Consider the following 108,689-nt stretch of genomic DNA (forward strand, 5'->3'; position numbering starts at 1 on the left):
CCCAGGAAGACCGGGGGTGGGCGTCGTGTTCGCGTTTGTGAACACCTGCCCGAGAAAGCAAGCACTTAAGCCCGATTCCTGACGAGGGATCGGCAACAGGAGAGAAGGCCGTGGCCCGTATTGCCGGCGTGAACATTCCCACCAACAAGCGCGTGCTGATCGCGCTTCAGTACATCCATGGCATCGGCCCGAAGATCGCCGGTGACATCATCGAGAAGGTGAAGATCCCCGTGGATCGTCGCGTCAATCAGCTCAGTGACGCCGAAGTGCTCCAGATCCGCGAAGTGATCGACCGCGACTATCTCGTCGAGGGCGACCTGCGTCGTGAGGTCGGCATCAACATCAAGCGTCTGATGGACCTCGGCTGCTATCGCGGCCTGCGTCATCGTCGCGGTCTGCCGGTGCGCGGTCAGCGGACCCACACCAATGCGCGTACGCGCAAGGGTCCGGCCAAGGCCATCGCCGGCAAGAAGAAGTAAGTTTTCGAATCCAATCGCGGCGTGTGGCGAAAGGGGAGACCCGTTCGCCACGCGCTTTTCGTTCCACAGGTGTAGCCGCTGGCATTACGGCGGCGTTTGAGATCTTCAGGAAAGGGACTCAATGGGCAAGGAAGCCACCCGCGTTCGCCGTCGTGAGCGCAAGAACATCGCCTCCGGCGTTGCGCACGTGAACTCGTCGTTCAACAACACGACCATCACCATCACCGACGCGCAGGGCAACACGATTGCCTGGTCCTCCGCCGGCACGATGGGCTTCAAGGGCTCGCGCAAGTCGACCCCGTACGCGGCGCAGGTTGCCGCCGAGGACGTGTCGAAGAAGGCGCAGGAGCACGGCATGCGCACGCTGGAAGTCGAAGTCGCCGGTCCCGGTTCGGGCCGCGAGTCGGCGCTCCGCGCTCTCCAGGCCGCGGGCTTCACCGTCACCTCGATCCGTGACGTGACCACGATCCCGCACAACGGTTGCCGTCCCCGCAAGCGTCGGCGCGTTTGATTTCTACAAGTTGCGGGCGCATCGGCGCCCGCAACGACTTTGCAAGAAGCCGCAGGGATGCTCTGCGGCCTTTCTCCAACGCCAGTATTTGATGCCTCAAATTGACTGGCCTGTATGGGTGAAACAGTGACGATCCAGAAAAATTGGCAAGAACTGATTCGGCCGAACAAGCTCCAGGTCACGCCCGGCAGTGACTCCTCGCGTTTCGCGACCATCGTCGCCGAGCCGCTCGAGCGCGGTTTCGGCCAGACCCTCGGCAACGCGCTGCGCCGCATCCTGCTCTCCTCGCTCCAGGGCGCGGCGGTGCAGTCGGTACACATCGACGGCGTGCTGCACGAGTTCTCCTCGATCGCTGGCGTTCGTGAGGACGTCACCGACATCGTGCTGAACATCAAGGACATCTCGATCAAGATGCAGGGCGAAGGCCCCAAGCGCATGGTCGTGAAGAAGCAGGGCCCGGGCGTCGTCACCGCCGGCGACATCCAGACCGTCGGCGACGTCGTCGTGCTCAACCCGGACCTGCAGATCTGCACCCTCGACGAGGGCGCCGAGATCCGCATGGAGTTCACCGTCTCCACCGGCAAGGGCTATGTCCCGGCCGAGCGCAACCGTCCCGAGGACGCGCCGATCGGCCTGATCCCGGTCGACAGCCTGTACTCGCCGGTCCGCAAGGTCTCCTACAAGGTCGAGAACACCCGCGAGGGCCAGATCCTCGACTACGACAAGCTGACCATGACGATCGAGACCAACGGCGCGATCTCGCCGGATGACTCGGTGGCTTACGCCGCCCGCATCCTGCAGGATCAGCTCAACGTGTTCGTCAACTTCGAAGAGCCGCGCAAGGAAGTCGCCCAGGAGATCATCCCGGACCTCGCCTTCAACCCGGCCTTCCTCAAGAAGGTGGACGAGCTCGAGCTGTCGGTGCGTTCGGCCAACTGCCTGAAGAACGACAACATCGTCTACATCGGCGACCTCGTGCAGAAGAGCGAAGCGGAAATGCTCCGCACCCCGAACTTCGGCCGCAAGTCGCTGAACGAGATCAAGGAAGTGCTGGCCCAGATGGGTCTGCATCTCGGCATGGAAGTGCCGGGCTGGCCGCCGGAGAACATCGACGAGCTCGCCAAGCGCTTCGAAGATCACTACTGATCGACTTCACTGTCGCGGCCGGACATTCCGGCCGCGATTTTTATGGGCGAACGCAGGAAGCCCACCTGAGCAACTGGTCCGACGAACCATCGCGGCAGTTCATAAGTAAGGAATAGACACATGCGTCACGGTAAGGTTCATCGGAAGCTCAACCGCACTGCCGAGCATCGCCGCGCGATGTTCGCCAATATGTGCGCCGCGCTGATCAAGCACGAGCAGATCGTCACCACGCTCCCCAAGGCCAAGGAATTGCGCCCGATCGTGGAGAAGCTGATCACCCTCGGCAAGAAGGGCGGGCTGGCCATGCGCCGCCAGGCCATCTCCGAGATGCGCGACAAGGACCAGGTCAAGAAGCTGTTCGACGTACTGGCGCCCCGCTACAAGGATCGCCAGGGCGGCTACACCCGCATCATCAAGGCCGGCTTCCGCTACGGCGACAACGCCGCGATGGCCGTGATCGAGTTCGTCGACCGCGACGTCGATGCCAAGGGCCAGGATTCGGGCCCGGTGCAGGAGAAGCAGGACGAGGCGGCGTAAGCCGCATCGCAATTACGGAATTGAAAGCGGCGCCCTCGGGCGCCGCTTTTGTTTTGGGGCTGGCGATGGATCGGCCCGATTACTCCTCCTTGATCCCCGCCTTCTGCGCGATCTCCTTCATCTCGGCCGTCTCCTTGCCGATGGTGCCGGCCCAGTCGCTGTAGCGCACGAAGCCCGGCTCGAAGCCGACCTGGTTGAAGCGCTCGATGACGGAAGGGGTGTTGACGATCTCCTCCAGCGCCGTCGTCAGCCTGTCGCGAACCGCCGGCGGCAGCCCCCTGGGCGCGACCACCGCGCCCCAGGACGCGAAGTCGATGCCGGCGTAGCCGAGCTCGGCAAGCGTCGGCACGTCGGGCAGGAACGGCGTGCGCTTGCCCGAGAACACCGCGAGCACCTTGACGGTGCCGGCCTCGATCTGCGGCTTCACGGCGATCACCGTGTCGACGTGGTACTGGATGTGCTTGCCGATCAAATCGTTCATCGCCGGCGCGCTGCCCTTGTAGGGCAGGTGGACCATCTTGATTCCGGCAGCCGATTTGAACAGCTCGCCGGCGAAATGCGAGACGGTGGCGACGCCGAACGAGGCCAGCGACAGCTTGTCGGGGTTGGCTTTGGCTTCAGCGACGAGCGCGGCCAGATCCTTGACCGGGTTGTCCTTGTAGGTGACCAGCGCCAGCGTGATCTTGCCGACCTGGCCGAGCGGCTCGAAATCCTTGGCGGCGTCGTAAGGCACCGTTTCCTTCACGGCCGCCGGCAGTGTGAAGCTCGAGTTCGAGCTGAAGAAAATGGTGTATCCGTCAGGCGCCGAACGCGCGACTTCCTTGGCCGCGATCGTGGTGCCGCCGCCGGGACGGTTCATGATGATCACGGGCTTGCCGAGCCGCGTCTCCAGTTCGCTGCCGATGATGCGCGCGACCACGTCCGAGGCGCCGCCGGGCGGGAAGGGGACGATCAATTGCAGCGGCTTGTCCGGATAGACCGCCTGGGCCGGTGCAAGCGAGTTGCCGCCTATCAGGCTGACCAGTCCGAGGATGATCGTGAGAGCCGTGCGCTTCATCGCTTCGTTCTTCCGTGTTCACGTGAGCAGGAGGCAGACACTGTACTACTTGTTAACGGCCGTTCCAGCCCGCATCCGCGCTGCGCGTTGCCGAGGGAAGATCGGCTTGTTAGCCTGCTGCTCGTGAATCCGGGCCGGGGGGCTTTCGATGAGGACGCTGTTTGGGATCGTGCTGGCGCTTGCGAYGTCGCCGGCCGCTGGCGAAACGCTGGTCGAGCGCGGCGCCTATCTCGTCGGCAGCGTGATGGTCTGCCACAATTGCCACACGCCGCGCGGGCCGCAGGGGCTCGATCTGTCACGCGCACTCTCGGGCGGCAGCCAGGTCTTCGACGAGCCCGCCTTCAAGGTCTCCGGCTCCAACATCACGCCGGACAAGGACACAGGCATCGGCAAGTGGAGCGATGCCGAGCTGAAGCGCTTCCTCGTCAGCGGCATCAAGCCTGATGGCACCAGGGCCGCGCCGATCATGCCGACCGAATTCTACACGGTGCTCACCGCCCGCGATCTCGATGCGCTCGCGGCCTATTTGCGTTCGGTACCGGCGATACGCCACGAGACGCCCGCGCCGGAATACAAGATCGCGCTGAAGCCGGAGGTGCCGACCTATGCCGGCAAGCAGGCGAGCGAGCAGGAGCTGGCCGACAAGCTCGCGCGCGGCCGCTATCTGCTGACCATCGCCCATTGCCTGGAATGCCACACGCCGGAAGGCCCGTCCGCGGTGCATGACTTCGCCGCGGCGAGCGGCAAGGGCGGCCGGACCTTCAGGGGACCGTGGGGCGAATCCGTGTCTCCCAACATCACCCCTGATCCTGCCGCAGGCCTCGGCCAGTGGAGCGACGACGAAATCAAACGTGCGATTACGCAAGGCATCGCGCGCGACGGTCACAAGCTCAAGCCGCCGATGGCCTATGCTGCCTATGCCAGCATGACGGCCCAGGATCTCGATGCCATCGTCGCCTTTCTCCGGACACTACCGGCGCGCAACTGATCGCTCACGCGTCGGTGAGGGACGATTGAAGCTGCTTGTGCAGCGCACGATATCTCCGTCAGCTTCAATGGAGATGAATGATGAAGATCGACCTTTCCGGAAAGACCGCACTCGTGACCGGTTCGACCGTCGGCATCGGCCACGCCATCGCCAAGGGCCTTGCCGGTTCCGGTGCCAGTGTCGTGATCAACGGGCGCGGCCAGGACAAGGTCGATGCGGCCGTGCGCAAGCTGGAAGGCGCGGGCGGTAAGGTGCGCGGCATCGCCGCCGACGTCTCGACCGCGGCGGGCTGCAAGGCGCTCGTGGCCGCGTTGCCCGAGGTCGACATCCTCATCAACAATGCCGGCATCTTCGAGCCGAAGGACTTCTTCGAGATCCCGGACGAGGACTGGACGCGCTTCTTCGAGGTCAACGTGATGAGCGGCGTACGGCTCTCGCGCGCCTACATGAAAGGCATGCTCAAGCGCAACTGGGGTCGCATCGTCTTCATCTCCTCGGAGTCCGGGCTCAACATTCCCGTCGAGATGATCCACTACGGCATGAGCAAGACGGCGCAGCTCTCGGTCGCGCGCGGACTGGCGCAGCTCACCCGCGGCACCGGCGTCACCGTCAACTCCGTGCTGCCGGGCCCGACCATGTCGGAGGGCGTCGAGACCTTCGTGAAGGATCTCGCCAAGCAAAACGGCCAGTCGGTGGACGAAGCCGCCGCCAATTTCGTCAAGCAGCATCGTCCGAGCTCGCTGATCCAGCGCTTTGCCAGCGTCGACGAGATCGCGAACATGGTGGTCTATGTCGCCTCGAAGGAGGCCTCCGCCACCAACGGTGCGGCGCTGCGGGCCGAAGGCGGCATCGTCAACACGATCGCATAGAGCATGATCCGGAAAAGTGTGAAGCGGTTTTCCGAGAAGATCATGCTCAAAACAAAAAGGGCCGGATCATGTCGGCTTATGTGATCTCCGAAGTCGAGATGCGCGATCCCGACGGTTTCGAGGCCTATCGCGCACTTGCCGCCAAGACGATCGCCCGGTACGGCGGACGTTATCTCGTCCGCGGCGGCAAGGTCGACCTTGCCGAAGGCAACCTTCCGCCGAAAGCCATCGTCATCGTCGAATTCGAATCGATGGCGCGGCTGAAGGAATGGTACGCCTCGCCGGACTATGCCGAGGCGCTGAAGATCCGCGCCGGCGCGCTGGAGCGGCGGCTGCTGTTCGTCGAGGGTGTGCCGGAAATGTAGAGTGGGTTAGCCCTGCAACTGCCGTAGGGTGGGCAAAGCGAAGCGTGCCCACCACCATTTGCTGTTTCGGAGGGAAGGTGGGCACGGCGCAAGTGCGCCTTTGCCCACCCTACGAGGCCTGACGTCGAAGCTGCTACCACCCCTCCAGCACGATCTTGCCGCGCGACTTGCCGCTCTCGAGCAGGGCATGCGCGCGCTTGAGGTTGGCCGCGTTGATCGTGCCGAAAGTCTGGTCGAGGGTGGTGCGCAGCACGCCCTTGTCGATGAGGTCGGCGACGTCGTTGAGCAGATGATGCTGCGCGATCATGTCCGGCGTCTGGAACGAGGAGCGCGTGAACATCGATTCCCAGTGCACCGAGATCGCCTTGCCCTTGAAGGTGCTCATGGTGAATTCCGGGGGATCGTCGATCAGGCCGAACCGTCCCTGCGGCGCCATGAAGTCGGCGATGCTCTTATAGTGCTGGTCGGTGAAGGTCAGGCTTGCCACCAGCGCGACCGGCGGCAGCTTGAGCTTGTCGATCTGCTCCTTCATCGGCTTGCCGTGATCGATCACCGCATGCGCACCGAGATCGAGACACCATTTCTGCGATTCCGGCCGCGTCGCGGTCGCGAGCACCGTGAGGCCGGTGAGGCGGCGGGCAAGCTGGATCAGGATCGAGCCGACGCCGCCGGCGCCGCCCGTGATCAGAAGGGTGCGCGGATCGACGCTCTTGCCGGGCACGGCACCGAGCCGGTCGAACAGCAATTCCCAGGCGGTGATGGAGGTGAGGGGAAGCGCGGCGGCCTGCGCGAACGACAGGCTCTTCGGCTTGTTGCCGACGATGCGTTCGTCGACCAGGTGGAATTCGGCGTTGGTGCCCTGGCGCAGGATCGAGCCGGCGTAAAACACTTCGTCGCCCGGCTTGAACAGTGTGACTTCAGGCCCGACCGCATCCACGACACCGGCGGCGTCATAGCCCAGGATCTTCACCTCGCCCTCGCGCGGCGCGGCACGCTTGCGCACCTTGTAGTCGACCGGGTTGGCCGAGATCGCCTTCACGGCGACGCGGATGTCGCGCCCCTTGGGATCCGGCTTGGCGGTCTCGAAATCGAACAGTGCGTCCTGATCTTCGATCGGAAGCGATTTCTTGTAGCCGACGGCCTTCATGGCTTGTCTCCATCAGATGGCGTATTCGCCTGCCGCCCTAACTGTCGCCCTGGCGTCCATTTGGCAAGTACTGTAAATTCGGGGATATAGTCCCTGTTTGGATACTATTGGGAAAACACGCATGAAACGGCGCGACTTTACCCGCCGGCCGGGCTGCTCGGTCGAGGCGACGCTGGACCTGATCGACGGCAAATGGAAGGGCGTGATCCTCTATCACCTGCAGAGCGGCACCCAGCGCTTCGGCGAGTTGCGCCGCCGAATGCCCGGCATCACCCAGCGCATGCTCACGAAGCAGTTGCGCGCGCTGGAGGAGGACAAGCTCGTCATCCGCAAGGTCTATGCGGAGGTACCGCCGCGGGTGGAGTATTGCCTCTCGGAGCTCGGCGAGAGCCTCAGGCCGGTGATCGACATCCTGAAGGCCTGGGGCGAGAGCCACCAGCAACGGCTGTCCGCCGCGCCGGAGCCGGTGGCCGTGAAGAAGCCGAAGCGGGCGGCGTAAATATCCGGGAGCGGTCCCTGCCGCTCCCGGACGAGATCGTCAGAACGCGAACTGCGTGCGCATCGCGATCGCATCGAACTTCGAGCCGACGTCGGCGGTGGAAACCGGCGAGGCCTGCCTCGACACCGTGCCATGCAGGTAGTCGAGCATGAAGCGGACGTTGCCGTTGACGTACCAGTTGAGCGCGAGCGTGTAGACGGTCTGGCGTCCGCCGGCGATGCCGGCGGCGGTCGCGAGCTGGTTGTTCAAATCCATCGTGGAGTAGCGACCGGCGATCTCCCAGGCGCCCCAGCCACCGCCATCGATCGAGAACGGGTGCTCCGGCTTGACGCCGCCATAGGCGGCATTGCCCGGATTGTACTTGCGGCTTTCCCCGGTCAGCACATAGGCCGCCTGGGCGTAGCCGCCCTGGAATTTCAGGCTTGGCGCTCCGATCAACGGCACGCTGGTATTTGCGTTGCGATCGATGTTGAAGAAGTAATATTCGCCCTGGACCCAGAGCGGTCCATAGGTTGCCGCGGCTTCCACGCCATAGACCTGTGCGCCCGCCACATTTGCAATCGCCCCGGTCGAGATCAGCGTCGTGGGGTCGATGCGCAGCTCGGGCCGGTCGCTGAGCGTGAGCGTTTGCGTGTTCGCGACCAGATTGCGCGGCGGCTGGATCAGCCACTGGGCGTCGCCGCCGAGATGCACCGAGTAATCCTTGCCGCTGACGATCTGGCCGGCAACGCGGGCAGTCGCGCCGTATTGCTCGCTGGTGCCGGGAGGCGAGGCGCTCGAGGCGGAGTGAATCGCACCCGTGGTCGGGCCTGTCACGTAGGCGCCGGCATAGAACACGTCGTTGTACCAGCGGGCACCGGCGGCCGAACGGAAGTCGCCGGCGGCGATGTTTTGCGCGATGATGCCGACCGTGGCACGTTCCATGAAAGCAATGTCATTGGAGCTGGTGGACTCATCCATGGTCCAGGCAATATCCATGACGCCGGCTTCGATCGCCATCTTGCCGCCGAACGGCTTCAGTCCGGTGTAGCTGACATAGGCGTTTTCGATACCGGAGGTGCCTCCGCCGGGCAGGAAGCCGACAGCGGTCCCGCCGGCGGCACCGGTGCCGCCAAATCCGTCGGACGAGCCGCCGAAATCGTAGATCAGCGCGAAATTCCAGTCGTTGAGGAATTTTCCGGTAACGCCGATGCGCGCGCGACGGACGTTCTCGCCGCTGTCGAGCTTTTGCGGCACGGTTGCCGCCGTGTTGGGGCGATAATTATAGCCGCCGACATCCCAATGCACGCGGCTGGTGATGGCGACGCAGTTGGCCTCGTCGGCGGTGCAGATGGTCGGCCGGTTGTTCGGCATCGTGACCACGACGCCGGAGGGGTGCACCGGTCCCTTGACCGGGATCGCCGCATTGGCGTTGGCGACCACCGCCTTCGCCTCCGAGCGCGCTTCGGCCTTCGCCTCAGCCTTGGCTTCGGCTTTTGCTTTCGCCGTGGCCGCCGTGTTTGCGACCGTCTGGCTCTGCAGCTTGTCGAGCTTCTGCTCCAGCAACTTCAATTGCTGTTTCAGCAGCGCGATTTCCTGCTCGCTGCTGCTTGCCGATTGAGCCTGGGCCTGCGAGGCCGCCAGCACGCCGGCGAGACCAATCGCCGTGGCTGCCATTCTTGTCCTGCTCACGATACGCCTCCATCCTTTTGATGAACTTCCCCAAGTCGTCGGCGGAGAGCCTAGGTATGGTCGATGACTGCCCCGCGACGGTGCACCCCGGTTGCGCGGTTCCCACTGGTGCAAATTCGCCGCAACCGAATCCGTCATGGAACAGAATGCTGGATGATGCGCGTCATGCCAATCTGTCGCGCCAGGCGGCTTGCGTTTTCGCACGGAGGCTTGCATTCCGGCGACACCCGAAGGGGGTGAATAATGCCGCCTGGCGGCCTTCTATTGCCCGGCGAACGCGCCTATATTCCGTCGTCTTTTCCGAGAGGTAGGAATGTTTCGATCGATCCGTCCGGCCGTTATCGTCACGGCACTGTGCATAGCGTTTTCAGCCCACTTCAATCCGGCCGCCGCGCAGGATCGCCGTGTTCCATCCTCGCCGGCCGAGCTGCGGCTGTCCTATGCGCCGATCGTGCAGCGGGTGCAGCCGGCGGTCGTCAACGTCTACGCCGCCAAGGTCGTGCAAAACCGAAATCCGTTGCTGGACGATCCGATCTTCCGCCGCTTCTTCGGCGTGCCGGGCCAGCAGCCCGAGCAGATGCAGCGCTCGCTCGGCTCCGGCGTCATCGTCGATGCCTCCGGCCTCGTCGTCACCAATGTCCACGTCATCGAGGGGGCGGACCAGGTCAAGGTGTCGCTGTCGGACAAGCGCGAGTTCGAGGCCGAGATCCTGCTGAAGGATCCGCGCACCGATCTCGCCGTGCTCCGGCTGAAGGACACCAAGGAGAAGTTTCCGACGCTCGACTTCACCAATTCCGACGAGCTCTTGGTCGGCGACGTCGTGCTCGCGATCGGCAATCCCTTCGGCGTCGGCCAGACGGTGACGCACGGCATCATCTCGGCGCTGGCGCGCACGCAGGTCGGCATCACCGACTACCAGTTCTTCATCCAGACCGATGCGGCGATCAATCCCGGCAATTCCGGCGGCGCGCTGGTCGACATGAGCGGCAAGCTCGCCGGCATCAACACCGCGATCTATTCGCGTTCCGGCGGCTCGCAGGGCATCGGCTTTGCGATTCCCGCCAACATGGTCCGCGTCGTCGTCGCCTCCGCCAAGAGCGGCGGCAAGGCGGTGAAGCGTCCCTGGCTCGGCGCGAAGCTGCAGGCGGTGACACCCGAGATCGCCGAGAGCCTCGGTCTGCGCTCGCCGACCGGCGCGCTGGTCGCGAGCGTGGTGCCGAACGGTCCCGCGGCCAAGGCCGGCCTGAAATCCTCCGACCTCATCACCGGGATCGACAACCAGACCGTCGACGACCCCAATGCCTTCGACTACCGCTTCGCCACCCGGCCGCTCGGCGGCACCGCGCAGATCGACGTGCAGCGTGGCGGCAAGCCGCTCAAGCTCGGCATTGCGCTCGAGACCGCCCCTGACAGCGGGCGCAACGAGCTCGTCATCACCACGCGCTCGCCGTTCCAGGGCGCGAAGATCTCCACCATCACCCCGGCGATCGCCGACGAGCTGCATCTCGATGCGGACACCGATGGCGTCGTCGTCACCGAGATCGGCGACGGCACGGCGGCGCAGAATGTCGGCTTCCAGAAGGGCGACATCATCCTCACGGTGAACAGCCAGAAGATCGCCAAGACCGCCGATCTCGAGAAGGCCGCCAAGGACACGCCGCGGCTCTGGCGCATCACGGTGGTGCGCGGCGGTCAGCAGATCAACGTCACGCTGGGCGGATGAGTCCGAAGCGACCACAGGAGACACCGACGCTGTTTGCCGCGGCGGGGCTCGACCACGAGGCTCCGCATCCGCTGCCGGACCGGCTGCGCCCCCGCGCGCTGTCGGAGGTCGTCGGCCAGGATCACATCCTCGGCCCCGACGGCGCGCTGACGCGCATGCTGGAGACGCGTACGCTGGGCTCGCTGGTGTTCTGGGGACCGCCCGGCACCGGCAAGACCACCGTGGCGCGGCTGCTGGCCGACGCGACGGACCTGCATTTCGAGCAGATTTCCGCGGTGTTCTCCGGCGTCGCCGACCTCAAGAAGGCCTTCGACGCCGCGCGCGCCCGCCGCGAGATGGGCAAGGGCACGCTGCTGTTCGTCGACGAGGTGCACAGGTTCAATCGCGCCCAGCAGGATTCGTTTCTGCCGGTGATGGAAGACGGCACCGTGGTGATGGTCGGCGCCACCACGGAAAACCCGTCCTTCGAGCTCAACGCGGCGCTTTTGTCGCGCGCGCGCGTTCTGGTGTTTCGCTCGCTCGATGCCGCCGCGATCGAAAAGCTGTTCACTCACGCCGAGGAGGTCGAGGGCAGGAAGCTGCCGCTCGATGCCGAGGCGCGCGCGGTTCTGGTGCGGATGGCCGATGGCGACGGCCGCGCCTCGCTGACGCTCGCCGAAGAGGTCTGGCGTTCGGCGCGGGCGGACGAGATTTTCGACGCCGCGCAGTTGCAGGACATCCTGCAGCGCCGCGCCCCGATCTACGACAAATCGGCCGACGGCCATTACAATTTGATCTCGGCGCTGCATAAATCGGTGCGCGGCTCCGATCCCGATGCCGCGCTTTATTATCTCGCCCGCATGCTCGATGCCGGCGAGGACCCGCTGTTCCTGGCCCGCCGCGTCGTGCGCATGGCGGTCGAGGACATCGGCCTTGCCGATCCACAGGCGCTCGTCATCGCCAATGCGGCCAAGGACGCCTTCGATTTCCTCGGCCATCCCGAAGGCGAGCTCGCCATCGCGCAGGCGGTGGTCTATCTCGCCACCGCGCCGAAATCGAACGCGGTCTACACCGCCTTCGGCACCGCGATGCAGGTCGCAAAACAGGCCGGCTCGCTGCTGCCGCCCAAGCACATCCTGAATTCCCCGACCAAGCTGATGAAGTCGGAGGGCTACGGCTCGGGCTACGCCTACGACCACGACGCCCCCGACGCCTTCTCCGGCCAGGACTACTTCCCGGAGGCCCTCGGCCGACAGACCTTCTACGACCCGCCCGAGCGCGGCTTCGAGCGCGAGATCAGGAAGCGCCTGGATTACTGGGCCAAGCTGCGCAAGGAACGGGGCGGCTCGCGCTAGAAGTGGCCATTTCGTCGTGACGGAAGGCCGCTTTTAGGGTACGCAGGCAATCATGAGCCGCCGCATCAAGAGAATGAATCCAAAGCCCCGTTCGCGTGACGAGCGCGATGATTCGCGTCCGCAGCAGACGCGCGGCGCGAAGAAGGCAGGGGCGCGTCCGGGCGGCAAGCCCGGCGGGAAGCCGTCGCGCTTCGCCGGCGAGCGCGCCGAGCGGCGTGGCCCCGAGCGCGCAGAACGGCGTCCGCCCAAGGAGGCGCCGGAAAGGGCGGCGCCCGAAAAGCCCGTCGAGGCGCTGCTGCCGACCAAGGTGCAGACCGTCAAGGTCTCGGCCGACGAGAACAACATGCGCGTCGACCGCTTCCTGGAAGCGCGCTTTCCCGGCCTGTCGTTCTCCCACATCCAGCGTGTCGTCCGCAAAGGCGAGCTGCGCGTCGATGGCAAGCGCGTCGACAGCAAGGACCGGTTGGAGGAGGGGCAGAGCGTCCGCATCCCGCCGCTGAAGCTCGATGCGCCGAAGGTCGTCGGCGAGCTCTCGGAGGCTGCGCAGAAGACGCTCAAGGCGCTGAAGGACATGACCATCTATGAGGACGACGACGTCCTCGTCCTGAACAAGCCCGCCGGCCTTGCCGTGCAGGGCGGCTCGGGCATGACGCGGCACATCGACCAGATGCTGGAGGTGATGCGCGATTCCAAGGGCCAGAAGCCGCGTCTCGTGCACCGTATCGATCGCGAGACCTCGGGCTGCCTGCTGATCGCCAAGACGCGCTTCGCCGCCTCGCACCTGACCGGCGCGTTCCGCTCGCGCTCGGCGCGCAAGGTCTATTGGGCGCTGGTGCCGGGCCTGCCGAAGCCGAAGCAGGGCCGCATCTCGACCTTCCTCGCGAAGGAGGAGAGCGAGGACGACACCATCATGCGCATCGCCCAGCATGGCGACGAGGGCGCCAGCCACGCGGTGACGTACTACGCGGTGGTCGAGACCGCCGGCAACAAGCTGACCTGGGTGTCGCTGAAACCGGTGACGGGGCGCACGCATCAGCTTCGCGCCCACATGGAGCATATCGGCCACCCCATCGTCGGCGATCCCAAATATTTCAACATCGAGAACTGGCAGCTGCCGGGCGGCCTGCAGAACCGGCTGCACCTGCTGGCGCGCCGCATCGTCATCCCACATCCGCGCGGCGGCGTAATCGACGCCACCGCACCGCTGCCGCCGCACATGCAGCAGTCGTGGAATCTGCTTGGCCTGGATGCCAGCCGTTTCGACCCGATCGAGAACGCGCCGGAGGAGTAAGGGCGGCCTTGCAGCTAACCCCGTCATTGCGAGGAGCGCAGCGACGAAGCAATCCAGACTGCCTCCGCGGATGCAGTCTGGATTGCTTCGCTGCGCTCGCGATGACGGTGTGGAAGCCGCGGTGGTTCACCACCCTCAATTCCGGAACTGCTCCAGAAACATCCGCAAGCTGTCGTGCGGGCTCTCGACATCCGTGATCAGCCAGCCCTCGGGTCCGTTCACCAGGACGAAGTTGAGCACCACCCGGCGGCCGTGATTGTCGAAATTCGCCGCGACATAGGTCTTGTCGTACTGCTGGCGGACGACCGCGATCATGACAGGGCCGAGCCGCCAGCTCGGGCTCTGCACCAGGAAATCATAGGGTTCGATCCTCGGCGTGCTCCAGGCCTTGCGCAGGGGAGGATCGAAGAACTGCCGGGCGGTCGCCGCGTCCCGCGGCAGGCCTTTGGAGAGCTCCGGCGCGCCTTCGCCGTAATGGGCATAGACGTTGCGGACCAGCGATTCCGGGGTGCGAAAGCCGGCCTCCGCCGCGGCCAGCCAAAATCCTGCCAACAGGGCTCCGATGCCCGCAAGTTCCCGCATGCCCGCCGCTCGCTTTATCGGCCACAGGTCTTATCTTAAAAGCCTAGCATTCAGAGACCGGGGCCGAAAACTCACATGCGCGAATTGTTCGAAGAAGCAGCAAGCCAGCCCCCGCCGGATCCCAGGGAATCGGCGCGCGCCTCCGCGCGCACGCCGCTGCGCAAGCGCTTCTACAAGGAGGCCGGCGTCGCGGAAGCCGAGGGCGGTCATGCCATCACGCTCGACGGCAAGCCGACCCGGACGCCGTCCGGCCGCCAGGTGGTGATCCCCGCGCGCGCGCTGGCCGATGCGGTGGCGGCGGAATGGTCGGCCCAGGGCGAAACCATCGATCCCGTGACCATGCCGCTGACCCGGATCGCAAACAGCGTGGTCGAGGGCGTGGTCGACCGGGTCGAGCTCGTCAGCGAGGACCTCGCGAAATACTTCGAGTCCGATCTGCTGTTCTATCGCGCCGGTCACCCCGAGGGTCTGGTCGCCCGCGAGGCCGCGCATTGGGACCCCGTGCTGTTCTGGGCCGCGGAGACGCTGGGGGCGCATTTCATCCTGTCCGAAGGCGTCATGCATGTGAAGCAGCCGGACGAGGCGCTGAAGGCCGCCCGGGGCGCGCTGCCGGGCGATGCCTGGTCGGTCGCAGCTCTCCACATGGTCACGACCCTGACCGGCTCGGCCCTGCTGGCGCTGGCGCTGGCCCATGGCGTGCGCGATGCGGACCAGGTCTGGGCCGCCGCCCATGTCGACGAGGACTGGAACGCCGAGAAATGGGGCGTGGACGAGGAGGCCGCCGCCCGCCGCGCCGCCCGCCTGAAGGATTTCCAGGCCGCCGTGACCGTTCTGGCGGCCGTGAAGCCGCCTGCGGCGTAAAGGTCCTTAACGAGAGGTTTACGAGGCGGCCTTAGGGTGGGGGCACAGCATTCCCCGGGCCCCTTGAGATGCCGACGCCGATAAGCTCGATCCTGCCGGTCAGTGCCGCCAGCCCCGTGGCTGATGCGGCGACGCCCGATCTCGTGCTGCAGGCCGGCAGTGTGGTCGACGCCAGGGTGGTCAGCGTGATGGCCGACAATCTGGTGCGGATCGCGATCGCCAACCTCTCGATGGACGTGATGTCGGAGGTGGCGCTGACGCCGGGACAAAACCTCCAGCTCGCGGTGTCGCAGAACGACGGCACCATCAGGCTCGCGGTGATGAACGGAGCAGGCGAGGCGACCCCCGATCAGATCACGCTGACGCCACGTGCAGCCTCGCTGGTGGACAGCCCGCCGCTTGCGCCTACTGTGAGCGCACCACGCACCACGCTGACGCCGTTGGAGCAGGTCGCCGTGACTGCCGCCTCGGCCGAGGCCGTGACCAAACAGGGCAGCCAGGCGCCGCTGTTCGCAAATCTCGCCTCCGTCGTCACCGGCAGCGATCTGCCGGCGGGACTGAAGCAGGCGGTGCTGGACGTGCTTGCGCAGCAGACGCCGCTGAGCCCGGCCCTCGATGGCGGCGACATCGAATCCGCGTTTCAGAAGTCCGGCCTGTTTCTCGAGGCCTCGCTCGCCGCGGGCACGATGCCTTCGTCCGGCAATGTGCCGGATTTGAAAGCAGCGCTGCTGGTGCTGCGCCAGACGCTGACCACGCTCGAAACGGCCGCGCCGCAGGGTGCTGCAATTCCGACGGCGACGACGGCGGCACCACAGGCGGCCGCCGCGCCGGCTCAGGCTGCAGGCGAGGCCGCGCAATCTGCATCGCCTTCCGGCCCCGAGATCGCGCAAGCGCCGCAACTGCCGCGCAATGCCAATCTCGCCGCTGCCGTGCTGGCCGATATCGCCGGCAACGCTCAGCAAGCCGCGATGCCGCGCACCATCTCCGCAGGCCTTGCCGCAAGCCTCCTGCAGGAGGCCACGCAAAACCTGCCGCGCCTGACCGGTAACGTTCCCGGTTCGAACAAGGCCGTGCCCGACGGCCATATCTTCGAAGCCGCCGCGCGCACGGCGCCTCCGCCGTTCCGCGGCGCGCTGCCGGCACCGCAAGCGGTCGCCATGCCATCGCTCGCACCGGATACGCCGCTCTCCGCGACGGTGCATCGCCTGCTCGACGACACCGATGCCGCGATCGCGCGGCAGACGTTGTTGCAGGTCGCCTCGCTCCCCGATCGCACCGATGCCGGCGGGCACCGTATCGATCCGGCGGTGCCGCAGTGGAATTTCGAGATCCCGTTCGCGACGGCGCAGGGCACCGCGATGGCGCAGTTCGAGATCTCGCGCGATGGCGGGAACGAGTCCGCCGATCCCGCCACGCGCGCCTGGCGCGCGCGCTTCTCGCTCAATGTCGAGCCGGCCGGCCCGGTGCACGCGCTGATCACGCTGAACGGCGACAAGACCTTCGTGCGGATGTGGGCGGAGCGGCCGGCGACCGCGCAGCAGCTCCGCGCCGGTGTCAGCGAGCTCAGCCAGGCGATGACCAGGGCCGAGCTCAAGCCTGGCGACATCGTCGTACGCGAGGGCACGCCGCCGCAGCCGGCGCCGGCCCGTGCCGGCCACTTCCTGGACCGCGCCACATGAGCGATCCATCCAAGCTCGCGATCGCGCTGCATTACGAGAAGGGCACGAACGCCCCAGTCGTCGTCGCCAAGGGCAAGGGCACGATCGGCGAAAAGATCGTCGAGATCGCCAAGGCCAACGACATCCCGATCGAGGAGAACGAGATCCTGGCCGGCGCGCTCTCCAAGGTCGAGCTCGGCGACGAGATCCCGCCCGATCTCTACAAGGCCGTCGCCGAAGTGCTGGTGTTCGTGCTGCGCCTGTCGGGGCGGGGACGGTAGAAACCATCTGTCATCGTTTCACCACGTCGCGGCTGCATGGTCGCACCGGTTCTTCATTGCTCACGGATACCGCCCTTGCTCTCCCGCCGTTCCACCCTCGGTCTTCTTGCCGCAGCTTCGATCCTGCCGCAGCGCGCGCTCGCCCATGTCGCGCCGCCGCGCAACGAGATCCGCGACAGCCTCGCAAAGCGCTTCACCGATCTCGGCACGGCAGGCACCTTCGTCGGCTACAAGGTCGAGGACTATCTGATCGTCGCCAGCGACAAGGAGCGCTCGGGCGAGGGCAAGCTGCCGGCCTCGACCTTCAAGATTCCGAACTCGCTGATCGCGCTCGAGACGGGTGTCGTTGCTGATCCGGACAAGGACGTGTTTCCCTGGGACGGCGTGAAACGCCCGATCGAGGCCTGGAACAAGGACCACACGCTGCGCAGCGCGATCGCGGTGAGCGCGGTGCCGGTCTATCAGGAGATCGCGCGCCGCATCGGCGAGGTGCGCATGCAGAAATATGTCGACGAGTTCGACTACGGCAATCGCGACATCGGCGGCGGCATCGACCAGTTCTGGCTCACCGGCGCCTTGCGCATCGACCCGGTAGAGCAGATCGACTTCGTCGACCGGCTGCGCCGCCGCGCGTTGCCGATTTCGAAGCGCAGCCAGGATCTCGTCGCCGACATCCTGCCGGTGACGAAAGTGGGCGACAGCGTCATCCGCGCCAAGTCTGGTCTCCTGGGCGCCGAGCGCGGCGAGCCGTCGCTCGGCTGGATGGTCGGGTGGGCCGAGAAGGGCGAGGCGCACACCGTGTTCGCGCTCAACATGGATTGTAGGGAGCCGCGCCACATCGAGGCGCGCATGAGCCTGACGCAAGCCTGCCTTGCCGAGATCGGTGCGATCTAGCGCTGCCCGCGCCGATGCCGCTCGACTAGCATCCTTCCGGCCAACAAAGAAAAACCGGGAGGACAATAAATGAACTCAACGCCGCTCTGGCTGTCGTCGCTCACGCTTGCCGCTGCGGGCGGCTGGCTCGCCGCCACGATGTTCGCCGGCCCCGCTACCAGCAAGGAGCCGCGCTTTCCGCAGCTCACCATGGACCAGCTCGACGCCAAGCAGAAGCCGCTCGGTGAGCAGATCATGAAGGTGTCGAGCGTCGGCATCGGCGGGCCCTACAATCCCATGATCCGCAGCCCCGTGCTCGGCCAGCGCCTGTTCGACCTGTTCTATTATCTGCGCTGGGAGACCTCGGTCCCGACCAAGCTCAACGAGTTCGCGATCCTGATCATCGGGCGGCAATGGCGCTCGCAGGTGGAATGGTTCGCGCACGCGCCGCTCGCGGCGAAGGCGGGCCTCTCTCCCGACATCATCGCGGAGCTGAAAGCCAACAAGCGGCCGTCGAAGATGGCCGACGACGAGGCGGTGGTCTACGACTTCGTCACCGAGATCACCACGACTAAGAAGGTCTCCGACGAGACCTATGCGCGGGCGAAGAAGGTGTTCAGCGATCAGCAGATCGTCGATCTCACCGCGGTCGCCGGCAACTATGTGATGGTCGCGATGCTGCTGGCGATGGCGGAAGAGACGGTGCCGCCGGACAAGCAGGAGCCGTTCAGGCCGGGCGAGCCGTAAGCGGCATGAGAAACCCGCGGCAGAATTGCGGTGCCGTAGGGTGGGCAAAGCGAAGCGTGCCCACGAATTGCGGTTGACGGAGAGAGAGCGTGGGCACGGCGCCGTGCGCCTTTGCCCACCCTACGGCAGTCGGGCCTATCCCAGCTTGAACAGCGCCTGCAGGAACTCCTCCACCGCCTTGCGCGACTCCGCGGCGGTGGTCGGATTGCCGCCGACATGCGGATTGAGCTCGACGCAGGCATCCTTGTAGGTGAACGGCGCGTTGGTGTCGCCGTTCATCAAGACGCCGCCGTCGCCCTCCCTGATCTTGCAGTTGCGCACGGTCTGCGCGTTGGCGGAGACCGCAACGGTGTTGACGCCGAGCAGGCCGCTGTCGAAGCCGTGTGCGCTGTCGGGGTATTCGGTTAGCACCACGTCGCGGCCGGCGGCCTTGAGCCGCTCGACGAAGGCCTTGCAGCTCTTGACCGGATTGTAGTCGTCGGGCGTGCCGTGGAAGATGCGGATCGGGCGCGCGGCGACGTCGCCGTCGCCCTGATACGTCGTCGAGCAATCCGGGTAGAACGGGATGTACGCGGCGAACTGGACGCCGGACTTGTTCCAGAGCTTGTTGAAGCGATCGAGGCTTGCATAGAGCGTCGCCTGGCCGCCGCGCGAAAATCCCATCAGCACGATGCGGTCAGGGTCGACGCGCGGATGCTTCGCCAGGATCTCCAGCGAGCGGTAGATGTCGACGATCAGATTGAGCCGGCCGAGCAGGGCCTGGTTCGGTCCCACCACCGTCAGCCCGCGGCCGGTGAAACCGTCGATCACGAAGGTCGAGATGCCCATGGCGTTGAAGGCGTGCACCCAGGCTTCCGTGGTGGCGCCGACGCCGCTGGAGCCATGCATCAGCACCACGACGGGCAGCTTGCCGCTGCCTTGGGCAACGCGGAATTCGCCGGCAACCGTCACCGGCTTGGCGGCGGCCGCGTCGCCGCTGAGGAACTGCTGGTCGGAGAGGGTGAGCGAGGGGATCGGATAGATCTCGGCGCGGGTGGCGACTTCCTTCGGCAGCGCCTGCGCATTGGCAAGCGCGGTGGACGCGCAGAGCGCAATGAGCGTTGCAGCGACGCGGAATGCCGTCGGCATCGGATCCTCCCTTATGATTTTGGGGGAGTAGACCAACGGACCTGCGCGCTGTCAATTTGTCGCGGGCCGCTGAGCCTCCACGGCGTCATGGCCGGGCTTGTCCCGGCCATCCACGATCTTATTCAGCAGCACAAAACGTGGATGCCCGGGACAAGCCCGGCCATGACGACCTCTTGTGGATGCGCATATGCGATTAGCCCTTGTCGGCCGTCTTCTTCGCGGTCAGCGCCTGGTCGATGGCGAAGCCGCCGATCTCGCTCATCGCCTGCGAGATCACGTCGCCGCTTCGGGCAAAGCCGCTGGAGAGATAGTCGAACTGCGTCCGCGCCAGCCGCAGCACCTCGATCGGCACGGACACTATGGTCTCGTTGAAGCTGTCGACGGAGGCGCGCAAGGCGTCCAGCTCGCTCGTGAGCTTGCCGATGTGGCTTTCAGCGTGCTGCATCAGCCCGAGCAGCTTGGTGCGCTCGGCATCGAAGGCCGCGCGCTCGGCGGCGGCCGCTGCGGTGACCTCGGCAAGCTGGCTGCGCAGCGCCTCGATCTGGCCGACCATGGCGTCGGAGGCGAGCTCGGCGGCCACGCGCAGCTCGGTGCTGCGCATGCTCTCTTCCTGCGTCTGATGGTAGAGCCGCTCGGCCGACATCGCCCGATGGCCGAACTGCTCGATCAGGCTGGCCGCGCGCAGCAGCATCTCGCCGTTGCGCCCCGACACCATGCTGGCCATGCGCCGCAGGAAGTCGATGGTTTCGGACGATGGGTTCAGCGGCAGTGGGACGACCGTCGCGGACATGGTGTTGCTGGAGCCAGGGCATCATGACAGCCGCCGTACCGACTGGGCTCACGCAACACTCGGCGCCTGATCGCAAGGCCTTGAAGCAAGCCTGAATCGGGCCGCGGGGTCAACCGGCCGGGCCGTCAAATCACGCGTCCTTCTGCCGCCCGATCCGGCCGAGATGGGTGAAGCCGAACCCCGCGGAATATTTCAGGCCGTAGCCGAGCGCCCGGTCGATGCCGATATGGGCGAGCCAGATCAAGGCGATGGACAGGGTGAGGGGCGAGGCGAGGCCGAAACCCAGGGTCAGCAGCGCCACCGGCGCCATGTAGCTGTGGGCGGCGTTGTAGACGAGGGCGCCGAATTTGACGTCGGACAGGTATGCCAGGAAGCTCAAATCGGGCACGAAGAACAGCAGGGCGAACACCAGCCAGGAGCCGTCCCAGGCCGCGTACAGCATCACCATGCCGGCGAACAGGGTCAGGCCCTCCAGCCGCAGCAGGATGTTGACGCCGCCAGTTGCCGCACCCGTCTCGGCTGTTCCTTCAGTCATGCTCGTCTCCCGGACAAAACTTTGTAATTCCTTGCGCTTTCACGCTGCGGCAGGGCAGCCCTGCGGCGCCGAAAGCCGCTTCCCGGTCCGCAAAATGCCGTGTTAGAACCCCCGGCAAGCGTGGCTTAGTTAAATACTGGCGGGAGCAAATGAAACACATCCTGGACGCCCTTGAAGATCGTCGTGCCGGCGCAAAGCTCGGCGGCGGGGAGAAGCGCATCGAGGCGCAGCACGCCCGCGGCAAGCTGACCGCACGCGAGCGCATCGAGCTGCTGCTCGACAAGGGATCGTTCGAGGAGTTCGACATGTTCGTCGAGCACCGCTCCACCGAGTTCGGCATGGAGAAGAACAAGATCCCCGGCGACGGCGTCGTCACCGGCTGGGGCACGGTGAATGGCCGCAAGACTTTTGTCTTTGCCAAGGACTTCACGGTGTTCGGCGGCTCGCTGTCCGAGACCCACGCGCTGAAAATCACAAAACTGCAGGATATGGCGATGAAGGCGCGGGCGCCCATCATCGGCCTCTATGACGCGGGCGGCGCGCGCATCCAGGAGGGCGTCGCCGCGCTCGCCGGCTATTCCTACGTGTTCCGCCGCAACGTGCTGGCCTCGGGCGTGATCCCGCAGATCTCCGTCATCATGGGCCCCTGCGCCGGCGGCGACGTCTATTCGCCTGCCATGACCGACTTCATCTTCATGGTGAAGAACACCAGCTACATGTTCGTCACCGGCCCCGACGTGGTGAAGACCGTGACCAACGAGGTCGTCACGGCGGAAGAACTCGGCGGCGCCTCGGTGCACGCCACGCGCTCCTCAATCGCCGACGGCGCCTTCGAGAACGACGTCGAGACGCTCTTGCAGATGCGGCGCCTGATCGACTTCCTGCCGTCCAACAACACCGATGGCGTGCCGGAATGGCCGAGCTTCGACGACATCGGCCGGGTCGACATGTCGCTCGACACCTTGATCCCGGACAATCCGAACAAGCCCTACGACATGAAGGAGCTGATCCTGAAGGTCGTGGACGAGGGCGACTTCTTCGAGATCGCCGACATGTTCGCCAAGAACATCGTCACCGGCTTCGGCCGCATCGCGGGCCGCACCGTCGGCTTCGTCGCCAACCAGCCGATGGTGCTCGCCGGCGTGCTCGACAGCGATGCCTCGCGCAAAGCGGCTCGCTTCGTCCGCTTCTGCGACGCCTTCAATATCCCGATCGTCACCTTCGTGGACGTGCCGGGCTTCCTGCCGGGCACCGCGCAGGAATATGGCGGCCTGATCAAGCACGGCGCGAAGCTGCTGTTCGCCTATTCGCAGTGCACCGTGCCGCTGGTGACCATCATCACCCGCAAGGCCTATGGCGGCGCCTTCGACGTCATGGCCTCCAAGGAGATCGGCGCCGACATGAACTACGCCTGGCCGACCGCCCAGATCGCGGTGATGGGCGCCAAGGGCGCGGTCGAGATCATCTTCCGCTCGGACATCGGCGACCCCGACAAGATCGCCGCGCGCACCAAGGAATACGAAGACCGCTTCCTGTCACCGTTCATCGCCGCCGAGCGCGGCTATATCGACGACGTCATCATGCCGCACTCGACCAGGAAGCGCATCGCGCGGGCGCTGGCGATGCTGAAGGACAAGAAGGTCGAGGCGCCGGCGAAGAAGCACGACAATTTGCCGTTGTGAGATGGACGTAGCCCGGATGAGCGAAAGCGACATCCGGGTCTTTGCCCAGGTCCCGCATGTCGCTTCGCTCATGCGGGCTACGGGTGGAAGCAGGGAAGCGCAGTGACGCCGCGCCGTCGGTCGGAAAAGCAGATGATCGGGGAGCTGGAAGCAGGACGCGAGCGCCTGCTATCGGCGCCGGCCTCACGGAGGTTGCTATCGCTGCTTAGGCAGCGTCTGCAGTCGATCACCCGGAATATCTACATCGTCCGCCATATTCCGGAACAATACGAGGAACTATACGATATTCTCGTCGACGGGACGACCATCGTCTATGTTGAGCTTCCGCGCGATGCGAGCAGTACGGAGATTGTCTTCGAGAAGAGCAGCGTCAAAGAGTACTTGGACGCCCACAGGCGCATGACAAAGCCAGATCGTCGTAAACTAGAACTCGCGCTCGAGCTTGCCCAACAATGACCGAAGACGATCCGACCGACGAAATCTCCGACATCGAAGACCGGATCGAGGCTCTCGCCGAGATCGCCGAACGATGCCGGAAGTATATCCTGGCGTCCAAGATCGCCATCGGCGGCGGGACCGCTTTGCTGTTGATCACCATTCTTGGTTTGTTGGGGACCGGTCAGACCGCGGCGCTCGGATCGATCGCGCTTGTGCTGGGCGGGATCGTGTCGCTCGGCTCGAACATCAGCACGCTGCGGCAGACGGATGAAGCGATCGGTGCTGCGGAGGCGCGGCGCGCTGCGTTGATCAGCAGCATCGACCTGCGATTGGTTGCAGACGCGCCCTTGAAGCTGGTGTGACGCGTGCGTCCACCTGCGTAGGGTGGGTTAGCGTCAGCGTAACCCACCTCTTTTCTATCAGCGGCGACAGAATTGGTGGGTTACGCCCGGCGGACTGCGCTTCGCGCAGCCGCAGGGCTAACCCACCCTACGAGTTCTCGCGCGCCTTATCGGCCGCAGCGAAATGCGCCATCTGATCCGCGTGAGCCTTCGCAAACGCCGGACGACCCGTGGCGCGCGCGAGATAGGCGCGGCAGGCGGGGCTGTCCGCCAGGCCGTCGTAGCGATCGACGGGGCGCAGCACGTCGGCCATCAGGATGTCGGCGACGGAGAAGGAGCCCGCCAGCCATTCGCGGTCGGCCAGCACCGGCTCGAGATGCTTGAGGCGGAGTTTCAGGAAGCCGTCGACGAACTTCACGGCCGGTGAACCGTCGTCGCTGCCGGTGAACTTGAACATGGACCAGGGCAGGCTCGCCATCTCCACCGAATTGAGCGCCGCGAACAGCCATTTCGTCGCCTCGCTGCGGCCGCGCGGATCCGGCGGCATCAGCTTCGCGCTGAGCTCGCCGAGATGCAGCAGGATCGCGCCGCTCTCGAAGATGGAGAGGTCGCCGTCGGTCAGCCACGGCACCTGGCCGAACGGCTGGTGCGCCAGATGCGCCGCGCTCCGGTCGCCGAACGGCACGCTATCAACGCGGTACGGCAGGCCGGCCTCTTCGAGCGCCCAGCGCACGCGGAGGTCCCGCACGAGGCCGCGCGGGGGCGGGGGAACCCAGTCGAAGGTCGTCAAGGTGAGGTCGGGCATAGGGTGTCTCCGTGCTGTCCTAGGCATAGGACGGATGGACGACGCGCGTTCCGACACGGGAGAACGAATTTTCGTAGGATGGGTAGAGCGAAGCGAAACCCATCATGTCCTTGCTCGGCGAGACGATGGGTTTCGCTTCGCTCTACCCATCCTACAGGCCTATGGCCTCACCGGCACGCCGGGTAGCCGAAGCGCTTGACGATCTCGCCTCCCGAAATCGAATGAAAGGCGAAGGTGTCCATGAAATGATTGTCGGTGACGTACTGGCGCAAGGCGGCGTTGTAGGTGCTCGCCATTTGCTGCGTGCGCGACGGGCTGATGATGCCCTTTCTCATGGAGCCGCCCGCATGAAACAACAAGGTCGCGCCTGATGTGACGCAGACATTGCGGATCGAAAGGAACATGGTGCAGGCGGATTGACAGTGGCTGTCGATGCGGAAGCGTTCGCCTGACGCGTTGTACTGCGCGATCACCGCCAGGAATCGATCGAACTCGGCAGGCGTCGCGGCGCCGTAGCCCATATGCAGGGACGAGACCGAGCCGTCGGCATGGGCTGGTTGTGCAGCCAGGCTGCAGGACATGATGAGAAATCCAAGCGCGGGCAACGCACGCGCCAATCGTCGCCATCTGTGCAAAGCACTCTCCTGAATAAATTGAGTTCGTATGAAAGCGGTAACTCCGTCAGTTTGGCAGAGTCCGTAGGGTGGGCAAAGGCGCGCTTGCGCCGTGCCCACGCTCTTTTGATCCGCCGGACAGGTGGTGGGCACGCTTGCGCTTTGCCCACCCTACGGCAGCGTGGCCTCCTTACTGCCCCAGCTTCGCCAGCCTGCCTTGCTTCGCTGCTTCCACCGCACGCTCGGCATCCTCCGGCAGCAGCAACCGTTCCGCCACCTGCCGTGCCGCCTCGCGCTTCACCGCCGCGACATAGGCGCCGTCATCCGCGTAGCGCTCCGCGATCGACAGCCGGGGATCGTGCACTTCCTTCCGTGCGGCTTCCGTCGGGGCGAAGGGCACCACGGCGCCTTGCAGGGGATAGAGCGCGGTCGGGCCAAAGCCCTGCGCGCGCGGATTCCAGGCGGTGTAGGTCGCGCGGGGCACCGCCAAGGCAAGCTGGCGGATGCCTGCGATGGCCATGCCGTCGGTGTCCGCCTTCGGCACGAACACGGGATAGCGGCCGATCTCCTTCGGCGGCAGCACGCTCTGGTCGGAGAAGGCAGCCAGCGTATGGATGCCGGCGTAGGGCAGGCCGGGAATGTCCGAGGGCACGGCGCCTTGCGTCGGCACGAGCGTGCCGTGGGCGCGCATGGGGATCCGGCTTGCCGGCGGCCTGGTGCCGTCGCTGATCCAGGCGTTGAGGTCGGTGAGCAGCGCGCGCATCGGCATGCCGGCATGCATCGGGTTCTGCGGCAGCGACATCGCCGGCAAACCCTTCTTCATCACGTCGGCGGCTTCGGCGAAATGCGGCGTGCCGGAGATCATGTAGGCGCGGACGTTGTCGGGGAGGTCGAGATGGTTGCCGGCGAGATCGGTGACCAGCAGCGAGGCGTGCGAGGCCCACCATTCGTGCTCGCTGTCGGTCTGCATGATCCTGGGGCAGGTGGCCGAGAGCGAACAGCGTCGCAGCAGGCCGTCGGTCTTGCCGGAATAGGGATCGCTCAACGTCGCGTAGGTGAACGGGAACAGGTCGGCCTGCCACGCCGGATCCTGCAGATGGCGCGGATTGCGGCCGGGCTGGCCGAAGCGGACGTTGGTTGCCATGCGCCTTGTGCCCGCGACATGCGGCATCAAGCCGTCGAACACGGTGCGGCCCGACAAATCCTCGTTGAAGCCGAGATAGAGGAAGTCGCGCAGGAAGCGGCCGGACTGCGAGACGCCGAAGCCGATGGCGCGGCTCACCGAGGGATGCAATCCGTTCAACAGCGGGTTTGCCGGCGTCTCGTCGCGACGCAGGAAGCTGACGACGTCGCGCACGGCGGCATAGCCCATGCCGAGCGGCACCGGATCGCGCGCGGTGTAGGTGACCTCGTAGAGCGCGCCGGCATCGAAACCGTCGGGCCGGGTGATCTCGACCGTATTGGGATCGATGATCTTCGCGGAGAGACCCGGTGGCGTCTGCCGCGGATCGGCCCAGGCCGCGCGCACGGTGACGGTGAGGTTGGCCGCATCCGCCGCCGGCCATGTCAGCGTCGCGCGTGTGGGATTGGTCGTGTTGTCGAACACGAACTCCTCGCGCGCCGGGCCGGTGACGCTCTTCAGCACCGGTGCGGTGAGCGCCATCTGGCCGGGCTTGGAGGGGATGTCGCCCTGCCAACCGACCCAGACCATCGTAAAGCCCTGGCGGTGCAGGAAGCCGATGCCGGCATCCTCGGCCTTGTCGGCGTTGTTGGCGCCGGGCTGGGCGGAATCGTCGAACAGTTGCGGCGCCAGCTTGCGGCCGCGATTAGGCACCTCGAGCAGCAGCGTGCCGTTGCTGTGTGCGGGATCGCTGGGCCTGAGGATCACGACATCGGCGGTGGCCTCGACCTTGCCGTCGGCGCCGCGCGGTGCGAGCGCGAGATCAGTGATCACGGCATTGCGGTCGTCCGACGGGTTGAGCGCGAAGGTCGCGCGCGCGGTGATCCGCTCATAGGTGCCGACATTGCCGAAGCTGCGGCCGGCAAAGGCGGGCTCGCGTGCGAGGATGTCGAAGCGGACGATTTCGGCGGACGAGGCCGCGGGCCACAGGCAGGCGATCGCGATGAGACCCGAGATGATCCTGCGCATGGGCGTTCCTTCCCCGTGATCGCGCGAGGCGCGAGGCCCCGTCGCGTAGGTTGTTGTTGTTGTCCCAATCCATAGCACGCGGTGGCCCTAGCCGATACGCCGGCCCGGCATACGGCTCATGAGCCGATCGGTGTCCATCGGGCTGCAAGATTCCTGTTTCAGCTATCGCGCGACTGTACTACCTTAGGGTTATTATTTTTCATATTTCAATCGAGGCCGATATGACACCCACCGACGAGACTCCGCAGGACGCGGAGAGGCCCGCCAATACTGATCCCGCCAACGAAGCAGCGACGCCCCCCGTCGTACAGACGGCGCAGGACCCAGCCCCGCTGACTCCGCCTCCGCCTCCGCCGCCTCCGACACCGCCGGTCGTCGCCGCGCCGCGGGAGATCGATCGGGCGCTCCTGCGAACCTACAAGTTCATGCTGATCTACCAGTTTGGTGGAGCGCTGCTGCTTGGCGGCGGGATGCTTGCATCGCTGCTGCTTGCTTATCTGTTCAAGGGCAGCTTCCAGCCGCCGCTTCTGCTGCTCGTCGTGCTGGTGGGCATGTTGGGCGCGTTCTTCAGCGCGTTGACACGGCTCTACAGGATCGAGCAACTGGCGGATGCGGTGATATCGCCGACGGTCAGTCAGCTTGGTGCGTTCTATCTGCTGGTCTTTTCCCTGATAGCGCCCGTGGTCGGCGGCATCGCGGCGCTCGTACTCTACGTGTCCTTCGCGGGCGAGTTCCTTCAGGGCGGCCTGTTTCCGTCGATCAAGTGCAAGGGTGAGTGCGGCTCCTTCGTCGACGTCATCGCCAATTATGTTCCCAACGAACCGAAGGACTATGCCAAGGCGTTGGTCTGGGGGTTCATTGCGGGCTTCTCCGAGCGCCTCGTGCCGGACACCTTGCAGACATTCGCAACGCAGCGAGGGGCGCAAAGGCCGGCGGTCTGATCGCGCATCCCGGGGATGAGCAGGCGGGTGGGTTTGGTGCCGGCCATCGGTTATGATGGCTGCCAAACAACAGGAGGAAATCCGATGCCCGCCGCATTCTTCGTCGTCCGCGCCACTGTCACCGATGCGAGCAAGCGCGCCGCCTTCGACAAATGGTACGAGACCGAGCACGTGCCGGATGCGGTGAAGGCATTCGGCGTGAGCAAAGCCTGGCGGTTCTGGAGCCTGGACGATCCCTCGCTGCACCAGGCCATGTATCAGTTCGATGACGAGGCAAAGCTTACGGCCATGCTGAAGGGCGATGCGCTGAAACAGCTCGTCGCCGATTTCCAACGCGACTGGCCCGAGGTGAAGCGCACGCGCGAGACGCTGGTGCTGGCCCAGCAGTTCGGGGCGTAACGACACAGTTCGTAGCCCGCGGATGGAGCGGAGCGCAATCCGGGGCGGTGCGTCCACAACGACAGTTTCCCGGATTACGCAGCGCTCCATCCGGGCTACAGCAACTCCGAGCGAACCTGAACGCGCGATTCAGCTTCGGTTCATGTCGTGACCGCGACACTTCCTCTGCATCACTTGCGCGATATTCCAGAGGAGATGTCATGGAGCGTCGGAACTTTTTGAAACTTGCATTGGGTGTTGCGGCGGGAGCTGCCGCGCTCACCACCGCCGCGCAGGCTGCGCCGCTGTCACCGCAGCCGCTTGGCGGTCCGAACCGGATGCCCGAAGGCAATCCCGACGCCCATCCTGCCGTCACCACCAGCGATGAAGCCGCGCAGCTCAAGCCCGAGCAGGTGCACTGGCATGGCCACCATCGCCACTGGGGCTGGCGCCGCCGTCATTGGGGCTGGCATCGCCGGCGCTGGCATCGCCGCCACTGGTAAGCGCTCGGCCGTCGAGCGTGGGAACGGGGATCGCGCTTCGCGGTCCCCGTTTCGATTTGTRACTATCGCCGACGAGCCACTCGGAGGCCCGCAAAAGAAAATGGCCGCGCAGGCTGAACCTGCGCGGCCATCTTGCAATGCGGAAAGACGAGATCAGATCGGGCGGCAGCGGCCGGCGTACCAGCGGAAGCCGTAGGGGCACACGCGCGGGCGCACCACGACAACGGGCGCGGGGGCCGGGGCCACGACGACAACCGGCGGACGCCCGGCCATCGGACGGCAGCCGCCATAGGGGCCACGGTACCAGCCGGGGCCGCAGCCGCCGGCGGCGCTGGCCGCCTCGCTGAAACCGACGACGGCGCTCGCGAGCATGACGGCGGCAAAGAGATATTTCATTTGATCTTCCTTCTCGTCCTTGGGGCAGATTGTTTGGGGGGAAAGTCTTCAGGGCAAGTCGTTAGGGCTCGGCGCTTGCGGCGCACAATGAATCAAAAGACACGATTCGACACGTTAAATCTGGGGAGGACGTGCCGACACGTCGCGATCCAAACCTGCCAATCATGACCTGAATGCGGCATGAACGCTTCCCGCATCCTGCCTCAGGCGACATCCAGATGTCGCCAAAGCACGATCCGGAAAACCGCAGCGCGGCTTTCCGGAAAGGTCATGCGTAAACAAGAACCTGAAGCGCGATGATCGTCCGCCCAGGTCTCATCGCGCCTCAGCGGCCGAGAAAGCCCAGCACCAGCTCCTTGTACTTCTCCGGTGCCTCCAGGAAGACGAGATGCCCGGTATCCGGGACCACCTCGGCGCGCGCGTTCGGCATCTTCGCGGCGAGTTGCTTGGCGAGCTCGGCGTTCTGCCCCATCTTTGCGCGCAGCGCCTCGGGCGCGAGCGGCCGGCCCGGCGCGTTGTGGTCGTCGGCGCCCATGATGAACAGCGTCGGCAGCGCGATCAGCGGGATCTCGTGCGCCACCGGCTCGCGATAGATCATCTGGCCGGACGAGACGAAGGCACGCAGCCAGCGCGGATAATCCGGGCTGCCCTTGATGTTGAAGCGGGCGTCGATGAAAGGCGTGATCGCCTCCGGCGGCAGCTTGATCGCGTAATTGGTCTGGAGCTGCTTGCGATAGCCGTCCGGGGTGAGCTTGTCCTCGGACTCGACGATCTTCTCGGTCGGCGTCGGCGGCACGTAGAGGCGGTAGTCCTCGAGGCCAATGGGGGCCGTCAGGACAAGATGTGAGACGCGATCGGGATAGGCGCGCGCGATGCGCACGCCGAGCATGCCGCCGAGCGAGTGCGCGACGACCTCGGCCTTGTCGATCTTGAGATGGTCGAGCAGCGCGATGGTGTTGCGCGCCAGATTGTCGAAATGCAGCTCGCCCGCGGGCTTGGAGGATTTGCCGAAGCCGATCTGGTCCGGCACCACGACGCGGTAGCCGGCCTCGCTCAGCATCTTGATGACGGGCGCCCAGTAGCTCGACGGAAAATTGCGCCCGTGCAGCAGCACCACGGTCCGGCCGTTCGGCTGCTGGGGGGCGACGTCCATGTAGGCCATGCTGAGCTGCTCGCCGTCGTTGACCACGGGCAGCAGGTGCACGGGATAGGGATAGGCAAAACCTTCGAGCGCGATGCCGTAGGGTTCGCGTTGGGGCGTGTCGGCGGCGCGGGATGCAAGCGGGATAGCGAAGAGGGCGGCAGCGAGAGCAGCCGGGAGAATGCGGTTCATGAAGGTCTCCGTCATGCCCGGGCCTGTCCCGGGCATCCACGTGCCAGCGGCAATAAAGACGTGGATGGCCGGGTCAAGCCCGGCCATGACGACGGCGAGAGTTCACACGCGATTGTGTGTCGTCACGCGTCTCGCGTGATCAATCCTTGCCGTTCCCGAACAGCGCCGCGAACTGCTTCTCGCCGGTGCGGGTGAAGTTCACCACGCGGCTGCCCGGGGTGGCATCGCGCGCCGCCCATTTCAGCTCGGCGAAACGCTGCATCATGGCGGCGCCCAGCGTGCCGGCGAGATGGTGGCGCCGCTCGCTCCAGTCGAGGCAGGCCTTGCAGACGGGCCGGCGGGGGTGGGCGAGCATTTCGGACGAGATCTGCAGATGCTTGGCGAGAAAGCGCTCGCCCTCGGTCGTCAGCTCGATGTCCTGCTTCTTCTGCCGGACCAGGTTGCGCTCGCGCATGGTGTCGAGCATCTGCACGCCGAGATCGCCGGCGAGATGGTCGTAGCAGATCCGCGCGCGCCGCAGCGCGGGGTCCTTCGGCCCGGTGCGGACGCGCATGTGGCCGGTGCGCGCCGCAAGGCCGGCAAGGCCTTCGAGCACGCCGGCGACGTCGTCGTCGGTGAGGCGGTAGTAGCGGTGCCGGCCCTGCTTCTCCGGCTCGACCAGTCCGCCGGCCTCGAGCTTCGACAGATGCGAGCTCGCGGTCTGCGGCGTGATGCCGGCCTCCTGCGCGAGCTCGCTCGCGGTGAGCGCGCGGCCGTTCATCAGCGCCGTGAGCATGTTGGCGCGGGCGGGATCGCCGACCAGCGCAGCGACCATGGCAATGTCGGGTCCTGATTTCATGCTTCGATGGTAGCCGAAGCATTGTGGTCGGGCAAGGGCGTAGCGTGTTGCTGCAAACACGTCATTGCGAGCGAAGCGAAGCAATCCAGATGCTTCAGCGGCGACGGCGTCGCTTGCGCTTCTCGCGACGAAAATTCAGGAGCCCACCATGTCCGTCACCGTCTTCATCCGCTACCAGCTCGATCCGTTCAAGCGCGCGCAGTTCGAGGAGTATTCGAAGCGCTGGCTCACCATCATTCCGAAATGCGGCGGCGACCTGATCGGCTATTTCATGCCGCATGAGGGCACCAACAACATCGCGTCTGCGCTGATCACCTTCGAGAGTCTTGCCGCCTACGAGGCCTATCGCGCCCGGCTGCGGCAGGATGCGGAAGGCATGGCGAATTTCAACTACGCCGAGGAGCACAAATTCATCCTCGCGGAAGAGCGCACCTTCTTGCGCAAGGTGGTATTGTAGGCCTCCAACAAGAAGGAGAAGCCTATGATCGCCGTGATCTTCGAGGTCTGGCCCAAGCCGGAACACCGCCAGGACTATTTCGACCTCGCCGCCGATCTCAAGCCGCTGCTGCAAACCATCGACGGCTTCATCTCGGTCGAGCGTTTCGAGAGCCTGACCGAGAAGGGCAAGATCCTCTCGGTGTCGTTCTGGCGGGACGAGGCCGCCGTGCAGGCCTGGCGCAACACCATGGAGCACCGCCGCACCCAGGCCAAGGGCAGGGCGCAGATCTTTGCGGACTATCATCTGCGCATCGCCAGCGTCGTCAGGGACTACAGCATGACCGACCGCGAGCAGGCGCCGAAGGACAGCCGCGCGGTGCACGATGCGCACTAGCGCGCTCGAACATGCGTGCCTATGTCTGCGCGGCCAACAAGGGAGAGAAACATGCATGTGACAACCGCTGACAAGCGGGCCGCGTTCAGGAAGATGCACGAGAGCGGCTGCTTCATCCTGCCCAATCCGGTCGATGTCGGCAGCGCGAAAGCCTTGCAGCATCTCGGTTTCAAGGCGATCGCCTCGTCGAGCGCGGGCTTTGCCTGGACCATCGGCAAGGCCGACAATCACGTCACCGTCGAGGACGTCTGTCAGCATCTGGCAGCATTGAGCTCGGCCGTCGACATTCCCGTCAACGCCGATTTCGAGGGCGGCTTCGCGGTCGAGCCGGACAGGGTCGCGGACAATGTCGAGCGCGGTGTGCGCACCGGCGTTGCCGGCCTGTCGATCGAGGATTCCACCGGCGACAAGGACAAGCCGATCTACGATCGCGCGCTCGCGGTCGAGCGCATCAAGGCCTCGCGCAAGGCGATCGGCGACAGCGGCACGCTGCTGGTCGGCCGCTGCGAAGCCTATCTGTGGGGCGTCACCGATCTCAAGCTCGTCATCGACCGGCTCACCGCCTATGCGGACGCCGGCGCCGACTGCCTGTATGCGCCGGGGCTCAAGACCCGCGAGGACATCGCCGCGGTAGTGAAGGCGGTCGCGCCAAAGCCGTTCAATCTGCTGATCGGTGCGTCCGGCCTGTCGCTCAGGGAGGCCGAGGATCTCGGCGTGCGCCGCATCAGCGTCGGCGGCTCGCTCGCCCGCGCCGCCTGGGGCGGCTTCATGCGCGCGGCCAAGGAGATGGCGGAGAAGGGAACGTTTGCCGAGCTCGGCAGCGGTTATTCCGGCGGCGAGCTCAACAAGATGTTCAGCTAGCGGCGCAACGAGACAAACGAAAAGCGGCGGGATGTCGAGTCCCGCCGCCTTCTCATCCTCTCGGAGTCATTCACCACTCGATCGCCCGGTCAAGCCGGGCGATGACAGTTGCGTGCTACGCGACGGCAGTCGCGACGTTACTTCGCGCCGTCAGACGGCGTCTGCGTATCCGGCGCCGGCTTTGCAGCAGGCGTGTCCGGAGCCGGAGCGGCCGGCTTGGTCGGTGCTGCACCCGTGGTCATGCCCGGCTCGGTGTTGTTGCGCGGCGTCACGTCACGCATGCCGGGAGGGGCGGCCGGATTGGCCGGCGCCGTCTGCTGAGCAGTGCGCGACGTCGGCTCGGTGCTCGCCTGGTTGCCCGTGGTCGAGTTGTTCAAGCCGTAGAACACCGCGCCCAGCACCAGGGCGACGGCCACCGCGAACAATGCGACCTTGCCGCTGGAGGCGGGGCCTTCGCCGAGCTCGGGATCTGCTTGAAGGTCGCCGTCCCGGCGTGCCGCGCGAAGATACTCATCGTCGGCGAGGTTCGGGCGATACGGATCGTTGGGAAAACGGTCGTCAGCCATCGATTGGTCTCCTCGGTTAAGACGCCGGGACAACCCTCAGCTGCGAGATTCTGTTCCGCCCGCTTTATGCTTTCGTCGCATGTTGCCTCGGCGTAGGGAATCGGGAACCTGTTTCGTCAGGAACCCCGTGCGCGAGTTCCATTGCAGGGAGAAGGGAACACGGCGATGTGGAGCCCGCCGCCGACCGATAGCGTGCTGCATTTCCTGTCGCTGGTCGCGGTGGCCGCGCAGGGCATGACGGCTGCGCTCGCTGCGGGGCGCCGCAGCATGGACTGGCTAGGGGTCTGCTTCCTCGGCTGCATCACCGCGCTCGGCGGCGGCACGCTGCGCGATCTCTTTCTCGGACATTATCCGCTGGCCTGGGTGCAGAACCCGATCTATCTCGCGCTGGCCGGCGGTGCCGCGTTCCTCACCATCCTGATCGCGCGTCTCGTGCACCGGCTGAAGGTCGCCTTCATCGTGCTCGATGCGATCGGCCTCGTCGTCTTCACGATGGCGGGTTGCAACGTTGCCTGGCAGACGGACGCCTCGCTGCCGATCGTCATCGTCTCGGGCATGGTGACGGGTTGTGCCGGCGGCGTGCTGCGCGACGTACTCTGCAACGACGTTCCGCTGCTGTTCCGCTCCGAGCTTTACGCCAGCGTTTCGGTCGTGACGGGCCTGTTCTACGCCACCGCGTTCGGCCTCAATCTCAACGCCGAGCTCTGGACCATGTTGACCTTCGTCCTCGGCATCAGCTTCCGCCTGCTGGCGGTGCGCTACAAATGGGAGATGCCGAAATTCGTCTTCACGGGGGATGAGGAGAGGTAGGGCTTACTTCGCCCGCTCCATCCACACCGTCATGGCCGGGCTTGTCCCGGCCATCCACGTCTTGCTCACCGCACCAGAACGTGGATGCCCGGGACAAGCCCGGGCATGACGACTGAGGGCGGAGGGGTCAATCACCACCACGCGCCTTCGCCACCTGCGCCGGCGTCACCAGCGGCGCGGCGTTGCCCCAGGAATTGCGGATGTAGTTCGTGACCGCCGCGATCTCGTCGTCGGACAATTGTTTCGCGTAGCCCGGCATCTCGCCGGTGTTCGGCGCGCGCGGCGTCGTCACGGTGTGGGCGCCGTCGAGAATGATGCGCAGGGTCGAGGCCGGATTGACCGATTGCAGCAGCGCGTTGCCGGGCAGCGGCGGATAGATCCGCGGCGCGCCCGATCCGTCGGCCTCATGACAGGCGACGCAGAGCTTCGCATAGACGACCTGGCCGGCCGTCATCTCGGCCTCCTCGGGCGGCGTCACGATCGTCTCGCGCCGCGCCGGCGGCAGGCTCTTCAGGTAAACCGCGATTGCGCGGACATCGACATCGCTCATCTTCGCCGTCGAGTTGACGACGACCTCGGCCATCGGTCCGCCGGCATGGCTCCTGGCGTTGCGGCCGCTCTGCAGATATTCGGCGACGTCTGCCTCGCTCCAGGATTTCAAGCCCGTGCGCGCGGCGCCGTCGAGCCTTGGCGCATACCAGCCGCCGACCTCGTTGCCCGAGAGCGCCTGCGCCTGCTTGTCCGCGCCGAAATAGTTCTTCGGCGTATGGCAGGCACCGCAATGGCCGAGCCCGGTGACGAGATAGCCGCCTCTGTTCCAAGCCGCGCTCTGGCTCTGGTCCGGCTCGAACAGGCCGGGCTTGAAATACATCGCGTTCCAGATCCGCATCAGGCCGCGATAGCCGAACGGCCAGCGCAGCTCCGGCGGCTTGTTGCGGCTGACGATGGGCGCAAGGCTGCCGAGATAGGCCCGGATCGCCAGCGTGTCGTCCTTCGTCATCTTCGTGAAGTAGGGGTAGGGGAACGCCGGGTAATAATTCGAGCCGTCGGGCGCGATGCCATAGCGCAGGGCGCGGGTGAAGTCGGCATCCGCCCAGGCGCCGATCCCGGTGTCGCGGTCGGGCGTCAGGTTCGGCGTGTAGATCGCGCCGAAGGGCGTGTCGATGCGTTTGCCCCCCGCAAACGGTTTGGCCGGATCGGCGGTGTGGCAGCCCGCGCAATCGCCGGCTTCGACCAGGGCCTTGCCATAGGCGATCAGCTCCGGCGCCGGCTCGGCGGCGCGGGCCGCATTTGTCACCGCAACCGCACTGCACAACGCGAGACTGGCCAGAATCGTCCGCATCGAAAGTCTCTCCTGCGACCAATCGACCTCGTCCAGCATGCGAGGTGCGTCGATTCATTTCGTGATGGCCGGGGTATGGTGACACAAATTGCAAATGCGCGATGCCTTTCAGGCCACGAAATTGCGATTTTTACCCGGCGCTCGCTTTGGTCCAGATTTGTGATGCGTTGCGTTAAATATCCGACATAGAGTGGCGGAGGTGGTCGGCGCGCCCTAGCTAAAAACAACGGGCAGGCAACGGCTTAAGCGATCTTAAGTGACAAAGACCCGAACAGGGCGCGGAAAGAGGACAGCATGGGAATCAACCAGGGTCCGATCAGTCTCGATCAGAAATACACCCAGCAGACCGGGCACGTCTTCACCACGGGCATCCAGGCGCTGGTGCGCCTGCCCATGGCCCAGATCCGGCGCGACCGCGCCAACGGCCTCAACACCGCGGGCTTCATCTCGGGCTATCGCGGCTCGCCGCTCGGCGGCTACGACCAGCAGCTCTTCGCCGCCCGCAAGCATCTCGAACAGTACAATATCAAATTCCAGCCCGGCGTGAACGAGGACCTAGCGGCCACCGCCGTCTGGGGCTCGCAGCAGCTCAACCTCTCGCCCGGCGCCAAATACGACGGCGTCGTCGGCATCTGGTACGGCAAGGGTCCCGGCGTCGACCGCTGCGGCGACGTGTTCCGCCACGGCAATGCCGCCGGCTCCGCCAAGAATGGCGGCGTGCTGTGCCTTGCCGGCGACGACCACGGCGCGAAATCCTCCACCGTCCCGCATCAGTCCGACCATGCCTTCATGTCGGCGTTGATGCCGTATCTCTATCCCTCGAGCATCCATGAGATGATCGAGATGGGCCTGCTCGGCATCGCGATGTCGCGCTACTCAGGCTGCTGGGTCGGCATGAAGGTGATCACGGAGACGGTGGAAACCACCGCCGAGATCGACCTCACCGACGAGATGAAGCCCTTCATCATCCCGCCCGATTTCGAGCTGCCGCCGGGCGGCCTCAACCTGCGCTGGCCCGACGACCGTTTCGAGCAGGACCGCCGCCTGCAGGACTACAAGGGCTTTGCCGCGATCGCCTTTGCGCGCGCCAACAGGGTCAACCGCGTCACCATGGATTCGCCGAACGCCCGTTTCGGCATCATGGCATCCGGCAAGAGCTACGAGGACGTTCGCCAGGCGCTGCGCGAACTCGGGATCACCGAGCAGGTCGCCGCCAAGATCGGCCTTCGACTTTACAAGATCGGCATGCCCTGGCCGCTGGAGCCGGAAGGCGTGCATGAATTCGCCGTCGGCCTCGAAGAAATCTTCATCGTCGAGGAGCGCCGCGAGATCGTCGAGAACCAGGTCAAGCAGGTGCTGTTCAACTGGCGCGACGACGTTCGTCCGCGCATCGTCGGCAAGATGGACGAGCACGACAAGCGCTTTTTGACGTTCGCCGCCGAGCTCAGCGTCGCCTCGCTTGCGACCTCGCTCACCGAGCGGCTTCTCAAGCTCGATCTCAATCCCGAGATCGCGGAGATGCTCCGCGCCAAGGCCGACTGGTTCAACGGCCGCCAGGCCTCGCAGATGCAGGCCACGGCGCCGGTCTCCCGCACCCCGTATTTCTGCTCCGGCTGCCCCCACAACACATCGACCAAGGTCCCCGAAGGCAGCCGCGCGCTCGCCGGCATCGGCTGCCACTTCATGGCGCTGTGGATGGACCGCTCGACCGAGACCTTCACGCATATGGGCGGCGAGGGCGTGCCGTGGGTGGGCATCGCGCCCTTCACCAACGAGAACCACATTTTCGCGAACCTCGGCGACGGCACCTATTTCCATTCCGGGCTGCTGGCGATCCGGCAGGCAGTCGCCTCCAAGACCAACATCACCTACAAGATCCTCTACAACGACGCCGTCGCCATGACCGGCGGCCAGCGCCATGACGGCGATCTCTCGCCGCAGCAGATCACCTTCCAGCTCCACGCCGAAGGCATTCGCGAGATCTACCTGGTCTCGGAGAACCCGGATTCATATCCGGCCAGCACCATCGCGCCGGGCGTGAAGCTGCATCATCGCGATGAGCTCCAGGACGTCATGAAGATGTGCCGCGAGTTCAAGGGCACGTCCGCGATCGTCTTCGTGCAGACCTGCGCGGCCGAAAAGCGCCGCCGCCGCAAGCGCGGCCTGATGGAGGATCCGGCGCGCCGCGTCATGATCAACCCGGCGGTCTGCGAAGGCTGCGGCGACTGCTCGGTGCAGTCGAACTGCATCTCGGTCGAGCCGCTGGAGACTGAGTTCGGCCGCAAGCGCGCCATCAACCAGTCGTCCTGCAACAAGGATTATTCGTGCGTGAAGGGTTTTTGCCCGTCCTTCGTCACCGTTGACGGCGGCAAGCCGCGTCACCGCGCGCCGGCTGATCTCGGCGACATTGGCGCGATCCCGGAGCCGGCGTCGCGTCCGACGCTCGACAAGCCATACAACATCGCCGTCGGCGGCGTCGGCGGCACCGGCGTGCTCACCATCGGCGCGCTGCTCGGCATGGCCGCGCATATCGAGGGCAAGGCCTCCATGATTTTGGACATGTCGGGCCTCGCGCAAAAGGGCGGGGCGGTGCTCAGCCATGTGCGGCTATCAGATCATCCGGCCGAGGTGACCTGCTCGCGCATCGTCACCGGCACGGCAGATCTCGTGCTCGCGGCGGACGAAGTGGTCGCCGTTGCCAAGGACACCATTTCGCTGTGCGACTCCGGCCGCACCCGCGGCATTATCAACAGCCACGTCATTCCCACCGCCGACTTCGTCCTCAACCGCGACTTCAATTTCCAGACCCGCAAGCTCAACGGGCTGCTGGAAACGGCGCTGCACAAGGACTCCGTCTTCTTCGACTTCACCAAGCCGGCCGAGCAGCTGCTCGGCGACAGCATCGCCACCAACATGATGATGATGGGCTACGCCTATCAGAAGGGGCTGTTCCCACTGTCGGCCGAGTCGATCGAGCAGGCCATCGAGGTCAACGGCGTCTCGATCAAGATGAACAAGGAGGCCTTCCGCCTCGGCCGTCTCGCGGTCGCCGATCCCGAGCGCCTCGCCGGCATGCTGAAGGGAACGGACGAGGTGGCTCCGCCGAAGACGCTGGACGTCATGACGCTTGACGAAGTGATCGAGCATCGCGCCAAGCATCTCACCGCCTACCAGAACGGCCGCTTGGCCAAGCGCTATCGCAAGCTGGTCGATCAGGTTCGCGACGCCGCCAAGCAGGGCGGCTACGGCGATGCGCTGCCGCGCGCGGTCGCGGTGAACTACGCCAAGCTGCTGGCCTACAAGGACGAATACGAGGTCGCCCGCCTGTTCAGCGACGGCGCTTTCGAGCAGCAGCTCCGCGACCAGTTCGAGGGCGACTTCAAGTTCAGCTTCAACCTCGCGCCGCCGATCCTGGCGTCCGGTGTCGACGCGCTCGGCCGCCCGAAGAAGCGCGCCTTCGGCCCGTGGATGTTGAGCGTCTTCCGCATGCTGGCGAAGTTCAAGTTCCTGCGCGGCACGCCGCTCGACATCTTCGGCCGCAGTGCCGACCGCAAGCTCGAGCGCGACCTGATCGCCGGCTACGAGAAGGACGTCGCCACCGTGCTCGGCCTGCTGTCGCCGGTCACGGTCGACACCGCCGTCGAGCTGTTGTCGCTGCCCGACCGCATCCGCGGCTACGGCCCGGTGAAGGAGAAGGCCGTCACCGACGCCAAGGCCCGCTACGCCCAGCTTGCTGCGGATCTCGCGAACCCGCCGCCCGCACCGAGGCAAATCGCGGCGGAGTAGGGCAGGCCCGTAAGGTGGGCAAAGGCGCACTTGCGCCGTGCCCACCACCTGCCATTGACGACGAAGAACACGTGGGCACGCTTCGCTTTGCCCACCCTGCGGCACCTGCGACACCATCCCTTGCGTCGCCCGCCGGGCAAAACACCCACGCCATGGGTCAAGCCGCGCCGGCAAAAACATTCCGCTTTACCGAAATTCGGAATTGTCGTATCCGTCCGCCACCTCATCCCCTCGGAAGGGGCGTATCGCGATCGTCACGAAACGCGGGGTGCGCGGCGGTGGACGCGGGCTGCGTCGCGCGAGCAATCGTCTCGTGCACGACGGGCGCGGTCTCGCGTACGGCAAAATCGTGTGGTCCTGACGCCCGGGGTCTGTGCGTCAAGTCTTGCGGGTCGCCCGCAAGGCGACGGGGGCAATAGTGCATCGCTCCCCGAGGAGAGCGCGACATAAGCCGTAAAGCCACTGCGCAGGGAAGGCCGGATGTTTGGCTTCACCTGTATGCCGCTGTGCAGCTCTTCGTAGCGCAATTCTCGCACAGTGGACCGTGGGTGCCAGCGGGCACCCGGTCTTCCCTGCGCCCTCTGTTTTGAGGGTGACGTGGCCAGACAAAGCTCGGGCAGAAACTGCCGCGAGGATGCGAAGCTGTATCTGCCAGTTCAAGGCTGTAGGATGGGTAGAGCGAAGCGAAACCCATCACATTTCGGCACGCGAAGGCGAGTTGATGGGTTTCGCTTCGCTCTACCCATCCTACGGGCTGCCGTCATTGCGAGCGCAGCGAAGCAATCCAGAAATACGTCCGCGGAAAGAGTCCTGGATTGCTTCGCTGCGCTCGCAACGCCGATGTAGAGGCTCTCGTGCCCCGGACGCGGCGCAGCGCGGAGCGGTGCGCCGCAGAGCCGGGGCCCAGAACCTTCCAACACCGAATTTGCTGCCGCACGGGTCCCGGCTCTGCGCAGCAACGCCAAAAGCGCGTTCACGCGCGTCTTCGACACGCTATGGCGTTGCTGCGCGTCCGGGACACGAGAACATCCCCCACTTGCGCCAACCCGCTGCCCTCTCGCGGGGCGGAATATTTCCGCGCTTGCCAATCAGGCCGGTGCGGTTCAGAAAAAAGAGCCAAGAAGAAACGCGAGCGGAGACCTCTGTTTTGACCATCAAGGGCAAGGCCTACATTGCCGGGATCTACGAACACCCGACCCGGCATGCGCCGGACAAATCCACCGCCCAGCTCCACGCCGAGGTCGCCAAGGGCGCGATCGAGGATGCCGGGATCAGCAAGGATGACGTCGACGGCTATTTCTGCGCGGGCGACGCGCCCGGCGGCGCCTGGCCGATGGTCGATTATCTCGGCCTGAACACCAAGAAGCTGCGCCACGTCGATTCCACCGAGACCGGCGGCTGTTCCTACATCATCCATCTCGGCCATGCCGCCGAGGCGATCGCCGCGGGCAAGTGCTCGATCGCGCTGATCACGCTCGCCGGCAAGCCGCGCACCGGCGTGATGCCGCCGCGCGCAGCGGGTGCCGAGGTCGATTTCGAATCCGCTTACGGCGCGACCACGCACAATGCCTATGGCATGTGTGCCATGCGCCATATGCACGACTATGGCACCACCAGCGAACAGCTCGCCTGGATCAAGGTCGCGGCCTCGCATCACGCGCAATACAATCCGCATGCGATGCTCAAGGACGTCGTCACCGTCGAGGACGTCCTGAACTCGCCGATGATCTCCGATCCCCTGCATCGCATGGATTGCTGCGTCGTCTCCGACGGCGGCGGCGCGCTGATCGTGACGACGCCGGAGATCGCCAAGAGCCTGAAGAAGCCGCTGGTCAAGCTGATCGGCCATGGCGAAGCGATGAAGGGCCCGCGCGGCGGCAAGGATCTCGACCTCACTTACTCTGCCGGAATCTGGTCCGGCCCGCGTGCGTTCGAGGAAGCCGGCATCACGCCGAAGGACATCAAATACGCCTCGATCTATGACAGCTTCACCATCACGGTGCTGATGCAGCTCGAGGACCTTGGCTTCTGCAAGAAGGGCGAGGGCGGCAAGTTCGTCGCCGACGGCAACCTGATCTCGGGCGTCGGCAAGCTGCCGTTCAACACCGATGGCGGCGGCCTCTGCAGCAACCATCCCGTCAATCGCGGCGGCATGACCAAGATCATCGAGGCCGTCAGGCAGCTGCGCGGCGAGGCGCATCCGAAGGTTCAAGTGAAGAACTGCGATCTCGCCATCGCCCACGGCACCGGCGGCCTTCTCGGTGTTCGTCACGCCGCCTCGACGGCCATTCTGGAGCGCGTGTGATGAGCGAAGCAAAGAAGTATCCGGCCCCGGTGACCAATCCGGAAACCGCAGCGTTCTGGGATGCGGCGAAGCAGGGCAAGTTCATGATCAAGCGCTGCACCGCCTGCGGCGAAGCGCATTACTTCCCGCGCTCGATCTGCCCGTTCTGCTACTCCGACAAGACGGTGTGGGAGGAGGCTTCGGGCGAGGGCACGATCTACACCTGGAGCCTGATGCGGAAATCGCCGACCGGCCCCTACGCCATCGGCTACGTCACGCTGAAGGAGGGGCCCTCGGTGCAGACCAACTTCGTCGACTGCGATCTCGAGAAGCTCAAGATCGGCCAGAAGGTGAAGGTGGTGTTCAAGCCCACGGACGGCGCGCCGCTGCCGTTCTTCACGGTGGCCTGATAAACGCTACGTAGGGTGGGTAGAGCGAAGCGAAACCCACCGACGCCGGCGATGATGGGTTTCGCTGCGCTCTACCCATCCTACGAATTCTCCGTTCTTCACGTCGTGTAGGACGGTCCTCATCCTGAGGAGCTTGCGAAGCAAGCGTCTCGAAGGATGGCCACGGCAAAGAAGCGTTTCGGGCATCCTCATGGTTCGAGACGGCGCAAGAGCGCCTCCTCACCATGAGGATGAGAACCAGAGGAAACCAGAAAAATGTCCGCGAGATACGAAGAGCTCAAGGCCCTCAAGAACCTCGGCCAGAAATACGCCTACAGCGATCGCGAGGTCATGCTCTACGCCTATGGCATCGGCCTCGGCGCCGATCCGATGGACGAGAACGAGCTCGCCTTCGTCAACGAGGGTACGTTCACGCCGCGGCCGCTGAAGGTGGTGCCGACCTTTGCGTCGGTTGCCGCGTGGGGCTCGGGACCGGGCGAGATGAATCTGAACCGCGTCATGGTGGTGGACGGCGAGCGCGACATCACCTTCCATCAGCCGCTGCCGGTGGCCGCGAACATCACGGCGGACTCCTCGGTGGTCGAGGTCTACGACAAGGGCAAGGACAAGGGCGTCGTCATCGCGCACCAGACCGTGCTCAAGAACGAGAAGGGCGAGAAGCTGGCGACGCTGGTTGCCTCGCGCTTTGCCCGCGGCGACGGCGGCTTTGGCGGGCCGAACCTGACCCAGCCCGATCCGCACAAGATCCCTTCGCGCAGCCCCGACAAGACCATCGACATCGTCACGCGCCCCGACCAGGCGCTGGTCTATCGCCTTTGCGGCGACCGCAACCCGCTGCACTCAGATCCGGAGTTTGCGAAAAAGGCCGGTTTTCCGCGCCCGATCCTGCACGGCATGTGCACCTACGGCATCACCTGCCGCGGCGTGCTGCAGACCTATGCCGACTACGACGCCTCCGCCTTCCGCCAGCACGTCGCGCGGTTCTCCTCCCCGGTCTATCCCGGCGAGACCGTGACCATGGACCTCTGGAAGGACGGCAACACGATCTCGTTCGAAGCCAAGGTGAAGTCGCGTGGGGTGACGGTGATCAAGAACGGCAAGACGGTGCTGGGTTAGGCGGGCCGCTCGCGCGGCTCTGAGTTATTTCGTCATGCCCGGGCTTGTCCCGGGCATCCACGTTCTTTCGTGCCGTTGGGGACCAGATTCGTGGATGGCCGGGACAAGCCCGGCCATGACGGAGCAAGAAAACAAAAACAGGGAGAAGCTACCATGGGACTACTCGACGGCAAGGTCGCGCTGATCACCGGCGCGGGCGGGGGGCTCGGTGAGGCCTACGCAAAGCTGTTCGCGCGGGAAGGGGCCTCGGTCGTCGTCAACGATCTCGGTGGTCCCCGCGACGGTTCCGGCGCCGACAAGTCGATGGCGCAGCTTGTGGTGGACGCGATCAAGGCCGAGGGCGGCAAGGCGGTCGCCAACGGCGCCGACATCTCCACCATGGAGGGCGGCCAGTCGGTGTTCGACGACGCCATCAAGCATTTCGGCCGCGCCGACATCCTGGTCAACAATGCCGGCATCCTGCGCGACCAGACCTTCTCCAAGGCCAGCGAATCCGACTGGGACAAGGTCATCAAGGTCCACCTCAAGGGTACCTTTTGTTGCACCATGCCGGTGTTTCGCTGGATGCGGGAAAATGGCGGCGGCGTCATCGTCAACACCTCCTCGACATCGGGCCTGATCGGCAATTTCGGCCAGACCAATTACGGCGCGGCCAAGGGCGGCATCTGGGGCCTGTCCAACGTGCTGGCGATCGAGGGCCGGAAATACAACATCCGGATCTGGACGCTGGCCCCGGGCGCCCTGACCCGCATGACCGCAGACCTGCCCCGCTATAAGGAGAACCCAGGTGCGGCGCTGGGGCCGGACGGCATCGCGCCGGCCGTGCTATACATGGTCAGCGACTTGTCGGGCGACCAGACCGGCAAGGTGGTGGGCGTGTCCGGGCCCCGCGGCGTGCGCGAGATGCGGATGATGGAGATGGAAGGCTGGAAACCGCCGCACACGGGCTGGAACGCCCAGGACATCGTGGAGCATGCCAAGGAGATCTTCTTCTCCGAGGAGCAGATCAAGATGGGCGCGCGGAGGTTTTAGCCGTTGTTGTCGTTCCGGGGCGCGCGAAGCGTGAACCCGGAACCTCGAGATTCCGGGTTCGGCTCTGCGAGCCGCCCCGGAATGACGAACAGAGGAAAATGGACTGATGAAACTGACCGCCGACGCCAAGAGCACCTTCGCAATCGCGCCGACGCCGTTCCACGATGACGGTCGGATCGACGAGCGCTCGATCGACCGCCTGACCGACTTCTACGAGGAGGTCGGCTGCGACGGCGTCACGGTGCTGGGCATTCTCGGCGAGGCCCCGAAGCTCGATGCCGCCGAGGCCGAGCAGGTGGCGGTGCGCTACGTCAAGCGCGCCAAGAAGATGCAGGTGATCGTCGGCGTCTCCGCGCCGGGCTTTGCCACCATGCGCTCGCTGGCGAAGGCCTCGATGGACGCGGGCGCCGCCGGCGTCATGATCGCGCCGCCGCCCTCGCTTCGCACCGACGACCAGATCACCGGCTATTTCAAGCAGGCGGCCGAGGCCATCGGTCCCGATATTCCCTGGGTGCTGCAGGACTATCCGCTGACGCTCTCGGTGGTGTTCACCCCCGCCGTGATCCGCAAGATCGTCATGGACAATCCGAACTGCGTGATGCTCAAGCACGAGGACTGGCCGGGCCTGGAGAAGATCTCGACGCTGCGCGGCTTCCAGAAGGACGGCTCGCTCCGCCCGCTGTCGATCCTGTGCGGCAATGGCGGCACCTTCCTCGACTTCGAGATGGAGCGCGGCGCCGACGGCGCCATGACCGGCTACGCCTTCCCCGAGCTGCTGATCGACGTCGTGAACCTTTCCAAGGCCGGCAAGCGCGACGCTGCGCATGATCTGTTCGACGCGCATCTGCCGCTGATCCGCTACGAGCAGCAGCCCGGCGTTGGCCTGACCGTGCGCAAATACGTGCTGCAGAAGCGTGGCATCATCGCCTCCAGCGCGCAGCGCAAGCCCGGCGCGACGATGACGGCGACGGCAAAGGCCGAGGTCGACTATCTCTTGTCGCGCGTCGCCCGTTTCGACAAGCGTGCCAATCTCGGCCCGCAATCCAGCGCCGCAGGTTAGTTGCATGGCCGAGACATCAGCATCACGCCCGGCTTCGACGATCCTCCTGCTGCGCGACGGCGCACAGGAAGTCGAGATCTTCATGATGGTCCGCCATCATCAGATCGAGTTCAACTCGGGCGCGCTGGTGTTTCCCGGTGGCAGCGTCGATGCCGGCGACAACGAGATCGTCGCCCGCGCCGACCTCTATTCCGGTGGCGAAGGCTTGAGTGAATCGGATCGCGGCTTTCGTATCGCCGCGATCCGCGAGACCTTCGAGGAGAGCGGCATTTTGTTGGCGCGCGCCAAGGGCTCGAACACGCCCGTCGATGCCAGGCGCGCCGGCGAGATCGCGGACAAGCACCGCATTGCGCTCAACGAGCACAAGATCAGCTTCCTGAAAATCCTCGACGACAACGGCCTCCAGCTCGCGCTCGATACGCTGGTGCCGTACGCGCACTGGATCACGCCCGAGGGCATGCCGAAGCGCTTCGACACCTGGTTTTTCCTCGCTGCCGCGCCGCCCGACCAGCTCGGCGCACATGATGGCCGCGAGTCCACCGATTCGATCTGGTTGTCGGCGCGCGAGGCGGTGGAGGGCGGCGAGAGCGGCCGCTTCAAGCTGCCGTTCCCCACCACGCGCAATCTGATCCGGCTGGCCAAGCAGGGCAGCGTGGGCGCCGCGCTCGACCACGCCAGGGGCATGTCCATCGTCACGGTGATGCCGGTCATGACCAAGACCGCAACCGGCCGCCAGCTCCGCATCCCTCGCGAAGCCGGCTATGACGGCGAGGTGTTCGAGGTCGGCGCGGTCGGCTGATACACTTCGATACGCAGCGAAGTATCGGCGCGTGCGAACGCGCTAGGTTCCGTCCAACGCGGAATGGACGGGACGCCCGATGGACAGCAAGCAGGACACCAACATCGCCGTCGAGCTGGCGCTGCTGGTCGCGCTCGCAACGCTCTGGGGCGGCTCCTACACTTTCATCAAGCTCGGCGTCGCCACCATCCCGCCGATCACGCTGATCGCGGCGCGCACCGCGATCGCCGGTCTGCTGCTGCTCCTCGTCATGTGGGCGCGCGGCATCGGCATGCCGACGGATGCGGCGACCTGGCAGCGCTTCGCGTTCCAGGCCGTGCTCAACAGCGTCATCCCCTGGACGCTGATCGCCTGGGGCGAGCGCCATGTCGATGCGGCGCTTGCCACCATCCTCAACTCGGCCGGCCCGATCTTCACATTCCTGCTGACCGCCATCGTCACCCGCCACGAGGCGACTACGGCGCGAAAGCTGTTCGGCGTGGTTGCCGGCATGGCCGGCATCCTGCTGATCGTCGGCACCGATGCCTTCCACGACGTCGGCGGCGGCATCATCGCGGAGGCTGCGATCGTCGCCGCCACCATTTGCTACGCCTGCGCCGCGATCTTCGGCCGCAGCTTCAAGGGCCTCGATCCGATGGCGCCGGCCGCCGGCTCGCTGCTGGCGGGTGCTGCGGTCCTGATCCCGGCCTCGCTGGCCGTCGAGCAGCCCTGGACGTTGTCGCCCTCGCTCAGCTCCGTGCTGGCCTTGCTCGCGCTCGCGGTGTTCTCGACCGCGGCCGCGTTTGCGATCTACTTCCGCCTGATCCAGACCCTGGGCTCGGTCGGCACCACCGCGCAGGCGTACTTGCGCGTCCCCATCGGGGTCGCCATCAGCGTCGCCTTCCTCGGTGAAACCCTGAGCCGGACCGCTTGGATCGGGCTTGCCTGCGTCGTCCTCGGCGTCGCCGCCATGACGATCCCGGCCGGGTGGCGGGCAAGCGTCAAAACGTCATAAACCGGACGCGGAAAGGGGTCCAAGTACCCAGATATTAAGGATGTTCCGGGGCGGCAGGCATGTTCCCCCGAGCCGGCAATATCGTATATTGGGCTTCCAGCAGCCCGGTCCTCAACGCAGCCAAATGTCCGCCGAATTGACGCCGCCCCCCGAGAAAAAGCGAATTTTTTCGCTGTCCATCGGTCAGTTGACGTTCGGAAGCTTCATCCTGGTGCTGGCGGTGATCATCGTCACCTCGGCTGCGAGCGTGATCGCGATCCGGCACATCGACACGACCTTTGCCGAGCTGCAGCGGCTCCAGAGCGTCGGCGACCTCGCCGAGGACATCGACCGCCGCATGAACGAGCTGCGGCTCGCCGCCCGCGACTTCGTCACCGATCCCGGCGCCGGCATCCAGTTCAAGCAGGTGGGGGAGGCAGCCTCCACGCTCAGCGACATCCTGAAGAAGACCCGCATCGAGCTCGCGCCCGAGCAGCAGGACATGATCGATGGGGTCACCGAGCGGCTTGCGACCTACCGCAACGGTCTCGAGCGGATCTCGACCCTGATCGATCGTCGCGCCCAGCTGCTCGCCGGCCTGCCGCCGCTGCGCGACCGGTTCGACGCGGCCGTCGCCGGCACCGCCGACCGCGAGCTGGCGTCCCGCCTGTCGGAGGCACAGAGCCGGATCGCGCTCGGCCTGCTCGCGCGCAACCCGTCCGCGGCCGAGCAGTCCGCGCAGAGCATGCGGGCGATGGACATCGCCGATCCCAAGCTGAAGGCGGCCGTGAACGACTACGCCGAAGCGATCATGGCGGTGGCCGTCCGGGAACGGCAGATTGCCGACATCGACCGCGAGGTGCTGGGCACCGAGGGCCGGCTGATCGGCCGCGTCACCGAATTGCTGCGCGAGGTCTCTGCCCGCCGCGGCCACGTGCTGTCGCGCGATTTTGCCCGCACGCTGACCGAGGCACGCTGGCAGAGCATCGTGCTCGGCTCGATCGGCGTGCTGATCGGCATCGTCGCGGCCGCTTTCGTGGTGGGGCGGACGGTGCGTCCGCTGGCCCAGATCGCGCGGTCCATCCGCGCGCTTGCGGCCGGCCAGAAGGACACCTCGATCCCGTCGGCCGATCTCGACAACGAGATCGGCGACATCGCGCGGGCCGCCGAAGTGTTCCGCCGCGCGCTGGAGGAGGCCGACACCGCGCGCGAGGCCGCGGTGCGCGCGCTCACCGAGCAACGGCTGGCCGAAGAGAGCTACCGCAAGCTGTTCGAGGGCTCGGTCGACGGCATCTATGTCACGACGCCGGCGGGCGACCTCCTCAACGCCAATCCGGCGCTGGCACGGATGATGGGCTATGACAGCCCGCAGCAGCTGATCGACAGCATCAACGACATCGCCCACACCATCTACGTCCATCCCGAGGCGCGCGACGAATATCAGCGGCTGATGGCGCGGGACGGCATCGTGCGCGAATTCGAGTACCAGGTGCGCCAGCGCAGCGGCAACGTCCTCTGGCTCTCCGACAGTGCCACGGGCGTGCGGGACGAGCAGGGCAATATCGTCCGCTACGAGGGCACGCTGCGCGACATCACCGACCAGAAGCGGGCGGAAGACGCCATCGCCGAAGGCCGGCGTCTGCTCCAGCAGGTCATCGACACCGTGCCCGCGGTCATCAACGTCAAGAACCGCGACCTGCGCTACGTGCTGATGAACCGTTACATGGCCGGCATCTTCGGCATCGAGCCCGGCGATGCGCTCGGCCGCACCACGGCCGATCTGATGTCGCGCTACGGCGCGGCCAAGTCCGACGAAAGCGACAAGCGGGTGCTCAAGCTTCGCAAGGGGCTCGGCTTCTATGAGGAGGAGTACAAGGACTCGTCCGGTCACATGCGGCAATGGCTGGTCAACAAGCTGCCGCTGCTCGATGCCGAGGGCGAGATCGAGCGCATCGTCACTGTTGCGCTCGACATCGGCGAGCGCAAGCGCGGCGAGCAGGAGATGCGCAAGGCCAAGGAGGCCGCCGAGACCGCGCTGCGCAATCTGCGCGAGACCCAGGCCTCGCTGATCGAGGCGGAAAAGCTCGCGGCGCTCGGACGGCTCGTCGCCGGCGTCGCGCACGAGGTCAACAACCCCGTCGGCATCAGCCTCACGGTCGCCTCCGCACTGGAGCGCAAGACCGCGTTGTTTACCTCCGAGGTCGAGCGCGGCGAGCTTCGCCGCTCCACGCTCAACGACTTCCTCAACACCAGCCGCGATGCATCCTCGCAGCTCGTCTCCAATCTCAACCGCGCCGCCGAACTGATCCAGTCGTTCAAGCAGGTCGCGGCCGACCGCAATTATTCGGACCAGCGCAGCTTCGACCTCGGCGACCTGACCGAGCAGGTGGTGATGAGCCTGCGGCCGGGCCTGCGTAAGCACAACCTGACGCTCAACGTCGAGTGCCAGCCGGATCTGACCATGAACAGCTATCCCGGGCCGTACGGGCAGGTGCTGACCAACCTGTTCCTCAATTCGGTCGCGCACGCCTTTCCGGACGGCCGGCCGGGAACGATCGATATCCAGGTGCGCGAGTCCGGCAAGGACAATGTCGAGATCATCTTCTCCGACAATGGCTGCGGCATGTCGCTCGACGTTCGCCGCCGCGCTTTCGATCCGTTTTTCACGACGCGGCGCGACCAGGGCGGCACCGGCCTCGGCCTGCACATCGTCTACAGCATCGTCACCAATCGCCTAGGCGGTCGGCTCGACCTTGATTCCGAACCGGGCGGCGGCACGCGCATCCAGATGATCCTGCCGCGCACGGCGCCGCTGGAGCAGGCGGCGGAGTGATCTAGTCGGCGAGTGATCTAGTCGGCTTCGGCGAGCTTGTGCAGGGTGGCGCCGAAAATCAGGCTGGCCTTGCCGACGAGTGCGGTGCCCGTCATCTCCGCGCGCGTGTCGGTGTAGGTGCCGCTGACGCCGATACCGACCGGAGCAGGGCCGCCGAACAGCGGATTGTCATCGCCGCGCGGCGAAGTGTGCCGTTGCACCAGCACCTCACCCTTGAAGGTGTGGTCGTCCTTCACCACGTAGCTGCCGGTGTAATAGAGATAGGCGTCGCCGCCAAGAATCTTGCCGTCGCGGAAAAGAATCACGCCGCTGCCCTTGCCAGCTCGACCATCGAGCAGCGTGACGTGGATCGAATAGAGGCCGTTCTTCATCACGTCCCGTCGGCCGGCCGCCATCGCCCAATGGCGCAACCGGTCCTGCTTTTATGCCAAAGCGCATCGGCTCGCGCAACGCGGCAGTTTGCCGGCGGGCCTGCCCTTTCCCTCTGCGCGGACCGTAATTGTCCCGACTTGTCTGTGACTTCGATATGACGGTCTCCTCATGAGGCGAGGCCAGTCACTGCGAATCAAGTTTGGCCCGCGAAATGCATAACCATTGTTGCACTGGCCGCGGGGTGCTGGAGCAAGACAAACGTGAGCAACTGGATCGATTCCGGCGGCGATGAGCCGCGTCTGTGCAGTGCGCGTCCCACGAATTGCAAAAGCGAAGAACGGCGGATGGGCAGAGCGACGCGCCGCCGAGGCGTGACGCGGCTGGTTTGCGCCGCAGCTCTGATAGCGCTCGCAGCCCCCTTGGGGCACGCGCGCGACCGGGGGCAATTCGTCAACACCAATGCCGATTTGAAGGCCTGGTTCGACGGCCTGCGAAGCGCCAAGGGGCCGTGTTGCTCCGACGCCGACGGCTCGGCGCTCTCCGACACCGACTGGGAGCGCAAGGACGGGCACTATCGTGTCCGCGTCCCGCGCCACGGCGACGTACGCAACGGCCAGCAGCAGGAACTCGTCTGGGTCGACGTGCCCGAGGAAGCGGTGATCTCGGAGCCGAACCGGGTGGGGCGCACCATGGTGTGGCCGATCTACGGCTACATGGGTGTCACCATCCGCTGCTTCATGCCGGGCAGCATGACGTAAGCGCGCCAGGCGGCACGCCGCCCGGTCGCGCTGTTGCTTGACGCGGCTTGCGCGGTGTCAGGTGTATTTCTTGTCGCGCTCGAGCAGTTCGATCGAGATGCCTTCGGGGCCGCGGATGAAGCAAATGCGCACGCCGGGCCGGATCGTGGTCGGCTCGCGCGTGAAGGTGACGCCCTTCGCCTTGATCTCGGCGGCGACGGCGTCGATGTCCTTCACCGTCAGGCCGAAATGATCGAGGCCCTGATGCGGATGCGGCGGCGGCGGGTTGACGGCATTGTCGCCCTCGAGCGGGGCGATGAAGATTTTTGCGCCGCCGAGATTGACGTCGATCCGTCCCGGCGCGCGCACGATCTCGCCACCGAGAATGTCCCGCAGCCAGGCCGCCGTGGCCTCCGGATCGGGGCTGCGCAGATGGACGTGATCCCAGGTGACGGCGATTGGCATTTCATATTCTCCCAACGGGTCTTTCAATGTTGCGGCGCATGTTAGCGGTCCGGGCCGGTAATCACCACCGTCCCACCGACTCGCCTAAAGCGCGGGAACCTTAGTTCCTCTCCCGGATTAAGGTAAGCAGTGGACCACTGCGTCGTGCAAACGCAGTTCGGCGGCAATCGGTGGTGAACCATGAATGCCAGGCTTGACCGGATCGGGTTGGGACACTTTGCCGAGACCGGCGAGCGACTGGCCCGGGCCGTGACGGTTGCGAGCGTCTCGTTCGGCCGAGGCTTGCTGTGGCTGCTGGCGGCCGTCATCGTCGGTTGCGGCATCTGGATGCTGGTGCCGTTCTCCAAGGGTAACAGCACCGAGCCGGTCAAGTCGGACGTGGCAGCCGCCGAGGCGGCTGCTCCGGGCGATGCGGCGGCGGTCTCGCCTGCGGCTGCAGCTCCGGTTGCCGCGGCGGCAGAGCTGGATCGTCTCAGGATTTCATCGCAGACCTGGCGGCGCGGCGGCCTCGGCTCGAGGGCGCTGGTGACGTTCACCGTGCGAAATGACAACGACTATGCCGTAAGAGATGTCGAGATCGTCTGCGCCTTCACGCGTCGCGACGGCACGCCTCTCACGGCTCGCAGCCGCGTACTGACGGACACCGTCAGCATGAAGAGCCGCAAGACCTTCGCCCGCATTCCGGTCGGCTACGTCAACGTTAACGCCGATCAGGCGAAGTGCTCGCTGGTTGCCGCACGGCGGGCGTAAGGGCGCGCCGTTCACCGGTAGCGGAAAAGTTACCGTGTGCGGATCGGGTCCCGGTCTTGGGGAAAAACTTCTCGGCGCTATTTGAACCCAAGGGCCGGGCCAGGAACCAATCAGAGTATCGCCTGTTAAGGGCGGAGAGCCCACGCGGGGATGCGGGGGGCGGAGTGCGGCCAATGCCCATCTTTCGGTATTTCGTATTTGTCGGCGGAGCGTTGCTCGCGCTGCTGTTGGCGGTGAGCTTCGTTGCGCCGGCTTCGTCCGTGACGCAGGCCGTCGCGACCGCAAGCAACGACCAGCCGTTGATCCGGATCCGGTCCGATCGCCATCTGCCCGAGCGCGTCGTGCTCGACACCAGTCAGCCCACGATTGCCGCGCCTGCGGTCAAGACCGCCGCGGTCGCAGCGCCGCAGCCGCCGGATACCGCCTCGGCGGCGGCCCTCGCTGAGATGTCGGCAAAGGCGCGGGTGCGCGAGACCTTTGCCCAGTTCACGCCTGGTGATGCCGCGGTCAAGAAGGCCGATGCCAAGCCGCAGCAGGCCCAGCCCAAGCGCAAGGTCGCGAGGGCGCATCCGGCCCCGCAATATCAATATGGCGGGCCGCAATATGGCCGGCCGATGATGGTGGCCCAGCAGCCGCATTTCGGCCTGTTCAACACGACCTGGTGACAAGCCGGTCATGACCCGCCTCGATGGAGGCGGGGAGGGCTTTTTATTGGCCTGCCTCTCTGCTAATTCGAACGCGTCCGAACGCCGTCCGGTGCGCTGGCTCGCCAGTCACGGTCTCGTGCGTCTCGGTTGCGGCCCGATCCCGGGCCAGGGCGCTCGTAGCTCAGCTGGATAGAGCATCGGATTTCGATTCCGAGGGTCGGAGGTTCGAATCCTTCCGAGCGCGCCAGCGATTTCGCTGGAAAACCAATGCTTTGGGTGGAACCGCCTTCGTTCTCAGCCGGGGTTTTCGTGTTGCAGCCGCTGTAGGTCGCTTCAAGCAAAATCAATACGTTACAAGCTGATACAAACCACTCCACGCAACACGGCTGCAACACGGCGGTTTGGCGTTTGTTCTTAAAACGAGATGCCCGGGACTGGCCCGGGCATCGGCACTGCGACGGCGGCAAAACTGATCGCTAAGCGTAGATTTCCCGGAATGATTCCGCTTCGGCGCCGCCGACGAGATCGACCAGCAGTCGCCGTGCCATCAACGCGCTCCAGTCCATCTCCTCATCCGGCTGACGCCAATCCATGATGCAAGACAGAAGCACCTGCACCTTCGCCGAGCGGCCGGCTTCCGTCGTCGCTGGAATACCCCACATCTGCTCCACCAGCTCCGCCATGCGTTCGAAGTGCTCTTCGGCTAGGGCAACGAGCTGATCCAGTCGCTGGACCTCTGGCATTGCGTAGACGGCCTCGTGGCGTTCATATGAGCTGATGTAACGGCCCGAACTCCTTTCTTGCGCTAAAAGTCTATTATATTCGGTTTCTCGCAGCTCAGGCAGCAGAGCGGTCTCGTCATCGTGAGCGAGAGACGCCTCCCAGGCTTCAAAGATCTGGTCCCTGAGCCCTAGAAGCTCCGCATCATCGGCTGTGGCCGCGGCGACCGCCGCTACCGGGGTGACAGCCAGGGCCGCAACGGCGGCGCCGGCAAGAAAGCTGCGGCGTGATGTGGTATGAGTTTGAACAGCCTGCATAGGAATCCTACTCCTGTGTCGGGTTAGGGCCGGTCCGGAAGTTCGCGCTTCCGTCCGGCCTGCTTTTTAGGTATACCCAAATGATGGCGAAGTCAATTAAGGTGCACCCAAAAAAGCGGCGGGGTCGGCCAGCCACCGGCAAAGACCCCCTTGTGAGCGCGCGACTGCCAAAACCAATGATTGCCGATATCGAAGCTTGGGCTATCGCCAACGGCGTCGGTCGCTCTGAGGCCCTCCGCAGGTTGGTCGAGATCGGGCTCGCGAGCGGCAAATAGCCGCCACCGAATTGCTTAAAAGGCTACCTCTTTCGGTGGCGCTTCGGCGCGCCTATAGGTTGCAGACTAGGCAACACGGAGCGATTTCATGAATATTGACTGGGCTGTTGTTTTCGCGACGCTTGTTGGGCCGGTCCTCGCTGTCCAGGCCCAAAAGCTCATAGAGCGGACGGCAGAAAAGAAAATGCGCAGAACGCGCATATTCGAAGCTCTGATGACCAATCGGGCAACGCGCCTTTCGGATGCTTACGTTCAAGCTTTGAACCAAATCGACCTCGAATTTCACTCAAAATCCGACAGGCCGGTAATTGACGCTTGGCGAGCGTTGTTCGGCGAACTCAATAATCCTCTCCCGGATAACGCGGAGCACGCGATGAAGATTGCGTGGATCGAGCGATGTAACGACCGGCTAGTCGCCCTGCTTCTCGCAATGAGCAAGTCACTCGGACGCACACATTCTGAAGAGGAGATCCGACGCGGCATGTACTACCCCCAGGGTCGCGTCGACCTAGAGCAAGCCCATTTGGCCGTACTCTCAGGCCTCCAGAGGCTGTTGGAAGGCACCAATCCACTCAGGGTGCAGAATGCGGGCGAAGGTCCTTCTGAGCTGCAGCTCGCGGTTTTGAAGAGGCTGCACGATGCTTACGACGAGTCCGGCGCCTTAAGGGTCGTTTTCACGGGCGCTCAAGACAAACGCAACCTCAACTAATCGGAAGGTTTTGGGGCGATGCCGGCGCCGACTTAGCCCGAGCCTTCGTGATGGTCAGTTGCAACTTTCTCCCGACCCCTCTTGAACTCTCCTCAGGGTTGAGCAACACTGGCGCTTTCAGTTTTTAGTCGGGGCTGCTGATTTTCAAGTGATTCTACTCCAGGGGTTTGCGGATGAAACAGATACTCGCCGCCTTTGCCTTGCTGATGCTTGCTTCGCCGTCGCTCGCGCAACAGAACAGCTCCACGACGGAGCGCCAGGTCATCAATCAACCGATCAATCCTGAGCCGGCAAACGGCGACATCCTTGTGAAGTTCGGAGATACGACGCAGGTCTACTTCAAGCGCCCGTTCAAGGGCATCAGACTCGGCGATCCTCTCATCGTGTCGGCCATCCCAAAGAGCGACCACGTTCTAGAACTAACCGGGGTGTCTCCCGGGAGGTCAGAGATTAGTTTCGAGACGAGCGACGGGGCTCAGAGAACGTGGGGCACGATCACGGTCATCCGGGAGCAACACGAAGTGAAGCTTTACCTGCCGCCACCGCGGCAAGAGAGCAAGCAAGGAAGCACGGGGGCAGGCGGCATCACCATCATCAATCAGAGCGGCCCGAACGTGCTGGGAACGACCGAGAGCCCCGATTTCCGCTCAGTCCTCTGTAACGAAGCCGGTTGCTCGCAACCGGCAGCGCCGAAGTAGACGACGGGACGCCTATTCGCCCTGTGGACCGTGCAGGCTCGGATTCGGCCGGTAGGCTTCAATGCGGCCGCTTGTGGTGCCCTCCGGAGATGGCGGCTCTAGAGCCGCCGCGATTGAACCAGTGTCCTTGGCTTTCTTCCAGCTGCCGGAGCCGTGCACCAGCACGTCCGGCTTTTTGCCCATCAGGTCCACGGCACTCGACAGCGGCGCCGGCTTGCCTTCGTCGGTGATGAAGCCACGGCGGTTCTCGACCACGCCTGTGTCGAGCGCGACATCGAGAAACAACTGGTACTCGCCGAGCTCGATCTCCTTGACGGCGTCGACATAGGCGCCGGTCGTCGGGAAGCCCAAGCCGTCATGATCCTCGCCGCCTGAGAACGGCACGCCGCTCGGCCGGTAGTCATACTTGCCCTGCTTGCCGACGGAATGGATGGTCTGGATGCGACCGAAATTGATCGGGCTGGTCGTGGTCGAGTCATAGGCCGTATCGGTCGCAACGATGTGGGCGCTGACCGTCAGAACAGCGTTTGGATCGGAATGGCCCTGCGGATGGTAGCAGGACAGCGCGCTTCCGGTCAGGTTCACGTCATCGAATGCCAGGCACATCCTGGACACACCCGTCGAACGCGAGCCAACGGTTGCCGGCGTTGCCAGTGAGCCGCTGACGATCGTGTAGCCGACGGCGGGCCCTTCCGGCGGAGAGATCGCCTGCTGCACGACGAAACCGCCTGCCGTCTTCACTGGCTGAGAGACGTCGAGCGAGAGCAAAACGTTGTGCCAGTGATCCGGCGTGACGCGCTGCCCGTTGTACCCAGGGTCGGAATTGTCGAACGGTGCCCCGCCGCGGCGCGCCTGTAGCGTGCGATACGTTTCCGGCACCTGCCCGAGGAAGATGTCGGCGGTTGTGTCCATCGCGTCGGAATACCAGTCATCGTTCGGGCTCAGAGGTCCGTCGGTGATCAGCTGACCGTCGGCGACCGAACCCAGATAGAGGCCGCCCTCCGGAATGTTCTGCGTGGTCGCAAGCCCGAACGTACTCGTGCCCTCATAGGCGGGCGCATCGCCCCCCGGCATGACGATGTTGACCGACAATTGCGGATAGTCGCCTGTGCAGTCGATGGCGAGATAGGAGGGATCAACCGTCTCGGTCGCACCTGTGAATGCCGGCAACGTTACCGTGTTGTCGTGATCTGTCAGACTGCCCGTCGGCGTGTAGATACCCCCGAACGAGCGCAGATAATTTTGCGAATTCGTGTGGCCAATCGTTCGCGTCTCGCCGCCCGACGCATCGACTTCTTTCTGAATCGTCGGCGGACCGAACACCAAGATCGGCACGAGGCCGCACAGCAACGGCCTGGGACCGCCTGGGCCGTCCCGCCAGGCCGCATATTCCGCCCTCGCTGCCTCGATCGACTTCGTCGGCGCGCGAAACCAAATAGATAGCGTGAATTTCTTCGTATCGGGGACGAGCGTCGCAAGCGTTGCGTGGCTCTCTTTTTCGTAAAACTTGGCCGCGATCGCACCCCAGCAAACGTTGACGATGCTCTGGAATGGATCGAGCCGGTACGGCGGATTGATGTCGTCCTTGCCCCTGATCTTCAACTCGGCTTTTTCGCTCTCGTCGACCAGGTATTGGTTCAGCAGCTTGGTCCTGCCGGCCTGACCGTTGACGAACAGCGAATTGCCCCGGTGCTTCAGGGCGAGCGGGATCTCGATCTCGACGTATTGTGCCTGGTCTTTGGTCTCGAGGTCTTTGTCGTAGTGCTGGCTGTCGATGACGAATTCCAGCAGGGTCGGGTCGGCGTCGATCGCTTTCTGCGCCAGCTTGTCGATGTTGGTCTCGTAGCTGACGATGCGCCGAACCTTGGTCGTGCGGGCGGACTGCACCGCCGTGTTCAGGAAATGGTCCTGGTAGTCTTCGCCGCGGCCGTTTCCGCCGGTCGATTTAGCGGACTTGATGATGCGGATCGGAATCCATTCGTCGGGATTGTTGACGTCCGTCGTCGCCTCGGGATCGCAGACCTTGAGGATTTCCGTTTTTCGGGTCTTGTTGCCCTTCGTGTCGTAATCGTCTTTGGTCGGATCGTCGCACCATTTCAGCTTGCGGACGATGCCCTGCGACTGCGATTCGGACGTCTGCGATTTGCTTTTGATGACGTCGGTGCGCTCGACGTCGGCCCACATATCGTCGAGGCGCTCGCCTTTTTTGTTGGTGCCGTAGACGCGCGTGATATGCGTCTTCCGCGTCGGCGGCTTGTTGGTGCCCATCAGTCCTCGGTCCAAGAGATTTCCGGGGACGGTTTGCCGGCCGCGGCGAGCGCGGCTTCATACCGTTCATGAAGCGCCAGAATCTCGGGGGTCATTTCGATGTCGACAGACACCTCCGGGCCCAGACCTTCAGCTTCGCGGATCCTCGCAGCTTCTGCCGCACAAGCAGCATCGAAGGCGCTTTTTGCTTCGGCAATCTCTGGCGTCATCGTCCATACACCCAGCTCGGCGCAGTGCCGCCTGACGCGATGCTGCTGTCGCGCGTGGCCTGCGCCATCTTGCGCAGGACCTCGTCGGAAGTCATCGCGCGGAAGTCGCCGCTGTTGGTTCGTAGATCGATGACGTGACCGGCGGCGCCGCTTGCGGCGAGCCCGCTATCACCAAGATCAGCGATCGACGGCTTGTCAGCCGCAGCGCCGCCGGTGAAGAGGTGACCGATGCTGTCGGCGAAGCTCACGGTGCCGCCGTCCGCGAAATGCCCGACCGGGCCGCCGCCGGAACGTCGCATCACGAAGCGATTGAGCAGCTTGATGCTCTCTTCCGGAGTTTGCGCATTGTTGAGCGCAACGAGCCTCAGCTGCTCGGGGCTAAGCACCGTTTCGTTGAGCAGCTGGATCGACTCTTCCGGCGTCAAGTCGGGATCGAACCATTCCGGCGCCAAGCCACCGCCCGCCAGGCGCGCCACCCCTCCGCCCTTTGCGAAGCCTCTGACCTTTCCAAGAAGTCGGCTGATGAAGCCGCCGCCGGCATAGTGACCCGAATTGAGCCGGTCGAGAGGACCGCGGCCAATTTTGCGAGCTGCTTCCGCACGAATGACATACTCACCATCGGAGAGCATCGCCGGGATGCTGTCGGAGGTCGATGTGCCGGGCCCCATGACGTGGCCGCCGCCATCCAGCCAGCGCACCAGCCCGCCGCCAGCGGCTGCCACTTCCGCCGATGGAGCGCTATCCGATCCGCGACCGCTGCTCTTCAGGTTCGCCGCGATCTCCTCGATCGCCTGGGCGAGCTTGCTGCCGGCGTCTTTCACCGAGATGGCGACATCCTTCGTGCTGTCCTCCAGCGCACCGCGGACGCCGAGGCTGTCAACCGGCTCTCGCACTTTCGTGTCCGGTGGATTGACGGCGTTGGCGCCGGCGGTGATGCCCTGCACAAGGCCGCGCAACGCGTCCTGGACGGCGGTGCTGAGATTGGCCGACTGCTGCTGCGGCTCGACGAGGTCGCTGCGCTGCTGCGGGAGTGCAGGTCGCGGCTTTTCCTGCAAGGCGCCGGGATCGCCGAACGCCTTGGACAGAAAGCCGCCGATGGTCGTGCTGCCGAAAAGATCGCCGATGGCTGAGCCCATCCGCCCGTAGCCCTTGGCCGAGTCCCGGACGATTCCGTAGGTCAAGCCCTCCGCCGTGCCCAGCGCCTCGCCGGCGGTGCCCAAGCCGGGAATGCCCGTCCGTTCGCCAAGGTCGCGGCCGGAGCGCCCGAACGCCTCGGCGGTTGGTTTGTTTGCCGCTACGCCTTTCGTGATCAGATCGAGGCCGGATGAAATGCTCTGGCCGCTCTCCGTTCCCACCTTGCCGCTCGAAGGGCCGAGGATGTCGCCAAAAGTCCGCTGCAGCTCACCGAGGCCGCCGCCGACGCGTTCGCCGAAGGTGCGGCGCTCATCCGCCTCTTTCACCGCCTCCGGTTCGACGCGTGGAAGCGCACGAAACACGGCGTCCGGACGAATAGCGCTCGCGCGCCCTTCTCTATCCCGCCGGCTCAAGAGAAGGTCCAGTTCCTCACGATTACGGATCGGTATGCCAAGCTCTCGGCCGATCGCACGCGCAACGAGATTCCCCTGGTTCGGTCCGAGTGCCTGCAATGCTCCTGCAGTCAAGCCCTGCGCAAGCTCGCCGTTGCCGATATCGTGTTGCTCATAGAGCGAACCGAGGAAGCCGCGCGCCTTTTGCGATGCTTCCGCTGCTGTCTGACCATCAATCCTGCCGCCGGCTATCAACGCTCGCTGCGCGGCTCTGAATTGCTCCTCTGATGCATCGGCCAGCCCATAGGGTGACTGGAGTTCTTGCCGACGTTTGAACGACAGAAATTCTTCGTTTGCGCTGGCCAAATCCTTCGGATCAGCCCCCACCTTGCGAGCGCTCTCGCGCAATTTGTCGAAGGCGCCGGCGCTGGCACCGAGTGCCTTGAACCGGGTTTCGACCAGCTCTGTCTCTTCGCGAATTTTGGCGAGCTGGGCGCCAAGGCCAGCCAGTGCGGCGGGAAGGCCGGCGCCAAGCGCGGCTCCGCCGATTCCCCTCAGCAAGCCGCCAAGGCCGCTGCCCTCGAGCAGCGGCGCGAACGCTTGCTGAACCTTGGAGAGCGGCGCCGCTGCGGAATCCGCAAACCGCTTGCCGGCATTCTCGCCTGCGCGGCCAACCTGCCGCTCGATATCCGCCAGCGACTGCTTGCCGGCCTCGCCGACGGCCTTCAGCTTGGACTTGATCTCGGCATCGCCCTCCAGAGCGATCGAGAGCAGGATCTCGTTTTTGCCACCTTTAGCCATCGGCGGTCTCCGTCGGTTCTAGGGCTGCAGCCCCCTCGGACTTCGTTTCCGCCACGGCCCGGTCGTATTGAAGCTTGGCCAGGGCAGCTCGGTAGGTTTCGGCGAGCGCCATGGCGTTCTCGATCGTCATGAACTTGCCATCGACGAGGATGGCTTCAACGTCGCGACCGGCCACAGGAGTGCGCGTGTCGATGCGTGTAGACCGTTGACGTCGCGGTGTTGACTTCGACGTGACGTCAACACCATCGCGTCGACGATTTACGTCTCGCGCCATCGCTCCGTCGACATAACGCGCCAGCGCAGCTTTGACTTTCTCAAGCTCGAACTTACCGTCGGAGCGCTTTGGAATCGTTCCTCTTTTCGCGTGCCGGCTTAACCCGGACTTGTCTCTGCCAAGCCGCTTCGCCAGTTCGCCGAGAGAAAGATATTCTACCATCTGCGGGTGTAGACCTCTCTGGTGTAGACTCAAATTAAAAACTCTGACGCTAGCGAAATCGGGCGCTTAGTCGCCCCGCATTGGTTTAAAGCCGTAAAAATCCTTTGGTTTTTGGCGGATGTCACGTCGGCACCTGGTAGACGACCGTATCGACCGAGCCCCAGATTGGCAGGCGGCTCCAGGGCGCGCCTCCAAAGGGCGGGACGCCATCGGTCTCCCTGATCGCCGCGATGGCGGCTGCCTTCGATGACCAACGGCCAAGCTCGTACTCGGGACGGGTGAACAGCTCCCACCCTTGCCAGTGCCACGCGTCTACACCTTCCTGTGTCATCAGGATGAAGACGTCGGTTCGCATTTCCAAAAGATAACCGATAATCGACCACCGGCCTTCGTTGTCACGACGCGTGATCTGTTGGCCGGGCAGGAACTTGCGATCCTCTGGGTCTCTCTTGCGTGATTGTGGTGTGTTGCTGACTACGACTGTCATAGCGCTCCAGCTTTCCTATCGCAGGGTGCGCGCCGCGAGGCGCGCACCCCTCCAGTTCGGTGCAGCCAAGCGGGGAAGGATAACCCGCGCGGTGTTCATGTGGAGGCGCGGCCCGAAGCTGAACGCCGCGCCTCCCGCCAACAGAAGCTCCGTCGAAAGCCGCTGCTGACGTTTTCCAAACATCGAATTCATGCCTCAGCGAGCGGCGGCATCGAGCTAGCGAGGCCCAACACGCAACGCACATCCGCGTCGCCGCGTCGGAAGACCGACATCTCGGCTTGTTCGGCCTGTCGGATGATCGCTTCCTCATCTCGCTCCGCGACCAGTATTTTCGCGAGTAATTCGGCTTCGCCGCGAGCGCGGTCGCCGTCGTTGATGGCGTTGGCGTCGTCAGCGAAACGATCGATTTCCGCATCGATCGCTGCAACGATCTGCTCGCGGAAGGCGAAGCAGAGGATTCCGAGCGCGTCGTTAAAGCCGCCGAAGGCGCCTGCACCGGCTCTTGGAATGGGCAAGCTCTTTCCATCGTGGTGGACGCCGCCGACCACCTCGGCTGAGAAACTTGCAGTCGGCCACAAAATCGGATCGCCGTGATCGATCGCCTGCGCCACCATGGGCGGTTTGGCGGTCACCTCCACGAGTTGTCGCGCGGTGCGCTTCACGTCCGCAGACGGACGCGGACGATCGCGAAGCTCTTTGAGATCGGCGCGCAGCTCGGCGACTTTCTGTCGAGCATCCGCAATCACCTGCTTGAGGTCGGTGCCCTTCCTGCCGGCGGCCTTTCCGTCGTGGAAAACGAAGTCCGCACCGGCAGCCACCAGACCGCGCGTGTAAATCTTGCACCGATCTAGAAGCTGGTCGAGAGCGGCGAAACGAGGCTGACTCGCTTCGAGCTTTTCGCCGATCTTTGCGAGTGCCTTTTCGGTGCGCGCCAGGTCTGCACGAAGCTGCACCAAGGCCGGATGGCTCTCGTCCATCAATACGGTGATGCCATAGCGCGATGCAGTGGCCTCGTCGGTGTTGATCCTGATCTTGCTGATGATCTCGCCGCGCTGCTTCGTGAGATCGACCTGATCGTCGACCAGGGCGCGGCGCGCGGCCCGGACCTCGTCCAAGGCTTCCTCAAGTCCATCAAGGATTGTCTGCACCGGAGCCGGAATACGGCCACGGAGCAATCCGAAAGAGGAATTGATGGGCGCCAAGGGGGCCGGCGATGCCGCCTCGACTCCACGGTTGAGGGCGCCCTGCAGTTCGGTAGTACGGGCCGCCGCGGCGGCATCGTGCGCCTCAAACGCGCGCGCCACACGATCAATGGTCTCTGGCGAAGTCGCCGCTGATGCCATGTTGACGAACCGCACCGTATTCGCGATGCGCGCGAACGAGGCTCGCTGCTCTGGCGTCTGGGCGGAGGCCCTTGCGGATTCCGCCATACTAAGGAGGTCGCTAAGAAGGTTATCGCTCCGGTGATCGTTCATGAAATCTCCTTGCACAGTTCTCTCGACTGCGAGTCGTCATCACCTTGCCCGAACTCGTTGGCCATGAGCCCCCTCAGCTCATGGCCAAAAGTGCACGGATGCGCCGGGCCGATAGCGGCCGATCGACAGCCCGCAGAATTGCCCAGCAATGTCCCCGGAGCGTGTCGCGATAGGGGATGCCGTCGGCGGTGCAGTCGCGTTTCCAGTCCGGGCCTGCCCGATACCGCGCGAGGCGCGCAGCGATGCTTTCCGCGGCCGCGCTCGCGGACTGCCCGGCATAGAACGTGGCGGCGATGGTGCGCAGCAGCCGCTGTTGCTCGACCTGCGCCACCCTGGTCGCCGCGCTTCTCTGGCCCGGCTTGGTTGGGGTGAGGACCAGCACGGCCCGCCGCAGCGCTTCCGCGGCTGCGGCACGGTCAGCGGCCGCCAGGTCGGCGCCGGCCTCAATCGCTGCGGCGATCGCCTCAATGTCGAGCGGCCGGCCGTGCAACGTCATTGGCGGCTCCGGCGGCGCTGCTCATCGATTTGCTGGCGGGCGAGCCGGGACGCCGCCACGCGCGGCAAGCCTTCGTCATATTCGAGGATGCCGGCCCTTTCGTCGAATAGAACTTGCCAGTCCAGATCGTCCCAATCCGCGGTGCCGCCCTCAGGACGTCCAACCGATTTCCTCTCAGATTGAGAGGAAATCCCCGGTCCTTCGGAGGCGCTAAGGCGCTCAACTTCCTCTAAGGTGCCCATGATAAAACGTGAGCCCCTTAATCGTTTTGTGAGCACCTTAGGGGGCTAGCGCTCGGCAAGCTCCACTCCCACCGGCCGGCGCTGGCCAGGCCTCCGACACGTTCCGAGTTCACTCCAATCTTGGTCTTGGCGCGCCGGACGGTGGCCCAGGAGATCCCGGCGCCCGACGCTTCCGCCTTGATATCTTCCGGCGACATTGGTCCGCCGGCGAGCAGGTCCCGGAGGAAGTCCTCGGCCTCCGATGACTTGGAGCCGCCTCCGGCGCCGTCGACAGCGGCCAGGGCCGTGTCGGCGGAGATGGTCACGGGCGCCGATTCGTACATGACGCGCGACGTGTTGATGGGATTGCCATCATGCTCGATCTGACACCCCTCGATGCGGTACGCCAAACCAGTTCCGATCGGGGCGATGTTGCTCTTCGACGGGATCAAAAGTCGCCGGGTCTCGTCGGCTTCATCTGGAACCACAACAAAGGCGGCTCGAGCTGCATTGACGAAGGCCACGCTGCCGAGAATACGAGCGTTTGCAGAGCCGCCCGCCTTGGAGAAGTGATTGTTCGCAATCACGACGGCCTTGGTACGAGCCGCAAAGTCGTTCAGCGGATCCAGGACGGCGCGGACCTCAGCGTTACGATGGCTATCGACGTGGCCCAGGTAGCTGCTGATGGGATCAAATATCCCCAGCGTAAAGTTGGGGAGGGACGCGGCCAAGGTTTCCAGGCGCAGCAGGTCGGCCTGAATGCTAAAACCACGGCGCGCGTTCTCATCCCGCACAGACCGCACAACGAAAACGCGGGTCATGTCGGCGCCGGCGGCGATCAGTCTTGGGGCGATGGTATCGGCGACGTCGTCCTCCGAGGAGAGCACGATGACATCGCCGGGCTTCGCTCCTGGTGAACCGTCAGGCCAATCATCACCGCGAGTTGTCCTAGCGGCGAAGTCAAATAGGACCGTCGATTTGCCGAGGCCGCCGTTGCCGGCGAAAGCGTGAACCTTTCCGCGCGCCAGGCGGCCGGGCCAAAGATAGTCGATCGCCACCGGAGCCACATCGGACATTCGAACGACATCAAGGCCGTGACGCGGCGGCAAGGGTGCTTGCTCGGCTTCCCCGGCGAGATCTGCCAACCAAACATCGACATCTCGAATGTCGACGCCAGCCGCAGAGGAAAGGTCGGCAATGGTGCACTTGATGAAGTCCCTGAAGTCCGGAAGCTTCTCTGCCAAGTCGCGCAGCTCAAGAGCAGCGTTCGCCACAACCTTCTGCGCGTTCTGTGCAGACGTCTGGTTAACGGTGCGTTCCCAGCTCTGGATCGCCTCCGCAAGGAAGCTGGGAATTTCAGGGGAGGGATGGCCGTCAGTGATGATGTGGCTATTCAACGCATCGCCTCCGTCGTGAAGGCGATTTCAGCGACGACGGTCGCGGTGGCAACTGGTAGCGAGAAGCGCGAGACCAATCGATAGACTTGCAACGTGCGGGAGGTGGCTGTATTTTGCTGATGATCGCCGCCAAGCAGATCATCGACAGATACAGCCCCGCCCTTGTTGGCGGGGTTTTCCATTTAGGCTGCCTTTCCTGCCGTGGTGATCTTGGCGTAGTGCTGACGGAGCACCTGCTTCGACGCGACCCATTCCCGCCCGTCCTTGCCGCCCGGCAGTTGGCCAGTGGTCAGCTTGTAGTTGGTCGCCCTGACATCCTCGTTGATGAACTCCGCAATGCTCTTCACGCCGCGGAGGAGGTCGGCGGCCAACTCGGTCTCTGTCATCATCGTCTGACGCTCCATGATTGGTGCAAATATACACTAACAATAACCGGGCGCGGCAATTAGTGCAAGTGCGCACTTGCACTAATCAACAGGCTGTGCTCTGGTGTGGCTCGTGCCCGTTTGGAGTGAGGGGAATGAATTCGGAATTGCGATGGTCGATCAGCTACGCAGATGCTGAAGGCATGCTGGCGCGCCTCCATCGCGCCGCCAACGTTCAGCAGGCAACCTTTCGGGCTCGGCTGAAGCACCTGAAGCGCCTCGGAATCCCGCTGGATAGCAGCCCAGGGAGGGGTGCCAAGATCCTCTACTTCGAAGACCAGATTTGGCAGTGGGCGATAGCGTTGGAATTGGCCGAGTTCGGCATCGATCCCGGCGCGGTTGCCGCCTTCATTTCAGAAAATTGGTCGTCTGAGCTGCTGCCCCGGTTTCAGCAGGTCATGAAGGAATACTCGACCAAGCTGGACGATGATCAGCTTCTGGTCGTCCATCCTAACTTGATGCAGGCAACTTGGTCCGACGACGCAGCTGCGCTCGGCTTCGAATGGATCAGATCGAGCGACCAGCGAAAGCTGTTCCGGGCCCTTGGAAATCGCCGCACACTTGTCGTGAACGTGGCGGAGCTTTTTCGCCAGCTAGGCTTAGCAAAGGTCGCGGTGCAGTCGTCTCGAAAGCCGGGAGGCAGCGTTGGCAACAGTTCGTAAGCGGAAACTCCCTTCGGGTTTGATCCGGTGGCAGGCTTCCTATGTTGACGGCGGCGGCAAACGCCGCGCGAAACTGTTTGAGCGAAAATCGGATGCCGAGGCTTGGCTTGTCGACACCCGGCACGATTTAGCGCGCGGCCTCCACACGGCGGCGACCGTATCGCCGACTGTGTCGGAGGCGGCGGCCCTGTGGTTGAAGCGTTGCACCGAGAAGGGACTCGAACGCTCCACCACGCGCAGCTACGAAGAACATGTCGACCTGCACATCAAGCCATTCATCGGCACCAAAAAGCTCGTCGAGATGACCGCGCCGGCGATCAATGCCTACGCCGACCTGCTGCGCGAGAAGGGGCGGTCGCCGGAAATGGTCCGCCGGGTGATCCGATCGTTAGGAGGAATATTCCGTGAGGCCCAACGGCGCGGGTTGTGTTCGGTAGATCCGACCGCCGGAATCGACCTGCACCTTCCCGACCGCGACGATCCCCGGCCTGTGATCCCGACGAAGCTCGAGCTGCAGGCCATCATCGGCAAGGCCTCCGGTCGCTGGCGGCCCCTGGTGCTGATCGCGGTGTTCTGCGGGCTCCGAGGAAGCGAGATACGAGGACTGCGCTGGGTCGACGTCGACTTTGAGGCCCGCGAGATCCAAGTCAGGCAGAGGGCCGATGCCTTCCACAAGATCGGCCGGCTAAAGTCCAAGTCTGGCTATCGGTCGATCCCCATGCCGCCGATCGTCGTCAATGCGCTCCGGGAGTGGAAGTTGACCTGCCCCCGCCTTGACACCGGTAAAAAGGATACTGCCGGCGCCCCCATCGCGGTTCTCGATCTCGTTTTCCCGACCGGGAAGGGGAAGTGCGAGTCCCACAGCAATATTGTCCAGAGAGGCTTTGATCCAATTCAGCTGGCAGCAGGGGTGACCGAGACAAGGCCGGTGCTGGACGCGGCCGGGAAGCCCGTGATGGACGCCGCTGGGGCCGCGAAGATGGCCGCTCAGCCAAAGTACGGTCTACACGCTCTGCGTCACGCCGCGGCCTCGCTATGGATCGAGCAGGGCCTCAACCCGAAGCGTATCCAGAAGCTGATGGGGCACGCGACCATCGCCATGACGTTCGACACCTACGGGCACCTGTTCAAGGACACCGACGCCGATCAGCGCGCAGCTGAAGACATCCAGGCGAGGCTGCTCGGAAGCTAGCGGCAACGCCAGCGCAACACGGTAGCGCTAACCCGTTGATTTTTCTGCATGTAAATCGGATTTCGATTCCGAGGGTCGGAGGTTCGAATCCTTCCGAGCGCGCCAGCCCTTCCTGGTCCCACCACCGTCGCATTCCCGGGCGATGCCGAGGCCGGATGACCTCGCCGCCGCTTGCGGCGTCGGCCGGTCTAAAGACCGGTGCGCCGTCCCCGTGCCAGCGTATCCGAGGGGGCCTCGTGGAAGGTCGCGCGGTAGGCCGCCGCAAACTCGCCCATATGATGGAAGCCCTGGGCGCGCGCGCAGGTGGCGACGCTGGCGCCGCCGCCCTTGAGGAGCCGGGCGCGGGTCGCCCACAGCCGCTTCAGCCGGATGTACTGGTGCAGGCTCATGCCCCGCACCTTGTTGACGGCGCCGCTGAGCGTCCGGATCGAGACGCCGAACTCGCCGGCGAGATCGGCCGTATAGATCGGCGCGGTCGGATAGGCCGCGACGTAATCGTCGATCCGCTGCACCAGCTTGGTCGATCGCCCGCTTTGGACCGAGGTGCTCCGGTCCGGACCAGTCCCGATCCGGAACAGATCGTCGAGGGCGAGCAGGAGGCCTTCCTGCAGATGCGAGGCAGCCTCGGTGGTCTCGAACAGGAACGGCTGGACGGAGGCGGTTCGCAGGATGTCGAGCACGAGCTGGCGCGTGTGGAGCAGGGCGGCCCGGTTCGCGGCATAGGCCCGCAGATCGTCGGCGTGATCGAACCAGCCCCGGTCTTTCAGGCCCGGCGAGAGGATGATCATCGCGTGATGGTTGGTCTGGGGCTCGACGAAATGGCACTCGTCGTTGCCGCGGAGCGCAACGAAAGAACGGGCATCGAGATCCATGCCTTTGGAATTGACCTGAAGGTCGTCGGTCATCGACAGGATCACCATCCCGCCCGGCATCCGATAGGCCGCGTCGAGGATGCGCGCGAAGGAGCGCATCACGATGATGCGGCAGGCCGGCAGCGAGACGACGGCGCGGGCAGGCGCGAAGCCGGTCACGTCGAGCGGGATGCTTCTCGCATCCTCCATCGACTCGATCGGCCTGAAGGCATCGACATCGGCAAAGCCGATCAGTTGAAGTGCGGAGGACGGGACAAGGGCATCGAACATGCGTCTGGCCGTTGCTGCAATGTGACAATTAAATGAACGTCAGTACATTGCCATCAATGGCTAAACATCCTGCTTCAGTAAACCGGATTTCAGGCCGTAGTATTGCGGACATCATGCCATGTCGCCCGCCAGATCATTGTCACCGTCAACGGTCGCGGCTCATCGCTTGGCCGGAGACGAGGTCGATGAAATGGAGGCGCGTGCAGGCGGGGCAGGCGAAGGACTGGAAGCTCCGCCCTTCGGGTCGCTGCTGCTTTTCCAGATGCGTCTGTACGTTCATGCCCGTCTGAGGGCATCGAAAAACGATCAAATCGGCCATGGACGCAGCATGACGCCGCGGCGGATTTCCACTTTGATCTAGATCAGTTTTGGAACGGCTCCAGCCTAGCCGCGTCGGCTGATGGTGAATTCGGGATCTCGCAAAAGCGAAGGGGCCCGAGGGCCCCTTCGAAACGTCACCAACGGCGGTAGCCGCCGTAATAGCCATAGGGGCGGCCGTAGTAGCGCGGCGGCCCATAATAGCGGGGCCCGTAATACGGGCGCGGGCCGTAATATCCATAATAGTTGGGGCGCCACCAGCACTGTCCCCAGGCGTTGCAGACCATACGGACCTGCTCGACGCCCGAGACCTGCGGGACCGCAGGGGCAGGTGCGATGGGCATGGCGGACGCCGCCGGCGATGCCATGACGGCACCGAACAAAGATGCGGCGACGAGGCCAATCTTAAGCTTCATGATGTCTTCCTCCGCTTACGCAATACAGAATATCGAAGTTGTTCTGATCAAATTGTGGCGGAACCGAAATGTAATGCTGATGAACAAATCTTCAGCCACTCCGCCGCGGGCCTGATCCAGCGCAGCAAGACTAGCTCAGCTTCGCTTCCCTGGCCATGACGCGCCCGCGTTACCATCCTTGATCTTGCGCAAGTCGTGCTGGCCGCTTCGTCCCTAATCTTGTCGCCGTGGGCAGTACTTCGCGGAATGCGAAGCGCGGCCGGCGGTTCGCATCGGTCCCGGCCCACTGTTGTTTGGAGCTGTGCAATGGACAAGATGAGAATCGACAAGGGCGACTGGCTGGTGGTGTGCGACGGGCGCAAGGCGCTCATCCTGGAAAATCTCGGCGACGAGATGTTTCCGAACCTTCACACCAGGGAGGTGCACGAGCAGCCCAATCCCTCGACGAGCGCACAAGGAAGCGATGCGCCCGGTCGGCTGCACGGCGCATCCGGCGGTGCGCGCAGCTCGGTCGAGCAGACAGACTGGCACGACGAGGCCGAGCGCGCCTTCCTGCGGAGCCTCGCCGGCCGGCTCGACGAGGCGGTCAGCTCGGGCGAGACCTCGGCCCTGACCATGGTGGCTTCGCCGCGCGCGCTCGGCATGATCCGCGCCGACTATTCGGACGGCGTGCGCAAGGCGCTCCGGGGCGAGGTCGGCAAGGACCTCGTCAAGCTGCCGGTCTATGAGATCGAGAAGCAGTTGCTGCGGTCGGGCGCCGCGAAATAAGGACGCCCGCCGTGGACGCGCCGGTGTCCCTCAGTAGCAGGGGTGCCGGCGGCGGTCCTGGCCGACATAGGCAGCCGAGCTCCGGTAGCAATGGTTGGTCGACGGACCGTCATAATAGGCAAAGGTGCCGGCGGTGATCCCGGGGCCGTAATTGTGCAGATAGCTGATCGGGTAGGGCAGCGGGCTGGTGTAATGGCGGTGGTACCGGTGATGGTGCCGTGCCTCGGCAAGGCTGGGGGCGAGGATTGCGGCCGACAGGGCAGCAACTGCGGCTACAAGCTTCAACTTGCTCATCTCGATTCTCCGGAACCTGCGCAAATAGCTTAGCTGTTATAGCCATTTCGGGCCGCCGGGACACCCGTCCGACGGGCGAAATCCGGGGCCAATCCCGCAGATTTCCGGGTGGGTGTGACAGAATTGCCGGAATGGCCGTCCCGGACTGCCCATTTTTGGCCTTTTCGGGATGCTTAACGAATTCCCCACACAAGTATGACCAAGAAGAATTCGGCTAGATTCCTGCCGGTCGCCTGGGGTGCTCTTCGAGGCCGGCCCGTTCCTGCAAGGTTTTCACCGTCCTTCGCCATGCGCATCACGCTTCTGAGCCTGCTGTTGCTCTGCTTCGCCGCTACGACGCCGGCGCGGGCCGATTTGCACATCACCCGCGACCATGGCGGCTACGTCGAAGAGTACAAGGTCAAGTACAAGCGGGTCCGCGACAAGGGCGAGCGCGTCATCATCGACGGCATCTGCAACTCGGCCTGCACGCTGGTGCTCGGCATCGTGCCGATGAACAAGATCTGCGTGACGCCGAAGGCCAGCCTCGGCTTCCACCAGGCCTATTACGACAAGGCCTTCACCTTCGGCATCAAGGTCACCAGCGCGGAAGGGACGTCCGATCTGATGTCCTACTATCCCGACACGGTGAAAGACTGGATCCGTCGCAATGGCGGGCTCACCACCGACATGAAGAAGATCAAGAACGGTGTCGAGCTCTGGAAGATCATCGACCCCTGTCCGGAAGAATGGTGAGCGGCTGAGCTGAGCCGCCCCGTCCGTCGCAGCGCAGCATCGCCGGGCGAGAAATTCGCATTGCCGCACGGGTCCCCTTGGGGCAATGAGGGCGGCAATGAACCAAAATCAAGAAGCCCTGACCGCCCGCGCCGCGCCGATCCTGTTCGTGCTGCTCTGGAGCACCGGATTCATCGGCACCAAATACGTCATCAACAACGCCGATCCCTTGACCTATCTCGCCATCCGCATGGCGATCGTGGTCGGCCTGATGGCGATCATCGCGGGCATTGCGCGGCCGAAATGGCCTGACCGCGCCGGCATCGCCCACAGCGCGGTCGCCGGCATTCTCGTCCACGGCTTCTATCTCGGCGGCACCGCGATCGCGATCGCCCATTCGATCCCGGCCGGGCTCTCCGCGCTGATCCCGGGCCTGCAGCCGATCCTGACCTCGACCATCGCCAACCGCTGGCTCGGCGAGAAGGTGACGCCGGTGCAATGGGCGGGCCTCGTGCTGGGCCTCGGCGGCGTCGTGCTGATCCTGCACAACCGCCCGATGACCGGCGAAGCCGGGCTCGGCTGGCTCGCCTCGGTGGTCTCCCTGATCAGCATCACGCTCGGCACGCTCTATCAGCGCCGCTACTGCAATCACATCGACTGGCGCGCCGGCAATCTGGTGCAGTACGTGGCCGTGACGATCTTCTTTGCGGTCGGCACCTTCCTGTTCGAGGACCGGGTGGTGCACTGGACGCGGGAGTTCGTATTCGCGCTGGCCTGGCTTGCGGTGGCGCTCTCGATCGGATCGATCGGGCTCTTGTACTGGCTGATCCGCCACGCCGCGGCGACGTCGGTGGCGAGCCTGTTCTACCTCGTGCCCGCGGTGACCGCGCTGATGGCCTATCTGCTGTTCGGCGAGAAGCTCGATGCGCTGGCGATCGCCGGCATGGCGATGTGCGCGGCGGCGGTCTTCGTGGTCAACCGGCGCATCTAGGCGGCGGAATACATCCCTGACGTGCGGGACGGGCTCGTGTTAGGCTGGGCTGATTTCAGCTTCCCTTTCACACGGTGATTTCCATGAAGAAGGCGCGGCGCGCACTGCTTGGCCGGTCCCTGAGGCCGGTCCGGATTGCCTGCATCAATTACGCGGACGAGACGATCAGCGGCCGCATGATGAGCAAGCTCACCGCTGCGCTGCAGAAATGCTACGACAGGCACTTCCTCCCGGTGTGGGGCTATCCGGTCGACCTCTATGTCACCGAGAAGCCGAGGCCTTCGGATTGGCAGCTCGTCTATTTCGATGATGCCTCGCACAAGAACATGCTGGGACGGCACGAGCTGACCCATCGCGGCCAACCGATCTCGAAGATCTTCGTCAAGGCGCTGGGCGACGAGCCCGTCAGCGTGGCGGCCTCGCACGAGCTGTTCGAGATGGTGCTCGATCCCATGGCCAATCTCTGGGCCGACAAGAATCCGAACACGCAATATGCCTACGAGGTCTGCGACGCCGTTGAGGAGGATTCCTTCCGCGTCGACGGCTTCGAGATGTCGAACTTCGTCTACCCGTCCTGGTTCGAGCCGTTCAAGCATCCGCGCGGCACCAAGTTCGACCACAAGGGCACGCTGAAGGAGCCGTTCTCCATGACGGAGGGCGGCTATGTCATCAAGAAAGTCAACGGCAGGAAGGTGATCAGGGCGTTCGGCTCGCCGGCCAAGCGGCGGCGCTTCAATGCCGAGGACCGGCGCGGTCATCGCAGCGAGTTCCGCGATCCGCAGGGCGAGCATCATCCGGGACGGCGCGCCGCCAAAAGGCGGGGGTAGGGGTATTGCGGGATCCGTCTCCGGGCGCGCCTGCGCCCGGAGACGTGCTGTCGCTTGCGATCAGCGCTTGGACTTCTTGGCCTTCTTTTTCTTCTTTGCGGCCTTCTTCGCGGATTTCTTCACCGCCTTCTTGGCAGACTTCTTCGCGGACTTCTTGGCCGCCTTCTTCGACGACTTCTTTGCAGCCTTCTTCGAAGACTTCTTCGCAGATTTCTTGGCCTTCTTCGGCGCTACTTTCTTCGCGACCTTCTTGGCGGCTTTCCTGACCTTCTTGACCGCGGTGACTGCGGCGTCCTTGGTCGCTTCCACGGCGGTGGTGATCGTCTCCATCGCCTGTTCGGTGATCGGCTTCTCGTCGTCCATAACCTGTCCCCCAGTGTTGTATGGAGCGATGACGATAGCGCGTTTCAAAATTGTGTCAAAGCAAGGCTCAACCTTTGCGGATCTTCGCGTAGGCGGCGAGTGCGCGCTCGCGTCCCTTCGCATGATCGACGATCGGTTGCGGATAGGTCTTGCCGAGCGTGATGCCGGCGCTCGCAAGCTCGATCGGTGTTGCCTCCCACGGCTGGTGGATCAGCTTGGCCGGCAAGTCCTTCAGCTCCGGCACCCAGCGCGCGACATAGGTTCCGTCAGGATCGAACTTCTCGCCTTGCAGGATCGGATTGAACACGCGGAAATAGGGCGCAGCGTCCGCACCGCAGCCGGCGACCCACTGCCAGTTGGCGGGGTTGCTGCCGGCGTCCGCATCGACCAGCGTGTCCCAGAACCAGCTCTCGCCGTCGCGCCAGTCGATCAGCAGGTGCTTGACCAGGAAGGACGCCACCACCATCCGCACCCGGTTGTGCATCACGCCGGTGTGCCAGAGCTCGCGCAGGCCGGCATCGACGATGGGATAGCCGGTGCGGCCGCGCTGCCAGGCGGCAAGGGCCTTCTTGTCGCCCTTCCAGGGGAAGCCGTCGAAATTCGCCTGCAGGTTTTCGGTGGCAAGGCCCGGATGATCGTGGAGCAGGTGGCGGCAGAACTCGCGCCAGCCGAGCTCGCTCAGGAATTTCTCGACGCCTTGGCCGAGCGCCGGATCCTCGGCCGCAGCGAACCGTGCGGCGTGCCAGACCTGACGCGGGCTGAGCTCGCCGAACCGCAAATGCGGCGACAGGCCTGAGGTGCCCTCCCGGTCCGGGCGGTCGCGGTCGCCGACATAATTGCGGGCGGTGTGCTTGAGGAAGTCGCGCAGGCGCGCGCGGGCCGCGGTCTCGCCCGGCGTCCAGCTTTCGCGCAGTCCGCCGGCCCAGTCGGGCTTGCTCGGCTCCAGCTGCCAGCTCTCCAGCCTGTCGCTCGCGCTCTTCGGACCCGGGCGCAGCTCCTTCGGTGCCGGCAGCGGTTTTGGCGGGTCGCCGAGCGACAGCACGCGTCGCCAGAACGGCGTGAACACGCGCAGGCCGCGGCCTTCCTTGTTGCGGATCGCCGAGGGCGGGACGAGCAGGTCGCCGGGGAAGATCTGCGAGTCCACGCCGAGCTTTGCGAGCGCAGCTTCGAGCTGTCGCTCAACCGCCTGATGCGGCGCCTGCGCGATCCCGTTCCAGTACACGGCGCGGGCGCCGCTCTCGCGCGCCAGCTCGGCGATCACCCTGGCCGCTGGCCCCTTGCGCAGGATCAGCGACCCGCCGCGCGCGGCGATATCCGCTGCTAGCGCCCGTAGCGACTGCGCCAGCCACCAGCGTGCTGCGCCGCCGGCGGACCGCCCGGCCGCGTCGTCGAGCACATAGAGGCAAACCACGGGCGCGCCGGCCTTGGCGGCGGCGTGGAGGGCGGGATGATCGGACAGGCGGAGGTCATCGCGGAACCAGACGATGACGGGCGGCGCACTTGGCGTGGTCAGGAGGGGCCTCGTTTACGATTTGGAAACCATGGCGCCGGCGGCGCTGTGAACCGTCGTTAATGCGGCCGTAAGCCGATTGCATGAATATGCAGGGATTCCGAGGGTTTTTCCAATCATGTCCAAACGTGCAACGGCGAAGTTCCTGCCGCAATTCAAGCTGGGTACCAAGGCCGTCCTGTCCGCGGTGCTGCTGATCGCCGTGAACACGGCGCTGGTGGTGGGTGCCGGCTATTGGTCGCTGACCTCCGCCTTCAACGATCGCGCGCTACGCGACATCGATGTCAATCTGCGCACCCTGGCGCTGGCCTTTGCCGAGATCGTTCCCGAGGCCAAGATCACGATGCGGGACGGCGCGGTCGTGCGCGCCGAGATCCCGAAGATGCCCGAGTTCAAGGACCATGCGATCGTCGATCGCGCGGTGTCCTATGTCGGCGGCAATGCGACCCTGTTCGTGCTCGACGACGCGAGCGGGCAGTTCGTGCGCCGCTCGACCAATGTGAAAAAGGAAAATGGCGACCGCGCCGTCGGCACCCAGCTCGCGGCCGATCATCCGGCGCAGGCCGGCTTGCGCCGTGGCGAGGCCTATAGGGGCCCGGCCGTCCTGTTCGGCAAATCGTTCATGACCGCCTATTTCCCGGTGATGGACGCGGCCGGTAAGGTCGGCGGAATCCTCTATGTCGGCATCCCCATGGCCCAGTTCGAGAGCATGCTGGCCCAGGCGATCTCGAGCATGGCCGCCGCCGCCGGACTGGCCGCGCTGCTGGTCCTCGTCCTCACCTTGCTGATCGTCCGCCGTGTCACCAAGCCGCTCAGCTCGGTCACGCACTCGCTGACGGCGCTCGCCAACGGCCAGAGCGACGTCGAGATCGATTGCGAGGACCGCGCCGACGAGATCGGCGAGATCGCCCGCACGGTCGCGGTGTTCAGGAGCAATTCGCTGGAGCGGGCGCGCCTGCGCAGCGAGCAGACGGCGGCCACCGCCGCCGCGGCCGAACAGCGCAAGGCGGAGCTGCGCAACTTCGTCGAACAGTTCCGCGGCAGCGTCGGCGGCATCCTCGACAAGGTGCTGAACTCCTCCGGCGAGTTCGAACGGGCGGCGCGGCAGCTCACCGACACCGCGCGCTCCACCGCCGATCTGTCGGCGCGATCGGCCGGGGCGTCAGAGGATGCCTCCGAGCATGTCCGCTCGGCGGCCGCAGCTTCCGACGAACTGTCCCAGTCGATCTCCGAGATCACCCGCCGGGTGCAGGAATCGAACCAGATCTCCGCCGAGGCCGTGCGGCAGGCCGAGGCCACCGACCAGCGCATCGCGCAGCTGTCCGAGGCGGGCTCGCGCATCGGCGACGTCGTCAAGCTGATCACCTCGATCGCCGAGCAGACCAACCTGCTGGCTCTGAACGCCACCATCGAGGCCGCGCGCGCCGGCGATGCCGGGCGCGGTTTTGCCGTGGTGGCTCAGGAGGTCAAGACGCTCGCCGGCCAGACGGCCAAGGCAACGGAAGAGATATCGAACCAGATCGCGAGCATGCAGCTTGCGACCGAGGAGTCGGTTGCCGCGGTCAAGGGAATCGGCCAGACCATCGAGCGCATCAGCAGCATCGCGGGCTCGATCTCGGCTGCAGTCGAGCAGCAGCGCAGCGCCACCCACAACATCGCGGCCAGCGTTCGCGCCGCGGCCTCAGGCACGGCCGATGTCGCGGTCAATGTCCGTCACGCCGCCCAGGGCGCGAGCGAGACGGGCGAGACGTCGAGCCGGATGTTCGCCTCCGCCCAGGCGCTGTCGGGCGAGAGCCTGCATCTGAAAGCCGAGGTCGACGGCTTCCTGGACCGCGTGCACGCGGCTTAATGTAAGCTGACGCCGTTATTCCGCGGCGGTGCGTAGGCACCGAACCCCGGTGCGCAATTGCGCACCGGCGAATCTCGAGATCCCGGGTTCGCGCTTCGCGTCCCCCGGGATGACTTCTTTCGGCCGCTAGGTGCGACCGCCAAAAGTCACTTCGGCTGCGGCACGATGCGGATGTACGGCTTCGGCTCTTTCCAGCCCTGCGGATAGATCGTCTTGGCCTCGTCGTTGGAGACCGAGCCGGCGATGATCACGTCCTCGCCCTGGGTCCAGTCGGCCGGGGTGGCGACGCGATGCTTGGCGGTGAGCTGGAGCGAGTCGATGACGCGCAGGATCTCCTGGAAGTTCCGGCCCGTGGTCATCGGGTAGACCAGCACCAGCTTGATCTTCTTGTCCGGCCCGATGATGAAGACGTTGCGGACGGTCTGGTTGTCGGCGGGGGTGCGGGTGAGGGGATCGCCCGAGGTCGAGGCCGGCAGCATCTCGTACAGCTTCGAGACGTTGAAATCGGTGTCGCCGATCATCGGATAGTTCGGTGCGGCGCCCTGCGTCTCCCTGATGTCCTCGGACCATTTGGCGTGGCGATCGACCGGGTCGACCGAGAGGCCCATCAGCTTGACGCCGCGCTTGTCGAATTCCGGCTTCAGCTTGGCGAGCGCGCCGAGCTCGGTCGTGCAGACCGGCGTGAAGTCCTTGGGGTGCGAGAACAGGAGGGCCCAGCTGTTGCCGATCCAATCGTGGAACTTGATCTTCCCTTCGGTGGTCTCGGCTTCGAAGTCGGGGGCGGTGGTGCCGATCGGGAGTGTCATGGTTCTACCTCATCACATTGAATTTGCTTGTGAATCTATTGCTGGCCGTCGCCTTGAGTATAGGCACTTGGCGAGGCCAAGTGAACGCTGACTGAACCGCTTCAAGTAAAATGTGAATTTCTTCTCTGAACGACCGAACTCCTAGCACTTTTCTGTTACAGGGGCGCGTGCGGCGAAACATCTCCACCGGAGCTTCACGGTCTCGATTGCCCCGATAAAGCCTTTTATGACCCGCATCACGCTCGCCCGACGCTCTCCGGAACCGAAATGGTCCTCGTAGCGACTAATCGGCAACCATTGAGAAAAGTCGCGATCCCCGTACCGAATCATTAACCACCCCTTTACGGCCCGCATGGAAATGCTGGTCGCTCAGAAGAAATCTGGAAGTGAACTATGTCTGCCGCTGCCAAGTCCGTCGAGTCGCCGTCCCTCGAACCGTCCTGCCGCGATACCGCGGCTGATGCCCTCTCCATCGTGCGCGACGGCGTGATCACGGGCGAAGGCCCGACCACCAAGGGCCGGGTCCATTTTTCCCGCTCGCTCGATGCCGATGACACCGCCTGGTGCGCGCGCATCCTGACCGCGACCGCCGTCAACGACCAGCCCATCAGCCGCACCGAGGCCGAGATCCTGTTCGAGATCAACGAAGCCGCAACCGAGCGCACCGACGCCGGCCGCTTCGACGACCTGCTCGCCAAGGCCGTTGCCCATTATGCCGCAAGCGCCTCCGGCCTGAAGGTGCCGCCGCGCAGCGTCGCGCTGTCGGCCGACACCGACATCGAGAGCTGGGCGCCGTCCTATGCCTCCAAGGTCAACAGCGAGATGCTGGAGTGGATCGCCGGCCAGATGCGCGGCAAGCGCCAGAACAACCGCCGCCTGATGGCGATGGTGGCGACGTTCCTCGGCGCCACCGCGCTGCCCCTGGCGGGCCAATTGCCGAACGTGTTCGACATCGGCATGTAACGTCACGAGATTGTCGCGCCCCTTGCGGGGCGCGAGCGAAGCGGCGGGGTTATTTCCCCGCCGTTTTTTGTTTGCCGGTCCCCATCCCAAGATGGTCCACCTCGAGCCCCAGCGTGCGGCCGGGGAAACCGGCGGCATCGAAATAGCGCTGGCTGCCGACGCGCTGGAAATTCAGCACGGTGATCAGGCCGCCCTCGGAAGGCTTGGACTTCTGCGTGCCGGCATAGGCCTTCGGCACGATGCCGTTGGGCAGCGCCTCCGACATCACCCGGCCGACCAGGCCGCCATTCTGCGAGGCACGCAGGCCCAACAGCTGCGCCGCGGTCATGCCGACGTCGGCATTGCTGACCGGCAGCTCGTCGACGTAGCCCGCTTTGAAGTCCGGACCGATGGCGGCCATGAAGTTCATGGTGTCGCCGCGGCTGAAGCTGCCATGCATGCCCTGGCCCTGGCGCAGCACGGTGTCGGCGACCTGCACCGAGCAGTTGGTCGGCGCCTCGCCGCAATCGCTGGCATAGGAGCGGAAGTTGACGACGATCGACGGCGTCGGGGTCGCCGCCTTGCCGCGCAGGTTGACGCTCGACAGCGGCAGCGTGCCGGGGAAGCGGCCGAGCGAGTCCTCGACGAACAGGCCGGAGACGTAGTCCTGCTCGAGCAGCGCCTTGATGGTCCTGGCCGCCAGCTTCTTGTCCTTGTTGGGCAGGTAGACCAGGTCGGAGCCGCCATTGGTGGCGACGACGAGGTCCGGCTTTTCCGGATCCTTGCCGAGCACGCCGTTGCCGGCCTTCGGATGCTTGTTGCCTTCGATCTTCGCATTCTTGTCGTTGGGATCGAACAGCGGCAGGTCGAGCGCCTTGGCGAGGTCGAGCGCCAGGAAGCCCATCGGCAGGAAGTCCTTCGGCGTGTCGTCATAGCTGACCTTGGCCGAGGGGCTGGTCTTGCTTTCCTTGGAGATGGTCGAGAAGCCGTGGTCGGCCTGCACCATGATGTTGGTCGTTGCGGCAAGGCCGAGCTCGTCGAGCGCCTTGCGGAGCTGGGCGAGGTTGTCGTCGGCATTCTTGATGCCGGCCATCGAGGTCGGCCCGTTGATGCCGGGCATGATCTGGTTGAGGCTGTCGCCGGTGTTGTGCTGGCTGCCGTCCGGGTCGCGCGACCAGAACACCAGCACGAAGGGCTTGTTGCGCGCCTTGAACATCGGCAGGAGGACCTTGGTGGCGACGTCGGCGAAATAGGCCTGCTGCGCGACGTTGGCGACGGTGGTGCCGGGCGTCTTGGCGTCGCCCGCCTTGGAATTGTCGCCGCGCGGCGGGGTGGCGAGGGGCAGGCCGGCCTTGGTCAGCGCCGCCTTCACCTCGTCCGACAGCGCCACGCCGTTCTTGCCGCCGGTGGCGTCGTCGAACACGACCGAATGCAGGCCGGGCTTCTCGGGCTTGTCGGTGTGGTCGAACTGATAAGTCGGGCCGTGCTTGCCCAGCGCCGCGGTGCTGTATCCCTTGTCGCGGGCCATCTTCAGAATGGTCTCTTCGTTGAGATAGTCGCCCTTGAAATGCTCGTCGATGTCGCCGAGCACGGCGTCGTTCTCGATGAAGGGGACCACCGTGTCGCCAGCGGGCACGGAGGTGTAGTTGGTCCAGATCGTGTTGGAGAACACGCCGGTGTCGCCGAGATAATGGCCGGTCGACATCGCCGAGCCGTTGGCCATGGTGAAGGTCGGGAAGAGCGAATGCGAGTTCTTGAAGTTGACGCCCTTGTCGCGGACCTCGGCCATCGCCGGGGCCGTTTGAGGGGTGACTTTCAGCGCGCGCAGACCGTCCGGAATGAACAGGATCAGGTTGCGGGGGGTATTGTTCTGGGCGGACGCAAGTCCGGTGGACAGCACTGTCAGTCCGGCGGACAGCAACAGCAGTGAGCGACGCATGGAAGTCTCCTGGCGGTGAGGCGGCATGGCCGCCGACCGCGGCCCCCGGCATTCGTTTAGTTTTGCTGCATGACAGTTTTGTTACAAGGCTTATTGCGGTGGCAAGAGGGCTGGGGAGGGCATCACGCTCGTGTCCCGGACGCGACGCAACACGCAACCGGTGCGACGCAACTGCGATCCGGATCTCGTAGGATGGGTAGAGCGCAGCGAAACCCATCGACCGTTCCCCGCTCGCGTAGGCATGATGGGTTTCGCAAGTGCTCTACCCATCCTACGCCCCTGCAGACACGCCTTTGCTCTCTCGCGGCTGGTTTCGCCCGAGCTTTGCTTGTGTCACCCCCAATGAAAGAGGGCGCAGGGAAGACCGGGTGCCGGCCGGGCACCCACGGTCCACTGTGCGGAAGGTGGCAGCAAGAATTTGCACAGCGGCATACAGGTGAAGCCCAACACACGGCCTTCCCTGCGCAGTGGTGTTACGGCTTATGTCGTGCTCTCCCCGGGGAGCGATGCACTATTGCCCCCGTCGTCCCGCGAGATGGCTGATGCACGTGCCCGGTCGGGCCGCCACACCACCGCTGGGACTTGACGCACAGACCCCGGGCGTCAGGACCACACGATTTTGCCGTACGCTGATGACACCGGTCGTACGCGCGTGGTCTTGCTCACGGTCTCCCGCCCTGCAAGGCCGTTCGCGCCAACGCCATCCGCGTCCACCGCCGCCCGGCCCGCGTTCGTGACGATCGCGATACGCCCCTCTTTCCCGGGCCAGGGTGAGAAATGACTAACAAAAATCAGAATTCGAATAAAGCGAATTATTTCGATGCAGGTCGATTGACCCGGGCCTGGGTGTTTTGCCCGACGTCCCGCACAAGGTGTTGTGGCCGCTCCGTCACTCCGGCGCGGTCGGTGCCCGCGTCGTCTGCGCCAGCGGCGGAGCCGGCTTGACCGTTGCGGGGCCGGCCCCTGACTTGGCGAGGTCGCGCCGCAGCGAAAGCGGGACCGTCTTGAGCGCATAGATGATCGCGATCTGGGTCCGGTTCTGCAGGCGGTATTTGCGCATGATGTTGCCGATATGCGCCCGCACCGTGTTCTCGGAGATCTTGAGCTCGTAGGCGATGTTCTTGTTCTGCAGCCCTCGCGCGATCAGCATCATCAGCTCACGCTCGCGCGGTGTCGGTGTGATCGAATCCTTCGAATCCGCACTCATGGCTGGCACCTCCCTGGTCTTCGCGTTGATAAGGCCGCCCCCGGCATCGTCTTACTCCGTCTTCAGCGCCTCGATCGGGCTGAGCCTGGATGCCTTGTGGGCGGGATAGAACCCGAAGATGAGACCGGTCACGATCGAGAAGGCGAGGGCAAGGCCGATCGCCTCGCTGTCGATCGAAGTGACCCATCCGGCCATGCGCGCGACCGTCATCGAGAGAGTGATGCCGCCGGCAACGCCGATGGCACCGCCGAGCAGGCAGAGCACGAGGGCCTCGCAGAGAAACTGCAGGCGGATATCCCGCATCCGCCCGCCGAGCGCGCGGCGGATTCCGATCTCCCGCGTACGCTCGGTGACCGATACGATCATCACGTTCATGATGCTGATGCCGCCGACGAGCAGCGAGACCGAGGCGATGGCGACGAGCAGGAGCGCCACGGTGCGGATCGCGCCTTGCTGCGCCTCCATGGCGGCGGCCGGATCCTGGACCTTGAAGTCGTCCTCCTGGCCGGCAGGGATGCGATGGCGCTGCCGCAACAGGCCCTCGATCTCCGCTCGCGCGCCGGCCATCTGACCGTCCGCGGCCACCTTGGCGATGATGTAGGCCACTGAATCCCGGTTGATGTTGCTGGCGCTGCCGAGGAAGCGCAGCTTGGCGGTCGAGAGCGGCACGAAGGCGACGTCGTCCTGCGCCGGGCCCTTGCGATCGAGCACGCCGACGACTTCGAGCGGCACCTTCATGATCCTGATCTGCGCGCCGATCGGATCGTCGCCCGGCGCGAACAGTTCGCGCGCGACCGTGCTGCCGAGGATGACGACCTTGCCGGCGCCGGACTCTTCCGCCCCGGAAAAATAACGCCCCGAGGCGAGCTGCCAGTCGCGCACCATGAAATGGCCGGTGGTCGTGCCGTTGATCGTCGTGTTCCAGTTCTTGCCCTCGTGGATGACCTGCGCCGTCCCGGCCAGCGAGCCGGCGGCGGCCTGGATCTCCGGGATCTGCTCGAGGATGGCCTGCACGTCGCCCTCGGTCATCGTCAGCTTGCTGCCGTCCTTGAGGCGCACGCCGCCCTGATAGACCGCGCCCGGGGTGATCATCAGCACGTTGGCGCCGATCGAACGGATCTGCTCCTGCAGGCGAAGCTGCGCGCCAGAGCCGATCGCGAACACCGTCACGATGGAGGCGACACCGATCACGATGCCGAGCATGGTGAGGAAGCTGCGCAGCGGATTGAGGCGCAGGGCGTGCAGGGCGATCTGAAACCCCTGGAGCATCGTCATGATACCGCGCTCCGTCTCGGCACCAGCTCGGCGACCCGCTCGTCGCTGACCAGTTCGCCGTCATGCAGGCGAATGGTGCGCCGGCACTGCGTCGCGATGCTGGGATCGTGCGTAATCATCACGATGGTCTGGCCGGTGCGGTTGAGGGCCGCGAACAGGGCGAGGATTTCGGCGCCGGTGCGGCTGTCGAGCGCGCCGGTCGGCTCGTCCGCGAGCACGATCAGCGGGGAGGCGATCAGCGCCCGCGCGATCGCGACGCGCTGCTGCTCGCCGCCCGAGAGCTGGCGCGGAAAGTGATGGGCCCGGTGCAGCATGCCGACGGACTGAAGGCACGCTTCGGCCCGCGCCAGGCGCGCCTTGCGGCCGACGCCGCAATAGACCAGCGGCAGCGCGACGTTCTCGATCGCGTTGTGGCGTGCCAGCAGATTGTAGGACTGGAACACGAAGCCGATGCTGCGGGCGCGCAGCGACGAGCGGCGGTCTTCCGAGAGCCCGGCGACATCGGCGCCCTCGAGGTGGACCGCGCCCTCGCTCGGCAGGTCGAGCAGCCCGATCATGTTCATCAGCGTCGACTTGCCCGAGCCCGAGGGCCCCATCACGGCGACGATCTCGCCCTGCGCGATGTCGAAGCTGACGTTGCGGACCGCCGTCACTGCTATTCCGTCGGTGCGATAGGTCCTGGATACGGAGCGGAGACTGATGAGGGGCGACTGGTCGGTCATGATCCGAACCTGATTCCGAGGAACTCCATGCCCGCCGGCCGGATGGCCTGGCCGACGGCGACCTGGCTGCCTTCGACCAGGTCTCCGCTCTTGAGCGCGACCTGTTCGGTGCCGGCCGCACCGACCGTCACCGCGATGCGCTGGAGCGAGCCGCTGGCGGTCCGCACCCACACGCCGCTACGTGCGCCGGCCGGCTCCGGCCGCGCGCCGGACGGCTGGAACCGGAGTGCGGCGAGCGGCACCTTCAGCACGTCGTCCTGCCGCTCGATCACGATCTTCACCAGCGCGGTCATGCCGGGCAGCAGCGCGCCGTCGATGTTCGAGGTCGACAGCACGACGGTATAGGTGACGACGTGCTGCTGGTTCTGCGGCGCCTTGCGCACCTGCCGCACCACCGCCTCGAAGCGGCGGTCGGGATAGGCGTCCACCGTGAAATGGGCGCGCTGGCCGGGAGCGATGCGCCCGATATCGGCTTCATCGACCTGCGCGTGGATCTCCATGTCTTCGAGCCGATGCGCGACCACGAAGGTGGTGCGCGATTCCAGACCGACGGCGAGCGTCTGGCCCTCGTTGACGAACCTGCCGACCACGACGCCGTCGATCGGAGAGCGGATCACGGTGCGGTCGAGATCGGCCTGGGCCGCGGCGAGAACGGCCGCCTTCTCCGGTACCGCCATGCGGGCCTGCTGCAGCTCGGCCTCGATGCGGCGGACGTCGGCCTGCGCGCCGTCGACGGAGTAGGCGTTGAGGGACATCAGGACCTCCGCCTCGCGCTCCTGGGCGAGGCGCGCGGTGAACTCGGTCTGGGCATCGTCGACCGTCGTCGTCGCGACCACGTTCTGCGACTGCAGCGCCAGCTTGCGCTGCAGGGTCTTCTGCGCCGAGGACTTGACCGCCTGGGCGCTCTCGAGCTTGGCGGCGAGCACGTCGCGGCTGCCCTTGGCGTTCTGCAGATCGATCCTGGCGCGGTCGAGCTTGGCGCGTGCGATGTCGACGATGGAATTGGCGACCGCGAGCGATGCCCTGGCCTCGTCGACCTTGGCCGCGAAGCTGCGCGGATCGATCAAAGCGAGCGGCTGGTCCTTCGCTACCGTGTCGTTGAAATCGACATAGACCCGGGCGAGCTGCCCGGAGAGCTGAGATCCCACTTCGATCGTCTTGACCGGCTGCAGGGCGCCGGTGACGGTAACGGTCTGCTCGATGCTGCCGCGCTGGATCGCGGCATAGCGGAACACGGGGGCATCCGACCCGAAGGTCGGTGCGTCGCTGCGGCCGGGCACGAGCAGCTGCTTGGTCTGGTCGTAGGCGTGAGCCGCCTTGTCTGCCGCGCTCCCGGCAGCGCCCGTGATGACGGCTGGTCCCGCGGCATAAATGGCGGCGAGACCGCATGCAGTTCCGAGCAAGGCAATCGCTGGCACAAATCGCATATCAAAACCCGCCTCGTTGAAATGTTCGTTGGCGGAGGGAAAAAGTGGCAACTCGCTATGGTTGTAAATCATCTAGAAGTAGTATCGATCGTCAGTATGTCGCGCTCGCGGGGCCGACGGTCGGGTGCGCATCATCATCCAGTAGTAAAAGTCGGTGGCTGCGACCTTTCGTGATTTGCCGGGAATGCATACTCGTCGTATCGATACGCTGCGCGCGGTATCGATACTCGATAAGCTGACTGAACGCCTCGTATGATCCGGCTGTTGCGGCCGGGGCCGGCGTTCAAGCCGGCATGTGGGTTGCAATGCCATGACGCAGTTGGCGATGCTGCGGCCAAGATACCGGACTGTCGCATTCGCGATAGCGCGCTTCGCCATGATGCCGCCTGTGGCGCGTCGAAATCCCCGCCATCACGAAGCCCAATGTGTGAACGCCTTCACTCGCCTCGGGCGAGCATTGGCCCTAAGACGTCGAACCGGCGGACGGACGCCGATCGTTCGATTCCCGCGAATTGATCCAAGCACCTTGTCTACGCTTGCAAGAAGAATGGACGGCGTTTTGCCGGTCCATCGAGCCCAAGCCGGGAGTTTGTTGAAATGAATTCAGGCCAGGCCACAGTCTATGTCGTCGACGACGAAATCCAGATTCGAAATGCGATTGGAAGCCTCTGCGAGGAGACCGGCCACCAGGTGAAGCTGTTCGCATCGACCGACGAGTTCCTCGCCGAGACTCTGTCCGAGGGGCCCTCGTGCCTCGTGCTCGACGTTCGCTTTCCCGGAACGTCGCCGACCGGTCTCGATCTGCAGCGCCGGCTCGTCGAGACCGGCGTGTTCATCCCGATCGTCTTCATCAGCGGCTACTCCGACGTCCGGGTTTCGGTCGAGGCGATGAAGCGCGGCGCGGTCGAGTTCCTGCCGAAGCCGTTCCGCGAGCAGGAGATCCTCGACGCGATCCGGCACGGCCTCGAGCGCGACCGCAGGCGGATCGAGCGCGAGGACACCGTCCGCGGCGCAAGGCAGCGCGTCGAGATGCTGACGAGCCGCGAACGCGAAATCATGATGCTGATGGCCGAGGGGCTCGTCGCCAAGCAGATCGCCGCAAGGCTCGGCGTCAGCGAGGTGACGGTGAAGGTGCATCGCGCCCGGATGATGCGAAAGCTGGAGCTGCGTTCGCCGATCGAAGTGGTGCGGCTGATCGACAGCATGGGACGCGAGAGGGAGGCGCCGCGCGCCGGTGCGGGCTAGCCGCACATCGCGCGGCTCGCGCGCGCCGAGCCGCGCAACGTCTAGTCGTTACCGACTAGCATGAACTGCAGTCTGTCGCGCGGCACATGATCGGTTCAGAGTATTCCCACGATGTCAGTCGCCTCCAGGACGGACATCCGAACCCAGTCAGACAACTTGGTCAGAAAGGAATACTCCATGCGCAAATTGTTTTTTGCTTCCGTTGCCGTGTTCGCCCTCTCGTCCGCCGCGCAGGCCGCCAACACCTCCACCACGGTGCAGGTCGGCGTCGTGAACGGCTCGAGCGTTTCGCAGCAGGGCCTCACCAATGACACTTCGTCGACCAGCCAGCTCGGCATCGTCAACAGCGCGACCACGATGCAGGGCACCAGCTCCGCTTCGCTGAACAACGGCAGCACGGTGAACCAGATCGGCGTGCAGAACACGGCGACCACCGGCCAGGTAGCGTTCGGCAACAACGGCAGCTCGATCACCCAGAACTCGTTCGGGCCGCCCGCGCTGCAGAACAACGCGGCCAGCGTCGGCCAGCTCAGCGTGTTCGGCATCAACGGCAGCTCCGTCTCGCAGACGGCGCACTGAGCCACGTCCCGTTCGGCCGGACGCACCCCTTGGTGCGTCCGGGCCTTTCTCGAAAGCAGCGCAATCGGGCCAAACGACCCATCGCAACGGCTCGCTTATTGTCGCGGAGGAAATGACATGCGGATCACCTATTTTTTTGCGGCGGTCGCCGCGTTCGGCGCTCTGACGGCCGTCGATGCACAGGCCGGCAACTCGGCGAGCGTGCTGCAGTTCGGCACCACCAACAATTCCTTCATCTCGCAGAGCGGCTCCACCAGCAACAGCGCCACGACGCTGCAGTTCGGCGCGACCAATAATGCGACCACGGTGCAGACGGGATCGCTGTTCACCGTCAATACTTCCGTGATCGGGCAGGGCGGCACCACGCCGACGGCGTCCAACACCGCGCTGGCCGCCCAGGTCGGCGGCTCCAATTCGAGCCTGATCGGCCAGATCGGCGCCAACAACATGGCCGGCGTCGGGCAGCTCGGAATCCTGAACGGCTCGACCATCCTGCAACAGACGCCGTGAGCAATCCCGAAGCGGTGAGGCATGTCATGAAACCTCTCTCGAAACATCTGTTGGCAGTCGCGAGCGGCGCAGTGCTCGCGCTGTCGGCGGCCGGCGCCGGACCCGCCGGCGCCCAGACCGCCGACATCAAGACCATCGTGTCGGTCGGCGGACCGCCGGTCGTGCTGAACCAGAACAGCCAGCTCAACATGGCGGGCGTGTTCATGATCGGCGGCAGCACCAGCGCGACGGTGACGCAGAACGGCACCAACAATGCCACCGGCGTGCTGCAGTTCGGCGGGACGAATTCGGCGTCGGTCGGGCAGACCGGGACGAACAATTTCGTCTTCGTTGGCCAGACTGGCCAGGCCGCGACCAGCCTCGTGTCCCAGCTCGGCGCGATGAACAGTAGCGCGGTGATGCAATTCGGCCTGGTCAATAGTTCGACCATCCACCAGACCGGACCGTAGGCCGCGCGCAAACTCATCGGCGCCGGAACGAAGGGGAAGCGCGATGCGCTCTGGCAGGAAAATGTTGAAGCGGGTGATGGCTGCTGCGGCGGTGCTGGCAGCCATCGGCACCGCGACGCAGGCGCAGGCGGGATCCGTCCAGCGCAGCGTGACGAACCGCAACGTGTCCATTGAGACGATCGTGCAGTTCGGCAACGACGTTCAGCCGGTCACGATCGAGGAGAACAGCCGCATCAACATCGCGCGGGTGATCCAGATCGGCGGCACGGGAACGGTCGACGCAACGATCATCCAGAACGGCACGCGCAACTATGTCAACGTGATCCAGGTCGGCGGCACCACCAACGCCGCGGTCGGTCAGGCCGGCCTCAGCAACATCGCCGACATCACCCAGGTCGGCAATTCCACAAATGCGCTCCTGCTTCAGATCGGTGATATGAATACGGGAGCGGTGCGGCAATTCGGACGTTTCAATTGGCTGGCGATCTTCCAGTTCGGCCGATGATGGAGGTGTGACATGAAAGTGCTTCTGCTCGCATCCGGAATAGGACTCATGAGCGTGATCGCAGCCGCGCCGGCCGGCGCTGCCGACGGTCACACCACGGTGGTGCAGGACGAGAACGGCACGGCGTCGATCACGCAAAGCGGCGATCCGGCGCAGGCCGAGGTCAGGATCGAGAAGGAGCCCGGGCGCACGACGGTCTACCGCCGCAGCGGCGGAAACACCGCGATCGTGACGCAAAGCACCGGAAATGGCACCGGAAATGGAAATACGCAGGAGATGCTCGAGTGGCTGCGCAAGCAGTTTCAGGATCACTGATGCGGTCTTGACGCACGAAGGCCCACCGTCCGGGAAAGGACGATGGGCCTTGTGGACGATTACCAGCGATAGACGCCGGTGAGCGTGCCGTTGTTGTTGCCCTCCGGGCCGACGTCGCCCTGCGTCGAGCTCGGCGCCGGATGGTTGCTGCCGTTGAGCGCGCCATGCGGTCCCGCGGCATCCGGATAGTAGGCGCGCGGCTGCACCGGTTCGTAATAGGCCGGCCCCGTGCGATTCCAGCCGACGCGCGGTCCGTCCCAGCCGTAGCCCTGCGCGGAGGCGGCCGTCGTGCCCGCGATCAGCGATGCCGTGATCAGGCCGAGGAATTTCGACTTGTTCTGCATTTCAGGATGCTCCCTTGCTTCTCGTCGGGGCCAACGGATGCGATGGGGGAGCGTTCCGGCGGTATCCGGCCGCTGCGATCAACTCCGATCAACAGGAAATGAAGCGCCGCCGCAGGGAACGAAGTGCCTGAAAGGCGACGGGAATTCCGGGCGTTCTGCCGCACCCTGTTCCCCGTTAATCGCGTGCCTTAACCAACAATTAATTATACGTTTGCGGCTGGGCGACAGCCCGGCCTAGCGTGTGATGGGGAGCCGCGAAGCCAAACGAGTTGGTGCGTATCATGATGTCCAGATCCCGTCGCAGAGCCATCTCATTCGGGGCGCTGCTCGCCTCATTCAGTGCAGCCGCGCTGTTCCTCGGCCCCAGCGACAGTTTTGCCAGATCCGCCGGCGCCGCGGCGCATGGCGTGGCGGGCGCTGCCGTACCGCCGGCCGCGGGCCGTCCGCCGATCGGGCCGGGCGCGCGGTTCCATCATCGCCGCAACAATCCCTTTGTCTACTGGCCGGGCGGCGGCGGGTTCTTCTACGACGGCGCGACCTACAGCCAGCCCTTTGGCGATGTCGGTCAGCCGCTCTCGAACGACGTGCGCTACACCTACAGCTATGACGTTCCCTGGGACTGGGCGCATCGTTTCCCGCCGAACGTGGTGCCGTCGGATCGGCCCTATGTGCCGAGCTGCCCGACGGAGCAGGTGACGGTGCCCGGCCGCAGCGGCGGCGAGCACACCGTCAACATCATGCGCTGCTACTAAGTAGAGCTAGCCAAGCTCGAAGCTGGTCACGCCGAACACACGGTCGATCCGCAGCGGCGCGGTCGGCCCGGTGTACATCCGCGCCGTCTCGAACACCGGCTTGAGGCCCAGGCCTTCCGCGAGCGCGATGGCCTGGTGATTGACCGCGGGGACATCGAGGAAGATCTCGCCGCCACCAGCACTTGCCAGCAAGGCCTGCACAATCGTCTCCGCCGCCACGCGATCGTCGGCGACGAGCGGGCCGATCTTGCATCCGGTCCGGCATGGGCGGATCACGCCCCACGCGGCAAGCTTGCCGTCGCGCATGAGCGCGCGGCCGACATGGCCCTTTGTTCCGATCCAGACGCCCAGGAAGGCGCTTCGTTTGGCCGGGAAGACCGTGGCATCGTCCGCTTCGACAAGCGCGAACGGAACAGTTTCGAGCGCGACGACACCGGCCGGCGGCTTTGGCGCGCCGACGGTGCCGCCGTAGCGGATGTTGGCATAGGCCAGTTGGAAGCCGGATTTCATGTAATTGTCCTGCTGCGCGACGACGCCATCGAGCCCGATCACGCGCGGGCGTGCGTGCGCGATCGCCGCGTTCCAGATCCGCAGGCCGTGGCCGGACCCGCGCAAATCGGCGCGCACGATGTAGAAGCCGAGGAAGGCGAAACGGTCGTCGTAATTGACGCAGGAGACGGTCGCGACCGGCTCGCCGTCGATCTCGCCGAGAAAGAAGCCTTGCGCATCCGGAATCGCAAAGCAGGCGGCGTCGGACAGGCCGGGATTCCAGCCCTCCGCCGCGGCCCAGTCGACGGCAAGGGAGATCTCCTCCGGGCGCAGGTTGCGGATGTGCAATTCGCTCATGATGGATGCCTTCGGCGGTGGACCTGCCGGCAGGTCCGGCGGTAGAAGCGCCCATGATAGGCCGGGCCTGCGGCTCGCCTCAACTCAAGGGATGATGGTCATGGCAGCAGAGAAGGTCGCACTCGTCACCGCCGGCGGCAGCGGCATGGGGGCAGGGGCTGCGCGGCGGCTCGCGGCGGATGGCTTTCGCGTGGCGATCCTGTCGTCCTCCGGCAAAGGCGAGGCGCTGGCGGCCGAGCTCGGCGGCCTCGGTGTCACCGGCTCCAACAAGTCGAACGACGATTTGAAGCGCCTGGTCGACGGCGCGCTGGCGAAGTGGGGGCGCATCGACGTGCTCGTCAACAGCGCCGGACACGGGCCGCGCGCGCCGATCACGGAGATCACCGACGAGCAGTGGCACACCGGTCTCGACACCTATCTGCTCAACGTCATCCGTCCGACCCGGCTGGTGACGCCGGTGATGGCGGCGCAGAAGGGCGGGGCCATCATCAACATCTCGACCGCCTGGGCGTTCGAGCCGAGCGCGATGTTCCCGACCTCCGCGGTGTTCCGCGCCGGCCTTGCCGCCTTCACCAAGATCTTCACCGACACCCATGCGGCCGAGAACATCCGCATGAACAACGTACTGCCGGGCTGGATCGACAGCCTGCCGCAGACCGACGCGCGCCGCGACAGCGTGCCGCTGCGGCGCTACGGCAAGGTCGAGGAGATCGCGGCGACGATCGCGTTCCTGGCATCCGACGGCGCCGCCTACATCACCGGCCAGAACATCCGGGTCGACGGCGGATTGACGCGCTCGGTCTGACGCGGCGCGAAGGAATCGCCTCGCTGTTCTCGCGCACTTGTCGTGGCGCGACGCCCATTTGCATCGCGCGCCTCTGCGGCACGCGCGATGCGTGGCGCTCGGGCCACACTCGTCACATGTCTTGCGCGATAAGTCACAGACTACGTCACAGTCCATACGATCTGCGCGGCAAACCGAGACGCGTGGACCGTGCATCTCTATTCCCAGTCCTGCGCCGGATGGCTTCCGCCCGCGCGCATTCGAAACGCGAGATCAATCGCGTGGGCAAGGAGACTGGAATGAAGAAGATTTTGCTGGCGGTTGCATCGCTTGTGCTGGGCGCCGCTTCCGTGCAGGCCGCCGACCTCGCGGCGCAGTACACCAAGGCGCCCGTGATGGCAGCGGCCTACAACTGGACCGGCTTCTATGTCGGCGGCACTGTCGGCGGACAGTGGGGCAGCGCCGATCCGACCACCTCGACGGTATTTTCGCCGACAGGCTATTTTGCCGCCAGCAGCGTGCCGGCGATCAACACGGTCGGCGCGCAGGGCCTCAACAGCTCCAGCGTGACCGGCGGCTTCACCGCCGGCTACAACTGGCAGGTCAACCATGCCGTGCTCGGCCTCGAAGGCGACATCAACTATTTCGGCTTCAAGGGCAGTGCGAGCGGTTCGGCGCTCTATCCCTGCTGCGCGCCGACCGGCTTTACGGTGTCCTCGTCGGTCTCGGCCGATTGGCTCGCCACCATCCGCGGCCGCATCGGCTTCCTTGCGGCTCCGACCTGGCTGCTCTACGCCACGGGCGGTGCGGCGATTGCCGAAGTGAAGGCCAATTTCAACTTCACCGATACGTTCGCGGCCGCGACGGAATCCGCGGCGATCCGCGATACGCGCGTCGGCTGGACCGCGGGCGTCGGCACCGAATATGCGTTCGGCGGCGGCTGGTCGCTGAAGGCCGAATATCTCTACGTCGATCTCGGCCGCGCCAGCACGACCAGCACGAACCTTGCCGCCTTCGTGCCGGCCGTCGCATTCCCGAGCAACGTCTACACCCACTCGGTCGATCTCAAGTCGAACATCGTGCGCGTCGGCGTGAACTACAAGTTCGGCGGACCCGTCGTCGCCAGATACTGAGCTTCATCCCGTTCCGGATCTGGTGGAAAGCCCCGGCTCAGCCGGGGCTTTTGCTTTGGGGGGCTTTTCTGCTTTGGAGCTCAGCCGGCATGCGGCGCGACCAGACGCGCCAGCGCGGGCAGGATCTTGTAGCGCGCGATCTCGTGCGGATATTCGCCGCGATTGGCGAGCAGCACGATGCCGATCCGCCGCGCCGGCACGAGGCCGAGATAGCCGGAGGTGTTGTTGAGCCCGCCGGGCTTGTCGACGACGGTGACGCCGGGCAGGCGTACGGTCTCCCAGGCCATGCCCTGTCCGAATTTCTCGTCGACGCGAAACGTCTCGCGCTGCGTCATCCGCAGCGCTTCGCGCAAATGCGGATCGAGCGCGCGGCCGTCGACGCAGGCCGCAACGAAGGTTGCAAGGTCCCGCGCAGACGAGAACACCTGGCCGGTGCCGGGGAAATCGAAATAGCTCTGCTGGTTGCCGGGCGCGCCGATCGCCATGCCCTGATCCGAATAGCCCTGGACCACGCGCTGCATCCAGGCTGCATCCATGACGGCACGATTGTCCTTGCCGCGCTCGGGCAGGGAGGTCGCGATCATGCCGAGCGGCCCAAGGATGCGCTGCTCGAGCAGCGTCGCGATCGGCGTGCGGTAGCAGTTCTCGAGCACGAGCTGGAGCAGCACGTAGCCGGCGTGGCTGTAGATGCGCTGCTTGCCGGGCGCGATGCCTGCGGGCGGTGTCCAGGCGTTGAGCATCCTGATGAACTGCGCCCGCGAGAACTGCTCGTTCGGCCATGGCGGATGATCGGTCGGCAGCAGCAGCCCCGACGTGTGGCTGACGAGCTCCCCGACGCTGATGCGGCGGACGTAGTCACCGCCGAGCTCGGGAAGGTATTTTTGCAGGCGGTCGTCGAGCCTGAGCTCGCCGCGAAGCGTGCCGAGCGCAACCAGCGTCGCCTCGAACGGCTTGCGCAGCGAGCCGAGGTTGAACAGCGTATCCGGTGTCACCGGCCGTCGCGTGCCGTCGTCGGCAAAGCCATAATTGAAGAACTCGACATGGCGGCCGGCATAGAGCGCGGCGGCAAGGCCGCCCGGATGGTCCGGCGTCGCCGTGGGCGCGAGCTCGGCGGCGACGATATCGCGCATCTGCGCGATCATGTCGGAATCCGCCGACGCACCTCGCGGCCGGAGCGCGATCGCAAGCGGGATGAGCCCGGCCCAGGCGAAGCTTCGCCGGCTGATCGATGATGAGGTGACAACAGGCGGCACGTTGCTGATGAAGATACTTGTGCGCCCCCGTTATGTCTTAGCGGGGAAGGCGCGAGGTCCCAATTCACGATTCCGCGTTGTGGGTTCCGCGGGGGCGGGCCTGTAGCCCGGATGGAGCGAAGCGCAATCCGGGGCCGCTGTCGCTTGTGGCGAGAACGCCGGATTACGCTGCGCTCCATCCGGGCTACGGTGCCACAAATTATGACTTAGCCAATCGGCTAACAATTGTTGACGTCCGTCATCGGTCGTGTATAGTTAGCTTCATGGCTAACCAACAAACCCTCGATCAGGTCTTCGCAGCGCTCGCCGATCCCACGCGGCGGGCCATCGTGATGCGGTTATGCGCCGGCGAAGCTTCGGTCGGCGAGCTCGCCGATCCCTTCGACATGGCGCTGCCGAGCTTCATGAAACACATCCACGTGCTGGAGCTGAGCGGCCTCGTTCAGTCGGAGAAATCCGGCCGCGTGCGGACCTGCCGGCTCAGCCCTGACGCGCTCGTCGGCGCGGAGGACTGGTTCCAGCAGCAGCGCGCGATCTGGGAGGCGCGGCTCGACCGGTTCGAGGCCTATGTGATGCAACTGAAGAAGGAGAGGGCGGCCGCCAAGCGACCGTCGCGTACAACCAAGAAGAAAGGTTCCGAGTCATGAATTATTCTGCCAACCCCGCTCTGTCGCAATGGTCGCTCGACCGCGAGATCGTGATGTCGCGCGTGATCGACGCGCCGCGCGAGCTGGTGTTCGAGGCGTGGTCAGATCCGAAGCACCTGCCGCAATGGTTCGGGCCGAAGGGCTTCAAGCTCGAGACCTTCGAGATCGACGTGCGGGTCGGCGGCGTCTGGCGCTTCAACATGATCGGCCCGGACGGCACGGTCTATCCGAACCGGATGCGCTTCCGCCGCATCGAGCGGCCGTCGCTGATGGAGATGGATCACGGCACCGACCAGGACGTGGATCCCAACATGTTTCGCTTCACCGTCACCTTCGCCGAGCAAAGCAACGGCAAGACCGTGCTGATGATGCGGCAGCTGGCCTCGAGCACCGAGCAGCGCGACGGCATGATCGGCTTCGGTGCGGTCGAATACGGCTACCAGACGCTGGACAAGCTCGCGGCCTATGTCGCGGGGGTGAAACGCTAGGCGAACGTCGTCGTTCCGGGGGCGATGCCTGGCATCGTCCCGGAACGAGCGGATCGATCGGCAGGCCCCTCGCAGCCGCAGGAACCATATCGGCCCTGCGGCTTTGCCGATCATGACGCACATTATTTTCAGTGACTACCGCAATGCGGCCGCCGCGCAGGCTTACGAGATCGCCTGGGACTTCCTCACGCGGACCGGCGCTGTCCGCGACGAATACGAGGCTTGCGTGTTCCTGGCCCAGCGCGTTGCCGCGATGGTCGACGAGGGTCAGAGCAACCGCATCCGCATGGCCAATCGCGCCATCTCCGAATATCAGCGCTTTGTCGCGGAAACCGATGACCTCATCCGCACCGGAGGTCGTCGCAGTAGCAGGCTTTGAGGGCCGCATCGGGTGCGGCTCGGGATCAGTCGGGCCGTCTCACCGGCAACCTACTCCTTTGCGTCGTCGGTGACGACGCCGCCGATCTTCTGCCAGCGCTGACCGTCGAACTGCACCATCTGAAACTGCTTGTTGACGCGGTAATCGGTCGGCGTGGTCGTGACCGAAATGCCCGGCAGGGTCAGGTCGAGCTCGATGTTCCTGAGATCGGCGGCCTGACGCATCACGTTCTCGCGGGTGAGGTCGTCGCCGCATTGCTTCAGCACCTGCACGAGAAGCTGTGCGGTGATGTAGCCATAGACGTTCAGGTTCGAATCCTTGTCACCGTCGGGATAGTACTTCGCCATGAAGGCCAGATAACGCTTCATGCCGGGATCGTCCGTCCATTCGGGATCGGCGGAGTCCTTGACATAGCCGACGCTGACGACGCCCTTGGCGTTGTCGAGCCCGGCCGGCTTCAGCACGGCGCTGACCGATGAGGCGTTGATGTCGATGATGTGCAGCGGTTTCCAGCCGATCTCGGCGACCTTCTTGATCGCCTGCGCCGCCTGCTTCGGCGTCGTCGCGCTGAACAGCACGTCGGCGCCGGCGTCCCTCAGCCGCAGGATTTGGGAGTCGATGGTCGGCTCGGTGATCTCGTAGGACGTCTCGGCCACCACCATCTTCGCCTTGTCGCCGAGACCGGCCTTGAGGCCGGCGAGGTAATCCTTGCCGAGGTCGTCGTTCTGGTAGAGCACGCCGATCCTGGCGTTCGGATGATTCTTCAGAAGGTATTGCGCGTAGATCCGGCCTTCGACGAGGTAGGACGGGTTGAAGCCCATGGTCCATGGAAAGTTCTTGGGATCGGTGAAGCGTGCCGCGCCGGTTGCGGCGAAGAGCTGCGGGACTTTCCTGGCGTTGAGATATTTCTGCACGGCGACGTTCGGCGCGGTGCCGATGATCTGGAACGTCAGCAGCACCTCGTCGCTTTCGACCAGCCTGCGGGTCTGCTCGACCGTCTTCGGCGGCGAATAGGCGTCGTCATACTGGATCAGCGCGACCTTGCGGCCGTTCACGCCGCCCTGGTCGTTGATCATCCTCATGTAGGCGGCCTGGGTCTTGCCGATCACCGCGTAGGCCGAGGCCGGACCGCTGAGCGGCACGGTCTGGCCGACCTTGATCTCGGCGTCGGAGGCGCCGGGATCGTATTTCTTCTGCGCCTGTGCGGCCGAAACCAGCAGCGCGAGGGCGACCGCCGCGCCCGCGGCGCGCTTGAGACAATCCTTCGTCATGTGCATGTCCTGTGCGTGAGGCTTATTCGCCCTTGAGACCGGCCTCGCGGATCAGCGCGGTCCATTTGCTGGTTTCGTTGTCGATGAACTGGCCGAACTGGGCGGCGGTGCCGGCGCGCACTTCCAGGCCCTGGGCGGTCAGCTTGTCCTTGATCGCGGGTTCGGCGAGCGCGCGGAGCACTTCGGCCTGGAGCTTGTCGACGATCGCGCGCGGCGTCGTCGATGGCGCCATGAAGCCGTACCAGCCGGCGGCGGCCACGTTGGGAAAGCCCTGCTCGCGCAGGGTCGGCGCTTGCGGGTAGAGCGCGCTGCGTTCGGGAGAGGCGACGCCGAGCACGATGAACTTGCCGCTCTGGATATAGGGCAGCGCGGTCGGCAGCGCCGTCAGTGTTGCGTCGACGCGGCCGGCGAGCAACTCGGTGTAGGACGCCGCATCGCCCCGGAAGGGGATGTTGAGACCCTTGACGCCGGCATCCCGAAACAGGAGCTCGCCGGCAAGATGCGGCTGCGAGCCGGCGCCGGGCGAGGCGAAGGTCAGCCCGTCCGGCTTCGACTTGCCGTAGGCGATCAGCTCGGGGAGGGTCTTGAACGGCGCGTCCGCGCTGATGATCAGGAACAAGGGCGCGATCACCGCCATGGCGACCGGCTGGAGGTCCTTCCGCTCGTAGGTCAGCTTGCCGAACAGTGCTTCGGCGGTGGCGTAGGGCGCGGCGACATAGAGGAGGGTGTAGCCGTCGCCCGGCGCATGCGCGACGGTGTCGTTGGCGATGCGGGTGCCGGCGCCCGGCTTGTTCTCGACGATGAATTGCTGACGCAGGTTGCGGCCGAACTCCTCGGCGAGCAGACGCAGCGAGATGTCGTTGGAGCCTCCGGGCCCGTAAGGCGAGATCAGCCGCACCAGGCGCGAAGGCCAGGCATCCTCGGCGTGCGCGGTCAGGCCCGGGCAGGCGACGAGGCCCCCGGCGATCGTGCCGAGCAGGGTCCGGCGTGTGACCTTGAACGATGTCACTGTTTTGTCCTCCCTTTTGTTCTTGTTGTTTCGTTATTGTTGTCTGGACGTCAGATCACCTTCCGCTGGGTGAGCTGCTCGATCTGCTGCTCGGAGAGACCGAGCCAATCGTGGTAGACCTCGCGATTGTCCTGGCCGACGTCGCCGGCGGCGTTGCGCATTCGGGTGGGATCGACGGTGAAGCGCGGCACGGCGTTGGTCATCGCGACGGTGCCGAAATCCCGGTCGGGCACGCGCGTGATCACCTCGCGTGCCTTCACCTGCGGATCGCTCGCGATCTGGTCGATCGCATAGATCGGCGCGAGCGTGCCCTGGGCGGCGTTGAATTTCGCAAGGACCTCGTCGAGCGGATGCGCGGCGCACCAGGCGGCGAAGATGTCGTTGAGCTCGGAGGCGTGCTTGACGCGCCGGTCATTCGTGGCGAAGCGGGGATCGTCGATGAGGTCGGGCCGTCCGATCGCCCGGCAGTTCGCGGCGTAGAGCGCGTTGGTCGAGCCCGCGAGCGTCACCCAGTGACCGTCGCTGGTGCGAAACACGGCGGCCGGAGCCGAATAGCCGTTGGCGTTGCCGATGCGGCCGCGTACGACGCCGAGCTGGTCGTGCTCGATCGCGAGGACGTCGAGCAGGCGGAAATTGGCCTCGGTGAGGGCGAGATCGATTTCCTCGCCGGGAGCATCGGGGTCGCGCGCCCGCTTCCACAGCGCGGCGAGCACACCGACGGCACCGAACAGGCCGCCGATCGAGTCCCCGATCGGATATCCCGGATGGGTCGGCTCGCCCGCGCTCTCGCCGGTGATGTAGGTGAGGCCGCCCATGGCCTCGAAGATGCGGGCAAAGCCGGGGCGCTCGCGGTAAGGCCCGTCCTGCCCGAACGCTGTGGCGCGCAGGATGACGAGGCGCGGCTGGATCGACCACAGCACTTCCTTGGACAGGCCCCAGCGGTCGAGCGTTCCCGGACGGAAATTCTCGATCAGCACGTCGAAGCGCGGCAGCAGCCGCTTGAACAGGGCAAGTCCGTCCGGCGTGCGCAAATCGAGGGTGGCGAACTTCTTGTTGCGGTTGGCGGCCTTCCACCACAGCGGCTTGCCGTCCTTGAACGGCGGAAACGAGCGCACGCCGTCGCCAGTCCCGGGCATCTCGATCTTGAGGACATCGGCGCCGTAGTCGGCGAGCAGCGTTGCAGCGAACGGCGCGGCGATGATCGTAGCGATGTCGAGAACCTTCAATCCCTCGAGCGGCCCAGCCATGTCATTTCCTTGCGCCTATGATCTTCTTCTGTTTTTGCGGCGCCGTCTGGGAGGCGGCCGTCTGCTTGACGATGGCGCGGATGCTGTCGGCGAGCGCCGCGATGCGCGGGCCGATCTCGCTCTCCAACTGTCCTGGCTGGAGCCGGAACGCGGGGATGCCGCAATTGATCGAGAAGGATTGCCGACTCTCGCTCATGTGAAACAGCGGCGCGGCGACGGCGTGGATCGAGGCCATGTACTCGCCCCAGCAGGTGCAGAAGCCGCGGCTGGCGCATTGCGCAAGGCCGGCGCGGTAGCTGTCGCGAAACGCCGCCCAGAGCTCGGCATCCTCGCTTGCGATGCGTTGCTCGAGCATCGTTGCGTCCGATGCGGGCAGGGTCGCAGCCGCGGCACGGCCCATCGCCGTCAGCACGACCGGAATGGGCATGCCGATGTCGGGGACGTGCGGGCCGACGTCGCCGGAGCGTGCGGTCTCGACATAGATCATCGAGGTGCCGTCGAGCAGGCCGATCGAGACGGTGCCGCGCACGCTCTGCGCCAGCTCCTGCATCATCGGGCGCGCGATCTGGCGGAATTGCATGTCGGCGAGCAGCGGATGGGCCATGCGCAGGGCCCGCGCGCCGACGCGATATTTGGCGAGCCTGGAATCGTAGCGGAGATAGCCGAGCTCGGCGAGCGTATGCGTGAGCCGCGCCACCGTCGGACGCGGGATGCCTGTCAGCCGCGACAGCTCCAGATTGCCGAGCAGTGTCGACCCGGCCTTGAACGCCTCGAGCACCACGAGACCTTTGGCCAGCGTCGTCGCGAAAGCGGCGTCATCGGCGCTCGAAGCAAGCGTCGCGGCTGCGGAGGGGAGCGTGTGAGAGGGCTTGGCCGCGGTTCGATCCATGCGGCATTCATGGACCCTGCGCAATCGGCTGTCCAATAGATTCGCCATTTGACGATAAAATGTCCATTATGCGGACATCGGCGCGCGCCAAATCGCGCGCTCCGCCCTGGGAAAAAATGCCCAGAGAGCGCTGCTGCACACAGATTTTTGTCGTGATTCCGTAGCTTCCTGTGACAGGATTATTACGAAGACGTGTCACGTCGATTACAGCGGAGCGATTCATCATGTTGCAGTGGCAGGCGCGGTCAAATCCCCTCGTGTGGTGGTGGGGGTCCCTGACGCTTGTCAGTGCGGCCAACATTCTCGTCTGGTTCATGCTGTACCGCGAGTTCTACCCGACGGTCGCGGGCAGCATCAGCGGCGGCTCCGACATCGGGCTGATGCTGCTGCTCTGCGCCGGCTATGTGTTCGGCTGTGCCTTCCGCTCGGTGCTGCCGCGCGCCGACGTGCAGCGCATCTGCCTGTTCGACACCTGGCTGTCGAGCGTCGTGGTCGGCCGCACCGTTGCGACCGTGGCCGAGCTCTGCTTCGTCGCGCAATGGGCGATCATCCTGCATCAGCTCGGCCGCATGACGGGAGCGGAAACCGCGGTGAACATCGCGCTCGTGATCGTGCCCATCATCATCATCGCGGAGTGCTTCTCCTGGTACGCGGTGGTGACGACGAACTTTCTCTTCAACGCGATCGAGAACTCGCTGTGGGCGGTGACCTTCTTCCTCGCCGGCATCGCGCTGTGCCGCCTGATGCCGGAATTCCAGGGGCCGGTGCGCTGGGCGATGATCGCGGGCATCATCGGCATCGCCTGCTTCCTCGCCTTCCTCGTCACCGTCGACGTTCCCATGTATCTCAGCCGCTGGCGGGCAGGGCATGCCGAGGGCAACAAATTCCTCGGCCTGCTCGAAGGCCTGCATGACGTCTCGACGCGCTGGGTGGTGACCCACGACATCGCGCACTGGAAGGGCGAGCTGACCTGGATGTTCCTGTATTTCAGCGCGGCGGTGTGGTCGAGCCTCGCGCTCTGCGCGCTCTATGCCATGGAAGGCTATCTGACGCGCTACCTGGCCTGAGAGTTATTTCCCGACCAGGCCGCACTTGCTGCGGTCGAGCGGGCGGAAGGCCTGGTCGGGCGGAATGGTCGCCACCAGCTTGACGAAGTCCCACGGTCCCTTGGATTCCTCGGGCGTCTTGACCTGCACCAGATAGAGATCGTGCACCATGCGCTGGTCCTCACGGATGCGGCCGTTTGGCGTGTAGGCATCCGACACCGGCGTCGCCTTCATCTTGGCCATCACGGTCGCGCTGTCATCGGAATCGGTGTCCTTCACCGCCTGCAGATAGTGGCGTACGGCCGAGTAGACGCCGGCCTGGATCTGTGAGGGCATCGCCTTGCGGCGGGCATAGAACGCATCGGAGAATCTTCGGGCCGCCGGCGAGACGTCCTCGAAGAACGAGGTGACGATGAGATCGCCGCGCGTCGCCTTCAGGCCGACCGCCTCGATGTCGACGTTCTGGAACGACATCGGCACGATCTTCATGCCCTGGTCGGCGAGGCCGAATTCTTCCGCCTGCTTGATCGCGGTGGCATTGTCGCCGGCGACGTTGATCGCGAGGATCTTTGCGCCGGAGGACTGCGCCTGCAACAAGAAGGAGCTGTAGTCGGGCGTGCCGAGCTGCGCCTTGACGCTGCCGGCGACCTTGCCGCCGAGCGCAGCGATGCGGTCGCGTGCGGTCGCCTCGATCGAGTGGCCGAAGGCATAGTCGCCGGTGATGAAAAACCACGGCTCCTTGCTGGTCTGCATGATGCCGGAGACCACTGCGGTCGCGGTCGAGTAGGCGTCCTGGGTCCATTGCACGCTGGTCGGCGCGCAGGCCTCGTCGGTGAGCTGGTTGGCGCCGGCGCCCGACACGAGGAAGATCTTGCCGTTGCCGCGCACCAGTTCCTGCACCGCGAGGGCGGCGCCGGAGCTGCCGCCATCCGCGATCGCCTGCACGCCGTCGCTGAACCATTTGCGCGCGAGCGAGGCCGCGAGGTCCGGCTTGTTCTGGTGATCGGCCTGCAGGATCTCGATCGGCTTTCCGTTGATCTTGCCGCCGAATTCCTCCGCCGCCATCCGTGCCGCCTCGAACGAACCCGGACCCATGGCGGTTGCAAAAATGCCGTTCATGTCGGTGAGGACGCCAATGCGGATGGCGTCGCCCTTGATCTCGGCGCGCGCAGGAGAGACTGCGAGCGCCAGCGTGCTCAGCAGGATGGCGGTGGATGTCGTGCGGATGGTGGCCATGGCGTTTCCTGACGGTGTTATGTTTGGTTGATGGGCGCTGGCGGTCAGGCCGACTCGGCGATGACCTTGTTGCGCAATATTCCAATGCCGGAGACTTCGACCTCGACCGTGTCGCCGGGCCGCATCCACAGCGGCGGCGTGCGCTTGGCGCCGACGCCGCCGGGCGTTCCCGTCACGATGACATCGCCGGGGACGAGAGGGCAGATGGTCGAGATGTAGGCGATCAGGTCGGGGATGCCTGTGATCAGCAGATCGGTCGTGGTGTTCTGGACGACGGTGCCGTTGAGCCGCGTCTGCAGTGTGAGCCTGGACGGATCAGGGATCTCGTCCGCGGTCACCAGCCACGGGCCGAAGCTGCCGCTCTCGGCAAAAGTCTTGCCGGAGAGGAACTGGCTGGTGTGACGCTGCCAGTCGCGGATGCTGCCTTCGTTGTAACAGGAATAGCCGGCGATGTGGTCGAGCGCGCGGCTGGCCGGGATGTGGCGGCCTTCCTTGCCGATGACGAGGGCGAGCTCGCCTTCGTAGTCGAAGTCGTCGCTCACCTTCGGTTTGACGATGGGCTGGAGATGGCCGACCTGGCTGCAGGGAAAGCGGACGAACAGGGCCGGCTTCTCGGTGACGGTGCGGCCGGTCTCGGCGACGTGGTCGCGATAGTTCAGGCCGACGCAGATGATCTTGCCGGGATCGGGGATGACGGGCGCGAAGCTGATGCTGTCGAGCGGATGATCCGGCGCCGTTGACGCGACCAGCTTTGCCGCCTCGGGCAGACGGCCGGCTTCGAGCAATTGCCGCAGCGTGGTGCAGGGCGCCATGCGCGTGCCGAGATCGACGACGCCGTTGTCCTTGACGGCTCCGAAGGAGGCGCGGCCGTTGGCGATGAAAGAGAGCAGCTTCATGGGTATCCTCGAATAGTGTTTGGTCAGGCCGCGGACGGCACGTGGGTTGAGGGTGTGATGGTGGCGATGAGCCGGTCGAGCTCGGCATCGTTGCGGGCGGTGCCGCGGACGTAGCGGTCGGGGCGAACGAGCGCGGCCACGATGCCGTGCTCGCGGAGCCAGTCGCCGATGCCCTCGGCGTCGTCACTGGTCAGGATCTTGATGCCCGCGTGGGAAAGGGCGACGCGCGATGTGGGCGAGGCCGCGTTTTCGACGAGCAACACGTGGCTGTAGCCGATCCCGTCGTCGCTGCGGCAGCCGTCTCTCAACGCGAACTGCGGCGCGAGATGTCCGGCGAGGGGCAGGTCGCCGAGCGCAAGACCAGGGCCGAGCAGGGGCTTCTTGACCTCGAGCTTGACCGGCGCGTTCTCGCGCGCTTGACCGGCGGCGAGCCCGGCCTCGATCGCCTTGGTGTTGATGACACCGCCGAGACGGATGGCGAGCTCGATGAACTCGCGCACATGCGGCTGGCGTTCGCTCTGATAGGTGTCGAGCAGATCAGATTCGGCAGTCCCGCGGATGACCTCAGCCAGCTTCCAGGCAAGGTTGGCGGCATCGCGGATGCCGGCGCACATGCCCTGGCCGAGGAAGGGCGGGGTCTGATGCGCGGAATCGCCGGCGAGCAGCAGCCGGTCGTTGCGCCATCGCTGCGCGATCACGGAATGAAAGGTGTAGACCGCGGCGCGCTCGAGCTCGGCATCTTCGGGCGTAACCCAGCGCGACAGCAGCTCCCAGACTTTTGCCGGCTGCGCCACGTCATTCGAATCCTCGTCCGGAAGAACCGTGATCTCCCAGCGCCGTCGCGCGCCGGTGCCGCGAACATAGGTCGCCGGCCGCCTGGGATCGCAATGCTGGAGGCTGTAGTCGCCAAGGTCGTCGCGCGCGCGTTTGAGCAGCACGTCGATCACCAGCCAGCGCTCGTGAAAGCCGAGATCGTCCATGCCGGAGCCGATGAAGCGGCGAACGATCGACCGTGCTCCGTCGCAGCCGATCACGTAAGCGGCGCGGACCTCGCGGAGCTTGCCGTTCGAGAGGTCCTCGTAGCGGACGCGGACGCCGGTCTCGTCCTGATCAAGTGCAAAGACATCGCAGCGATTGCGCATGGTGACGTGCGGCCACCGTGCGAGGCCAGCGATCAGCACGTCTTCCAGGTCGGGCTGGTGAAAGCGATAGCTGAGATTCCAGCCCATCGGCGTCAGCGTCTGGGGCCGCGACCAGTCAAGCAGCAGGCGGCCATGGGCATCGAGAAAGAGCATGCCGGGGCTGAGGATCGTTTGCGGCAGGATCGCATCGGCAAGGCCGATGGTCTGGAATATGCGCATGCATTCGTCGTCGAAATGCACCGCGCGCGGCAGATGATAGGTCCGCGCCTCGCGCTCCAGCACCAGCGTTCGCACACCGCACAGGCCGAGCAGATTGGCGAGCGTGGCGCCGACCGGGCCACGGCCGACGATCACGACGTCGAAGTCTTCGGAGGCGGATTTATCTTGCATGGGGCTATCTCTTCCCCAAGCCGCGCCGCAGCATCAACGCCGCTGCGCCAAGTGTCCGCCCAGCGGACGGGCTCCGTCATGGCCGGGCTTGTCCCGGGATTGACGATGGGGGAGACGCCAGTGCGTTAAGCCTCGACCGGAATGGCTGCCGCCGTCTCTTGAAGCTGGCGAGCGAACTGCGCCGTGGCTTCTTCGATCGCCAGCGCCGAGCGGATCCAGATGATCGAGATGCAACCGAATACGACGCCATCGCGAACAATCGGTACGGCGATCGAGGCGGTCTTGGGATTGTATTCGCCTTCGCTGCGGATCGCATAACCGCGCGCGGCGGTCTCGGCGAGCATTCGGTCGAGACGGGGCTGGTCAAGGAAGGGGCGGTCGTCGGCCTCGTCGATGCGGCGGAGATGATTGACGATCAGGTCGCGCTCGCGCACCGGGCAGGCGGCGAGATAGGCCCGTCCGGCCGAGGTTCGCAGCATCGGCAGGCGCTTGCCGATCATGCCACGGTCGATCGAGAGCGGGCTGCGCGAATGGGTGGTTTCCTGCACCACCATCGCGGCGTTCTCGTAAGTGGAGAGATCGACCGGCCAGATCAGGGTCTTGCTGAGCTCGGCAAGATAAGGCGCCGCCGCCTGGCAGATCACCACGCCGGGATCGTAACCATCGCCGAGGCTGAGGGCGAGCCGCGTGACGCGGAAGCGGTCGTCGCTGGCGCTGCGGGCGACATAGCCGAGCTCCTCCAGCGTTTCGAGCAGGCGGTAGACGGTCGGGCGGGGCAGGTCGAGCGCGCGGGCGACGTCGCCGGCGCGGATGCCGCCGGAGCGATTGACCTCCTGCAGCACGTCCAGCCCGCGCTTGAAGGCGCGGACGCCCTCCGACTGCCGGGGCTGTCCGTTCCGCGTCCGCTCCTTGGACACTTCGTATTTCCTCCCTTGTGGCCGGCGGCCTCGCGATTATCGTCTTTGCGAACGCGAAGCGATTGCGGGACGTCACCGTAGGATCGCGCGCGGCCGGTATCAAGTTCGCCGCACTGCGGCGAGCGCGATGCTCTCGGGAGGATGTCGATGGAAATCACCGCGCTCGGCTATATCGGGATCAATTCATCTCAGCTCGACCAATGGGGCCGGATGGCGACCGGGCTGCTGGGCATGCAGCAGGTCGATCGCGGCGGCAAGATGCGGGCCTATCGCATGGACGACCGCAAGCAGCGCCTGATCGTCGACGGCAGCAGCGATGCGGGCCTTGCGGTGATGGGCTGGGAAGTTCCCTCGACCGCCGAGCTCGACCAGTTGGCCGGCCGGCTGGAAAGCCACGGCGTCAAGGTGACGCGCGGCTCGCGCGCGCTGGCCGACGAGCGGCACGTGGCCGAGTTGATTACTTTCGCCGATCCCGCCGGCAACCGGCTGGAGGCTTTTTGCAAGCCGGAGCTCGCGACCGAGCCGTTTACGCCGGGCAGGCCGATCTCGGGCTTTCGCACTGGCGCGCTCGGCATGGGGCATGTCGTGCTCAATGTCGAGGACGTCGAGCCGCTGGTACCGTTCTATCGCGACGTGCTCGGCTTCCACGTTTCGGACTTCGGCCTCAAGCCCTACGGGCTGTATTTCTTCCACGTCAACGGCCGCCACCACTCCTTTGCGATGGTCGGCTCCGGGCGCAAGGCGCTGCACCATTTCATGGTCGAGCTCCGCAGCCTCGACGATGTCGGGCAGGGCTACGACCTTGCGCAGCTCGAAGACGGCCGCGTCGTCTATACGCTGGGCCGGCATACCAACGACCACATGACGTCGTTCTACGTCAACACGCCGTCCGGCTTCTTCATCGAATATGGCTGGGGCGGGCGCATCATCGATCCCGAGACCTGGCAGCCGCATGAGACTTTCGACGGTCCGTCGCTTTGGGGCCATGAGCGGCTCTACATGCCCGAGGAGCAGCGCAAGCGCCTGCGCGACATGCGGCTCGATGCGGCCGCGCGCGGCGTGCGCGTCGCCGATCCGCGCGTGCCGCCGCTGAACTGCGCGTGGCTGGACCAGGTGATCGCGCGCGAATGATCCGCGGCCACGCGGCCGGAATCTGACACCAAGGAAGCAATGATATGTTCAAATCCCTCTTGAAGGTGGGCTTCGTGCTGCTCGCTTTCAGCACGGCTGCGGCGGCCGAGCCGATCAAGGTGACGCTGCTCGGCACCGGCGTGCCGACGCCGCGGCCGACCAGCTTCAGTGCGTCGACGCTGGTGGAGGCGGGGAGCGAGAAGCTGCTGTTCGATCTCGGCCGCGGCTCGACCATGCAGCTCTACAAGCTGAAGATCCCGCTCGGTGCAGTCACCGCGAGCTTCATCACGCATCTGCATTCCGACCACATCGTCGGCCTTCCCGACATGTGGCTGACCGGCTGGCTCGCGACACCCTGGGCCTCGCGCAAGGGACCGATGAAGCTTTACGGCCCCAAGGGCACTGTCGCGATGACGGAGAACCTGACCAAGGCCTTCGCCGACGACATCCGTATTCGCATCGATGACGAGCATCTCGATCCGAAGGCAGTGGAGTTTGCCGCGAAGGATATCGAAGCCGGGCTGGTCTACGACAACAACGGCGTCAAGGTCACCGCCATCGAGGTCAACCACGGCGACAAGATCAAGCCGTCGTTCGGCTACGTCGTCGAATATGGCGGCCACAAGGTCGTGCTCTCGGGCGATACCAGATACGACGAGCGCATTGCGAAGGCGGCCGCGGGCGCGGACCTGCTGATCCACGAGGTCGCGGTGATCGAGCCCGAGCTGCTGGTCAAAAATCCCGTCTACAAGGACATCCAGGCGCACCACACCTCGCCGGAAGAGGCGGGTCGGATATTTGCGGCGGCCAGGCCGAAGCTCGCGGTCTATTCCCACATCGTGTTCGGCACGGTGAAGCCCGCGCCCGATATTCCCGAGGAGCCATTGATCCTGCGCACGCGCGCGACCTACGAGGGGCGGTTGCTGGTCGGCCGCGACATGATGTCGTTCGCAATCGGCGACACCGTCGAGGCCTTCGCGCCCGATGGAGCGAAGCTCGCGCCGTGACGCCCGCGGCGATCAGGCCTCGCCGAGATCGACCTGCGTCAGCAAGCCCTGGCGCAGCGCGAGGCGCACCAGCTCTATGTCGGAGCCGACGCCGAGCTTGTCCTTGATCAGCGAATGCAGGTTCGCCACCGTCTTCGGGCTGACATGCAGCGTCTCGGCGATCTCGTCGGTCGTCCTTTCGGCGAGCAGCAGCCGCATCACCTCGAACTCGCGCGGCGTGAGCACGTCGGCCGCCGAGCTCTCGCCGGCGAGCCGGCTCATCGCAAGCTCGTGGTCGATGTCGGGGCTGATGGCGATCTTGCCGGCGAGCACGTCCATCACCGCGCGCACCAGCGTCTCGGGCGGGCTGGTCTTGGTGACGTAGCCGCGCGCGCCGGCGCGGATCGCCTGCACGGCAAAGCCGGCATTCTGGTGCATGGTGAAGACCAGGATCTTCGCGCCCTTGTCCCATTGCCTGATGCGCCTGACGGCCTCGATGCCGCCGATGCCGGGCATGCTGAGGTCCATGACCACGAGGTCGGGCGCTTCGGATTTGAACAGGCGATAGGCTTCGGTGCCGTCGGCGGCTTCCGCGATCACGCGAAGGCCCGGCTGCTTCTCGAGCACCGAGCGATAGCCTTCGCGGACGACCGAATGGTCGTCGACCAGCAGGATGGTCGCATCGCCCGCGCTCATGCCGCGTGATCCAGCATCGGCCGGTCGGCGGCTTCGAGCGGGATGACGACGCGCAGCGCGGAGCCGCCGTTCGGTCCTGCCTCGAAGCTCAGCCGGCCGCGCAGCGCCGCGACGCGCTCGCGCATGCCGAGCAGGCCCATGCCGGATTTCGCGGCGGGATCGTTCGAGCGTCCGTCATCGTCGACCGCAAGCGCGATCTCACCGGGGCGCATCGTCAGTTCCAGGCTGACCTTGGAGGCGTCGGCGTGCTTGGCGGCGTTGGTGAGCGCCTCCTGCACGATGCGGTAGAGGTTGGCGCTGATCGCGGCCGGCAGCGTCTCGACCGCGCCGTCGAAGCGGATCGAGAAGCGCGTCTGGCCGCGGCTGCGCCCGTTCCAGCCCGCGACCAGGCCTTCGAGGCTGGCGACGAGCCCGAGCTCCTCGACATCGGGCGGGCGCAGCCGGAACAACGCGCCGCGCAGCGTCTCCATCATGCCGGTCGCGGTCCGCGAAATGCCGTCGCATTCGGACAGCAGGGAAGGGCAGTCCTGCGCCGCGGTCTGGCGCGCCGACGACGCGAGCGCGCGGATGGCGGCGAGCGACTGGCCGAACTCGTCGTGCAGCTCGCGGGCGAGA

General features: G+C 65.0%; 117 protein-coding genes and 2 tRNA genes (1 of these 119 running past the window's edge). 66 read left to right on the forward strand and 53 right to left on the reverse strand.

Annotation, left to right across the window (positions count from 1 at the left end; all coding sequences use genetic code 11):
- Positions 1 to 110: 110 nt before the first annotated feature.
- The 4 genes from rpsM (at position 111) to rplQ (ending at position 2,673) form a co-directional block, all read left to right on the forward strand.
- Positions 111 to 479: a 30S ribosomal protein S13 gene (gene rpsM, locus A7X65_RS02515; protein ID WP_063682761.1), complete on the forward strand. Its 369-nt coding sequence runs from the start codon at positions 111 to 113 to the stop codon at positions 477 to 479.
- A gap of 121 nt (positions 480 to 600) precedes the next feature.
- Positions 601 to 990, forward strand: coding sequence for a 30S ribosomal protein S11 (gene rpsK / locus A7X65_RS02520; protein ID WP_007603045.1), 390 nt, complete (start codon positions 601 to 603; stop codon positions 988 to 990).
- A 114-nt stretch (positions 991 to 1,104) separates the two neighbouring features.
- Positions 1,105 to 2,136, forward strand: coding sequence for a DNA-directed RNA polymerase subunit alpha (locus tag A7X65_RS02525; protein WP_063682762.1), 1,032 nt, complete (start codon positions 1,105 to 1,107; stop codon positions 2,134 to 2,136).
- A gap of 120 nt (positions 2,137 to 2,256) precedes the next feature.
- Positions 2,257 to 2,673 (forward strand): 50S ribosomal protein L17, encoded by a 417-nt coding sequence (gene rplQ, locus A7X65_RS02530; RefSeq protein ID WP_063682763.1) that lies wholly within the window; start codon positions 2,257 to 2,259, stop codon positions 2,671 to 2,673.
- A gap of 79 nt (positions 2,674 to 2,752) precedes the next feature.
- On the opposite strand, the gene A7X65_RS02535 is transcribed toward rplQ, so the two are convergent.
- Complete coding sequence (locus tag A7X65_RS02535; RefSeq protein WP_063682764.1) at positions 2,753 to 3,730, reverse strand: Bug family tripartite tricarboxylate transporter substrate binding protein; 978 nt, start codon at positions 3,728 to 3,730, stop codon at positions 2,753 to 2,755.
- Positions 3,731 to 3,878: 148 nt separating this feature from the next.
- On the opposite strand from A7X65_RS02535, the gene A7X65_RS02540 reads away from it, so the two are divergent.
- From A7X65_RS02540 to A7X65_RS02550, 3 genes are all read left to right on the forward strand, one after another.
- Positions 3,879 to 4,718: a c-type cytochrome gene (locus tag A7X65_RS02540; protein WP_063682765.1), complete on the forward strand. Its 840-nt coding sequence runs from the start codon at positions 3,879 to 3,881 to the stop codon at positions 4,716 to 4,718.
- Positions 4,719 to 4,798: 80 nt separating this feature from the next.
- Positions 4,799 to 5,587, forward strand: coding sequence for an SDR family NAD(P)-dependent oxidoreductase (locus A7X65_RS02545; RefSeq protein ID WP_063684766.1), 789 nt, complete (start codon positions 4,799 to 4,801; stop codon positions 5,585 to 5,587).
- 68 nt (positions 5,588 to 5,655) lie between these two features.
- Complete coding sequence (locus A7X65_RS02550; RefSeq protein WP_063682766.1) at positions 5,656 to 5,952, forward strand: DUF1330 domain-containing protein; 297 nt, start codon at positions 5,656 to 5,658, stop codon at positions 5,950 to 5,952.
- A gap of 133 nt (positions 5,953 to 6,085) precedes the next feature.
- On the opposite strand, the gene A7X65_RS02555 is transcribed toward A7X65_RS02550, so the two are convergent.
- Positions 6,086 to 7,099, reverse strand: coding sequence for a zinc-binding alcohol dehydrogenase family protein (locus tag A7X65_RS02555; RefSeq protein ID WP_063682767.1), 1,014 nt, complete (start codon positions 7,097 to 7,099; stop codon positions 6,086 to 6,088).
- 121 nt (positions 7,100 to 7,220) lie between these two features.
- Between A7X65_RS02555 and A7X65_RS02560 the strand changes: the two genes are divergently transcribed.
- On the forward strand, positions 7,221 to 7,598 hold the full coding sequence (locus tag A7X65_RS02560; RefSeq protein WP_063682768.1) for a winged helix-turn-helix transcriptional regulator: 378 nt from the start codon (positions 7,221 to 7,223) through the stop codon (positions 7,596 to 7,598).
- Positions 7,599 to 7,637: 39 nt separating this feature from the next.
- On the opposite strand, the gene A7X65_RS02565 is transcribed toward A7X65_RS02560, so the two are convergent.
- Positions 7,638 to 9,269 (reverse strand): OprO/OprP family phosphate-selective porin, encoded by a 1,632-nt coding sequence (locus tag A7X65_RS02565; RefSeq protein ID WP_063682769.1) that lies wholly within the window; start codon positions 9,267 to 9,269, stop codon positions 7,638 to 7,640.
- A 313-nt stretch (positions 9,270 to 9,582) separates the two neighbouring features.
- Between A7X65_RS02565 and A7X65_RS02570 the strand changes: the two genes are divergently transcribed.
- From A7X65_RS02570 to A7X65_RS02580, 3 genes are read left to right on the forward strand one after another with little or no spacing between them, the layout of a single operon-like run.
- Positions 9,583 to 10,992 carry a DegQ family serine endoprotease gene (locus A7X65_RS02570; protein ID WP_063682770.1) on the forward strand — a complete coding sequence of 470 codons (1,410 nt, stop codon included), beginning with the start codon at positions 9,583 to 9,585 and terminating at the stop codon, positions 10,990 to 10,992.
- Positions 10,989 to 12,326, forward strand: coding sequence for a replication-associated recombination protein A (locus A7X65_RS02575; protein WP_063682771.1), 1,338 nt, complete (start codon positions 10,989 to 10,991; stop codon positions 12,324 to 12,326). The genes A7X65_RS02570 and A7X65_RS02575 overlap by 4 nt, the downstream gene beginning before the upstream one ends.
- A 52-nt stretch (positions 12,327 to 12,378) precedes the next feature.
- Positions 12,379 to 13,617: an RluA family pseudouridine synthase gene (locus A7X65_RS02580; RefSeq protein ID WP_063682772.1), complete on the forward strand. Its 1,239-nt coding sequence runs from the start codon at positions 12,379 to 12,381 to the stop codon at positions 13,615 to 13,617.
- Positions 13,618 to 13,752: 135 nt separating this feature from the next.
- On the opposite strand, the gene A7X65_RS02585 is transcribed toward A7X65_RS02580, so the two are convergent.
- On the reverse strand, positions 13,753 to 14,199 hold the full coding sequence (locus tag A7X65_RS02585; protein ID WP_063682773.1) for a hypothetical protein: 447 nt from the start codon (positions 14,197 to 14,199) through the stop codon (positions 13,753 to 13,755).
- A 75-nt stretch (positions 14,200 to 14,274) separates the two neighbouring features.
- Between A7X65_RS02585 and A7X65_RS02590 the strand changes: the two genes are divergently transcribed.
- From A7X65_RS02590 to A7X65_RS02610, 5 genes are all read left to right on the forward strand, one after another.
- Positions 14,275 to 15,060 (forward strand): ATP12 family chaperone protein, encoded by a 786-nt coding sequence (locus A7X65_RS02590; RefSeq protein ID WP_063682774.1) that lies wholly within the window; start codon positions 14,275 to 14,277, stop codon positions 15,058 to 15,060.
- Positions 15,061 to 15,128: 68 nt separating this feature from the next.
- A complete protein-coding gene (gene fliK, locus A7X65_RS02595) occupies positions 15,129 to 16,739 on the forward strand; it encodes a flagellar hook-length control protein FliK (protein WP_063682775.1) in 1,611 nt (536 codons plus the stop codon).
- The gene (locus A7X65_RS02600) at positions 16,736 to 16,999 is read left to right on the forward strand and encodes an EscU/YscU/HrcU family type III secretion system export apparatus switch protein (protein ID WP_063682776.1); all 264 of its coding nucleotides are present in this window, start codon (positions 16,736 to 16,738) and stop codon (positions 16,997 to 16,999) included. The genes fliK and A7X65_RS02600 overlap by 4 nt, the downstream gene beginning before the upstream one ends.
- A gap of 36 nt (positions 17,000 to 17,035) precedes the next feature.
- A complete protein-coding gene (blaOXA, locus tag A7X65_RS02605; protein WP_063682777.1) occupies positions 17,036 to 17,893 on the forward strand; it encodes a class D beta-lactamase in 858 nt (285 codons plus the stop codon).
- 69 nt (positions 17,894 to 17,962) lie between these two features.
- A complete protein-coding gene (locus tag A7X65_RS02610; protein ID WP_063682778.1) occupies positions 17,963 to 18,619 on the forward strand; it encodes a carboxymuconolactone decarboxylase family protein in 657 nt (218 codons plus the stop codon).
- A 135-nt stretch (positions 18,620 to 18,754) separates the two neighbouring features.
- On the opposite strand, the gene A7X65_RS02615 is transcribed toward A7X65_RS02610, so the two are convergent.
- The 3 genes from A7X65_RS02615 to A7X65_RS02625 form a co-directional block, all read right to left on the reverse strand.
- Positions 18,755 to 19,747: a dienelactone hydrolase family protein gene (locus A7X65_RS02615; protein ID WP_063682779.1), complete on the reverse strand. Its 993-nt coding sequence runs from the start codon at positions 19,745 to 19,747 to the stop codon at positions 18,755 to 18,757.
- A 193-nt stretch (positions 19,748 to 19,940) separates the two neighbouring features.
- A complete protein-coding gene (locus A7X65_RS02620; protein WP_063682780.1) occupies positions 19,941 to 20,537 on the reverse strand; it encodes a hypothetical protein in 597 nt (198 codons plus the stop codon).
- A gap of 130 nt (positions 20,538 to 20,667) precedes the next feature.
- Positions 20,668 to 21,072: a DUF4260 domain-containing protein gene (locus tag A7X65_RS02625; protein ID WP_063682781.1), complete on the reverse strand. Its 405-nt coding sequence runs from the start codon at positions 21,070 to 21,072 to the stop codon at positions 20,668 to 20,670.
- Positions 21,073 to 21,221: 149 nt separating this feature from the next.
- On the opposite strand from A7X65_RS02625, the gene A7X65_RS02630 reads away from it, so the two are divergent.
- The 3 genes from A7X65_RS02630 (at position 21,222) to A7X65_RS02640 (ending at position 23,554) form a co-directional block, all read left to right on the forward strand.
- Positions 21,222 to 22,754 carry an acyl-CoA carboxylase subunit beta gene (locus tag A7X65_RS02630; protein WP_063682782.1) on the forward strand — a complete coding sequence of 511 codons (1,533 nt, stop codon included), beginning with the start codon at positions 21,222 to 21,224 and terminating at the stop codon, positions 22,752 to 22,754.
- A gap of 132 nt (positions 22,755 to 22,886) precedes the next feature.
- Positions 22,887 to 23,210: a hypothetical protein gene (locus A7X65_RS02635; protein WP_063682783.1), complete on the forward strand. Its 324-nt coding sequence runs from the start codon at positions 22,887 to 22,889 to the stop codon at positions 23,208 to 23,210.
- Complete coding sequence (locus A7X65_RS02640) at positions 23,207 to 23,554, forward strand: hypothetical protein (protein ID WP_063682784.1); 348 nt, start codon at positions 23,207 to 23,209, stop codon at positions 23,552 to 23,554. Before A7X65_RS02635 ends, A7X65_RS02640 begins: the two co-directional genes overlap by 4 nt.
- Positions 23,555 to 23,681: 127 nt before the next feature.
- On the opposite strand, the gene A7X65_RS02645 is transcribed toward A7X65_RS02640, so the two are convergent.
- From A7X65_RS02645 to A7X65_RS02655, 3 genes are all read right to left on the reverse strand, one after another.
- A complete protein-coding gene (locus tag A7X65_RS02645; RefSeq protein ID WP_063682785.1) occupies positions 23,682 to 24,338 on the reverse strand; it encodes a glutathione S-transferase family protein in 657 nt (218 codons plus the stop codon).
- 167 nt (positions 24,339 to 24,505) lie between these two features.
- Positions 24,506 to 24,955 (reverse strand): hypothetical protein, encoded by a 450-nt coding sequence (locus tag A7X65_RS02650; protein WP_145660326.1) that lies wholly within the window; start codon positions 24,953 to 24,955, stop codon positions 24,506 to 24,508.
- Positions 24,956 to 25,142: 187 nt separating this feature from the next.
- A complete protein-coding gene (locus A7X65_RS02655) occupies positions 25,143 to 27,101 on the reverse strand; it encodes an alpha/beta hydrolase domain-containing protein (RefSeq protein WP_063682787.1) in 1,959 nt (652 codons plus the stop codon).
- Positions 27,102 to 27,526: 425 nt separating this feature from the next.
- Here A7X65_RS02655 and A7X65_RS02660 point away from each other — a divergent pair, with 425 nt between their 5' ends.
- The 3 genes from A7X65_RS02660 (at position 27,527) to A7X65_RS02670 (ending at position 28,923) form a co-directional block, all read left to right on the forward strand.
- A complete protein-coding gene (locus A7X65_RS02660; protein ID WP_063682788.1) occupies positions 27,527 to 28,042 on the forward strand; it encodes a hypothetical protein in 516 nt (171 codons plus the stop codon).
- A gap of 84 nt (positions 28,043 to 28,126) precedes the next feature.
- Positions 28,127 to 28,441 carry a hypothetical protein gene (locus A7X65_RS02665; protein ID WP_063682789.1) on the forward strand — a complete coding sequence of 105 codons (315 nt, stop codon included), beginning with the start codon at positions 28,127 to 28,129 and terminating at the stop codon, positions 28,439 to 28,441.
- Between the two features lie 200 nt (positions 28,442 to 28,641).
- Positions 28,642 to 28,923 carry a twin-arginine translocation signal domain-containing protein gene (locus tag A7X65_RS02670; RefSeq protein WP_063682790.1) on the forward strand — a complete coding sequence of 94 codons (282 nt, stop codon included), beginning with the start codon at positions 28,642 to 28,644 and terminating at the stop codon, positions 28,921 to 28,923.
- A 153-nt stretch (positions 28,924 to 29,076) separates the two neighbouring features.
- Here A7X65_RS02670 and A7X65_RS02675 read toward each other — a convergent pair whose 3' ends face one another.
- The 3 genes from A7X65_RS02675 to A7X65_RS02685 all read right to left on the reverse strand — a co-directional run bounded on the left by A7X65_RS02675 (position 29,077) and on the right by A7X65_RS02685 (position 31,490).
- Positions 29,077 to 29,319, reverse strand: a complete 243-nt coding sequence (locus A7X65_RS02675; RefSeq protein WP_063682791.1) for a GCG_CRPN prefix-to-repeats domain-containing protein — start codon at positions 29,317 to 29,319, stop codon at positions 29,077 to 29,079.
- Between the two features lie 325 nt (positions 29,320 to 29,644).
- Positions 29,645 to 30,652: an alpha/beta fold hydrolase gene (locus A7X65_RS02680; protein WP_063684767.1), complete on the reverse strand. Its 1,008-nt coding sequence runs from the start codon at positions 30,650 to 30,652 to the stop codon at positions 29,645 to 29,647.
- Between the two features lie 139 nt (positions 30,653 to 30,791).
- Positions 30,792 to 31,490, reverse strand: coding sequence for an ArsR/SmtB family transcription factor (locus A7X65_RS02685; RefSeq protein WP_063682792.1), 699 nt, complete (start codon positions 31,488 to 31,490; stop codon positions 30,792 to 30,794).
- 148 nt (positions 31,491 to 31,638) lie between these two features.
- On the opposite strand from A7X65_RS02685, the gene A7X65_RS02690 reads away from it, so the two are divergent.
- From A7X65_RS02690 to A7X65_RS02700, 3 genes are read left to right on the forward strand one after another with little or no spacing between them, the layout of a single operon-like run.
- Positions 31,639 to 31,947: an NIPSNAP family protein gene (locus A7X65_RS02690; RefSeq protein ID WP_063682793.1), complete on the forward strand. Its 309-nt coding sequence runs from the start codon at positions 31,639 to 31,641 to the stop codon at positions 31,945 to 31,947.
- A gap of 24 nt (positions 31,948 to 31,971) precedes the next feature.
- Complete coding sequence (locus A7X65_RS02695) at positions 31,972 to 32,322, forward strand: antibiotic biosynthesis monooxygenase family protein (protein WP_063682794.1); 351 nt, start codon at positions 31,972 to 31,974, stop codon at positions 32,320 to 32,322.
- A 51-nt stretch (positions 32,323 to 32,373) separates the two neighbouring features.
- Entirely contained in the window at positions 32,374 to 33,183 is an 810-nt protein-coding gene (locus A7X65_RS02700) for an isocitrate lyase/PEP mutase family protein (protein WP_063682795.1), read from the forward strand.
- A gap of 137 nt (positions 33,184 to 33,320) precedes the next feature.
- Here the strand turns inward: A7X65_RS02700 and A7X65_RS02705 are convergent, their stop codons facing one another.
- Positions 33,321 to 33,749: a hypothetical protein gene (locus tag A7X65_RS02705; protein ID WP_063682796.1), complete on the reverse strand. Its 429-nt coding sequence runs from the start codon at positions 33,747 to 33,749 to the stop codon at positions 33,321 to 33,323.
- Between the two features lie 165 nt (positions 33,750 to 33,914).
- Here A7X65_RS02705 and A7X65_RS02710 point away from each other — a divergent pair, with 165 nt between their 5' ends.
- Entirely contained in the window at positions 33,915 to 34,559 is a 645-nt protein-coding gene (locus A7X65_RS02710) for a trimeric intracellular cation channel family protein (protein ID WP_063682797.1), read from the forward strand.
- Between the two features lie 127 nt (positions 34,560 to 34,686).
- On the opposite strand, the gene A7X65_RS02715 is transcribed toward A7X65_RS02710, so the two are convergent.
- On the reverse strand, positions 34,687 to 35,901 hold the full coding sequence (locus tag A7X65_RS02715) for a cytochrome c (protein WP_063684768.1): 1,215 nt from the start codon (positions 35,899 to 35,901) through the stop codon (positions 34,687 to 34,689).
- Between the two features lie 294 nt (positions 35,902 to 36,195).
- Between A7X65_RS02715 and A7X65_RS02720 the strand changes: the two genes are divergently transcribed.
- The 9 genes from A7X65_RS02720 (at position 36,196) to A7X65_RS02760 (ending at position 50,194) form a co-directional block, all read left to right on the forward strand.
- Entirely contained in the window at positions 36,196 to 39,687 is a 3,492-nt protein-coding gene (locus A7X65_RS02720; protein WP_063682798.1) for an indolepyruvate ferredoxin oxidoreductase family protein, read from the forward strand.
- Positions 39,688 to 40,834: 1,147 nt separating this feature from the next.
- Entirely contained in the window at positions 40,835 to 41,992 is a 1,158-nt protein-coding gene (locus A7X65_RS02725; protein WP_063682799.1) for a thiolase domain-containing protein, read from the forward strand.
- Positions 41,992 to 42,381: a Zn-ribbon domain-containing OB-fold protein gene (locus tag A7X65_RS02730; RefSeq protein WP_015685453.1), complete on the forward strand. Its 390-nt coding sequence runs from the start codon at positions 41,992 to 41,994 to the stop codon at positions 42,379 to 42,381. The genes A7X65_RS02725 and A7X65_RS02730 overlap by 1 nt, the downstream gene beginning before the upstream one ends.
- Positions 42,382 to 42,636: 255 nt before the next feature.
- The gene (locus tag A7X65_RS02735) at positions 42,637 to 43,497 is read left to right on the forward strand and encodes a MaoC family dehydratase (protein WP_063682800.1); all 861 of its coding nucleotides are present in this window, start codon (positions 42,637 to 42,639) and stop codon (positions 43,495 to 43,497) included.
- Positions 43,498 to 43,650: 153 nt separating this feature from the next.
- Positions 43,651 to 44,529, forward strand: a complete 879-nt coding sequence (locus A7X65_RS02740; RefSeq protein ID WP_063682801.1) for an SDR family oxidoreductase — start codon at positions 43,651 to 43,653, stop codon at positions 44,527 to 44,529.
- 106 nt (positions 44,530 to 44,635) lie between these two features.
- Positions 44,636 to 45,589, forward strand: a complete 954-nt coding sequence (locus tag A7X65_RS02745) for a dihydrodipicolinate synthase family protein (RefSeq protein ID WP_063682802.1) — start codon at positions 44,636 to 44,638, stop codon at positions 45,587 to 45,589.
- Positions 45,590 to 45,593: 4 nt separating this feature from the next.
- Complete coding sequence (locus A7X65_RS02750) at positions 45,594 to 46,388, forward strand: NUDIX hydrolase (RefSeq protein ID WP_063682803.1); 795 nt, start codon at positions 45,594 to 45,596, stop codon at positions 46,386 to 46,388.
- 79 nt (positions 46,389 to 46,467) lie between these two features.
- On the forward strand, positions 46,468 to 47,382 hold the full coding sequence (locus tag A7X65_RS02755; protein ID WP_063682804.1) for a DMT family transporter: 915 nt from the start codon (positions 46,468 to 46,470) through the stop codon (positions 47,380 to 47,382).
- Positions 47,383 to 47,506: 124 nt separating this feature from the next.
- A complete protein-coding gene (locus A7X65_RS02760; RefSeq protein WP_063682805.1) occupies positions 47,507 to 50,194 on the forward strand; it encodes a PAS domain S-box protein in 2,688 nt (895 codons plus the stop codon).
- 17 nt (positions 50,195 to 50,211) lie between these two features.
- Here A7X65_RS02760 and A7X65_RS02765 read toward each other — a convergent pair whose 3' ends face one another.
- Entirely contained in the window at positions 50,212 to 50,565 is a 354-nt protein-coding gene (locus A7X65_RS02765) for a GrlR family regulatory protein (RefSeq protein ID WP_063684769.1), read from the reverse strand.
- A gap of 261 nt (positions 50,566 to 50,826) precedes the next feature.
- Between A7X65_RS02765 and A7X65_RS02770 the strand changes: the two genes are divergently transcribed.
- Positions 50,827 to 51,324, forward strand: coding sequence for a hypothetical protein (locus tag A7X65_RS02770; protein ID WP_063682806.1), 498 nt, complete (start codon positions 50,827 to 50,829; stop codon positions 51,322 to 51,324).
- Positions 51,325 to 51,381: 57 nt separating this feature from the next.
- Here A7X65_RS02770 and A7X65_RS02775 read toward each other — a convergent pair whose 3' ends face one another.
- Positions 51,382 to 51,768, reverse strand: coding sequence for a VOC family protein (locus tag A7X65_RS02775; protein ID WP_063682807.1), 387 nt, complete (start codon positions 51,766 to 51,768; stop codon positions 51,382 to 51,384).
- 180 nt (positions 51,769 to 51,948) lie between these two features.
- On the opposite strand from A7X65_RS02775, the gene A7X65_RS02780 reads away from it, so the two are divergent.
- The 3 genes from A7X65_RS02780 (at position 51,949) to A7X65_RS02790 (ending at position 53,412) form a co-directional block, all read left to right on the forward strand.
- A complete protein-coding gene (locus A7X65_RS02780; protein ID WP_063682808.1) occupies positions 51,949 to 52,518 on the forward strand; it encodes a DUF1206 domain-containing protein in 570 nt (189 codons plus the stop codon).
- Positions 52,519 to 52,691: 173 nt separating this feature from the next.
- Positions 52,692 to 53,183: a hypothetical protein gene (locus A7X65_RS02785; RefSeq protein WP_063682809.1), complete on the forward strand. Its 492-nt coding sequence runs from the start codon at positions 52,692 to 52,694 to the stop codon at positions 53,181 to 53,183.
- A 152-nt stretch (positions 53,184 to 53,335) separates the two neighbouring features.
- Positions 53,336 to 53,412 (forward strand) — tRNA-Arg (locus A7X65_RS02790).
- A gap of 229 nt (positions 53,413 to 53,641) precedes the next feature.
- On the opposite strand, the gene A7X65_RS02795 is transcribed toward A7X65_RS02790, so the two are convergent.
- Positions 53,642 to 54,202, reverse strand: coding sequence for a hypothetical protein (locus A7X65_RS02795; protein ID WP_063682810.1), 561 nt, complete (start codon positions 54,200 to 54,202; stop codon positions 53,642 to 53,644).
- Positions 54,203 to 54,565: 363 nt separating this feature from the next.
- On the opposite strand from A7X65_RS02795, the gene A7X65_RS02800 reads away from it, so the two are divergent.
- On the forward strand, positions 54,566 to 55,186 hold the full coding sequence (locus A7X65_RS02800) for a DUF6680 family protein (protein ID WP_063682811.1): 621 nt from the start codon (positions 54,566 to 54,568) through the stop codon (positions 55,184 to 55,186).
- A 173-nt stretch (positions 55,187 to 55,359) separates the two neighbouring features.
- Positions 55,360 to 55,884, forward strand: a complete 525-nt coding sequence (locus tag A7X65_RS02805) for a pilus assembly protein N-terminal domain-containing protein (RefSeq protein WP_063682812.1) — start codon at positions 55,360 to 55,362, stop codon at positions 55,882 to 55,884.
- Positions 55,885 to 55,896: 12 nt separating this feature from the next.
- On the opposite strand, the gene A7X65_RS02810 is transcribed toward A7X65_RS02805, so the two are convergent.
- The 11 genes from A7X65_RS02810 to A7X65_RS02855 form a co-directional block, all read right to left on the reverse strand.
- Positions 55,897 to 58,152, reverse strand: a complete 2,256-nt coding sequence (locus A7X65_RS02810; protein WP_063682813.1) for a hypothetical protein — start codon at positions 58,150 to 58,152, stop codon at positions 55,897 to 55,899.
- Positions 58,152 to 58,361 carry a hypothetical protein gene (locus tag A7X65_RS02815; protein WP_063682814.1) on the reverse strand — a complete coding sequence of 70 codons (210 nt, stop codon included), beginning with the start codon at positions 58,359 to 58,361 and terminating at the stop codon, positions 58,152 to 58,154. Before A7X65_RS02815 ends, A7X65_RS02810 begins: the two co-directional genes overlap by 1 nt.
- The gene (locus A7X65_RS02820; protein WP_063682815.1) at positions 58,358 to 60,688 is read right to left on the reverse strand and encodes a hypothetical protein; all 2,331 of its coding nucleotides are present in this window, start codon (positions 60,686 to 60,688) and stop codon (positions 58,358 to 58,360) included. Before A7X65_RS02820 ends, A7X65_RS02815 begins: the two co-directional genes overlap by 4 nt.
- Positions 60,681 to 61,124 carry a hypothetical protein gene (locus tag A7X65_RS41415; protein ID WP_156527599.1) on the reverse strand — a complete coding sequence of 148 codons (444 nt, stop codon included), beginning with the start codon at positions 61,122 to 61,124 and terminating at the stop codon, positions 60,681 to 60,683. Before A7X65_RS41415 ends, A7X65_RS02820 begins: the two co-directional genes overlap by 8 nt.
- A gap of 121 nt (positions 61,125 to 61,245) precedes the next feature.
- The gene (locus A7X65_RS02830; protein ID WP_063682817.1) at positions 61,246 to 61,611 is read right to left on the reverse strand and encodes a hypothetical protein; all 366 of its coding nucleotides are present in this window, start codon (positions 61,609 to 61,611) and stop codon (positions 61,246 to 61,248) included.
- Positions 61,612 to 61,799: 188 nt separating this feature from the next.
- On the reverse strand, positions 61,800 to 63,086 hold the full coding sequence (locus A7X65_RS02835; RefSeq protein ID WP_156527600.1) for a hypothetical protein: 1,287 nt from the start codon (positions 63,084 to 63,086) through the stop codon (positions 61,800 to 61,802).
- A gap of 73 nt (positions 63,087 to 63,159) precedes the next feature.
- A complete protein-coding gene (locus tag A7X65_RS02840; RefSeq protein WP_063682819.1) occupies positions 63,160 to 63,582 on the reverse strand; it encodes a hypothetical protein in 423 nt (140 codons plus the stop codon).
- A complete protein-coding gene (locus A7X65_RS41420; protein WP_156527601.1) occupies positions 63,579 to 63,824 on the reverse strand; it encodes a hypothetical protein in 246 nt (81 codons plus the stop codon). The genes A7X65_RS02840 and A7X65_RS41420 overlap by 4 nt, the downstream gene beginning before the upstream one ends.
- A gap of 17 nt (positions 63,825 to 63,841) precedes the next feature.
- Positions 63,842 to 65,200 (reverse strand): AAA family ATPase, encoded by a 1,359-nt coding sequence (locus A7X65_RS02845; RefSeq protein ID WP_063682820.1) that lies wholly within the window; start codon positions 65,198 to 65,200, stop codon positions 63,842 to 63,844.
- The gene (locus A7X65_RS02850) at positions 65,197 to 65,382 is read right to left on the reverse strand and encodes a hypothetical protein (protein ID WP_063682821.1); all 186 of its coding nucleotides are present in this window, start codon (positions 65,380 to 65,382) and stop codon (positions 65,197 to 65,199) included. The genes A7X65_RS02845 and A7X65_RS02850 overlap by 4 nt, the downstream gene beginning before the upstream one ends.
- Positions 65,383 to 65,589 carry a DNA-binding protein gene (locus tag A7X65_RS02855; protein WP_156527602.1) on the reverse strand — a complete coding sequence of 69 codons (207 nt, stop codon included), beginning with the start codon at positions 65,587 to 65,589 and terminating at the stop codon, positions 65,383 to 65,385.
- A gap of 131 nt (positions 65,590 to 65,720) precedes the next feature.
- On the opposite strand from A7X65_RS02855, the gene A7X65_RS02860 reads away from it, so the two are divergent.
- The 3 genes from A7X65_RS02860 (at position 65,721) to A7X65_RS41425 (ending at position 67,584) form a co-directional block, all read left to right on the forward strand.
- Positions 65,721 to 66,287: a hypothetical protein gene (locus A7X65_RS02860; RefSeq protein WP_156527603.1), complete on the forward strand. Its 567-nt coding sequence runs from the start codon at positions 65,721 to 65,723 to the stop codon at positions 66,285 to 66,287.
- Positions 66,271 to 67,479: a tyrosine-type recombinase/integrase gene (locus A7X65_RS02865; protein WP_063682824.1), complete on the forward strand. Its 1,209-nt coding sequence runs from the start codon at positions 66,271 to 66,273 to the stop codon at positions 67,477 to 67,479. Before A7X65_RS02860 ends, A7X65_RS02865 begins: the two co-directional genes overlap by 17 nt.
- Positions 67,464 to 67,584 (forward strand) — tRNA-OTHER (locus tag A7X65_RS41425). The genes A7X65_RS02865 and A7X65_RS41425 overlap by 16 nt, the downstream gene beginning before the upstream one ends.
- An 83-nt stretch (positions 67,585 to 67,667) precedes the next feature.
- Here the strand turns inward: A7X65_RS41425 and A7X65_RS02870 are convergent.
- Positions 67,668 to 68,621 carry an AraC family transcriptional regulator gene (locus A7X65_RS02870; protein WP_063682825.1) on the reverse strand — a complete coding sequence of 318 codons (954 nt, stop codon included), beginning with the start codon at positions 68,619 to 68,621 and terminating at the stop codon, positions 67,668 to 67,670.
- Between the two features lie 118 nt (positions 68,622 to 68,739).
- Between A7X65_RS02870 and A7X65_RS42450 the strand changes: the two genes are divergently transcribed.
- Positions 68,740 to 68,982: a hypothetical protein gene (locus tag A7X65_RS42450; protein WP_167358196.1), complete on the forward strand. Its 243-nt coding sequence runs from the start codon at positions 68,740 to 68,742 to the stop codon at positions 68,980 to 68,982.
- A gap of 94 nt (positions 68,983 to 69,076) precedes the next feature.
- On the opposite strand, the gene A7X65_RS02880 is transcribed toward A7X65_RS42450, so the two are convergent.
- Entirely contained in the window at positions 69,077 to 69,355 is a 279-nt protein-coding gene (locus A7X65_RS02880) for a hypothetical protein (RefSeq protein ID WP_063682827.1), read from the reverse strand.
- A 306-nt stretch (positions 69,356 to 69,661) separates the two neighbouring features.
- Here A7X65_RS02880 and A7X65_RS02885 point away from each other — a divergent pair, with 306 nt between their 5' ends.
- Complete coding sequence (locus tag A7X65_RS02885) at positions 69,662 to 70,123, forward strand: host attachment protein (RefSeq protein WP_063682828.1); 462 nt, start codon at positions 69,662 to 69,664, stop codon at positions 70,121 to 70,123.
- A 30-nt stretch (positions 70,124 to 70,153) separates the two neighbouring features.
- Here the strand turns inward: A7X65_RS02885 and A7X65_RS02890 are convergent, their stop codons facing one another.
- Positions 70,154 to 70,417 carry a hypothetical protein gene (locus A7X65_RS02890; protein ID WP_063682829.1) on the reverse strand — a complete coding sequence of 88 codons (264 nt, stop codon included), beginning with the start codon at positions 70,415 to 70,417 and terminating at the stop codon, positions 70,154 to 70,156.
- Between the two features lie 288 nt (positions 70,418 to 70,705).
- Between A7X65_RS02890 and A7X65_RS02895 the strand changes: the two genes are divergently transcribed.
- The 3 genes from A7X65_RS02895 to A7X65_RS02905 all read left to right on the forward strand — a co-directional run bounded on the left by A7X65_RS02895 (position 70,706) and on the right by A7X65_RS02905 (position 72,949).
- Complete coding sequence (locus tag A7X65_RS02895) at positions 70,706 to 71,152, forward strand: hypothetical protein (RefSeq protein ID WP_063682830.1); 447 nt, start codon at positions 70,706 to 70,708, stop codon at positions 71,150 to 71,152.
- A 97-nt stretch (positions 71,153 to 71,249) separates the two neighbouring features.
- Complete coding sequence (locus A7X65_RS02900; protein WP_063682831.1) at positions 71,250 to 72,122, forward strand: DMT family transporter; 873 nt, start codon at positions 71,250 to 71,252, stop codon at positions 72,120 to 72,122.
- Positions 72,123 to 72,205: 83 nt separating this feature from the next.
- Entirely contained in the window at positions 72,206 to 72,949 is a 744-nt protein-coding gene (locus A7X65_RS02905) for a hypothetical protein (RefSeq protein ID WP_063682832.1), read from the forward strand.
- Between the two features lie 60 nt (positions 72,950 to 73,009).
- Here A7X65_RS02905 and A7X65_RS02910 read toward each other — a convergent pair whose 3' ends face one another.
- Positions 73,010 to 73,312, reverse strand: a complete 303-nt coding sequence (locus tag A7X65_RS02910; protein ID WP_063682833.1) for a hypothetical protein — start codon at positions 73,310 to 73,312, stop codon at positions 73,010 to 73,012.
- A 67-nt stretch (positions 73,313 to 73,379) separates the two neighbouring features.
- Positions 73,380 to 74,771, reverse strand: a complete 1,392-nt coding sequence (locus tag A7X65_RS02915; protein ID WP_245323405.1) for a cryptochrome/photolyase family protein — start codon at positions 74,769 to 74,771, stop codon at positions 73,380 to 73,382.
- A 169-nt stretch (positions 74,772 to 74,940) separates the two neighbouring features.
- Between A7X65_RS02915 and A7X65_RS02920 the strand changes: the two genes are divergently transcribed.
- Positions 74,941 to 76,671, forward strand: a complete 1,731-nt coding sequence (locus A7X65_RS02920; protein ID WP_063682835.1) for a methyl-accepting chemotaxis protein — start codon at positions 74,941 to 74,943, stop codon at positions 76,669 to 76,671.
- Between the two features lie 146 nt (positions 76,672 to 76,817).
- On the opposite strand, the gene A7X65_RS02925 is transcribed toward A7X65_RS02920, so the two are convergent.
- The gene (locus A7X65_RS02925; protein ID WP_063682836.1) at positions 76,818 to 77,477 is read right to left on the reverse strand and encodes a peroxiredoxin; all 660 of its coding nucleotides are present in this window, start codon (positions 77,475 to 77,477) and stop codon (positions 76,818 to 76,820) included.
- Between the two features lie 393 nt (positions 77,478 to 77,870).
- Between A7X65_RS02925 and A7X65_RS02930 the strand changes: the two genes are divergently transcribed.
- The gene (locus A7X65_RS02930) at positions 77,871 to 78,440 is read left to right on the forward strand and encodes a hypothetical protein (protein WP_063682837.1); all 570 of its coding nucleotides are present in this window, start codon (positions 77,871 to 77,873) and stop codon (positions 78,438 to 78,440) included.
- Positions 78,441 to 78,489: 49 nt separating this feature from the next.
- Here the strand turns inward: A7X65_RS02930 and A7X65_RS02935 are convergent, their stop codons facing one another.
- From A7X65_RS02935 to A7X65_RS02955, 5 genes are all read right to left on the reverse strand, one after another.
- Complete coding sequence (locus A7X65_RS02935) at positions 78,490 to 80,358, reverse strand: alkaline phosphatase family protein (RefSeq protein WP_063682838.1); 1,869 nt, start codon at positions 80,356 to 80,358, stop codon at positions 78,490 to 78,492.
- Positions 80,359 to 81,247: 889 nt separating this feature from the next.
- Positions 81,248 to 81,565 (reverse strand): response regulator transcription factor, encoded by a 318-nt coding sequence (locus A7X65_RS02940; protein ID WP_063682839.1) that lies wholly within the window; start codon positions 81,563 to 81,565, stop codon positions 81,248 to 81,250.
- Between the two features lie 51 nt (positions 81,566 to 81,616).
- A complete protein-coding gene (locus tag A7X65_RS02945) occupies positions 81,617 to 82,840 on the reverse strand; it encodes an ABC transporter permease (RefSeq protein ID WP_063682840.1) in 1,224 nt (407 codons plus the stop codon).
- Positions 82,837 to 83,562, reverse strand: coding sequence for an ABC transporter ATP-binding protein (locus A7X65_RS02950; protein WP_063682841.1), 726 nt, complete (start codon positions 83,560 to 83,562; stop codon positions 82,837 to 82,839). The genes A7X65_RS02945 and A7X65_RS02950 overlap by 4 nt, the downstream gene beginning before the upstream one ends.
- Entirely contained in the window at positions 83,559 to 84,989 is a 1,431-nt protein-coding gene (locus A7X65_RS02955; RefSeq protein WP_063684770.1) for an efflux RND transporter periplasmic adaptor subunit, read from the reverse strand. Before A7X65_RS02955 ends, A7X65_RS02950 begins: the two co-directional genes overlap by 4 nt.
- A gap of 597 nt (positions 84,990 to 85,586) precedes the next feature.
- Here A7X65_RS02955 and A7X65_RS02960 point away from each other — a divergent pair.
- The 6 genes from A7X65_RS02960 to A7X65_RS02985 all read left to right on the forward strand — a co-directional run bounded on the left by A7X65_RS02960 (position 85,587) and on the right by A7X65_RS02985 (position 88,592).
- Entirely contained in the window at positions 85,587 to 86,234 is a 648-nt protein-coding gene (locus tag A7X65_RS02960) for a response regulator transcription factor (RefSeq protein WP_063682842.1), read from the forward strand.
- A 177-nt stretch (positions 86,235 to 86,411) separates the two neighbouring features.
- Positions 86,412 to 86,813 carry a hypothetical protein gene (locus A7X65_RS02965; protein WP_063682843.1) on the forward strand — a complete coding sequence of 134 codons (402 nt, stop codon included), beginning with the start codon at positions 86,412 to 86,414 and terminating at the stop codon, positions 86,811 to 86,813.
- Positions 86,814 to 86,930: 117 nt separating this feature from the next.
- Positions 86,931 to 87,323, forward strand: a complete 393-nt coding sequence (locus A7X65_RS02970; RefSeq protein ID WP_063682844.1) for a curlin — start codon at positions 86,931 to 86,933, stop codon at positions 87,321 to 87,323.
- A gap of 26 nt (positions 87,324 to 87,349) precedes the next feature.
- Complete coding sequence (locus A7X65_RS02975) at positions 87,350 to 87,772, forward strand: curlin (RefSeq protein WP_063684771.1); 423 nt, start codon at positions 87,350 to 87,352, stop codon at positions 87,770 to 87,772.
- 76 nt (positions 87,773 to 87,848) lie between these two features.
- Positions 87,849 to 88,277 (forward strand): curlin, encoded by a 429-nt coding sequence (locus A7X65_RS02980; RefSeq protein WP_283806127.1) that lies wholly within the window; start codon positions 87,849 to 87,851, stop codon positions 88,275 to 88,277.
- A gap of 12 nt (positions 88,278 to 88,289) precedes the next feature.
- Positions 88,290 to 88,592, forward strand: a complete 303-nt coding sequence (locus A7X65_RS02985) for a hypothetical protein (RefSeq protein ID WP_063682846.1) — start codon at positions 88,290 to 88,292, stop codon at positions 88,590 to 88,592.
- A 59-nt stretch (positions 88,593 to 88,651) separates the two neighbouring features.
- Here A7X65_RS02985 and A7X65_RS02990 read toward each other — a convergent pair whose 3' ends face one another.
- Positions 88,652 to 88,936 (reverse strand): hypothetical protein, encoded by a 285-nt coding sequence (locus A7X65_RS02990; protein WP_063682847.1) that lies wholly within the window; start codon positions 88,934 to 88,936, stop codon positions 88,652 to 88,654.
- A 281-nt stretch (positions 88,937 to 89,217) separates the two neighbouring features.
- Here A7X65_RS02990 and A7X65_RS02995 point away from each other — a divergent pair, with 281 nt between their 5' ends.
- A complete protein-coding gene (locus tag A7X65_RS02995; RefSeq protein WP_063682848.1) occupies positions 89,218 to 89,688 on the forward strand; it encodes a hypothetical protein in 471 nt (156 codons plus the stop codon).
- Positions 89,689 to 89,694: 6 nt separating this feature from the next.
- On the opposite strand, the gene A7X65_RS03000 is transcribed toward A7X65_RS02995, so the two are convergent.
- Entirely contained in the window at positions 89,695 to 90,534 is an 840-nt protein-coding gene (locus tag A7X65_RS03000) for a GNAT family N-acetyltransferase (RefSeq protein WP_063682849.1), read from the reverse strand.
- Positions 90,535 to 90,634: 100 nt separating this feature from the next.
- Here A7X65_RS03000 and A7X65_RS03005 point away from each other — a divergent pair, with 100 nt between their 5' ends.
- Both A7X65_RS03005 and A7X65_RS03010 read left to right on the forward strand, forming a co-directional pair.
- On the forward strand, positions 90,635 to 91,339 hold the full coding sequence (locus A7X65_RS03005) for an SDR family oxidoreductase (RefSeq protein ID WP_063684772.1): 705 nt from the start codon (positions 90,635 to 90,637) through the stop codon (positions 91,337 to 91,339).
- A gap of 278 nt (positions 91,340 to 91,617) precedes the next feature.
- The gene (locus tag A7X65_RS03010; RefSeq protein WP_063684773.1) at positions 91,618 to 92,451 is read left to right on the forward strand and encodes an outer membrane protein; all 834 of its coding nucleotides are present in this window, start codon (positions 91,618 to 91,620) and stop codon (positions 92,449 to 92,451) included.
- 80 nt (positions 92,452 to 92,531) lie between these two features.
- On the opposite strand, the gene A7X65_RS03015 is transcribed toward A7X65_RS03010, so the two are convergent.
- On the reverse strand, positions 92,532 to 93,593 hold the full coding sequence (locus tag A7X65_RS03015; RefSeq protein ID WP_063684774.1) for a serine hydrolase: 1,062 nt from the start codon (positions 93,591 to 93,593) through the stop codon (positions 92,532 to 92,534).
- Positions 93,594 to 93,967: 374 nt separating this feature from the next.
- Here A7X65_RS03015 and A7X65_RS03020 point away from each other — a divergent pair, with 374 nt between their 5' ends.
- The 3 genes from A7X65_RS03020 (at position 93,968) to A7X65_RS03030 (ending at position 95,218) form a co-directional block, all read left to right on the forward strand.
- Entirely contained in the window at positions 93,968 to 94,351 is a 384-nt protein-coding gene (locus A7X65_RS03020; RefSeq protein ID WP_063682850.1) for an ArsR/SmtB family transcription factor, read from the forward strand.
- Complete coding sequence (locus A7X65_RS03025; protein WP_063682851.1) at positions 94,348 to 94,839, forward strand: SRPBCC family protein; 492 nt, start codon at positions 94,348 to 94,350, stop codon at positions 94,837 to 94,839. The genes A7X65_RS03020 and A7X65_RS03025 overlap by 4 nt, the downstream gene beginning before the upstream one ends.
- A gap of 112 nt (positions 94,840 to 94,951) precedes the next feature.
- Positions 94,952 to 95,218 carry a hypothetical protein gene (locus A7X65_RS03030; RefSeq protein WP_082884900.1) on the forward strand — a complete coding sequence of 89 codons (267 nt, stop codon included), beginning with the start codon at positions 94,952 to 94,954 and terminating at the stop codon, positions 95,216 to 95,218.
- A 50-nt stretch (positions 95,219 to 95,268) separates the two neighbouring features.
- On the opposite strand, the gene A7X65_RS03035 is transcribed toward A7X65_RS03030, so the two are convergent.
- The 4 genes from A7X65_RS03035 to A7X65_RS03050 are packed head-to-tail and all read right to left on the reverse strand — an operon-like array spanning position 95,269 to position 99,634.
- Positions 95,269 to 96,489 (reverse strand): ABC transporter substrate-binding protein, encoded by a 1,221-nt coding sequence (locus A7X65_RS03035; RefSeq protein WP_063684776.1) that lies wholly within the window; start codon positions 96,487 to 96,489, stop codon positions 95,269 to 95,271.
- Positions 96,490 to 96,511: 22 nt separating this feature from the next.
- The gene (locus A7X65_RS03040; RefSeq protein WP_063682852.1) at positions 96,512 to 97,498 is read right to left on the reverse strand and encodes a Bug family tripartite tricarboxylate transporter substrate binding protein; all 987 of its coding nucleotides are present in this window, start codon (positions 97,496 to 97,498) and stop codon (positions 96,512 to 96,514) included.
- Between the two features lie 50 nt (positions 97,499 to 97,548).
- Positions 97,549 to 98,745: a CaiB/BaiF CoA transferase family protein gene (locus A7X65_RS03045; RefSeq protein WP_063682853.1), complete on the reverse strand. Its 1,197-nt coding sequence runs from the start codon at positions 98,743 to 98,745 to the stop codon at positions 97,549 to 97,551.
- Position 98,746: 1 nt separating this feature from the next.
- A complete protein-coding gene (locus A7X65_RS03050) occupies positions 98,747 to 99,634 on the reverse strand; it encodes an IclR family transcriptional regulator (RefSeq protein WP_063682854.1) in 888 nt (295 codons plus the stop codon).
- A gap of 224 nt (positions 99,635 to 99,858) precedes the next feature.
- On the opposite strand from A7X65_RS03050, the gene A7X65_RS03055 reads away from it, so the two are divergent.
- On the forward strand, positions 99,859 to 100,701 hold the full coding sequence (locus tag A7X65_RS03055; protein ID WP_063682855.1) for a hypothetical protein: 843 nt from the start codon (positions 99,859 to 99,861) through the stop codon (positions 100,699 to 100,701).
- A gap of 3 nt (positions 100,702 to 100,704) precedes the next feature.
- Here A7X65_RS03055 and A7X65_RS03060 read toward each other — a convergent pair whose 3' ends face one another.
- The 4 genes from A7X65_RS03060 to A7X65_RS03075 form a co-directional block, all read right to left on the reverse strand.
- Positions 100,705 to 101,916: an ABC transporter substrate-binding protein gene (locus tag A7X65_RS03060; RefSeq protein WP_063682856.1), complete on the reverse strand. Its 1,212-nt coding sequence runs from the start codon at positions 101,914 to 101,916 to the stop codon at positions 100,705 to 100,707.
- Positions 101,917 to 101,960: 44 nt separating this feature from the next.
- The gene (locus A7X65_RS03065) at positions 101,961 to 102,812 is read right to left on the reverse strand and encodes a fumarylacetoacetate hydrolase family protein (protein WP_063682857.1); all 852 of its coding nucleotides are present in this window, start codon (positions 102,810 to 102,812) and stop codon (positions 101,961 to 101,963) included.
- 23 nt (positions 102,813 to 102,835) lie between these two features.
- The gene (mhpA, locus tag A7X65_RS03070; protein ID WP_063682858.1) at positions 102,836 to 104,344 is read right to left on the reverse strand and encodes a bifunctional 3-(3-hydroxy-phenyl)propionate/3-hydroxycinnamic acid hydroxylase MhpA; all 1,509 of its coding nucleotides are present in this window, start codon (positions 104,342 to 104,344) and stop codon (positions 102,836 to 102,838) included.
- Positions 104,345 to 104,469: 125 nt separating this feature from the next.
- The gene (locus tag A7X65_RS03075) at positions 104,470 to 105,261 is read right to left on the reverse strand and encodes a DNA-binding transcriptional regulator (protein ID WP_063682859.1); all 792 of its coding nucleotides are present in this window, start codon (positions 105,259 to 105,261) and stop codon (positions 104,470 to 104,472) included.
- Positions 105,262 to 105,408: 147 nt separating this feature from the next.
- Between A7X65_RS03075 and A7X65_RS03080 the strand changes: the two genes are divergently transcribed.
- Positions 105,409 to 106,392, forward strand: coding sequence for a VOC family protein (locus A7X65_RS03080; RefSeq protein ID WP_063684777.1), 984 nt, complete (start codon positions 105,409 to 105,411; stop codon positions 106,390 to 106,392).
- A gap of 44 nt (positions 106,393 to 106,436) precedes the next feature.
- The gene (locus A7X65_RS03085) at positions 106,437 to 107,399 is read left to right on the forward strand and encodes an MBL fold metallo-hydrolase (protein WP_063682860.1); all 963 of its coding nucleotides are present in this window, start codon (positions 106,437 to 106,439) and stop codon (positions 107,397 to 107,399) included.
- A 12-nt stretch (positions 107,400 to 107,411) separates the two neighbouring features.
- Here the strand turns inward: A7X65_RS03085 and A7X65_RS03090 are convergent, their stop codons facing one another.
- Together A7X65_RS03090 and A7X65_RS03095 are read right to left on the reverse strand one after the other, a co-directional pair.
- Positions 107,412 to 108,074 carry a response regulator gene (locus tag A7X65_RS03090; protein WP_063682861.1) on the reverse strand — a complete coding sequence of 221 codons (663 nt, stop codon included), beginning with the start codon at positions 108,072 to 108,074 and terminating at the stop codon, positions 107,412 to 107,414.
- Positions 108,071 to 108,689: the 3' end of a HAMP domain-containing sensor histidine kinase gene (locus A7X65_RS03095; RefSeq protein WP_063682862.1), read on the reverse strand. The gene runs 767 nt beyond the window's last position; 619 of the gene's 1,386 nt are visible here — the last part of the coding sequence; its start codon lies off the right edge, out of view; it ends in the stop codon at positions 108,071 to 108,073. The genes A7X65_RS03090 and A7X65_RS03095 overlap by 4 nt, the downstream gene beginning before the upstream one ends.

Origin of the sequence: Bradyrhizobium stylosanthis (assembly GCF_001641335.1) — a bacterium.
GTDB classification, from domain to species: domain Bacteria; phylum Pseudomonadota; class Alphaproteobacteria; order Rhizobiales; family Xanthobacteraceae; genus Bradyrhizobium; species Bradyrhizobium stylosanthis.

Bases quoted from the DNA above. Each gene is read 5' to 3' on its own strand.
- rpsK (WP_007603045.1), top strand. From the start codon at position 601: ATGGGCAAGGAAGCCACCCGCGTTCGCCGTCGTGAGCGCAAGAACATC.
- A7X65_RS02525 (WP_063682762.1), top strand. From the start codon at position 1,105: ATGGGTGAAACAGTGACGATCCAGAAAAATTGGCAAGAACTGATTCGG.
- rplQ (WP_063682763.1), top strand. From the start codon at position 2,257: ATGCGTCACGGTAAGGTTCATCGGAAGCTCAACCGCACTGCCGAGCAT.
- A7X65_RS02535 (WP_063682764.1), bottom strand. From the start codon at position 3,730: ATGAAGCGCACGGCTCTCACGATCATCCTCGGACTGGTCAGCCTGATA.
- A7X65_RS02545 (WP_063684766.1), top strand. From the start codon at position 4,799: ATGAAGATCGACCTTTCCGGAAAGACCGCACTCGTGACCGGTTCGACC.
- A7X65_RS02550 (WP_063682766.1), top strand. From the start codon at position 5,656: ATGTCGGCTTATGTGATCTCCGAAGTCGAGATGCGCGATCCCGACGGT.
- A7X65_RS02555 (WP_063682767.1), bottom strand. From the start codon at position 7,099: ATGAAGGCCGTCGGCTACAAGAAATCGCTTCCGATCGAAGATCAGGAC.
- A7X65_RS02560 (WP_063682768.1), top strand. From the start codon at position 7,221: ATGAAACGGCGCGACTTTACCCGCCGGCCGGGCTGCTCGGTCGAGGCG.
- A7X65_RS02570 (WP_063682770.1), top strand. From the start codon at position 9,583: ATGTTTCGATCGATCCGTCCGGCCGTTATCGTCACGGCACTGTGCATA.
- A7X65_RS02575 (WP_063682771.1), top strand. From the start codon at position 10,989: ATGAGTCCGAAGCGACCACAGGAGACACCGACGCTGTTTGCCGCGGCG.
- A7X65_RS02580 (WP_063682772.1), top strand. From the start codon at position 12,379: ATGAGCCGCCGCATCAAGAGAATGAATCCAAAGCCCCGTTCGCGTGAC.
- A7X65_RS02585 (WP_063682773.1), bottom strand. From the start codon at position 14,199: ATGCGGGAACTTGCGGGCATCGGAGCCCTGTTGGCAGGATTTTGGCTG.
- A7X65_RS02590 (WP_063682774.1), top strand. From the start codon at position 14,275: ATGCGCGAATTGTTCGAAGAAGCAGCAAGCCAGCCCCCGCCGGATCCC.
- fliK (WP_063682775.1), top strand. From the start codon at position 15,129: ATGCCGACGCCGATAAGCTCGATCCTGCCGGTCAGTGCCGCCAGCCCC.
- A7X65_RS02600 (WP_063682776.1), top strand. From the start codon at position 16,736: ATGAGCGATCCATCCAAGCTCGCGATCGCGCTGCATTACGAGAAGGGC.
- blaOXA (WP_063682777.1), top strand. From the start codon at position 17,036: ATGGTCGCACCGGTTCTTCATTGCTCACGGATACCGCCCTTGCTCTCC.
- A7X65_RS02610 (WP_063682778.1), top strand. From the start codon at position 17,963: ATGAACTCAACGCCGCTCTGGCTGTCGTCGCTCACGCTTGCCGCTGCG.
- A7X65_RS02615 (WP_063682779.1), bottom strand. From the start codon at position 19,747: ATGCCGACGGCATTCCGCGTCGCTGCAACGCTCATTGCGCTCTGCGCG.
- A7X65_RS02620 (WP_063682780.1), bottom strand. From the start codon at position 20,537: ATGTCCGCGACGGTCGTCCCACTGCCGCTGAACCCATCGTCCGAAACC.
- A7X65_RS02625 (WP_063682781.1), bottom strand. From the start codon at position 21,072: ATGACTGAAGGAACAGCCGAGACGGGTGCGGCAACTGGCGGCGTCAAC.
- A7X65_RS02630 (WP_063682782.1), top strand. From the start codon at position 21,222: ATGAAACACATCCTGGACGCCCTTGAAGATCGTCGTGCCGGCGCAAAG.
- A7X65_RS02635 (WP_063682783.1), top strand. From the start codon at position 22,887: ATGATCGGGGAGCTGGAAGCAGGACGCGAGCGCCTGCTATCGGCGCCG.
- A7X65_RS02640 (WP_063682784.1), top strand. From the start codon at position 23,207: ATGACCGAAGACGATCCGACCGACGAAATCTCCGACATCGAAGACCGG.
- A7X65_RS02645 (WP_063682785.1), bottom strand. From the start codon at position 24,338: ATGCCCGACCTCACCTTGACGACCTTCGACTGGGTTCCCCCGCCCCCG.
- A7X65_RS02655 (WP_063682787.1), bottom strand. From the start codon at position 27,101: ATGCGCAGGATCATCTCGGGTCTCATCGCGATCGCCTGCCTGTGGCCC.
- A7X65_RS02660 (WP_063682788.1), top strand. From the start codon at position 27,527: ATGCTGATCTACCAGTTTGGTGGAGCGCTGCTGCTTGGCGGCGGGATG.
- A7X65_RS02665 (WP_063682789.1), top strand. From the start codon at position 28,127: ATGCCCGCCGCATTCTTCGTCGTCCGCGCCACTGTCACCGATGCGAGC.
- A7X65_RS02670 (WP_063682790.1), top strand. From the start codon at position 28,642: ATGGAGCGTCGGAACTTTTTGAAACTTGCATTGGGTGTTGCGGCGGGA.
- A7X65_RS02675 (WP_063682791.1), bottom strand. From the start codon at position 29,319: ATGAAATATCTCTTTGCCGCCGTCATGCTCGCGAGCGCCGTCGTCGGT.
- A7X65_RS02680 (WP_063684767.1), bottom strand. From the start codon at position 30,652: ATGAACCGCATTCTCCCGGCTGCTCTCGCTGCCGCCCTCTTCGCTATC.
- A7X65_RS02685 (WP_063682792.1), bottom strand. From the start codon at position 31,490: ATGAAATCAGGACCCGACATTGCCATGGTCGCTGCGCTGGTCGGCGAT.
- A7X65_RS02690 (WP_063682793.1), top strand. From the start codon at position 31,639: ATGTCCGTCACCGTCTTCATCCGCTACCAGCTCGATCCGTTCAAGCGC.
- A7X65_RS02695 (WP_063682794.1), top strand. From the start codon at position 31,972: ATGATCGCCGTGATCTTCGAGGTCTGGCCCAAGCCGGAACACCGCCAG.
- A7X65_RS02700 (WP_063682795.1), top strand. From the start codon at position 32,374: ATGCATGTGACAACCGCTGACAAGCGGGCCGCGTTCAGGAAGATGCAC.
- A7X65_RS02705 (WP_063682796.1), bottom strand. From the start codon at position 33,749: ATGGCTGACGACCGTTTTCCCAACGATCCGTATCGCCCGAACCTCGCC.
- A7X65_RS02710 (WP_063682797.1), top strand. From the start codon at position 33,915: ATGTGGAGCCCGCCGCCGACCGATAGCGTGCTGCATTTCCTGTCGCTG.
- A7X65_RS02715 (WP_063684768.1), bottom strand. From the start codon at position 35,901: ATGCGGACGATTCTGGCCAGTCTCGCGTTGTGCAGTGCGGTTGCGGTG.
- A7X65_RS02720 (WP_063682798.1), top strand. From the start codon at position 36,196: ATGGGAATCAACCAGGGTCCGATCAGTCTCGATCAGAAATACACCCAG.
- A7X65_RS02730 (WP_015685453.1), top strand. From the start codon at position 41,992: ATGAGCGAAGCAAAGAAGTATCCGGCCCCGGTGACCAATCCGGAAACC.
- A7X65_RS02735 (WP_063682800.1), top strand. From the start codon at position 42,637: ATGTCCGCGAGATACGAAGAGCTCAAGGCCCTCAAGAACCTCGGCCAG.
- A7X65_RS02740 (WP_063682801.1), top strand. From the start codon at position 43,651: ATGGGACTACTCGACGGCAAGGTCGCGCTGATCACCGGCGCGGGCGGG.
- A7X65_RS02745 (WP_063682802.1), top strand. From the start codon at position 44,636: ATGAAACTGACCGCCGACGCCAAGAGCACCTTCGCAATCGCGCCGACG.
- A7X65_RS02750 (WP_063682803.1), top strand. From the start codon at position 45,594: ATGGCCGAGACATCAGCATCACGCCCGGCTTCGACGATCCTCCTGCTG.
- A7X65_RS02755 (WP_063682804.1), top strand. From the start codon at position 46,468: ATGGACAGCAAGCAGGACACCAACATCGCCGTCGAGCTGGCGCTGCTG.
- A7X65_RS02760 (WP_063682805.1), top strand. From the start codon at position 47,507: ATGTCCGCCGAATTGACGCCGCCCCCCGAGAAAAAGCGAATTTTTTCG.
- A7X65_RS02765 (WP_063684769.1), bottom strand. From the start codon at position 50,565: ATGAAGAACGGCCTCTATTCGATCCACGTCACGCTGCTCGATGGTCGA.
- A7X65_RS02775 (WP_063682807.1), bottom strand. From the start codon at position 51,768: ATGCCAATCGCCGTCACCTGGGATCACGTCCATCTGCGCAGCCCCGAT.
- A7X65_RS02780 (WP_063682808.1), top strand. From the start codon at position 51,949: ATGAATGCCAGGCTTGACCGGATCGGGTTGGGACACTTTGCCGAGACC.
- A7X65_RS02785 (WP_063682809.1), top strand. From the start codon at position 52,692: ATGCCCATCTTTCGGTATTTCGTATTTGTCGGCGGAGCGTTGCTCGCG.
- A7X65_RS02795 (WP_063682810.1), bottom strand. From the start codon at position 54,202: ATGCAGGCTGTTCAAACTCATACCACATCACGCCGCAGCTTTCTTGCC.
- A7X65_RS02800 (WP_063682811.1), top strand. From the start codon at position 54,566: ATGAATATTGACTGGGCTGTTGTTTTCGCGACGCTTGTTGGGCCGGTC.
- A7X65_RS02805 (WP_063682812.1), top strand. From the start codon at position 55,360: ATGAAACAGATACTCGCCGCCTTTGCCTTGCTGATGCTTGCTTCGCCG.
- A7X65_RS02810 (WP_063682813.1), bottom strand. From the start codon at position 58,152: ATGGGCACCAACAAGCCGCCGACGCGGAAGACGCATATCACGCGCGTC.
- A7X65_RS02815 (WP_063682814.1), bottom strand. From the start codon at position 58,361: ATGACGCCAGAGATTGCCGAAGCAAAAAGCGCCTTCGATGCTGCTTGT.
- A7X65_RS02820 (WP_063682815.1), bottom strand. From the start codon at position 60,688: ATGGCTAAAGGTGGCAAAAACGAGATCCTGCTCTCGATCGCTCTGGAG.
- A7X65_RS41415 (WP_156527599.1), bottom strand. From the start codon at position 61,124: ATGGTAGAATATCTTTCTCTCGGCGAACTGGCGAAGCGGCTTGGCAGA.
- A7X65_RS02830 (WP_063682817.1), bottom strand. From the start codon at position 61,611: ATGACAGTCGTAGTCAGCAACACACCACAATCACGCAAGAGAGACCCA.
- A7X65_RS02835 (WP_156527600.1), bottom strand. From the start codon at position 63,086: ATGAACGATCACCGGAGCGATAACCTTCTTAGCGACCTCCTTAGTATG.
- A7X65_RS02840 (WP_063682819.1), bottom strand. From the start codon at position 63,582: ATGACGTTGCACGGCCGGCCGCTCGACATTGAGGCGATCGCCGCAGCG.
- A7X65_RS41420 (WP_156527601.1), bottom strand. From the start codon at position 63,824: ATGGGCACCTTAGAGGAAGTTGAGCGCCTTAGCGCCTCCGAAGGACCG.
- A7X65_RS02850 (WP_063682821.1), bottom strand. From the start codon at position 65,382: ATGGAAAACCCCGCCAACAAGGGCGGGGCTGTATCTGTCGATGATCTG.
- A7X65_RS02855 (WP_156527602.1), bottom strand. From the start codon at position 65,589: ATGATGACAGAGACCGAGTTGGCCGCCGACCTCCTCCGCGGCGTGAAG.
- A7X65_RS02860 (WP_156527603.1), top strand. From the start codon at position 65,721: ATGAATTCGGAATTGCGATGGTCGATCAGCTACGCAGATGCTGAAGGC.
- A7X65_RS02870 (WP_063682825.1), bottom strand. From the start codon at position 68,621: ATGTTCGATGCCCTTGTCCCGTCCTCCGCACTTCAACTGATCGGCTTT.
- A7X65_RS42450 (WP_167358196.1), top strand. From the start codon at position 68,740: ATGTCGCCCGCCAGATCATTGTCACCGTCAACGGTCGCGGCTCATCGC.
- A7X65_RS02880 (WP_063682827.1), bottom strand. From the start codon at position 69,355: ATGAAGCTTAAGATTGGCCTCGTCGCCGCATCTTTGTTCGGTGCCGTC.
- A7X65_RS02885 (WP_063682828.1), top strand. From the start codon at position 69,662: ATGGACAAGATGAGAATCGACAAGGGCGACTGGCTGGTGGTGTGCGAC.
- A7X65_RS02890 (WP_063682829.1), bottom strand. From the start codon at position 70,417: ATGAGCAAGTTGAAGCTTGTAGCCGCAGTTGCTGCCCTGTCGGCCGCA.
- A7X65_RS02895 (WP_063682830.1), top strand. From the start codon at position 70,706: ATGCGCATCACGCTTCTGAGCCTGCTGTTGCTCTGCTTCGCCGCTACG.
- A7X65_RS02900 (WP_063682831.1), top strand. From the start codon at position 71,250: ATGAACCAAAATCAAGAAGCCCTGACCGCCCGCGCCGCGCCGATCCTG.
- A7X65_RS02905 (WP_063682832.1), top strand. From the start codon at position 72,206: ATGAAGAAGGCGCGGCGCGCACTGCTTGGCCGGTCCCTGAGGCCGGTC.
- A7X65_RS02910 (WP_063682833.1), bottom strand. From the start codon at position 73,312: ATGGACGACGAGAAGCCGATCACCGAACAGGCGATGGAGACGATCACC.
- A7X65_RS02920 (WP_063682835.1), top strand. From the start codon at position 74,941: ATGTCCAAACGTGCAACGGCGAAGTTCCTGCCGCAATTCAAGCTGGGT.
- A7X65_RS02925 (WP_063682836.1), bottom strand. From the start codon at position 77,477: ATGACACTCCCGATCGGCACCACCGCCCCCGACTTCGAAGCCGAGACC.
- A7X65_RS02930 (WP_063682837.1), top strand. From the start codon at position 77,871: ATGTCTGCCGCTGCCAAGTCCGTCGAGTCGCCGTCCCTCGAACCGTCC.
- A7X65_RS02935 (WP_063682838.1), bottom strand. From the start codon at position 80,358: ATGCGTCGCTCACTGCTGTTGCTGTCCGCCGGACTGACAGTGCTGTCC.
- A7X65_RS02940 (WP_063682839.1), bottom strand. From the start codon at position 81,565: ATGAGTGCGGATTCGAAGGATTCGATCACACCGACACCGCGCGAGCGT.
- A7X65_RS02945 (WP_063682840.1), bottom strand. From the start codon at position 82,840: ATGACGATGCTCCAGGGGTTTCAGATCGCCCTGCACGCCCTGCGCCTC.
- A7X65_RS02950 (WP_063682841.1), bottom strand. From the start codon at position 83,562: ATGACCGACCAGTCGCCCCTCATCAGTCTCCGCTCCGTATCCAGGACC.
- A7X65_RS02955 (WP_063684770.1), bottom strand. From the start codon at position 84,989: ATGCGATTTGTGCCAGCGATTGCCTTGCTCGGAACTGCATGCGGTCTC.
- A7X65_RS02960 (WP_063682842.1), top strand. From the start codon at position 85,587: ATGAATTCAGGCCAGGCCACAGTCTATGTCGTCGACGACGAAATCCAG.
- A7X65_RS02965 (WP_063682843.1), top strand. From the start codon at position 86,412: ATGCGCAAATTGTTTTTTGCTTCCGTTGCCGTGTTCGCCCTCTCGTCC.
- A7X65_RS02970 (WP_063682844.1), top strand. From the start codon at position 86,931: ATGCGGATCACCTATTTTTTTGCGGCGGTCGCCGCGTTCGGCGCTCTG.
- A7X65_RS02975 (WP_063684771.1), top strand. From the start codon at position 87,350: ATGAAACCTCTCTCGAAACATCTGTTGGCAGTCGCGAGCGGCGCAGTG.
- A7X65_RS02980 (WP_283806127.1), top strand. From the start codon at position 87,849: ATGGCTGCTGCGGCGGTGCTGGCAGCCATCGGCACCGCGACGCAGGCG.
- A7X65_RS02985 (WP_063682846.1), top strand. From the start codon at position 88,290: ATGAAAGTGCTTCTGCTCGCATCCGGAATAGGACTCATGAGCGTGATC.
- A7X65_RS02990 (WP_063682847.1), bottom strand. From the start codon at position 88,936: ATGCAGAACAAGTCGAAATTCCTCGGCCTGATCACGGCATCGCTGATC.
- A7X65_RS02995 (WP_063682848.1), top strand. From the start codon at position 89,218: ATGATGTCCAGATCCCGTCGCAGAGCCATCTCATTCGGGGCGCTGCTC.
- A7X65_RS03000 (WP_063682849.1), bottom strand. From the start codon at position 90,534: ATGAGCGAATTGCACATCCGCAACCTGCGCCCGGAGGAGATCTCCCTT.
- A7X65_RS03005 (WP_063684772.1), top strand. From the start codon at position 90,635: ATGGCAGCAGAGAAGGTCGCACTCGTCACCGCCGGCGGCAGCGGCATG.
- A7X65_RS03010 (WP_063684773.1), top strand. From the start codon at position 91,618: ATGAAGAAGATTTTGCTGGCGGTTGCATCGCTTGTGCTGGGCGCCGCT.
- A7X65_RS03015 (WP_063684774.1), bottom strand. From the start codon at position 93,593: ATGATCGCGCAGATGCGCGATATCGTCGCCGCCGAGCTCGCGCCCACG.
- A7X65_RS03020 (WP_063682850.1), top strand. From the start codon at position 93,968: ATGGCTAACCAACAAACCCTCGATCAGGTCTTCGCAGCGCTCGCCGAT.
- A7X65_RS03025 (WP_063682851.1), top strand. From the start codon at position 94,348: ATGAATTATTCTGCCAACCCCGCTCTGTCGCAATGGTCGCTCGACCGC.
- A7X65_RS03030 (WP_082884900.1), top strand. From the start codon at position 94,952: ATGACGCACATTATTTTCAGTGACTACCGCAATGCGGCCGCCGCGCAG.
- A7X65_RS03035 (WP_063684776.1), bottom strand. From the start codon at position 96,489: ATGACGAAGGATTGTCTCAAGCGCGCCGCGGGCGCGGCGGTCGCCCTC.
- A7X65_RS03045 (WP_063682853.1), bottom strand. From the start codon at position 98,745: ATGGCTGGGCCGCTCGAGGGATTGAAGGTTCTCGACATCGCTACGATC.
- A7X65_RS03050 (WP_063682854.1), bottom strand. From the start codon at position 99,634: ATGGATCGAACCGCGGCCAAGCCCTCTCACACGCTCCCCTCCGCAGCC.
- A7X65_RS03055 (WP_063682855.1), top strand. From the start codon at position 99,859: ATGTTGCAGTGGCAGGCGCGGTCAAATCCCCTCGTGTGGTGGTGGGGG.
- A7X65_RS03060 (WP_063682856.1), bottom strand. From the start codon at position 101,916: ATGGCCACCATCCGCACGACATCCACCGCCATCCTGCTGAGCACGCTG.
- A7X65_RS03065 (WP_063682857.1), bottom strand. From the start codon at position 102,812: ATGAAGCTGCTCTCTTTCATCGCCAACGGCCGCGCCTCCTTCGGAGCC.
- mhpA (WP_063682858.1), bottom strand. From the start codon at position 104,344: ATGCAAGATAAATCCGCCTCCGAAGACTTCGACGTCGTGATCGTCGGC.
- A7X65_RS03080 (WP_063684777.1), top strand. From the start codon at position 105,409: ATGGAAATCACCGCGCTCGGCTATATCGGGATCAATTCATCTCAGCTC.
- A7X65_RS03085 (WP_063682860.1), top strand. From the start codon at position 106,437: ATGTTCAAATCCCTCTTGAAGGTGGGCTTCGTGCTGCTCGCTTTCAGC.
- A7X65_RS03090 (WP_063682861.1), bottom strand. From the start codon at position 108,074: ATGAGCGCGGGCGATGCGACCATCCTGCTGGTCGACGACCATTCGGTC.